General features: G+C 73.5%; 86 protein-coding genes and 1 pseudogene (2 of these 87 only partly in view). 32 read left to right on the forward strand and 55 right to left on the reverse strand.

The features are described 5' to 3' along the window. From ACH4E8_RS15030 to ACH4E8_RS15085, 12 genes are all read right to left on the reverse strand, one after another. A protein-coding gene (locus tag ACH4E8_RS15030; protein ID WP_398448072.1) for a type I polyketide synthase crosses the window boundary here: on the reverse strand, positions 1-5646 show its 5' portion. Its footprint begins 2430 nt before the window's first position; the window shows 5646 of its 8076 coding nt (coding positions 1-5646); it begins with the start codon at positions 5644-5646; its stop codon lies beyond the left edge, outside the window. Between the two features lie 105 nt (positions 5647-5751). Further along, complete coding sequence (locus ACH4E8_RS15035) at positions 5752-6039, reverse strand: muconolactone Delta-isomerase (protein ID WP_398448074.1); 288 nt, start codon at positions 6037-6039, stop codon at positions 5752-5754. 44 nt (positions 6040-6083) lie between these two features. Further along, positions 6084-7568 carry an aldehyde dehydrogenase gene (locus ACH4E8_RS15040; RefSeq protein WP_398448076.1) on the reverse strand — a complete coding sequence of 495 codons (1485 nt, stop codon included), beginning with the start codon at positions 7566-7568 and terminating at the stop codon, positions 6084-6086. Next, the gene (locus ACH4E8_RS15045; RefSeq protein ID WP_398448078.1) at positions 7565-8587 is read right to left on the reverse strand and encodes an oligopeptide/dipeptide ABC transporter ATP-binding protein; all 1023 of its coding nucleotides are present in this window, start codon (positions 8585-8587) and stop codon (positions 7565-7567) included. The genes ACH4E8_RS15040 and ACH4E8_RS15045 overlap by 4 nt, the downstream gene beginning before the upstream one ends. Further along, positions 8584-9597: an ABC transporter ATP-binding protein gene (locus ACH4E8_RS15050; protein WP_398448080.1), complete on the reverse strand. Its 1014-nt coding sequence runs from the start codon at positions 9595-9597 to the stop codon at positions 8584-8586. The genes ACH4E8_RS15045 and ACH4E8_RS15050 overlap by 4 nt, the downstream gene beginning before the upstream one ends. A gap of 14 nt (positions 9598-9611) precedes the next feature. Beyond that, positions 9612-10562 carry an ABC transporter permease gene (locus ACH4E8_RS15055; protein WP_398448082.1) on the reverse strand — a complete coding sequence of 317 codons (951 nt, stop codon included), beginning with the start codon at positions 10560-10562 and terminating at the stop codon, positions 9612-9614. A gap of 19 nt (positions 10563-10581) precedes the next feature. After that, complete coding sequence (locus tag ACH4E8_RS15060) at positions 10582-11514, reverse strand: ABC transporter permease (protein WP_398448084.1); 933 nt, start codon at positions 11512-11514, stop codon at positions 10582-10584. A 13-nt stretch (positions 11515-11527) separates the two neighbouring features. Beyond that, on the reverse strand, positions 11528-13159 hold the full coding sequence (locus ACH4E8_RS15065; protein ID WP_398448086.1) for an ABC transporter substrate-binding protein: 1632 nt from the start codon (positions 13157-13159) through the stop codon (positions 11528-11530). Then, entirely contained in the window at positions 13156-14760 is a 1605-nt protein-coding gene (locus ACH4E8_RS15070) for a phytoene desaturase family protein (RefSeq protein ID WP_398448088.1), read from the reverse strand. The genes ACH4E8_RS15065 and ACH4E8_RS15070 overlap by 4 nt, the downstream gene beginning before the upstream one ends. A gap of 36 nt (positions 14761-14796) precedes the next feature. After that, positions 14797-15780: a dipeptidase gene (locus tag ACH4E8_RS15075; RefSeq protein WP_398448090.1), complete on the reverse strand. Its 984-nt coding sequence runs from the start codon at positions 15778-15780 to the stop codon at positions 14797-14799. A 64-nt stretch (positions 15781-15844) separates the two neighbouring features. Continuing rightward, a complete protein-coding gene (locus tag ACH4E8_RS15080) occupies positions 15845-16573 on the reverse strand; it encodes an aspartate/glutamate racemase family protein (RefSeq protein ID WP_398448092.1) in 729 nt (242 codons plus the stop codon). Between the two features lie 786 nt (positions 16574-17359). Further along, a complete protein-coding gene (locus ACH4E8_RS15085; protein WP_398448094.1) occupies positions 17360-18199 on the reverse strand; it encodes an IclR family transcriptional regulator in 840 nt (279 codons plus the stop codon). Positions 18200-18460: 261 nt separating this feature from the next. Here ACH4E8_RS15085 and ACH4E8_RS15090 point away from each other — a divergent pair, with 261 nt between their 5' ends. From ACH4E8_RS15090 to ACH4E8_RS15100, 3 genes and pseudogenes are all read left to right on the forward strand, one after another. Next, positions 18461-19051 (forward strand): dihydrofolate reductase family protein, encoded by a 591-nt coding sequence (locus tag ACH4E8_RS15090; protein ID WP_398448096.1) that lies wholly within the window; start codon positions 18461-18463, stop codon positions 19049-19051. Between the two features lie 217 nt (positions 19052-19268). Continuing rightward, a pseudogene (locus ACH4E8_RS15095) lies at positions 19269-20708 on the forward strand (aldehyde dehydrogenase); the annotation flags it as partial. A gap of 36 nt (positions 20709-20744) precedes the next feature. Beyond that, complete coding sequence (locus ACH4E8_RS15100) at positions 20745-21824, forward strand: Zn-dependent alcohol dehydrogenase (RefSeq protein WP_398448323.1); 1080 nt, start codon at positions 20745-20747, stop codon at positions 21822-21824. 78 nt (positions 21825-21902) lie between these two features. On the opposite strand, the gene ACH4E8_RS15105 is transcribed toward ACH4E8_RS15100, so the two are convergent. Then, a complete protein-coding gene (locus ACH4E8_RS15105) occupies positions 21903-22514 on the reverse strand; it encodes a TetR/AcrR family transcriptional regulator (protein WP_398448098.1) in 612 nt (203 codons plus the stop codon). Positions 22515-22836: 322 nt separating this feature from the next. Between ACH4E8_RS15105 and ACH4E8_RS15110 the strand changes: the two genes are divergently transcribed. After that, a complete protein-coding gene (locus ACH4E8_RS15110) occupies positions 22837-24192 on the forward strand; it encodes an MFS transporter (protein WP_398448100.1) in 1356 nt (451 codons plus the stop codon). A gap of 352 nt (positions 24193-24544) precedes the next feature. On the opposite strand, the gene ACH4E8_RS15115 is transcribed toward ACH4E8_RS15110, so the two are convergent. Then, the gene (locus tag ACH4E8_RS15115; RefSeq protein WP_398448102.1) at positions 24545-26431 is read right to left on the reverse strand and encodes an alkyl/aryl-sulfatase; all 1887 of its coding nucleotides are present in this window, start codon (positions 26429-26431) and stop codon (positions 24545-24547) included. Between the two features lie 223 nt (positions 26432-26654). On the opposite strand from ACH4E8_RS15115, the gene ACH4E8_RS15120 reads away from it, so the two are divergent. The 3 genes from ACH4E8_RS15120 to ACH4E8_RS15130 are packed head-to-tail and all read left to right on the forward strand — an operon-like array spanning position 26655 to position 30057. Further along, the gene (locus ACH4E8_RS15120; RefSeq protein ID WP_398448104.1) at positions 26655-27893 is read left to right on the forward strand and encodes an MmgE/PrpD family protein; all 1239 of its coding nucleotides are present in this window, start codon (positions 26655-26657) and stop codon (positions 27891-27893) included. Next, positions 27890-29074, forward strand: coding sequence for a CaiB/BaiF CoA transferase family protein (locus ACH4E8_RS15125; RefSeq protein WP_398448106.1), 1185 nt, complete (start codon positions 27890-27892; stop codon positions 29072-29074). The genes ACH4E8_RS15120 and ACH4E8_RS15125 overlap by 4 nt, the downstream gene beginning before the upstream one ends. Positions 29075-29094: 20 nt before the next feature. After that, complete coding sequence (locus ACH4E8_RS15130) at positions 29095-30057, forward strand: enoyl-CoA hydratase-related protein (protein ID WP_398448108.1); 963 nt, start codon at positions 29095-29097, stop codon at positions 30055-30057. On the opposite strand, the gene ACH4E8_RS15135 is transcribed toward ACH4E8_RS15130, so the two are convergent. From ACH4E8_RS15135 to ACH4E8_RS15195, 13 genes are all read right to left on the reverse strand, one after another. Then, positions 30036-30569, reverse strand: a complete 534-nt coding sequence (locus ACH4E8_RS15135) for a hypothetical protein (protein ID WP_398448110.1) — start codon at positions 30567-30569, stop codon at positions 30036-30038. The genes ACH4E8_RS15130 and ACH4E8_RS15135 overlap by 22 nt on opposite strands. A gap of 232 nt (positions 30570-30801) precedes the next feature. Next, entirely contained in the window at positions 30802-31269 is a 468-nt protein-coding gene (locus tag ACH4E8_RS15140; RefSeq protein ID WP_398448112.1) for a hypothetical protein, read from the reverse strand. A 237-nt stretch (positions 31270-31506) separates the two neighbouring features. Beyond that, positions 31507-32178, reverse strand: a complete 672-nt coding sequence (locus ACH4E8_RS15145; protein ID WP_398448114.1) for a TetR/AcrR family transcriptional regulator — start codon at positions 32176-32178, stop codon at positions 31507-31509. 66 nt (positions 32179-32244) lie between these two features. Then, positions 32245-33801 (reverse strand): long-chain-fatty-acid--CoA ligase, encoded by a 1557-nt coding sequence (locus tag ACH4E8_RS15150; protein ID WP_398448116.1) that lies wholly within the window; start codon positions 33799-33801, stop codon positions 32245-32247. 268 nt (positions 33802-34069) lie between these two features. After that, positions 34070-34831, reverse strand: coding sequence for an SDR family oxidoreductase (locus ACH4E8_RS15155; RefSeq protein WP_398448118.1), 762 nt, complete (start codon positions 34829-34831; stop codon positions 34070-34072). Between the two features lie 32 nt (positions 34832-34863). Next, positions 34864-35733 (reverse strand): MaoC family dehydratase N-terminal domain-containing protein, encoded by an 870-nt coding sequence (locus tag ACH4E8_RS15160; RefSeq protein WP_398448120.1) that lies wholly within the window; start codon positions 35731-35733, stop codon positions 34864-34866. Further along, positions 35730-36893: a thiolase gene (locus tag ACH4E8_RS15165; protein WP_398448122.1), complete on the reverse strand. Its 1164-nt coding sequence runs from the start codon at positions 36891-36893 to the stop codon at positions 35730-35732. Before ACH4E8_RS15165 ends, ACH4E8_RS15160 begins: the two co-directional genes overlap by 4 nt. Then, complete coding sequence (locus ACH4E8_RS15170) at positions 36890-37330, reverse strand: Zn-ribbon domain-containing OB-fold protein (protein WP_398448124.1); 441 nt, start codon at positions 37328-37330, stop codon at positions 36890-36892. The genes ACH4E8_RS15165 and ACH4E8_RS15170 overlap by 4 nt, the downstream gene beginning before the upstream one ends. Continuing rightward, on the reverse strand, positions 37327-38511 hold the full coding sequence (locus tag ACH4E8_RS15175; RefSeq protein ID WP_398448126.1) for an acyl-CoA dehydrogenase family protein: 1185 nt from the start codon (positions 38509-38511) through the stop codon (positions 37327-37329). The genes ACH4E8_RS15170 and ACH4E8_RS15175 overlap by 4 nt, the downstream gene beginning before the upstream one ends. A gap of 2 nt (positions 38512-38513) precedes the next feature. Next, the gene (locus ACH4E8_RS15180; RefSeq protein WP_398448128.1) at positions 38514-39671 is read right to left on the reverse strand and encodes an acyl-CoA dehydrogenase family protein; all 1158 of its coding nucleotides are present in this window, start codon (positions 39669-39671) and stop codon (positions 38514-38516) included. 24 nt (positions 39672-39695) lie between these two features. Next, positions 39696-40868 (reverse strand): thiolase family protein, encoded by a 1173-nt coding sequence (locus ACH4E8_RS15185; RefSeq protein WP_398448130.1) that lies wholly within the window; start codon positions 40866-40868, stop codon positions 39696-39698. Between the two features lie 27 nt (positions 40869-40895). Then, positions 40896-41654 (reverse strand): SDR family NAD(P)-dependent oxidoreductase, encoded by a 759-nt coding sequence (locus ACH4E8_RS15190; RefSeq protein WP_398448132.1) that lies wholly within the window; start codon positions 41652-41654, stop codon positions 40896-40898. A 38-nt stretch (positions 41655-41692) separates the two neighbouring features. Further along, positions 41693-42847 carry an acyl-CoA dehydrogenase family protein gene (locus ACH4E8_RS15195; protein WP_398448134.1) on the reverse strand — a complete coding sequence of 385 codons (1155 nt, stop codon included), beginning with the start codon at positions 42845-42847 and terminating at the stop codon, positions 41693-41695. A gap of 164 nt (positions 42848-43011) precedes the next feature. Between ACH4E8_RS15195 and ACH4E8_RS15200 the strand changes: the two genes are divergently transcribed. Then, positions 43012-43869 carry an SDR family oxidoreductase gene (locus ACH4E8_RS15200; protein WP_398448136.1) on the forward strand — a complete coding sequence of 286 codons (858 nt, stop codon included), beginning with the start codon at positions 43012-43014 and terminating at the stop codon, positions 43867-43869. Between the two features lie 77 nt (positions 43870-43946). On the opposite strand, the gene ACH4E8_RS15205 is transcribed toward ACH4E8_RS15200, so the two are convergent. From ACH4E8_RS15205 to ACH4E8_RS15225, 5 genes are read right to left on the reverse strand one after another with little or no spacing between them, the layout of a single operon-like run. Beyond that, positions 43947-44807: an HpcH/HpaI aldolase/citrate lyase family protein gene (locus ACH4E8_RS15205; RefSeq protein WP_398448138.1), complete on the reverse strand. Its 861-nt coding sequence runs from the start codon at positions 44805-44807 to the stop codon at positions 43947-43949. Further along, positions 44804-45190: a Zn-ribbon domain-containing OB-fold protein gene (locus ACH4E8_RS15210; protein WP_398448140.1), complete on the reverse strand. Its 387-nt coding sequence runs from the start codon at positions 45188-45190 to the stop codon at positions 44804-44806. Before ACH4E8_RS15210 ends, ACH4E8_RS15205 begins: the two co-directional genes overlap by 4 nt. Positions 45191-45205: 15 nt before the next feature. Beyond that, a complete protein-coding gene (locus ACH4E8_RS15215; RefSeq protein ID WP_398448142.1) occupies positions 45206-46888 on the reverse strand; it encodes a class I adenylate-forming enzyme family protein in 1683 nt (560 codons plus the stop codon). Then, complete coding sequence (locus ACH4E8_RS15220; RefSeq protein WP_398448144.1) at positions 46885-48066, reverse strand: CaiB/BaiF CoA transferase family protein; 1182 nt, start codon at positions 48064-48066, stop codon at positions 46885-46887. Before ACH4E8_RS15220 ends, ACH4E8_RS15215 begins: the two co-directional genes overlap by 4 nt. Beyond that, a complete protein-coding gene (locus ACH4E8_RS15225) occupies positions 48063-48830 on the reverse strand; it encodes a crotonase/enoyl-CoA hydratase family protein (RefSeq protein ID WP_398448146.1) in 768 nt (255 codons plus the stop codon). Before ACH4E8_RS15225 ends, ACH4E8_RS15220 begins: the two co-directional genes overlap by 4 nt. A gap of 682 nt (positions 48831-49512) precedes the next feature. Between ACH4E8_RS15225 and ACH4E8_RS15230 the strand changes: the two genes are divergently transcribed. Further along, the gene (locus ACH4E8_RS15230; protein ID WP_398448148.1) at positions 49513-50535 is read left to right on the forward strand and encodes a helix-turn-helix domain-containing protein; all 1023 of its coding nucleotides are present in this window, start codon (positions 49513-49515) and stop codon (positions 50533-50535) included. A gap of 43 nt (positions 50536-50578) precedes the next feature. Here the strand turns inward: ACH4E8_RS15230 and ACH4E8_RS15235 are convergent, their stop codons facing one another. The 3 genes from ACH4E8_RS15235 to ACH4E8_RS15245 all read right to left on the reverse strand — a co-directional run bounded on the left by ACH4E8_RS15235 (position 50579) and on the right by ACH4E8_RS15245 (position 53240). After that, a complete protein-coding gene (locus tag ACH4E8_RS15235; RefSeq protein ID WP_398448150.1) occupies positions 50579-50995 on the reverse strand; it encodes an STAS domain-containing protein in 417 nt (138 codons plus the stop codon). Between the two features lie 99 nt (positions 50996-51094). Continuing rightward, entirely contained in the window at positions 51095-51511 is a 417-nt protein-coding gene (locus ACH4E8_RS15240) for an ATP-binding protein (RefSeq protein WP_398448325.1), read from the reverse strand. Positions 51512-51521: 10 nt separating this feature from the next. Then, on the reverse strand, positions 51522-53240 hold the full coding sequence (locus tag ACH4E8_RS15245; protein WP_398448327.1) for a SulP family inorganic anion transporter: 1719 nt from the start codon (positions 53238-53240) through the stop codon (positions 51522-51524). 421 nt (positions 53241-53661) lie between these two features. On the opposite strand from ACH4E8_RS15245, the gene ACH4E8_RS15250 reads away from it, so the two are divergent. Together ACH4E8_RS15250 and ACH4E8_RS15255 are read left to right on the forward strand one after the other, a co-directional pair. After that, positions 53662-54012, forward strand: a complete 351-nt coding sequence (locus ACH4E8_RS15250; RefSeq protein WP_361546779.1) for a metalloregulator ArsR/SmtB family transcription factor — start codon at positions 53662-53664, stop codon at positions 54010-54012. Next, positions 54009-54158 carry a DUF6126 family protein gene (locus ACH4E8_RS15255; protein WP_398448152.1) on the forward strand — a complete coding sequence of 50 codons (150 nt, stop codon included), beginning with the start codon at positions 54009-54011 and terminating at the stop codon, positions 54156-54158. The genes ACH4E8_RS15250 and ACH4E8_RS15255 overlap by 4 nt, the downstream gene beginning before the upstream one ends. A gap of 29 nt (positions 54159-54187) precedes the next feature. Here the strand turns inward: ACH4E8_RS15255 and ACH4E8_RS15260 are convergent, their stop codons facing one another. Together ACH4E8_RS15260 and ACH4E8_RS15265 are read right to left on the reverse strand one after the other, a co-directional pair. Next, complete coding sequence (locus tag ACH4E8_RS15260) at positions 54188-55681, reverse strand: hypothetical protein (protein ID WP_398448154.1); 1494 nt, start codon at positions 55679-55681, stop codon at positions 54188-54190. A 66-nt stretch (positions 55682-55747) separates the two neighbouring features. Then, positions 55748-56383 (reverse strand): MerR family transcriptional regulator, encoded by a 636-nt coding sequence (locus ACH4E8_RS15265; RefSeq protein ID WP_398448156.1) that lies wholly within the window; start codon positions 56381-56383, stop codon positions 55748-55750. Between the two features lie 175 nt (positions 56384-56558). Between ACH4E8_RS15265 and ACH4E8_RS15270 the strand changes: the two genes are divergently transcribed. Then, positions 56559-56741, forward strand: coding sequence for a hypothetical protein (locus tag ACH4E8_RS15270; protein ID WP_398448158.1), 183 nt, complete (start codon positions 56559-56561; stop codon positions 56739-56741). Positions 56742-56873: 132 nt separating this feature from the next. Here ACH4E8_RS15270 and ACH4E8_RS15275 read toward each other — a convergent pair whose 3' ends face one another. Then, positions 56874-57914, reverse strand: a complete 1041-nt coding sequence (locus ACH4E8_RS15275; RefSeq protein ID WP_398448160.1) for a pyridoxal 5'-phosphate synthase — start codon at positions 57912-57914, stop codon at positions 56874-56876. A gap of 39 nt (positions 57915-57953) precedes the next feature. Continuing rightward, positions 57954-58826, reverse strand: coding sequence for a winged helix-turn-helix transcriptional regulator (locus ACH4E8_RS15280; RefSeq protein WP_398448162.1), 873 nt, complete (start codon positions 58824-58826; stop codon positions 57954-57956). A 100-nt stretch (positions 58827-58926) separates the two neighbouring features. Here ACH4E8_RS15280 and eno point away from each other — a divergent pair, with 100 nt between their 5' ends. The 4 genes from eno (at position 58927) to map (ending at position 62199) form a co-directional block, all read left to right on the forward strand. Further along, positions 58927-60210, forward strand: a complete 1284-nt coding sequence (gene eno, locus ACH4E8_RS15285) for a phosphopyruvate hydratase (RefSeq protein WP_398448164.1) — start codon at positions 58927-58929, stop codon at positions 60208-60210. A 208-nt stretch (positions 60211-60418) separates the two neighbouring features. Then, complete coding sequence (locus ACH4E8_RS15290) at positions 60419-60988, forward strand: RNA polymerase sigma factor (RefSeq protein WP_398448166.1); 570 nt, start codon at positions 60419-60421, stop codon at positions 60986-60988. Further along, on the forward strand, positions 60981-61286 hold the full coding sequence (locus tag ACH4E8_RS15295) for a hypothetical protein (RefSeq protein WP_398448168.1): 306 nt from the start codon (positions 60981-60983) through the stop codon (positions 61284-61286). The genes ACH4E8_RS15290 and ACH4E8_RS15295 overlap by 8 nt, the downstream gene beginning before the upstream one ends. A gap of 145 nt (positions 61287-61431) precedes the next feature. Next, positions 61432-62199, forward strand: a complete 768-nt coding sequence (gene map / locus ACH4E8_RS15300) for a type I methionyl aminopeptidase (RefSeq protein ID WP_398448170.1) — start codon at positions 61432-61434, stop codon at positions 62197-62199. A 48-nt stretch (positions 62200-62247) separates the two neighbouring features. Here the strand turns inward: map and ACH4E8_RS15305 are convergent, their stop codons facing one another. Further along, on the reverse strand, positions 62248-62679 hold the full coding sequence (locus ACH4E8_RS15305; RefSeq protein ID WP_398448172.1) for an SgcJ/EcaC family oxidoreductase: 432 nt from the start codon (positions 62677-62679) through the stop codon (positions 62248-62250). A gap of 231 nt (positions 62680-62910) precedes the next feature. On the opposite strand from ACH4E8_RS15305, the gene ACH4E8_RS15310 reads away from it, so the two are divergent. Beyond that, positions 62911-65970, forward strand: a complete 3060-nt coding sequence (locus ACH4E8_RS15310; protein WP_398448174.1) for a BTAD domain-containing putative transcriptional regulator — start codon at positions 62911-62913, stop codon at positions 65968-65970. A 22-nt stretch (positions 65971-65992) separates the two neighbouring features. Here ACH4E8_RS15310 and ACH4E8_RS15315 read toward each other — a convergent pair whose 3' ends face one another. The 3 genes from ACH4E8_RS15315 to ACH4E8_RS15325 form a co-directional block, all read right to left on the reverse strand. Continuing rightward, a complete protein-coding gene (locus ACH4E8_RS15315) occupies positions 65993-68788 on the reverse strand; it encodes a DUF4135 domain-containing protein (protein ID WP_398448176.1) in 2796 nt (931 codons plus the stop codon). A gap of 3 nt (positions 68789-68791) precedes the next feature. Beyond that, positions 68792-70972, reverse strand: coding sequence for a peptidase domain-containing ABC transporter (locus ACH4E8_RS15320; RefSeq protein WP_398448178.1), 2181 nt, complete (start codon positions 70970-70972; stop codon positions 68792-68794). A gap of 153 nt (positions 70973-71125) precedes the next feature. Then, positions 71126-71317: a class II lanthipeptide, LchA2/BrtA2 family gene (locus ACH4E8_RS15325; protein ID WP_398448180.1), complete on the reverse strand. Its 192-nt coding sequence runs from the start codon at positions 71315-71317 to the stop codon at positions 71126-71128. Between the two features lie 342 nt (positions 71318-71659). Between ACH4E8_RS15325 and ACH4E8_RS15330 the strand changes: the two genes are divergently transcribed. Then, positions 71660-72313, forward strand: coding sequence for a TOPRIM nucleotidyl transferase/hydrolase domain-containing protein (locus ACH4E8_RS15330; RefSeq protein WP_398448182.1), 654 nt, complete (start codon positions 71660-71662; stop codon positions 72311-72313). Here ACH4E8_RS15330 and ACH4E8_RS15335 read toward each other — a convergent pair. Together ACH4E8_RS15335 and ACH4E8_RS15340 are read right to left on the reverse strand one after the other, a co-directional pair. Next, the gene (locus tag ACH4E8_RS15335) at positions 72264-73493 is read right to left on the reverse strand and encodes an MFS transporter (protein WP_398448184.1); all 1230 of its coding nucleotides are present in this window, start codon (positions 73491-73493) and stop codon (positions 72264-72266) included. The genes ACH4E8_RS15330 and ACH4E8_RS15335 overlap by 50 nt on opposite strands. Before the next feature lie 61 nt (positions 73494-73554). Then, positions 73555-74322, reverse strand: coding sequence for a MerR family transcriptional regulator (locus ACH4E8_RS15340; protein WP_398448186.1), 768 nt, complete (start codon positions 74320-74322; stop codon positions 73555-73557). Between the two features lie 47 nt (positions 74323-74369). On the opposite strand from ACH4E8_RS15340, the gene ACH4E8_RS15345 reads away from it, so the two are divergent. The 6 genes from ACH4E8_RS15345 (at position 74370) to ACH4E8_RS15370 (ending at position 79712) form a co-directional block, all read left to right on the forward strand. Then, the gene (locus ACH4E8_RS15345; RefSeq protein ID WP_398448329.1) at positions 74370-74834 is read left to right on the forward strand and encodes a DUF6194 family protein; all 465 of its coding nucleotides are present in this window, start codon (positions 74370-74372) and stop codon (positions 74832-74834) included. Between the two features lie 217 nt (positions 74835-75051). Beyond that, positions 75052-75399 (forward strand): hypothetical protein, encoded by a 348-nt coding sequence (locus ACH4E8_RS15350; RefSeq protein WP_398448188.1) that lies wholly within the window; start codon positions 75052-75054, stop codon positions 75397-75399. A 140-nt stretch (positions 75400-75539) separates the two neighbouring features. After that, positions 75540-76028, forward strand: a complete 489-nt coding sequence (locus ACH4E8_RS15355; RefSeq protein ID WP_398448190.1) for a putative immunity protein — start codon at positions 75540-75542, stop codon at positions 76026-76028. A gap of 503 nt (positions 76029-76531) precedes the next feature. Continuing rightward, entirely contained in the window at positions 76532-77269 is a 738-nt protein-coding gene (locus ACH4E8_RS15360; RefSeq protein ID WP_398448192.1) for a class I SAM-dependent methyltransferase, read from the forward strand. Positions 77270-77336: 67 nt separating this feature from the next. Continuing rightward, positions 77337-78728 carry a DoxX family protein gene (locus ACH4E8_RS15365; protein ID WP_398448194.1) on the forward strand — a complete coding sequence of 464 codons (1392 nt, stop codon included), beginning with the start codon at positions 77337-77339 and terminating at the stop codon, positions 78726-78728. 45 nt (positions 78729-78773) lie between these two features. Then, on the forward strand, positions 78774-79712 hold the full coding sequence (locus ACH4E8_RS15370) for an NAD(P)/FAD-dependent oxidoreductase (protein WP_398448196.1): 939 nt from the start codon (positions 78774-78776) through the stop codon (positions 79710-79712). Between the two features lie 205 nt (positions 79713-79917). Here ACH4E8_RS15370 and ACH4E8_RS15375 read toward each other — a convergent pair whose 3' ends face one another. The 3 genes from ACH4E8_RS15375 to ACH4E8_RS15385 form a co-directional block, all read right to left on the reverse strand. Continuing rightward, positions 79918-80445: a helix-turn-helix domain-containing protein gene (locus ACH4E8_RS15375; RefSeq protein WP_398448198.1), complete on the reverse strand. Its 528-nt coding sequence runs from the start codon at positions 80443-80445 to the stop codon at positions 79918-79920. Positions 80446-80714: 269 nt separating this feature from the next. Further along, entirely contained in the window at positions 80715-90170 is a 9456-nt protein-coding gene (locus ACH4E8_RS15380) for an amino acid adenylation domain-containing protein (protein ID WP_398448200.1), read from the reverse strand. Next, positions 90167-97981 (reverse strand): amino acid adenylation domain-containing protein, encoded by a 7815-nt coding sequence (locus ACH4E8_RS15385; RefSeq protein WP_398448202.1) that lies wholly within the window; start codon positions 97979-97981, stop codon positions 90167-90169. Before ACH4E8_RS15385 ends, ACH4E8_RS15380 begins: the two co-directional genes overlap by 4 nt. Before the next feature lie 186 nt (positions 97982-98167). Between ACH4E8_RS15385 and ACH4E8_RS15390 the strand changes: the two genes are divergently transcribed. Beyond that, entirely contained in the window at positions 98168-100546 is a 2379-nt protein-coding gene (locus ACH4E8_RS15390; RefSeq protein ID WP_398448204.1) for an ATP-binding cassette domain-containing protein, read from the forward strand. Positions 100547-100628: 82 nt separating this feature from the next. On the opposite strand, the gene ACH4E8_RS15395 is transcribed toward ACH4E8_RS15390, so the two are convergent. Genes ACH4E8_RS15395 through ACH4E8_RS15410 form a run of 4 tightly spaced genes read right to left on the reverse strand, consistent with a single transcriptional unit; the run spans position 100629 to position 104168 of the window. Further along, positions 100629-100940 (reverse strand): antibiotic biosynthesis monooxygenase family protein, encoded by a 312-nt coding sequence (locus tag ACH4E8_RS15395; RefSeq protein WP_398448206.1) that lies wholly within the window; start codon positions 100938-100940, stop codon positions 100629-100631. Continuing rightward, positions 100940-102331 (reverse strand): FAD-dependent oxidoreductase, encoded by a 1392-nt coding sequence (locus ACH4E8_RS15400; protein ID WP_398448208.1) that lies wholly within the window; start codon positions 102329-102331, stop codon positions 100940-100942. The genes ACH4E8_RS15395 and ACH4E8_RS15400 overlap by 1 nt, the downstream gene beginning before the upstream one ends. A gap of 50 nt (positions 102332-102381) precedes the next feature. Further along, on the reverse strand, positions 102382-103410 hold the full coding sequence (locus tag ACH4E8_RS15405) for an isocitrate/isopropylmalate dehydrogenase family protein (protein WP_398448210.1): 1029 nt from the start codon (positions 103408-103410) through the stop codon (positions 102382-102384). 14 nt (positions 103411-103424) lie between these two features. Then, the gene (locus tag ACH4E8_RS15410; protein ID WP_398448212.1) at positions 103425-104168 is read right to left on the reverse strand and encodes a thioesterase II family protein; all 744 of its coding nucleotides are present in this window, start codon (positions 104166-104168) and stop codon (positions 103425-103427) included. A gap of 155 nt (positions 104169-104323) precedes the next feature. Between ACH4E8_RS15410 and ACH4E8_RS15415 the strand changes: the two genes are divergently transcribed. Both ACH4E8_RS15415 and ACH4E8_RS15420 read left to right on the forward strand, forming a co-directional pair. Beyond that, positions 104324-105526 (forward strand): cytochrome P450, encoded by a 1203-nt coding sequence (locus ACH4E8_RS15415; protein WP_398448214.1) that lies wholly within the window; start codon positions 104324-104326, stop codon positions 105524-105526. A 56-nt stretch (positions 105527-105582) separates the two neighbouring features. Further along, a complete protein-coding gene (locus tag ACH4E8_RS15420; protein WP_398448216.1) occupies positions 105583-107160 on the forward strand; it encodes a (2,3-dihydroxybenzoyl)adenylate synthase in 1578 nt (525 codons plus the stop codon). Positions 107161-107244: 84 nt separating this feature from the next. Here ACH4E8_RS15420 and ACH4E8_RS15425 read toward each other — a convergent pair whose 3' ends face one another. Beyond that, the gene (locus ACH4E8_RS15425; protein ID WP_398448218.1) at positions 107245-107991 is read right to left on the reverse strand and encodes a tryptophan 2,3-dioxygenase; all 747 of its coding nucleotides are present in this window, start codon (positions 107989-107991) and stop codon (positions 107245-107247) included. A gap of 160 nt (positions 107992-108151) precedes the next feature. Between ACH4E8_RS15425 and ACH4E8_RS15430 the strand changes: the two genes are divergently transcribed. The 3 genes from ACH4E8_RS15430 to ACH4E8_RS15440 all read left to right on the forward strand — a co-directional run bounded on the left by ACH4E8_RS15430 (position 108152) and on the right by ACH4E8_RS15440 (position 112912). Then, positions 108152-109948, forward strand: a complete 1797-nt coding sequence (locus ACH4E8_RS15430) for a non-ribosomal peptide synthetase (protein WP_398448220.1) — start codon at positions 108152-108154, stop codon at positions 109946-109948. 213 nt (positions 109949-110161) lie between these two features. Then, positions 110162-112312, forward strand: coding sequence for a prolyl oligopeptidase family serine peptidase (locus tag ACH4E8_RS15435; protein WP_398448331.1), 2151 nt, complete (start codon positions 110162-110164; stop codon positions 112310-112312). Between the two features lie 99 nt (positions 112313-112411). After that, on the forward strand, positions 112412-112912 hold the full coding sequence (locus ACH4E8_RS15440) for a Rieske (2Fe-2S) protein (protein WP_398448222.1): 501 nt from the start codon (positions 112412-112414) through the stop codon (positions 112910-112912). Here the strand turns inward: ACH4E8_RS15440 and ACH4E8_RS15445 are convergent. Then, positions 112899-113573 (reverse strand): cysteine hydrolase, encoded by a 675-nt coding sequence (locus ACH4E8_RS15445; RefSeq protein ID WP_398448224.1) that lies wholly within the window; start codon positions 113571-113573, stop codon positions 112899-112901. The two genes, ACH4E8_RS15440 and ACH4E8_RS15445, sit on opposite strands and share 14 nt — an antisense overlap. 129 nt (positions 113574-113702) lie before the next feature. On the opposite strand from ACH4E8_RS15445, the gene ACH4E8_RS15450 reads away from it, so the two are divergent. Beyond that, positions 113703-114179, forward strand: coding sequence for a pyridoxamine 5'-phosphate oxidase family protein (locus tag ACH4E8_RS15450; RefSeq protein WP_398448226.1), 477 nt, complete (start codon positions 113703-113705; stop codon positions 114177-114179). 24 nt (positions 114180-114203) lie between these two features. Here the strand turns inward: ACH4E8_RS15450 and ACH4E8_RS15455 are convergent, their stop codons facing one another. Next, positions 114204-115112 carry a LysR family transcriptional regulator gene (locus ACH4E8_RS15455; protein WP_398448228.1) on the reverse strand — a complete coding sequence of 303 codons (909 nt, stop codon included), beginning with the start codon at positions 115110-115112 and terminating at the stop codon, positions 114204-114206. A gap of 74 nt (positions 115113-115186) precedes the next feature. On the opposite strand from ACH4E8_RS15455, the gene ACH4E8_RS15460 reads away from it, so the two are divergent. Next, positions 115187-115343: the 5' portion of a DMT family transporter gene (locus ACH4E8_RS15460; RefSeq protein ID WP_398448230.1), read on the forward strand. It continues 950 nt past the right edge of the window; 157 of the gene's 1107 nt are visible here — the first part of the coding sequence; its start codon is at positions 115187-115189; the stop codon falls past the right edge of the window.

Consider the following 115343-nt stretch of genomic DNA (forward strand, 5'->3'; position numbering starts at 1 on the left):
GAGGCCGAGGTCGTCCGGCGTGCCCACCTGCCAGCCGGGCGGGGTCGAGGGGGACAGGTCGACGGGCTTCCAGTGCGGGCGGTACAGCGGCTCCGGCCGCGCGGTCGCGCCGGCGTCGCCCACCGGCCGGGTGGTCAACTCCGCCATGCGCAGCACGGGCCGCCCGGCCGGATCGCTGAGCTCCGCCGTGACGGTGTGGTCGCCGGTGGGGCGCAGCCTGACCCGTACGGCGGTGGCTCCCGCGGTGTGTCTGCCGACGCCCCGCAGGGCGAACGGCAGCCGGCCGGTCCCGCCCGGCCGTCCCGGTTCGGCGGGGAGCAGCAGCGAGGCGTGCAGGGCGGCGTCGAACAGTGCGGGGTGCAGGTCGTAGCGGTGCGCATCGGGCCCGGTGTCGTCGGGGAGGCGTACGTCGGCGAGCAGTTCGTCGCCGTGCCGCCACAGGGCCCGTACGCAGCGGAACGCCGGGCCGTACGCGTGGCCCGCGGCCGCCAGGCGCTCGTACGCCCCGGTCAGGTCGACGGGCTCGGCGCCGGCCGGCGGCCAACTGTCTTCGTCGCCGGGGGCCCGGTCGGGGTCGGCGGTCGACGGGCCGAGGAGTCCGGTGGCGTGGTGGGTCCACGTGCCGAGGGGGCCGTCGTCACCGGGGCGGGCGTGCAGGTCGACGGTCCTGCGGCCGGCGGGGTCCGGGGCGCCGAGCGCCACCTGCACCTCGACGTGTCCCTCGGGGTCGGGCAGGTGCAGCGGGTGGAGCAGGGTGAGCTCAGCCAACTCCGTCAGGTCGCAGCCGGCGCCGGTGGTGAGTGCGAGGTCGGCGAGCGCGGTGGCGGGCACCAACACCCGGCCGTGCACGACGTGGTCGCGCAGCCAGGGCTGTCCGGCCGTTGACAGCCGACCGGTGCTCAGCAGCCGGTCGGTGTCCGGAAGGCTCGTCGTCGTGGTCAGCACGGGGTGGTGGCCGGTGTGGTGCGCGGTCGGGTCGGCGGGGCCCGTGGCGGTGGCGGGGGGCGCGGTCAGCCAGTGGCGTTCGCGCTGGAAGGGGTAGGTGGGCAGGTCGATCCGTCGGGCGGGCGGGCCCGATCGGCCCCGGTGGACGGCCGCCCAGTCGACGGGGAGGCCGTGCACGTGCAGCCGGGCGAGGGCCGTCAGGAGGGTGCGGGGCTCGGGGTGGCCGCGCCGGGTCGTCGCGGTGAACACCCGGTCCCCGGGCTCCCCGACGGTGCTCAGCGCGGCCGAGGTGAGGTGGGCTGCGGGGCCGACTTCGACGAACGCGCTCACGCCGGCCCCGTCCGCGAGGTGGCGTACGGCGTCGGCGAAGCGCACCGGCCGGCGGGCGTGGCGGACCCAGTAGTCGGCCGAGCGCAGGTCGTCCCCGGTGGCGGGGCGTCCGGTGAGGGTGGAGACGAGCGGGATGCGGGGTTCGTGGAAGGTGACGCGCGATGCGGCGGCGGCGAACCCGGCGAGCGCGGGTTCGACGAGCGGGGAGTGGAAGGCGTGCCGGGTGCCCAGGCGTTCGGTGCGGTGGCCGCGGGCGGCGAGGTTCCGTGCCACGGCCACCACAGCGGGCTCCGCCCCGGAGACGACGACGGACCGCGGGCCGTTCACCGCGGCGATCGCGACCGGTCCGGCGGCCGCGGGGGTCCGCGCGAGTTCCGCCGTCACCTCGTCCTCGGTGGCGGCCACGACCACCATGGCGCCGTCGGCCGGCAGGTCCTGCATCAACCGACCGCGCGCTGCGACCAGTTCGACGGCGTCGTCCTCCGTGAGGACGCCCGCCGCGTGCGCTGCCGCGAGTTCGCCGACCGAGTGGCCGGCCAGCACGTCGGGCCGCACGCCCCAGGAGGCGAGCAGTTCGAACAGGGCGACCTCGAAGGCGAACAGGCCGGCCTGTGCGACGTCGGTGCGCTCCAGCGCGTCGACGTCGTGGCCCGGCTCGGGCCACAGGCTCGCGCGCAGCGGCCGGTCCCCCGCGCCGACGGCGTCGAACCGTGCGCACAGCGCGTCGAAGGCGTCGGCGAAGACGGGGTGGGCGGCGTGCAGTTCGCGGCCGAGGCCGGGGCGCAGGGAGCCCTGGCCGGTGAAGAGCAGGGCCAGTCGCGGGGCCGCGTGGATCGGGGCGGGGGTCGTCGCCCCGGCGGCCAGCCGGTCCAGTTCGTCGAGCAGGGCGGCGCGGTCGTCCGCGGGCACCGCCGCCCGGTGGCGGAGGGCGGCGCGGGTGGTGGCGGCGGTGAACACCACGTCACCGAGGGGTTGTTCGGGTCGCTCCCGGAGGAAGGCGGCGGTGCGCCGGGCCTGGGCGCGCAGGGCGGCTTCGTCGGCGCCGGACAGCAGGAGCGGTAGTTGCGCGGCGGCCGGCCGGCGCTCACCGTCCGCACCTGCGACACCTGCGACGGGTTCCGCGTCGGCTGCCTCCACTGCGGCAGGCTCCGCGTCGGCTTGCTCCAGGATCACGTGCGCATTGGTGCCGCCGATGCCGAAGGCGGACACCGCGGCGCGCCGCGGCTGCCCGGGGGCGGGGTGCCACGGCTGCGGGCGGGTCAGCGGCCTGAGCGCGCCCGAGGCCCAGTCGACGCCGGGGGACGGCTCGTCCAGGTGGAGCGTGCGCGGCAGTACGCCGTGCCGCATCGCGAGCACGGTCTTGATGACTCCGGCGACACCGGCCGCGGCCTGGGTGTGGCCCAGGTTGGACTTGAGGGAGCCGAGCCACAGGGGCCGGTCGGCCGGGCGTTCGGGCCCGTAGGCGGCGAGCAGCGCCCGCGCTTCGATGGGGTCGCCGAGCGGGGTTCCGGTGCCGTGGGCCTCCACCGCGTCGATGTCGGCGGGGGTGAGTCCGGCGGCGGCCAGGGCCTGGCCGATCAGTCGTTCCTGGGCGGATCCGCTGGGCGCCGTCAGGCCGTTGGACGCGCCGTCCCCGTTGACGGCGGAGCCGCGGAGCACGGCGAGCACCGGATGTCCGTTGCGCCGTGCGTCGGACAGCCGTTCCAGCAGCACCAGTCCGATGCCCTCGCCCCAGGCGGTGCCGTCGGCGGCGGCGGAGAACGGCTTGCAGCGGCCGTCCGGGGCGAGCCCGCGCAGCCGGCTGAACGCGACGAACGGCGCCGGGCTGGCCATGACGGTGGCGCCGCCGGCCACCGCTAGGGAGCACTGCCCGGAGCGCAGCGCCCGCGCCGCCCAGTCCATCGCCACCAGCGACGAGGAGCAGGCGGTGTCCACGGTCACCGCGGGCCCCTCCAGGCCGAGGGTGTAGGAGATGCGTCCGGACGCCACGCTGCCGGCCGAGCCGAGGGCGAGGTGGGCCTCCTGCTCGTGGCCGCCGCGGTGCAGCAGGCGGCCGGCGTAGTCGGCGTGCATCACTCCGACGAAGACGCCGGTGTCGCTGCCGCGCAGGTCGGTGGGGGCGATCCCGGCCCGCTCCACCACCTCCCACGCGGTCTCCAGCAGCAGCCGCTGCTGGGGGTCGGTGGCCCGCGCCTCCCGGGGCGACATGCCGAAGAAGGCCGCGTCGAAGTCGGCGGCCCGGCGCAGGAATCCGCCGCGCCGGGTGGTCGACGTGCCCGGCCGGTCGGGGTCGGGGTCGTACAGGGCGGCCAGGTCCCAGCCCCGGTCGGCGGGGAAGCCGGAGGTGGCGTCGGCGCCGTCGGCGAGCAGCCGCCACAGCTCCTCCGGCGTGCGGACGTCGTCCACGGGGCCCGGGAAGCGGCAGGCCATCGCGACCACGGCCACCGGTTCGTCGGGCACCCGGGCGGGCCCGCGGCCGTCGGCCGGGCGGGCCGCCGACTCCGGGGCGCCGAACAGCGCGTCGTGCACGAAGTCGGCCACGGCGTCCGGGGTCGGCCGGTCGAAGACCAGGGTCGGGGGCAGTTCGAGACCGGTGGCCGCGGCGAGCCGGTCGCGCAGCAGTACGCCCTGGAGGGAGCCGAGCCCCCGGTCGGCGAAGGTCTGCCCGGGGTCGCCGCCCCCTGCGTCGTCGGCCGTGGGCATGGCGTCGAGGACGAGCCGCAGCAGCGCGCGCCGCCGTTCGGGGGCGGACGAGGCCAGCAGCCCGGCGCGCAGTTCGGCGCTGGCGTGCGCGCGGTCCTGCGCGAGGGCGTCGACGAGCCGGGCGGCGAGGACGGTCCGCCGGACCTTGCCGGACGAGGTGCGGGGCAGGGGTCCGCTCGTCCGGAACTCGTCCGGCACCTTGAACGCGGACAGCCGCCGCCGGCACTCGGCCCGCAACTCCGCCAGGTCGACGCCCTGCGGGCCGGGGACGACGAACGCCACCGGGACCTCCCCCAGGACGTCGTGGCGGCGGCCGACGACGGCCGCGTCCGCGACGCCGGGACAGGACAGCAACGCCTGCTCCACTTCCACCGGGTTGACGTTCTGGCCGCCGCGGATGATCAGGTCGACCGCGCGGCCGGTGACCCGCAGCCCGCGGTCCGGGGTGCGGTGGCCGAGGTCGCCGGTGCGGTACCAGCCGTCCCGCAGGACCTGTGCCGTGGCGTCGGGGCGGCCGTGGTAGCCGGTCATCAGGCCGGGGCCGCGCACCCAGATCTCGCCCTCGTCGCCGTCGGCAACGGCGTCCCCGGAGACCGGGTGGGTGAGCTTGACGTCCATGCCGGGCAGCGGCCGCGGCACCCGGTCCGGGCCCGGTGCGCCGGGCAGGGCGAGGGTGATCTTGCCGCTGGTCTCGGTGGAGCCGTAGCCGTCCAGCAGCGGTGCGCCCAGCAACTCTTCGGTCGCGGCGAGGAGTTCGGCGGGGCAGGGCGCTCCCCCGGTCAGGCAGACCCGCAGCCCGCCGGGGAGCGGCGGGGTGTCGCGCACCGCGCCGACCAGCAGGTGGTACGTGGCCGGGACGCCGGCCAGCATCGTGAAGGGCTCGTCCGGCGGCTGTCGCCGCAGGGCCTGCTCGACGTCCACGCCGCGGTCCAGGAGGTGGGCGCTCGCGCCGGTGGCGACGACCGCGACGAGGCACAGCGACTGGGCGTAGGCGTGGTGCAGCGGGAGCGGCCACAGCAGCCGGTCCCGTTCGGACATGCCGAGCAGCGGTGCGTAGGCGGCGGCGGTGGACCACAGCAGGGCCCGCTGGGTCGTCACGGCGCCCTTGCGGGTGCCGGTGGTGCCGGAGGTGTAGAGGATCCACGCGGGCTCGTCGAGTCCGAGGTCGTCGCGCGGCGGCTCGGGGGCGTCGGTCGCGGCGAGTTCTTCGTACGGCACCTGCTGGACGGGTTGCTCGCCCGGCGGTGCCGCGGGGCCCACGACCACGCCGGCCCGCAGCGGGGTCCGGCCGCTCGCCGCCCGCGTCAGCCGGGCGAGGAGCGGCGCCTCGGCGACGGCCGCGACGGCGCCGCTGTCGGCGAGGACGTGGGCGAGTTCGTCGTCGGCGGCCTTCGGGTCCAGCGGCACGCCGACGGCGCCGGCCCGCAGGGCGGCGAGGGAGCCCTCCACCATCTCCAGCCGGCTGGGCAGGTAGAGCAGCACCCGGTCCCCGCGGCGGATCCCGAGCCGCGCCAGATGGCCGGCGACGCGGGCCGTACGACGTTCCAACTCGGCCCACGTCACCTTGTGCTGACCGGCGCTGAACGCGGTCCCGCGCGCCGCGCGGGCGGCGTGCAGCCTCAACGCCTCGGCCAACGGACGGACCAGCTCCGCGTGAACCTCCGTCATGCGCACCCCTTTTGCACTCCCCGGACCCGATGCTCAACGACTATAGGGTCAGCACGAGTTGGAGCCGGGTGGGCGCAGCATCCCCAAGGTGCGCACTTGTTGACGTCAGGTGGCGGAGAGCGGGTCCACCGGGTGTTGGGCGAGGGCGTGCACGGTCACGTCCATCCAGGGCCACACCGGCAGCGAGGAGATGATCGCGTGCAGCTCGGTGGCGTCGGCCACGCGCCACAGCCCCCAGTTCTCGGTGCGGCCGGGCACCCGCCACATGCGGACGAGGTGGCCGGCTTCGGCGAGTTCGGCGGCCCGGCGGCGCTCGGCGGTGGAGACGGCGTCCTTGTGGGCGGGGTCCATGTCGTGGGGCCAGACGATGTGGATGTTGACGAGGAATTCCATGGCGTCCTCTCGGCAGGGGTGGATGGCTCGGCGGGGGTGGTCGGTCAGTCGCCGAAGGGGTCGGCGGGGGTGCCGTGCTCGGTGACGACCGACTTGGTCTGGAGGAACTCGTGGACGGCCTCGACGCCGTTCTCCCGGCCGATGCCGGACTGCTTGTGGCCGCCGAACGGCACGGACCAGTGCAGCAGTCGGTAGGTGTTGACCCACACGACGCCGGCGTCGAGCCGTCCGGCCAACCGGTGGGCGCGGGCCGCGTCCCGCGTCCACAGGCCGGCGGCGAGGCCGTACTCCAGGGAGTTGGCGAGCGCCACGGCCTCCTCCTCGGTGGTGAAGGGCTGGACGGTGGCGACGGGGCCGAAGACCTCTTCGCGGCAGACGGCCATGTCGGTCCGTACGCCGGCGAGGACCGTCGGCAGGTACCAGAAGCCGCCTTCGACGTCGGGCCGGCGGCCGCCGGCCACGGCACGGGCGCCGTCGCGCACCGCGCCGTCGACGTACCCCTCGACCCGGGCGAGCGCCGCGGCCGACGCGAGGGGGCCGACCTGGGTGCGCGGGTCCCTCGGGTCACCCACCCGCAGCGCGCCGACGGCCTCGGCGAAGCGCTCCAGGAACGCGTCGTACACCTCGGCCTGGACGAGGATGCGCGAGCCGGCGACGCAGGTCTGTCCGGCGGCGGAGAAGGCTCCCTGGCGGGCGGCGGTCACGGCGGCGTCGAGGTCGGCGTCGGCGAAGACGAGGTGCGCGGACTTGCCGCCGGCCTCGCAGACGTAGCGCTTCATGCGGGCCGCGGCGCGGGCCCCGAGCTCCCGGGCGACGGCGGTGCTGCCGGTGAAGGTGACCATCGCGACGTCGGGGTGGTCGGTGAGCAGCCGGGCTTCCTGCGCTCCCCCGATGACCGTGTTGACGACGCCGGGCGGCAGGCCCGCCTCCAGGGCGAGTTCGGCGAGGCGGACGGAGGACGCGGGGGCCTGCGGCGGGGGTTTGAGGACGACGGTGTTGCCGGCGGCGAGGGCGGGGGCGAGCTTCCAGGACCCGAGGGAGAGCGCGCCGTTGAACGGGGTCAGCGCCGCGACGACGCCCAGCGGCTCCTGCCGGATCACCGCGTGCGCCGTGGCGCTGAGGGTGCGGGCGCGGTCCTCCAGGGTCTCGGCGACGCCCGCGTAGTAGCGGTACCAGCGGGCGAGGGCGGACACCTCGGCGCGCGTGGCGGTCAGCGGCTTGCCGTTGGCGAGGGTCTCCAGGGCGGCGAGTTCGTCCCGGTGGTCGGCGAGCACGTCACCGAGGCGGTGGAGCAGGTCGGCGCGGGCGTGCTGGGGCAGCCCGCCCCAGGACGGCGCGCGGAGCGCGGTGCGGGCGGCGGCGACGGCGGTGTCGACGGCGGCGGGGTCCTGGTACGCGGTGCCCCAGGTCTCGCCCGTCGCGGGGTCCACCAGGGGGACCGCCGTGCCTGCGGCGGGCGTCCGGCGCCCGCCGGCGTGCGACGTCCACACCGGTGCGGGCGGGGTGGGTCGGCTGTCGGCTCGGGTCATGGTGCCGGGGTCCTTTCGGTCAGTGCGGTGCGCACCTCGGGCGCCGCGTGGTGGTGGCACGCCACGGTGCTGCCCCCTACGTCGGTCGGCGGCGGGGCTTCGGTGCGGCAGAGGTCGGTGGCGAAGGGGCAGGCCCGCTGGAATCGGCAACCGGGCGGCGGGTCGGCGGGGTCGGGCGGTTCGGTGCGGATGCGGGTCCCCGCGCCGGGCGCGGGCGCCCGGGGGTCGGGCACGGGCACGGCGGCGAGCAGGGAGTGGGTGTAGGGGTGGCGGGGTGCGGTGAACACCTCGGCGCACGGCCCGCTCTCCATCACGCGGCCGCCGTACATCACCACGACGTGGTCCGAGATGTGCCGGACGACGCTCATGTCGTGGGAGATGAAGAGGAAGCTGAGGTCGCCGTCGCGGCAGAGGTCCTTGAGGAGGTTGACGATCTGGCCCTGGACGCTGACGTCGAGGGCGGAGACGATCTCGTCGCAGACGACGATGCGGGGTTCGACGGCGAGGGCGCGGGCGATGGCGGCCCGCTGGCGCTGCCCGCCGGAGAGTTCGTGCGGATGGCGGTCGGCGAGTTCGGGTGCGAGTCCGACGTGACCGAGCAGTTCGACGGCGCGGGCCGCGGTCTGGTCCCGGGGGACGGTGCGGTGGACGTGGACGACCTCGCGGACCGTGGCGCCGATGGTCATCCGCGGGTTGAGGCTGGCGTACGGGTCCTGGTGGACGATCTGGACCGTACGGGGCAGGGACTTGTCGGCGCGCAGCTCGGCGAGGGGGCGGCCCTCGATGAGGACGCGGCCCGCGGCGACCGGGGAGAGGCCGACCAGGGCGCGTCCGGTGGTGGTCTTGCCGCTGCCGCTCTCGCCGACGATCGCGACGATGCTGCGGGCGGGGACCGTGAAGGAGACGCCGTCCACGGCGCGCACGGTGCCGGTGGTGCGGCGCAGCACTCCGGTGCGGACGGGGAAGCGGACCTCCAACTCCTCGACGGTGACGGCGGCGGGCGGCGCGGCGGTGCTCATGCGGGTGCTCCTGCGGGGTGCGGCTCGCCGGCGGCGGGCGCGGGGTAGGGGCAGCGGACCTCGTGCGTGGAGTGGGCGCCGGGCGGGGCGACGAGTTCGGGTACGGAGTCGGCGCAGTCGGGGCGCGCCTGGCCGCACCGCGGCTGGAAGGCGCAGCCGGGCGGCGGGGACGCGGGGTGGGGCGGGAAGCCGGGGATGGCGGGCAGCCGGTCCACCTGGCGGTCCATCCGGGGGACGGCGGCCATCAGGGCGCGGGTGTAGGGATGGGCAGGGCGGTCGAAGAGTTCGGTGGTGCGGGCGGACTCCACGATCCGGCCGCCGTACATGACGGCGATGTGGTCGGTGACCCCGGCGACGACGCCCAGGTCGTGGGTGATCAGGACGAGTGCGGTGCGCAGTTCGCGGCGCAGTCGGTCGATGAGTGCGAGGACCTGGGACTGGATGGTGACGTCCAGGGCGGTGGTGGGTTCGTCGGCGATCAGGAGGCGGGGCTCGCGGCTGACGGCCATGGCGATGAGGACGCGTTGGCGCATCCCGCCGGAGAGTTGGTGGGGGTGGCTGCGCAGGCGTTCGCGCGGACCGGGGATGCCGACGAGGTCGAGGAGTTCCGCGCAGCGTGCGACGGCGGCGCGGCGGCCGTACCCGTCGTACCGGATCAGGGGTTCGGCCATCTGACGGCCGATGGTCATCGCGGGGTTGAGGGCGGACAGGGCGTCCTGGGAGACCAGGGCGATGCCGCTGCCCCGTACCTCGCGCAGTTGCTTCGGGGCGAGGCCGGTGAGGTCGCGGCCGTCGAAGCGGATGCGGCCGGACACTTCGGCGCCCTGCTGGCCGAGGAGTCCGAGGACGGCCAGCACGGTCTGGCTCTTGCCGCAGCCGGACTCTCCGACGATGCCGAGGGACCCGCCTTCGGCGACGCGGAAGGAGACGTCCCTGACGGTCTGCACCGGGTCGGCGCCGGTGCGGTCGCGGTAGGCGACTTGGAGGTGTTCCACTTCGAGGACGGACACGTCGGTGCCTCTCCCTAGGCCAGCTTGATCTTGGGGTTGAAGTACGCCTGGAGGACGTCCACCAGGAAGTTGATGAGGACGAAGGCGACGGCGATCATCAGGATTCCGCCCTGGACGAGGGGGATGTCCCGGGTGGAAACGGCCTGGTGGAGCGCGAGGCCGAGGCCGGGCCAGGAGAAGACGGTCTCGGTGAGCACCGCGCCGCTGAGCAGGAAGCCGGCCTGGAGTCCGATGACGGTGATCACGGCGGGCATCGCGTTGGGCAGGACGTGCCGGGTGATGACGCGGAACTCGCCGACGCCGCGGGAGCGGGCGGTGCGCACGTAGTCGTTGCCGATCACCTCCAGCACCGCGGAGCGGGTCATCCGGGCGATCACCGCGAGGGACCAGGCCGCCAGGGTGATCACCGGCAGCACCAGGTGGGCGGCGACGTCGAGGACTCCTCCGCCGCCGCCGATGGAGGTCATGCCGGTGGCGGGGAGCATCCGCAGTTGGAGTGCGAAGACGACGATCAACACCAGGCCGAACCAGAACGAGGGCACGGAGTTGAAGAAGAGGACGAGGACGTTGAGTCCGCGGTCCCGCAGCGAGCCCGGCTTCATGGCGGCCCAGGTGCCGATCGCCACGCCGGCGACGGTGGCGAGGACGATCGCGGTGCCGGAGAGCAGCGCGGTGTTGAGCAGCCGGTCGGAGAGCACCTCGGAGACGGGCCGGCCGAAGGACAGGGAGCGTCCGAGGTCGCCGCCGAGGAGGTTGCCGAGGTAGGTGAAGTAGCGGGAGATGGCGGGTTCGTCGAGGCCGAGGTCCGCCCGGAGGGCTTGCCGGTCCTCCTCGGTGGAGGTGGGGCCGAGCAGGGCGGTCGCCTGGTCGCCGGGGATGATCTGGCCGAGCCCGAAGGTGGCGACGGTCACCCCGAGGACGACGGGGATCATCTGGAGCGCCCGGCGCAGGGTGAAGGTCAGCATGGCGCGTCTCCTGGACTGTTCACGATCGGCTCCACCGGGTGCGGAGGATGCCGGGGCTGGCGCTGGCGGTGGACCGCTTCCGGCGGCTGCGGGGGTCGAGCCGGTCCCGTGCGCCGTCGCCGAGGAGGTTGAACCCCACGGCCAGGACGACGATGACGAGTCCGGGGACGGTCGCCACGTGGGGCGAGGTGACCAGCAGGGCGCGGCCGCCGCTGAGCATCTGGCCCCAGTCGGGGGCGGGCGGTTGGGCGCCCAGGCCGAGGAAGGCGAGGCTGGCGCCGAGGATGACGTTGCGTCCGGTCTGGAGGGTGGCGAAGACGGTCAGGGGGCCGAGGAGGTTGGGCGTGATGTGGCGCAGGGCGATCCGGCGGTGGCCGTAGCCGAGGGCCGCTGCGGCTTCGACGTAGGTCTCCTGGCGCAGGGACACCACGCTGCCGCGGACGATGCGGCCGAACTCGGGGACGGTGACCACGACCATGGCGATGACCATGGAGGTGAGCCCCGGTCCGAGGGCGACTCCGATGCCGAGGGCGAGCAGGATGCCGGGGAAGGAGAACATCACGTCGAACACGCGCATCAGCAGGCTGTCGAGCCAGCCGCCGACGTAGCCGGCGAGGAGGCCGACGAGTCCGCCGATCAGCAGGGCGAGCAGGGTCGGCACGACCGCGACGAGCAGGGCGAGCCGGGCGCCGTGCATGAGCCGGCTGAGCACGTCCCGGCCGACTTCGTCGGTGCCGAGGAGGTGTCCGTCGCTGAGCGGGGCGAGGCCGATCGCGGCGGGGTCGGTGGCGAGCGGGTCGGCGGGGGCCAGCCAGGGCGCGAACAGGGCGACCAGGACGGTGAGGGCGACGATGCAGCCGCCGACGGCCGTGGCGGCGTTGCCGCCGCCGACCGCCCGCAGTCGGACGCGCCAGGAGGTGCGGGGTGTTGCGGGTGCCGCAGTGGCCTTCATGGCAGGGCTCTCCTCACCGGCGGCGGATGGTCGTGTAGTCGATGTAGACGGACGGGGCCGGGGCGACGCCGTCGACCTTGCGGCTGAGCAGCCGCGGCAGCCGGTCCTGGTAGAGGAAGACCCAGGGGGCGTCGACCGCGACGGCGTCCGCGGCCCGGCGGTACAGGTCGGTCCTGACCCCTTCGCGGGGCTCGGCGCGGGCCTCGTCGAGGAGGGCGTCCACGGCGGGGTTGCGGTACCAGCCGCGGTTCACGCCGTTGGGCGGGTGGAGCGTTCCGCCGAACATCCGCTCAAGGAAGTCGGCGGCGTCCGCGCCGGTGGTCCAGCCGTTGAAGGAGCCGTGGACGCCCTTCTTGTATCCGGCGCCCTCCTCGGCGACGAGCGAGGCGAACTCCATGTACTGGACGTCCAGCTTGACGCCGACCGCCTTCAGGTCCTGCTGGATCAGCGACATGATCTCGGTCGCCTGGGAGAAGCCGGGGCCGCTGTCGGGGGCGAGCAGCCGCAGCCGCACGGGGGTGGGCACGCCGCTCTCGGCGATCAGCCGCTTGGCGAGGGCGGGGTCGTGGGCGTAGCGGCCGTCGGCGGCGGGGTCCGCCCGGTACGCCTCGTTGCCGCGCGGCAGCGGGCCGTGCGAGGGCGCGACCTGGCCCGCGGTGAGGGTGGCGATGGCTTCCCGGTCCACGGCGTGGTTGAGGGCCCGGCGCACGAGGGCGTTGTCGGTGGGGGCGGTACGGGTGTTGAGCCGGAGGAAGTACTGGTTGGCGGGCTCCGGGTACTGGACCGTCATCGTGCCCTGGCCGGCGAGTTGCCGCACCTGTTGGGCGCCGGCGCTGAGGATCGCGTCCACCTCGCCGGTCTGGGCGGCGATGGCCAGGGTGGTCGGGTCGCTGACGGACTCGACGATGATCGTCTCGGTCTGCGGGGCGCCGCCCCAGTAGGAGTCGTTGCGCTGGAGCGTGATCCGCTTGCCGTGGTCGGCCGCGCGCTGTCGGAAGGGGCCGGTGCCGACGGGGTGCAGCCCGACGTCGTCGGGGGCGTGGTCGCGCAGTGCGGCCGGGCTGACGAGCGACATGCGCCGGTCGGTGAGGAGCCGGAGCAGTCCGGCGTACGGCTTGGTGAGCCGCAGCGTCACGGCGTGCGCTCCGTTGACCTCGACGCGTTCGATCCAGCGGCTGAGGAACTTCATGTTGCCGGCGGCGGTGGCGTCGTACACGGGTGACTTCTTGTCGAGGATGCGGTCGAAGTTGGTCTTCACGGCCCCGGCGTCGAAGGGGGTGCCGTCGCTGAAGGTGACGTCCTCGCGCAGTGCGAGGGCGTAGGTGCGGGCGTCCGGGGACACCTGCCAGGAGGTGGCGAGGGCGGGCCGCAGCGCGGGCGCGCCGTCGGTCTCGGTGCTGAGGTCCTCGCGGATGAGGGGGTCGAAGAGGGCGTCGACGACGCGCAGTCCGACGGTGCCGGAGAGCCGGTGCGGATCGAGTACGGGGATCTCGCCCTCGGCGCCGATGACGAGGGTGTCCGGGTCGCGGCCGAAGGCGGCCGGCGAGGCGCAGCCGGTGAGCAGCAGCGCGGCGGCGACCAGGGCGCCGAGGGCGCGGCGCAGGGGCGGGCGGGGCGGGCCCGTGCGGTGCGTGGTGGTTCTCATGGGTGCGGCCTTTGCTCGTGGGCGAGATCGCCGAGGACCGTCGTGGCGGCGTTCCTGCCGGGCGTGCCGGTGACGTATCCCCCGGGCCAGGTGCCGCTGCCGCCGAGGTAGAAGCCGGGCAGCGGGGTGCGGTAGCCGGCGACGGCGGGGTGCGGGCGGGCGCCGAACAGCGCTGCGGGGAGCATGTCGCCGTGGGTGATGTTGCTGCCGAGCAGGCCGAGTTCGGCCTCGACGTCGACGGGGTTCATGAAGCGGTGGTCCACGATCCGGTCGGCGATGCCGGGCATCAGGGCGTCGAGCCGGGCGACGCAGCGCCGGCCGAACTCCTCGGTGCGCCGGGCGTCCCAGGGGCCGTCGTGCGGGCGGTAGGGGGCGTGCCAGGCGTTGACGCTGATCAGATGGGTGGTGCCGGGGGTGAGTTCGGGCGAGGTGAGGGTGGGGGTCAGGCCCCACATCAGGGGTTCGGCCGAGGCGCGCCCGTCGAGTGCGGCGCGTACGGCCCGCTCGATCTCGGCGAGGGAGGAGCCGAAGCGGAACTGGCAGGCGCGCACTGCGTCGGGGTCGGCGTCCTCCGGCAGTCCGGCGTAGCGGGGCAGGGAGTCGACTTCCAGCACCAGCTTGAAGGCGGAGCCCCGCATGGGGGTGCTCAGCACCCCGTCGCGGATGGCGGGGTCCATCGCCCCGTCGTCGAGGAGGTCGCGGAAGAGGTGGACGGGGTTGACGGTGGAGATCACCCGGGGTGCGGTGAACTCCTCGCCGGCGGGGGTGACGACGCCGCGCACGCCGAGCGGTCCGCGGAGCACCCGGGCCACGGGGGTGTTCGTGCGCACGTCCACCCCGTGCTGGCGGCAGGCGCCGGTCAGGGCGTCGGCGATGGCGCTCATCGAGCCGACGGGGAGTCCGGTGGAGCCGCGGAGCGCGCTGCGCTCCGCGGCGTCCGGTGCGCTGTCGCCGGCGGCGGCGAGCGCGAAGGGGCGCATCATCAGGCCCACGGCGGTGCCGGGGGCGGACGGCGGGACGAGTTGGGCGTTGAGTGCGAGCAGCGCCAGCAGGGCCTTCGCCCGCTCGGAGCGCAGGTGTTCGTCGAGCAGTTCGGTGAGCGAGCCGTCGAAGACGGCGTCGAAGAGCCGTCGGTCCACAGGATCGGACAAACGTTTCTTCAGGTGGTCCGGGGCCGGTGGCGGGGTGTCGAGCCGGACTCCGAGGCGGGCGCCGAGACGTTCCAGTCCGGCGATCAGACCGCGGTAGCGGGCGGCCTCGCCGGGAGCGAAGGCGTCCAGTTGGGCGTCCACCCGGGCCTGGTCGCGCCAGCCGACGAAGCACCCCTCCTCGAAGTGGTGCACCACGGTCGGGTCGACCCGGACGAACCGCAGCCCGTGGCGCGCGAGGCCGAGTTCGGCGACGACGGCCGGGTTGAGCGAGCCCGGCGAGTTGGTGAAGGCCAGGCGGCGGCCCGGCAGGAACTCGTAACCCCCGCAGGGTCCGCCCGGCGTCGACCGCGCTTCCAGGAGCGCGACCTTCAGCCCCGCGCGCCCCAGGTAGGCGGCGGTCACCAGTCCGTTGTGTCCGCCGCCGACGACGACTGCGTCATAGCGGTTCATCTGCGGCTCGCCCTCCTGCTGCGGTGGCCGTGCACGTCAGCTCCGGGCGGCGGGGGCGAAGCCGGCCTCGAACAGGTCCGCCCAGTTCCCGCCGGAGATCCGCTCGACCTCGGTGGCGGTGAACCCGCGCTCCAGCAGCCGCTGCCGGACGGCGGCGTACCCGCGGCCCGCCGCGTACCAGTCGGGGAACTCGACCGGGCCGGAGATGGGGACCATCGGCTTGCGGCTCCACCGGCCCTGCCGCCACCAGTGGAGTTCCTCGTCGCCCTGCCCGGCGTAGTAGTCGGAGCCGAAGCCGACGTGCTCCACTCCGATCAGCTCGACGGTGTGGGCGACCATGTCGCAGAACCGGTCCACGGTGCAGTGGACGCCGTCGGGGGCGATCCTCGGGTACATGCTCAGCCCCACCACCCCGCCCGAGGCGGCGGTCTGCTTGAGGACGGTGTCGGACTTGTTGCGGAGCGCGAGTTCCACGTCCTCGCCGACGAAGGCGCGGGGGTTGGCGTGGGTGACGGCGACGGGCCGCTCGGACGCCTCGATCGCCTCCAGCGAGGTGCGCTCGTTGCAGTGCGAGATGTCGACGACCATGCCGACCTGGTTCATCTCCCGGATGAGGTTGATCCCGTAGGTCCGGGAGAGCCCGGCGTCCTCGCCCTCCCAACAGCCGGCGCCGGCGGAGTTCTGGGTGTTGTAGGTGAGTTGGGCGATGCGGACGCCGGCCTGGTGGAAGGCGCCGACGAGGTCGAGGTCGTCCTCGAAGGGGCTGCTGTTCTGGAAGCCGAGGACGACGGCGGTGCGGCCCTCGTCCGCGGCGCGGTGGAGGTCGGCGGCGGAGCGGCCCTCGCGCAGGAGGTCCGCGTTCTCGGCGAGCAGCCGCTGCCAGCGGCCCACTTCGCGCATGGTCTCGGTGGAGTCCTCCCAGATCGCGACGGTGGCGTGGATCGCCGTGATGCCGGCGGCGTGCCACTCCTCGAAGCGCTCCCGGGACGGCTTGACGAACTGCAGTGCGTCGACGAGCACGACGTGCTCCTCCTTGAAGTTTCGGTGGGTACGGTGAGGGCGGCTGCCCGGTCGGGCAGCGCGGTCAGCAGTCGGCGATCGAGCCGAGCCGGCCCAGCGCGGGGAGTTCGTCGCGCAGCCCGAGCAGGCGCAGGGCGCGCCACAGGGACGCCTGGTTGCTGGTGACGACCGGCACCCCGGTGTCCAACTCCAGGTAGGGCAGCACCTCGAAGGTGCGGAAGGTGCCGCAGGAGATCAGCAGGGCGTCCGCGTCGGGCGCTGCGCGGTTCAGGCGGCGACCGAGCCGGTAGGCGCTGTCGGCGTCGTGCACGCTGGCCTCGTACGGGTCGGTGATCTGGAGCCCCTCGACGACCGGGACCTCGAAGCCGACGGCGGTGAGGTAGGCGCACAGGGCCTCGTTGACCTCGTCGGTGTAGATGCTGCCGACGGCGACCGAGGTCGCGCCGACCGCGCGCAGGGCGTCGACCTGGGCCTGCATCATCGTGAGGGCGGGGATCCCGGTCTCCTCGGTGATCTGCGCGATCACCTTCTCGTCGGTGCCGGGGCCGGGGATGAAGGTGCCGGGGGCCCCGCACTGCACGATGAGGTCCACCTTCGCCGTGGCCAGTTGCCGCGACGCCTCCAACACCTGGGACATCATCGTCTCCAAGCCTTCGGCGTCCACCCTTGGGACGATGGTCCGGGCGTCGGCGAAGGCCACGCCCACGGGGGCGACGGAGCGCCATTCCTCGGCGCCTTCAATCGCGGTAGCCGGACGAATCTGTCCAATACGGGCACGCCAGCCAAGCAACATACGGATCGGCTCCTCGTGGTTGTCGTCCGAGCGGCCCGCGAGAGCGCTGGGCAGTGACGTCGGACGGATGGAATCGCTTCGGTTTCCGGGTCCAGGAGGGGCGGGGCGGCGTCGCCGGGGTCTGCCGTGCCGAGCGCCCCACCCGATCTGGGACAGTGGACCAGATCTGTTGGGACAACGTACCCACGGCTTTCGGAGCGGGTCAATGGGCAGGACGGAAGCAATGAATGCGCCATATCGCGTCGACGTTCCGGCCAACGTGGCGCGTCATTCAGTGACGCGGCCGCCGCGCACGGCGGCGCGACCCGTCAGGCACCGGGGAGGACGGGGCCGCCCATCGGCCGCGGGAGGCGTCAACCACGCTGCGGGCACGGACCGTTGGGGACGGCTGGCACGGCGCCCCGGCCCGCCCGCAAGATCCGCAGGACGGGCCTGCGGCGCGCCCGGAAAGCCCCCCGCGCTTCCCTGTGCGCGCGGACGTGGCCGGCCCAGTCCAGCGGGAGCGTTGGTCTCTGCGGGCCGGTGGTGGGCTTGTTGCACGACTCCTTCCCCCCGCGCCCTGCGGGCATGGGGGCACCCCAGCGCCACCCGCTTCGCTCACCTTGTCCGTTGCCTGCGGGACAGGGGTTTCAGGGGCGCTGGGAGTACCTCCCACGCCCTCCGGGCGTAGGGGGCGGAACTGCGCGAGCAACCCACCACCGGCCCGCAGAGACCAATGCGCCCACAGGGAAGCGGCGGCCACGTCCACCCGCACAGGGCAGGGCGCGGGGCCTTCCGGTCACAGCACTAGCGCCAGCGCACCGCGATCTCCGCGGCGGCGGTACGCAGGACGGGCACGAGTTCGGCCATGCGCTCGTCGGTCATCCGCGCCTCGGGGCCGTAGATGCTCAGCGCCGCGACGACGCTGCCCTGGACGCCGAGCGGGACCGCGACCCCGCAGCCGCCGGCGATCCACTCAGCCCGGCTGATCGCGTACCCCTGCTGCCGCGCCGCGTCGATCCGCGCGACCACGGCCTCGACGTCCACCTCGACGTCGACGTCACCGCCCGCGTGCTCGTCCACCAGTTGACGGGCCCGCTCCGGCGCCAGCATGGACAGCAGGACCCGCCCGGTCGCCCCGGAGAAGAGCGAGTAGGGCCGTCCCACGCCGGTGATCAGACGCAGCGGCTGGGGGCTCTCCGCCTCGTAGACGGTCACCCGGCGGCCGTCCACGATCGTGGAGACGCACGCCGTCTCGCCGGTCAGCGCGGCGATCCGGGACGCCGTGGCCGAAGAGGCCCCGACGAGGTCGCTGTTGGCCGTGTGCCGCCAGGCGAGGGTGAGCGCCGCGGGGCCGATCACGTACTTGCGGGTGCTCTCGTCGGCGACGGCGAGCCCTTCGCGCTCCAGCGACACGAGGATGCGCTGCACGGAACTCTTGCTGATCGCCAGGTCCCGGCTCAGCTCCCGCACCCCGCGCGGTCGATCGGCCTCGGCGATGGCCTTGAGCACCTGGATGGCGTGGTCGACGATCTGCACCGTGCCGGCGGCGCGCGCGGCGGCGCCGGCCGGGTCGCCCTGCGCGTCGGGGCCGGCGGGCCGACGGCCGGCGCCTTCGGGGGCCGCGGAATCAGGTGCTGTCGCCATGGAACGCGGCAATCTCCCTCATGGGCACGGGTAGGAACACGACGGAGTGCGTCGCGGGGACGGGCGGGGCGGCCCGCCGGACTCCGCGCTTCACCAAAACCGCAGTATCACACAGCCGGTGCGGCCCCTGACAATGCCGCGGAGAGCAGGACCGGTGGTGGGGCCAACTTTCCCCGCAGCCCTCGATGAATCCCCCGGCGCCGAACGGTCGACACCTCTTGCGGGCGAGCGCCCGCGGACGAACGAAGTGGGAGCAGTTCCATGGGACAGCTGGTCGTGGTCAATTTCGTGTCGCTGGACGGCGTCATGCAGTCGGTCCTGTCCGCGGACGAGGACCGGGACGGCGGCTTCGACGAGGGCGGTTGGGTGCTGCCGTACGTCGACGACGAGGTGGAGCGGTTCATGAGCGGGGCGACGGCCGGCGCCGGCGCGCTGCTGCTGGGCCGTAGGACGTACGAGATCTTCGCCGGCACCTGGCCCTACGCCGATAGGTCCGACCCCGCGGTGGCGGCGATGAACGCGATGCCGAAGTACGTCGCCTCCCGCACCCTCAAGGACCTTCCGTGGGCGAACTCCGTCCTCCTCGGCGCCGACCTGGTGGCGGAGGTGCGTCGGATCACGGCGGCGACGGAGTCGGAGACCGTGGTGCTGGGCAGCGGCGACTTGCTGCGGACGTTGATCGAGCACGACCTCGTGGACGAGTACCGGCTGCTGGTCTTCCCCCTCTTGCTGGGCGCCGGCAAGAGGCTCTTCGCCGACGCCAAGGCCGCACGCCGGCTGGCCCTGACCGCCACGCGGCCGACGCCGTCGGGCGTCCTGATCAACACGTACCGCCGCGCCGTAACCGCGTAGCACCGCTGACGCGCGGAAGGGCGTCCGCTCCCGCGGGCGCCCTTCTCGCCGTGAGCAGCCGCGGAGCGGGGGCACGTCACAACCGTTGACATGACCGGGCGGTCATGATTGCGTGCGAACTGGCGCTATCGAACGATCGATAAGTACCTGTCCGAGCCTGCGCCGACGCAGCACCCCGCATCCGCCGAGTCACGCTGAATCCCCTGGAGTTCACGAGATGGCCCACGTCATCGAGCACGACCGCCTGTACATCGGGGGGCGCTGGGTCGCCCCGGCCGGTACCGACACCATCACCGTGGTGTCCCCCCACACCGAGGAGGTCGTCGGACGCGTCCCGCACGCCTCCCCCGCGGACGTCGACGCGGCGGTGGCCGCCGCCCGCGAGGCGTTCGACGACGGCCCGTGGCCGCGGATGTCGGTGCACGAGCGCATCGAAGTCGTCCTGCGCATCAAGGACGGGCTGGCGGCCCGCGCGCCGCGGCTGGCCGCGCTGATCTCGGCGCAGAACGGCTCGCCGATCACCTGGGCGGCCACCGGCCAGGTGATGAGCGCGATCGCCACGTACGGCACCACGGCCGGGGTGGGCCGGGCCTTCCCCTTCGAGGAGTGGCGCCACGGCATGGGCGGCCCGCTGCTCGTCCGCAACGAGCCGGTGGGCGTGGTGGCCGCCGTGGTGCCGTGGAACGTGCCCCAGTTCGTCACCGCGACCAAGGTGGCGCCCGCCCTGGTCAGCGGCTGCACGGTGGTGCTCAAGGCGTCCCCGGAGACCCCGCTCGACGCCTATGTGCTCGCGGAGGTCGCCGAGGCGGCCGGGCTGCCCCCGGGCGTCCTCAACGTGCTCGCCGCCGACCGGGAGACCAGCGCCTACCTGGTCGACCACCCCGACATCGACAAGGTCGCCTTCACCGGCTCCGTCGCGGCCGGCAAGAAGGTGATGGCGAGCGCCGCCGACCACCTGCACCGGGTGACGCTGGAGCTCGGCGGCAAGTCGGCCGCCGTCATCCTGGCGGACGCCGACCTCGCCCAGGCCGTCCCGGCACTGATGGCCGGCTCGTACATGAACAACGGGCAGGCGTGCATCGCGCTCACCCGCATCCTGGTGCCGAACAGCCGGTACGACGAGATCGCCGGCGCGCTCACCGCGGCCGTCGCCGCGCTGAAGGTGGGCGATCCGCTCGACCCCGCCACCCAGGTCGGCCCGCTGGTGACCCGTCGCCAGCAGGAACGCAGCCTGGAGTACGTCCGCATCGCCCAGGAGGAGGGCGCGACCCTGCTCACCGGCGGCCGCGCGCCCGAGCACCTGCCCCACGGCTGGTACGTCGAACCGACGCTCTTCGGAGACGTCACCAACGACATGCGCATCGCCCGCGAGGAGGTCTTCGGACCGGTCGTCGTCCTGATCCGGTACGAGGACGAGGACGACGCGGTCCGCATCGCCAACGACTCCGACTTCGGGCTCTCCGGCGCCGTCTGGGCCGGCGACACCGAACGCGGCCTGGACGTCGCCCGCCGCATCCGCACCGGCACGCTGGGCGTCAACACCCTGCGGGTCGACTTCCTCGGCCCCTTCGGCGGCTTCAAGAACTCCGGCATCGGCCGGGAGTTCGGCTTGGAGGGGCTGCGGTCCTACGTCGAGCCGAAGGCCGTCTACCTGCCCCAGAGCACCAAGATCCCCCGGACGAAGAGGAACACGATGCGCGCGGCGATTCTCCAGCAGACCGGTGACGAGACGCTGGAGGTCCGCGACGACGTGGCGACCCGGCCGGTGGGCCCCGGGACGGTCCGCATCAAGATGCGCGCGGCGAGCCTGTGCCACTCCGACGTGTCCGGGATGAACGGCACCCTCGCCCTGCCCACGCCGTTCGTGCCGGGTCACGAGGGCGCGGGCGAGATAGCCGAGGTCGGCGAGGGCGTGAGCCACGTGTCCGTCGGGGACCGGGTCGTGGTGTGCTGGATGCCGCCGTGCGGCCGGTGCGGCTCCTGCGAGCGCGGCGAGGGCAACCTCTGCCTCAGCGGCATGGCCGGCGTCACGACGCCGACGTTCACCAGCGACGGGCATCCGGTGTTCGGCTTCATCGGCACCGGCACGTTCGCCGAGGAGATCGTGGTCGCCGCCAACGCGGCCGTACCGCTGCCCGACGACGTCCCCTTCGAGGTCGGCGCGTTGATCGGCTGCGGCGTCACCACCGGCATCGGCGCCGTGCTGCACACGGCCCGGGTGGAGCCGGGGTCGAAGGTCGCGGTGATCGGGTGCGGCGGCGTCGGCATCAGCGTCGTCCAGGGCGCCAAGGTGGCGGGCGCGAGCACGATCGTGGCCGTCGACCCGGTCCCGGGCCGTCGCGACTGGGCCCTGGAACTCGGCGCCACCCATGCCGCGTCCCCCGACCAGTACGCCCAACTCTGCGCCGAACTCACCGGCGGCGAGGGCTTCGACTACGTCTTCGAGGTGGTCGGCAAGCCGGCCACGGTGCGCACCGCGTACGACACGACGCGCCGCGGCGGTGCGGTCTGTCTGGTCGGGGTGGGCGCCAAGACCGAGTTCCCGAAGATCAACCTCTCGGAGTTGGTGATGCACGAGAAGAAGCTGCTGCCGTCCTTCTACGGCGGCACCGACGTGCTGAAGAACTTCGCGCAGGTCATCGACTTGTGGCGGGCGGGCGAGATCGACCTGGAGAAGATGATCACCCACCGGGTGCCGCTGGAGCGGGCCAACGACGCGGTGCGCCAGATGCACACCGGCGAGGCGCTGCGCACGGTCCTGACCATCGGCTGACCCCGCACCGTCGGCACCGACTTGCCGTCGCCGGCCGCGCCGGTGCACCCGCACTCCGGCGCGGTCCGACGCCCCGCCCTATCCGCGTGCGGCGCGGCGCACGGAACGCGGCCGGTACTCGACCACGGTCAGGGCGAGTGAGACGTAGCGCTCGACGAGCTCTTCGACCGTGACCGGGCCGTCCGGCCGGTACCACTGGGCGATGGCGTTGCACATGGCGATCACGGCCCGGCGCGCGTCCTCGGGGTACGGGGTGAGGAAGGTCCCCTCCGCCACCCCGTCCTCGATGACCTGCCGGAACTGCCGGGTGCCCCGCTCCTCGTTCTTGCGGTAGCGCTCCAGGTGCTCGGGCTCCAGGCTGCGGCCTTCGGTGAGCACGATGCTGCTCTTGATGGGGTGCTCGGTGCGGAACCGCACCGTGGCCGCGACCAGGGCCTCCAGCCGCTCGGCCGGGTCGTCGCCGGCGGCCTCCAACGCGGCGTCGCAGGCGCCGAAGTAGGCGTCGAGGCCGTCGTCCAGGATGGCGACCAGGAGTTCCTGCTTGCCCGTGTAGTAGTAGTACAGGGCGGACAGGCTCACCCCGGCCCGCTGGGCGATGTGACGGATCGACGCCGCGCCGTACCCCTTCTCGGAGAACTCGGCGCGGGCCGAGTCGATGATGGCCTTCTGGCCTGCAGGTCGCCTGGGCACGCTGCTCCGATCCTCCGATTGGTTCACCGACGGGTGGTCCGAACGACCTGCCGTCCGGCGGCGAACTGAACATTCGTCCAGCGCCGTCGGCACGCCATCCTAGCGCCGCGGCCCCGCGAAGGATCCCGATCGGGACACCGTTCCAGAGCAAACGATCGCTCTGGATTGATGATGCCCTCACATCACAGGGCGGAATATCCGCATTGCTCCACTTTGGTGAGCCGGTATCCGGCAGATCCCTTGTGAGGCGAACCACACTTAGCTAACGTTCGCTCAATTCTTCCTCTCCCACGACCCCACTGCGATCGTCTGGAGACCCCTCATGCCCCGCACCCTCACCGACGGCACCGCCGTGCCCGGCGCCGCCCGCGGCGACGGCGTCCCCCCGAAGCGCAAGGCCGCCCTCGTCGTCGCCCTGCTCTTCTGCTTCATGGTCGTCAACTTCGCCGACAAGGTCGTCATCGGTCTCGCCGGGGTCGACCTGATCAGGGACCTCGACATCACCAAGGAACAGTTCGGCCTCGTGCAGAGCAGCTTCTACTGGCTGCTGGCACTGGGGGCCGTGCTCGGCGGCATGCTCATCGGCCGCATCAAGGCCCGCTACCTCCTGGCGGCCACCGCCGCCCTGTGGGTCGTCAGCCTCGCCCCCATGGTCGGCAGCGTGAGCTTCGGGCTGCTGGTCGCCTGCCGCGTCCTGCTCGGCTTCGCGGAGGGCCCGGCGACCGCGATGGCGACGGCCGTGACCCACAGTTGGTACGCGCCGGACAAGCGCGCCATCCCCACCTCCATCGTGGTGGCCGGCGCCGGGGTGGGCCCGCTGCTCGCCGCACCCGCGCTGACCTGGGTGATGCAGCGCTACGACTGGCACGCGGCCTTCACCGTGCTGCTCGCCGTCGGCATCGCCTGGGTCATCGCCTGGCTGTTCGCCGGCGGTGAGGGCCCGGTGGGCACCGGGCCCGCCCAACGCGCCGCCGGCGCCGGCCCGGAGCTCCCCGAGTCCCTTCCCTACCGCACCGTCCTGAGCACCGGCACGGTCGTCGGCCTGCTGGTGCTCTTCTTCACCACGTACTGGAGCGTGGCGGTCAAGGTGACCTGGCTGCCGCTCTACCTGCGGGAGGGCCTGGGCTACGGCGCGGGCGAGACGGGGACGCTGGTGGCGCTCCCGTACGCCGCCGCAGCGGTGTTCCAGGTCCTCGTGGGCGTCGCCTCGGCGATGCTCTCCCGGCGCGGGGCGACCAGCCGGACCGCCCGCACCCTGTTCGCCGCCGCGCTGGCGGCCGTCGGCGGGCTCAGCACGGTGGGGTTCTCCCTGCTGGACGGCGGCACGGTGCAGATCCTGCTGATCGTGGTGGGGGCCTCGCTGACCAGCGCGGGGTACGGGATCGCCTTCGCCGCCGTGTCCGACGTGGTGCCGGCGCGCCAGCGGGGCGGCGCGATGGGCGTGATCGTCGCCGTGTACAGCCTCGGCGGCATCATCGCCCCGCTCGTCCTCGGCGGGCTCGTCGACTCCGCCGCCACCCCGGGCGACGGCTACGCCCAGGGCTTCCTGCTGATCGGCGTCCTCGTGATCGTCGGTGCCGTGGTCTGTGCGCTGCTGGCCGACCCGGAGCGGGACGCGCGCAAGCTGGCGGCGATGCGTGGCGCGGGACCGGAGCCGAGCCGGCAGTCCGACGACTGACCGGACGGTCCGTCCCCGGAACGGCTGTGGCCGCCCGTCCCCTGCCGGGGGTGGGTGGCCACGGTCTTCCTGTGCCGCTGGGCAGAACCGCCGTTTCCCTGCGGGAGCGTTGGTCTCCACCAGCCGGTGGTGGGTTGTTCGCGCAGTTCCCCGCGCCCCCAAACACCTCCGCCTGAGCCCGCATCTAAGTGACGAGGGCAGCGAAACAGGGGCACTGAGGGTCCCCCATGCCCCCTGGGCACAGGTGGGGGTGCCCCCGTGCCCGCAGGGCACAGGGGGAGGAACTGCGCGACAAGCCACAGACGGGCCGCAGACGCAACGACACAGCCCGCCGCACGGCGCTACCGCACTCCTACGGCAGGGCGATCGGGAAGCCCGGGCGCGGGGGCTGGAGGAGGGTGAAGAAGGTGTCCAGCACGGCCGCGTCGCCGCGTATCGCGGCCCGCCCCGCCCGCTCGGCCTCCGCGGTGGTGGTGCGTCCGCCCAGGACGCCGAGCAGCACGTCCAGCGTCGTACTGACCTCCACCTGGGGCTGCTCGCCGGGCACTTCGCCGCGCATCGGGGTGAGCACTCCGTTGGCGAGCAGCAGGGTCCACACGTCTACGACGGCGTCCTCGGCCGTGAACTCCCAGCGCATCACCAGCCGGTGGGCGGCCGCCCGCGGCCCGTCGACGCGCACCGCGAGCGCCGTGAAGACGTGGTGCGCGGGCAGGCCCCAGGCGATGCCGCCGCCGGAGCCGGAGCCGCTGCCCTTCGGCGTGCGGCCGGAGACGTCGCGCAGCTCGCGCGCTCCGGAGAGGTAGAAGTTGCGCCAGGTGCCGTTCTCGCAGGCGTACGCGAGCCGTTCGAAGGTCTCCGCCTGGAGTTCGCGTGCCTCCCGGTGGTCGGGTTCGGCGAAGACGACGTGGTTCAGCACCTCGGCGGCGAACCGCAGGTCACCGGCGGCCGCCGTCTCGCGGGCCTTGGTCACCACCGCGTCGGCGCCGCCCATGAAGTCCACGTAGCGCCGCGCGGCGGCCACCGGGGGGTGCTGCCACAAGTGGGCGGGGTTGCCGTCGAACCACCCCATGTAGCGCTGGTACACCGCCTTCACGTTGTGGCTGAGCGAGCCGTAGTAGCCGCGGGCGTGCCAGGCGGCGGCCAGTTGCGGCGGAAACTCGGCGAGCTCTTCGGCGATCTCCGGGCCGGTCAGCCCCTGGTTCATCAGCCGTACGGTCTGGTCGTGCAGGTAGGCGTAGGCGTCCCGCTGCTCGGAGAGCATCCGGGTCAGCTCGGCCCGCCCCCAGGTGGGCCAGTGGTGGGAGCCGATGAGGACGTCCGAGCGGTGCGCGTAGAGGGTGATGGTCTCGGTGAGGTACGAGGCCCACGCCTGGGCGTCGCGGACCAGTGCGCCGCGCAGGGTGAGCACGTTGTGGAGGGTGTGGTTGGCGTTCTCGGCGACGAGCAGGACTCCCCGGTCGGGCAGGAGGAAGTTCATCTCGGCGGGGGCTTCGGTGCCCGGGGTGAGCTGGAACTCCAGCCGCACGCCGCCGAGTTCGAAGACCTCACCGGTCTCCGTCACCAGGTCGGTGGGCGGGATGAGCCCGACCCGGCCGCTGGACGTGCCCTGGCCGAGGCCGAATCCGATGGCCCCTTCGGGGGCCGCGGGCAGGCCGACGCCGTACATGTACTGGGCGCGGCGCAGCATGGCCGGGCCGGCGACGACGTTCTCGCCGACGACCTCCTCCATGAAGCCTTCGGGAGCGACGATCCGCACCCGGCCGGCCTTCACGTCGGCCTCGTCGACGACTCCGTGCACCCCGCCGAAGTGGTCGGTGTGGCTGTGGGAGTAGACGACGGCGGCGACCGGGAGGGCGCCGCCGCGGTTCTTGCGGTAGAGCGCGAGGCCGGCTGCTGCGCACTCCTCGCTGATCAGCGGGTCCACGACGACGAGCCCGGTGGGGCCTTCGACGATCGTCATGTTGGAGACGTCGAAGCCGCGGATCTGGTAGACGCCGTCGGCGACTTCGAACAGGCCGTGCAGCGCGTTCAGCCGGCCCTGGCGCCACAGGCTCGGGTGGGCGGTGTCGGGGCAGTCGTCGGCGAGGAAGGACCAGCGCTCGTGGTCCCAGACGACCCGGCCTTCGGCGTTCTCGATCACGCACGGGTCGAGGAAGTCGACGCGCCCCCGGCTGGCGTTGGCGAAGTCGGTGGGGTCGTCCCAGTCGAGCCCGGGTCCCGGCACTGGCGCTGTCGTCATGCTGCCTCGTTTCGTGAGAAGCGGTCCGGGACCCGGACGGCGGTGCGGCGCGGATCACCCGGCATGACCGTGGTGGGTCCCCACCTCGTCTGTTAATTTAACGATCGTTCGATAGCGTTCTGCGCACGAAACCACGGCCGCAGGGCACTGTCAACCGCCCGGACCCGCCGCGGCGACAGGTCCGCGCCCGGCCCTGCTCCGCCGCCACCACCAGGAGAGACGCATGCCGCATCTCGCCGAGGAGCTGGCCGCCTGGGCCACCGCCCTCGAACCCTCGCCCCAGGACCTGGACCTGGCCGAGCACGCGCTACGGGACACGGTCGCCGTCGCCCTGGCGGCCCGCGGACACCCCGTGGCCCGGCTCGTCGCGCCGCTGCCCGACGCCGCCCGCTGGGCCGCCGTCGGCCACGTGCTCGACTTCGACGACCTCCATCTGCCCTCCACCGCGCACGTCTCCGTGGTCTGCGTGCCGGCCGTGCTCGCCGCGGGCGGCGGTGCGCGCGAGTACCTCGCCGCGGCCGGCGTGATGGCACGGCTGGGCGTCGCCCTCGGCTGGGGGCACTACACCAGCGGTTGGCACGCCACCTGCACGGCGGGCGCCCCGGCCGCGGCCGTCGGCGCCGGCCTCGCCCTCGGCCTGGACGCCGACGGCCTGGCCCGGGCCGTCTCCCTCGCCCTGCCCGCGGCCGGCGGCGTCCAGCGCGCCTTCGGCACGGACACCAAGTCCGTCCAGGTGGGGTACGCGGCCGACGCCGGCGTACGGGCGGCGCGGCTCGCCGCCGCCGGCGCGAGCGCGGACCCGTCGTCCCTCGACGCCTGGCTCCCCCTCGTCGGCGGCGACCGGGCCGCGCTGGAGCGCGCCGCCTTCGACCCGGCGGGCCCCGCGGTCCCCGGTGGGCTCGCCACCAAGGTCTTCCCCTGCTGCTACGCCGTGCAGCGCCCGATCGGCGCGGTGCGGGCGCTGCTCGCCGAGCGGCCCGTCGACCCGGCCGACGTGGTGCGCATCGTGGTCCGCACCCCCGAGGCGGCGGTCCACCCGCTGATCCACTCCCGGCCGCGCACCGGCCTGGAGGCGAAGTTCAGCCTGGAGTACGGCGTGGCTGCGGCGCTCCTGGACCACCACCCGGGGTTCGTCTCGTACACCGACGACCAGGTGCGCCGCCCCGCCGCACAGCGGCTCGTCTCCCTCGTCGAAGTCGTCGCCGAGCCGGACGGCGGCTCCGGGCTGCTGACCGGCGCGACGACGGTGGAGATCACCACCGCCGACGGCACCGTCCGCTCCGCGTCGCTCGACCTGCCTCCGGGCTCACCCGAACTGCCCGCCACCGCCGTAGAGTTCTCGGCCAAGCTGGCCGACTGCGGCCCGCACGTGCCCGACCTGATGAACGGTCTCGACTGGACGTCGGCCGCCGCGCTGCTGCGTGCGGCCTTCCCCGCCGCCCCCGAGGAGGAGCACGCATGAACCGACTGCCGCTGGACGGCATCACCGTGGTGAGCCTGGAACAGGCCGTCGCCGCGCCCTTCGCCACCCGACAACTCGCCGACCTCGGCGCCCGCGTCATCAAGGTGGAGCGCCCGGGCGCCGGCGACTTCGCCCGCGGCTACGACGAGTCCGTGCTCGGCCAGTCCAGCTACTTCGTCTGGCTGAACCGCTCCAAGGAGTCCGTGACGCTCGACATCAAGACGCCCGGCGGCCGGGAAGTCCTGGAGCGGCTGCTGGGCGGGGCGGACGTCTTCGTGCAGAACCTCGCGCCCGGCGCGACCGGCCGGCTCGACCTCGGGGCCGGGGAACTCGCCGAGCGCCACCCCTCCCTGATCGTGTGCGACATCTCGGGGTACGGCAGCAGCGGCCCGTGGGCCGACCGCAAGGCGTACGACCTGCTCGTCCAGTGCGAGACCGGGGTGGTGTCGCTCACCGGCTCCCCCGCCGAGGCCGCGAAGGTCGGCATCTCCATCGCGGACATCGCGGCCGGCATGTACGCCTACTCCGGCATCCTCACCGCGCTGTACGAGCGCCGGGCCACCGGCCGGGCGCGTGCGGTCGAGGTGTCCCTGTTCGAAGCCCTCGCCGAGTGGATGGGCTCCCCCGCGTACTACACGGCGTACTCGGGCACGCAGCCGGCCCGGGTCGGCGCGCAGCACGCGACCATCGCCCCGTACGGCCCGTACGACGCCGCCGACGGCAAGACGGTGCTGCTCGCCGTGCAGAACGAGCGCGAGTGGACCTCCTTCTGCGCCGTGTTCCTCGGGGATCCGGCGCTCGCCACCGACGCGCGCTTCGCCAGGGGTTCGTCGCGGGTGGCGCGCCGCGAGGAGCTGAACGCGATCGTGGCGGCCCGCTTCGCGGAGCTGACCGCGGCCGACGCGGTCGCCCTGCTCGACGCGGCGAAGGTGGCGAACGCCCGGCTGAACTCGGTCGCCGACTTCTGGGACCATCCCGTGCTCGGCGGCCGCGACCGCTGGCGCGACGTGGCCACGCCCGGGGGCACCGTCAGGGCGCTGCTGCCGCCCGCCTCGCTCGACGGCGTCGACCCGCGGATGGATCCGGTGCCCGCGGTGGGCGAACACACCGACGCCGTGCTGCGCGGCCTCGGGTACCGCGACGCCGCCATTTCCGCCCTGCGCGCCGAAGGTGCCGTGTGACCGCCCAAGGAGAGCCGCGGATGAGCAGCCCGGCCCACGAGCAGATCGCGTACGCCGTCGACGACCGCGTCGCCACCGTCACCCTGAACCGCCCGGAGGCCCGCAACGGCTACACCCGGCAGATGGCGGACGAACTCGCCGCGGCGCTGCGCGCGGCGGACGCCGACGAGCGGGTCCGCGTCGTGGTCCTGACCGGCGCGGGCAAGGACTTCTGCGTCGGCGCCGACCTCGCCGCCGGTGGCGGGAAGGGGCAGGGGTTCACCCAGCGGGTGGACCCCGTCACGGCCGCGCAGGTCGAGGCCGGCACGTACCAGGAGCCGGCCGGTGTGGTGACGCGCGTGCTGTACGCGCTGAACAAGCCGGTGATCGCGGCGGTGCGGGGCGCCGCCGTCGGCGTCGGCTCGACGCTGCTGCTGCCGGTCGACTTCCGACTCGCCGCGCACGACGCGAAGTTCGGCTTCCCCTTCACCCGGCGCGGCATCGTCCCCGAGGGCGCCTCCGCCTGGTTCCTGCCCCGGCTCGTGGGGCTCGGCCGGGCCGTGGACTGGCTGGTCTCGGGGCGCATCGTGCCGGCCGCCGAAGCGCTGGACGCCGGCCTGGTGACGAGCCTGCACGAGCCGGACGAGGTGCTGTCGGCGGCGTACGCACTGGCCCGCGAACTGGCTTCGACGACGGCCCCGGTGTCGGTGGCCGTCACCCGGCAGTTGGTGTACCGCATGGCGTGGGCCGACTCGCCCGAGGAGGTGCACCGGCTCGATTCGCGGCTGGTCTTCGACACGGTGCGCGGCGAGGACGCGAAGGAGGGCGTCCGATCGTTCTTCGAGCGGCGTGAACCGCGGTTCCCCGGCCGGGTGCCGGACGACCTGCCGCGGTACCTGCCGTGGTTGGCGGGCGACGACGACCGTGAGGACGCGTCTTGCGGATCAGACCGGGATCGCGCCGCACCGCGCCTCGTGCCTCGTCAGTCGGGGAAGGAGAAGTAGAGCGTCTCGCTGTAGAAGGACGCGAAGTGCCGCTGCCAGTCGGCTCGGACCGAGGCCAGCCAGTCGCCGTCCCGGCCGGCGATCGCGGCCTCGGCCCTGGCGACGGCGTCGGGGATGTCCTCGGACGCCAGGCGCCGCACGGCCACTGCCGGATCGTCGTCCGACATCGAGACGATCTCACCGGTCTCAAGGACGAAGTACTTCGCCCGCTGCTTCTCAAGGTGCGTCGTCGTTCCGACCACGCACCGGGCGAACTCGGCGTCGTCCTCCAGCCCCTTGCCCACCGCGTGCAGGAGGTCGCGGAGCAGGGCCGCGCCGTCGGCGTAGTCCGCGACGATGCCGATCGGAGGGTTCCAGATCATGGACGGGACGACCGTCGTTCCGCGCCCCGCCAGGAGCTTGTGCGCGAGCGGGACGTCCCCGTTGTGCTCCGATATGCATCGGATCCCCTTGGGGATCCCTGCCTCGTTCGGCATCGAGTCTGCGGAGTAGAGATATGAACGGTTTGCCATGGTGGCGAAGCTAGCAGCGACGACCGACAATCCGGCGCCTGCCCGAGGGGCCCTACGACCCGGAAGGCCCGTACTCCCCCGTGTTGCTCGGGCGGGGAGTACGGGCCTCGTAGTGCTCAACTCGGTGTCACGTCGAGATGCCCGTACGCGCCCCCGCGAGGGCGTCGGTCAGGAGCGCGGTCCCTGAGTACCGCAATGGGCTCCTCCTGGCCGGCACGGCGGTGAACCGGCCTCAGCCGCAGTGCACGGGGCCCCTTTGGACCGCGGCGGTCGCGCCGTTGTACTTCCGCCAACCGCTGACCAGAATGCAGCGTCCCGCCGCCTGAACCGATACCGGTCCGGCGTAGTACTGGTAGTTGCCGATGTCCGTGGAGCCGGACGTGTTCATGCAACTGGAGAGGGTGGTACCCGAACAGGCGGTGATGTGGACTGCCGTCTCCGCGGTGGTCCCGTAGCCCCCGGCGGCCGTGGCGACCGTCGAGGCGCAGTTTCTTCCGGTGGCGGAGTCGTAGTAGAGGTGGATGGTCGCGTACTGCGCACCGCCCGGGGTCTTTACCGGGTAGCTGTTGATCTGTGATCCCGAGCAGCCGAAGCCGGCGGTGGCGCCCGGAGCGGGCGCGGCGCTCGCGGCCGGGGCGAGGACGACGCCCGATGTGACGAGAGCGGCGGTGGCCGCGATGGTTCCCAGTACCTTGCGCATGTTTCTCCTCCTGGTCGGACCTTGATCGGTGCACCAGACATCATTTGGGGCGGGACCGGCATCACTCAACGTTCTTGTCATGCGCAAGGAATAATGATCCGGATTCGCACTGGATAGTGCCCGCGTGATATTCGCCTGATCTCACCGCAGCGCCGTGAGGTCGGCAGTGCAACCTGGGAGAACCCCGTATGACCTTCGTGCCGCGAGTCCGACGCGTGCTCGTCTCGGCCGTGAACCCTAGGGGGCGTACGGCTTCGGGGCTTCGGGGACCGGGCCGAAGCCGCCGTAGAGGCCGGACGCCAGCGCCAGTGCTCGGGAGCGGAGTTCGTCGCGGGAAAGGCCGTACAGCGGTACGGGGCCCTCGAAGCCGGGTTCGAAGGGAGCCACGGCGAGGTGCGGCAGGAGGACGCTGACGAGGGCGGCGAAGGTCTCGGGATCGGCGCCGGGGCGGAAGTCGCCGCGCTGTACGGCCTGTCGGGCGAGCGAGGTGACCTCGGCGGAGTACAGGCGGCGGGCGGGGGCGTGCACCGCGGTGCGCACGTCCGGGTCGACCTCCAGGTGGGTGGCGGCGATCACGCCGCGCTCCAACGGGTGGTCGCCGAAGTAGTCCACCCAGGCCAGCACCCCGCCGCAGAAGAAGTCGTGGTAGCCGGTGCCGTCGGGGATCGTGCCGAGCCAGGGGGCGAGCGCGTCCCGGACGCCCTGGGCCGCGGTCTCCGCCACGTACTGGAAGAAGTCGAGCTTGCCCTCGAAGTACTGGAACAGCGACCCCTTGGCGACGCCCGCGGTGCGCGCCACGGTGTTCAGGCTCCCGGCGGAGTAGCCGTGCCGCCCGAACTCCGCCATGGCGGCCCGGGTGATCCTCTCGCGGCGCCCGGGGTCGAGGCGCTGCCAGGTGGCGGTGGGCACGGGACCTCCGGTGGGGCGCGGCGCGGCTGTGGGCGCCCCATCATTCCAGCCGCGCCGCCCCGGCGGTCAGCTCCCCTCGGCCCCGGTGGCGAGGTCGTCGCGCAGCACGCGCTTGAGGACCTTGCCGCTGGGGTTGCGCGGCAGTTCGTCCACGACGTGCACGATCCGCGGCTTCTTGTACGAGGCGATCCGCCCGCGGGTGAAGTCGATCAGGTCCTCGGCCGTGACGGGTTCGGCGGCCGGCCGCAGGACGACGGCCGCCGTCACGGCCTCGCCCCACTTCTCGTGGGGCGTTCCGAAGACCGCGACGTCGAGGACGGCGGGGTGCTCGGCGAGCACGGACTCGACCTCGACGGGGTACACGTTCTCCCCGCCGGTGATGACCATGTCCTTGATGCGGTCGGTGATGAAGAGGTAGCCGTCGGGGTCGAGGTAGCCGGCGTCACCGGTCTTCAGCCAGCCGTCGGCGGTGAACAGCGCCGCGTTCTCCGCGGGCCGCTTCCAGTAGCCGGGGGTGACGTGGTGGGAGCGGGTGAGGATCTCCCCCACCACACCGGGTGCGACGGGCTCCCCCGTGACGGGGTCGGCGACGGCCACCTCCACGTCCTGCCGGGTGTTGCCGGCGGAGCGCAGCAGCGTCGAGCGGGGCCCGTCCACGACGTGGTCGTCGGGTAGCAGCCGGGTCGCGGAGCCGGTCGTCTCGGTCTGCCCGTACTTCTGGTAGAAGCCGCAGCCGAATACCTCCATGGAGCGGCGCAGCAGGGCGGGGGTGATCGGGGAGGCGCCGTAGACGATCAGCCGGAGGGCGGAGAAGTCCCGCTCGCGGATGCCGGGCAGCGCGGTCAGCAGGTGGAGCATCGCGGGCACGAAGAAGGCGTGGGTGACCCGGTGGCGCTCCATGACGTCGACGACGGTCTGCGGCACCAGGTCGGGGAGCATGACCGTGTGGGCGCCGGCGCTGAGCGCGGTGACGAGCCAGCCGGTGCCGGCGATGTGGAAGACGGGCATCGCGTTCAGGGCGACGGAGGTCTCCGTCCAGCCCATCTCGCGGAGTTGGAAGTCGCCTGCGCTGACGTTGCGGAGCGTGAGCTGGACGCCCTTGGGCAGTCCGGTCGTGCCGGAGGTGTAGAGCTGGAGGAAGACCGCGTCCTCGGTGCCGGCTCCGGGGTCGGCGCCGTCCGCGGCGGCGACCCACTGCTCGTAGTCGTGCTCGTCGGCGTCGGCGTCCGCTCCGGCGTCGGTGACGAGGGGGACGCCGGGCAGCGCGGCGCGGGCGGCCCGCGCACCGGAGCGGAATTCGCGCTGGGTGAGCACCATGCCGAGTTCGGCGTCGCGGGCGACGGCGACCAGTTCGGGTTCGGCGAGCCGCCAGTTCAGCGGGGTGGCGACGAGACCGGCCTTGGCGCAGCCGACGAGGAGTTCCGCGGAGAGGACGCCGGGGCGGACGAGGTAGCCGACGCGGGCGCCGCGGGGCAGGCCGGCGGCGAGGAGGGCCCGGGCGACGCGGCTGCTGCGCCGGTCGAGCTGGGCGTAGGTCAGCGTTCGCGTGCCCTCGGTGACGGCCGGCGCGTCGGGGCGCCGGGCGGCGTGGTGGCGTACGGCGTCAGGCAGGAACGGGCTCATGCGGGGGACCTCCAGCGGCGTGGGAGCGAGCGACGGAGCCGTGGGTCGGCCAGGGGGTGGGTGCGCACCGGCCTGCGCGGAAGGCGGTGCTGAACAGCGGGCACGCCCTGCGGGCGGCGCGGGGGCGCGGCTGCAACCAGACCTTATGACCAGGTGGTCATGTTCTGTTGGTTCGAGCCTCTCCGCCCGGCCCTGCGGTGTCAAGACGCCGGACGGCCCCAACTGAACGAACGTCCGGCCAAAGGCGCGCGCCCACCCCGGCAGCGGGTCAGGCGCGCGGGCCGCCGGCCACGTACAGCACCTGACCGGACACGAAGCCCGCCTCCTCGCGGACGAAGAACGAGACCGCCGCCGCGATGTCCGCCGGCTCGCCGACCCGGGCGACCGGGATGTTCGCCGCGGCCCTGGCCTTGAAGTCGTCGAAGGACAGGCCCACCCGCTGGGCCGTCTTGGCGGTCATGTCGGTGGCGATGAAGCCGGGGGCGACGGCGTTCGCGGTGACGCCGAACTTGCCCAACTCGATCGCGAGCGTCTTGGTGAAGCCCTGGAGGCCCGCCTTGGCCGCCGAGTAGTTGACCTGGCCGCGGTTGCCCAGGGCGGCCGTGGACGACAGGTTGACGATCCGGCCCCAGCCGGCGGCGGTCATGTGCTTCTGCACGGCCCGGCTCATCAGGAACGCACCGCGCAGATGGACGCCGACGACCGCGTCCCAGTCCCGCTCGTCCATCTTGAACAGCAGGTCGTCCCGGGTGATGCCGGCGTTGTTGACCAGGACGAGCGGGGCGCCGAGTTCGGCGGCGACCCGGGCGACGGCGGCTTCCACGCGCTCCGCGTCGGCGACGTCCACGCCGACGGCGAGCCCCCGGCCGCCCTGCTCCTCGACGGCGGCGACGGTGCCGGCGCAGGCTTTTTCGTCCAGGTCGAGCACGGCGACGGCGAAGCCGTCGGCGGCCAGGCGCAGGGCGGTGGCGGCGCCGATGCCCCGGGCGGCTCCGGTGACGACGGCGACCTTCTGGGCGGTCTCGGACATGGCGTTCTCCTTGCAGGTGGTGGTGGGACGGTTCAGCGGAAGGCGGCCCGGCCGGTCACGGCCGGCGTCGCGCCCGGCAGGCCCGCGGCGAGGGCGGCGCCGTCGCCGTCGGGCCCGCCGCTGACCTCGAAGGCGTCCGGCGCGAACAGCGGGGCCGTGGAGCGGAAGGCGAACGAGGCGACCTCGCGCTGCGGTGCGTGGCGGCGCGGCAGTTCCAGCAGGGCGAGCGCCAGGAGGGGGCCGTGGACCACCAGGTCCGGATGGCCCTCGACGCCGGTGGCGTACGCGCGGTCGTAGTGGATGCGGTGCGCGTTGTAGGTGAGCGCGCTGAAGCGGAAGAGCAGGGTGGGGTCGGGCGCCATCCGGTACGCCCACGGGGCCTGCGGCGCGCCGGGGTCCGGGGCGGGTGCGGGCGGCCGGGGCCGCGTCCGTGGCGTCGGTTGCTTGTAGACGAGGTCCTGCTCCTCCGTGGTCCGCACCTCCCCGTCCACCGACAGCAGGTGCCGCACCGTGACCAGCAGCAGCCAGCCGGACCCGCCCTCGCGGGTGCGGACGCGGGTCACCTCCGAGCGGCGGGTGAGGACGTCGCCGACCCGCACCGGCGCGTGGAAGGCGAGCCGGCCGCCGCCGAACATCCTGCGCCGGTCGGGCAGCGGCGGCACGAAGAGCCCGTCGTGCGGATGGCCGTCCGCGCCGAGCCCGGCTTGCGCGGGCCGGTCGAGCAGGTGGAGCCAGTGCCACAGCGGCGGCAGCGGGTCACCCGGCGCGCGCACGGCGTCCGGCTGGTCGAAGAGGGCGGACAGCGCCCGGGCCGGGGCGGCCGTGATCTGCTCGCTCGTCTCGACGGGCGCGGGCCGCCAGTCGGCCTCGATCGCCCGGAACGCCTCGGGGGCGGTGCTCATCCCAGCGCCTCCTCGGTGCCGAGCAGGGCGGTCGCCTGGCTGGACAGCACACCGCCGTTGCCGTTGACCAGCGCGACCCGGGTGTCGGCCTGCTGGCGCTCGCCGCACTCGCCGCGCAGTTGCCGTACCGCCTCGATGATCAGGAAGATGCCGTACATCCCCGGGTGGCAGTACGCCAGCCCGCCGCCGTTGGTGTTCACCGGCAGGTCCCCGCCGGGGGCGATCCGGCCGCTGGAGACGAGGTCGCCGCCCTCGCCCTTGGCGCAGAAGCCCAGGTCCTCCAGGAACAGCAGGGTGTTGATGGTGAAGGCGTCGTAGAGCTGGAGGACGTCGACGTCCGCCGGTTCCAGACCGGCCATGGCGAAGGCCCGCCGGCCCGAGTCGACGGCGGCGGTGGTCGTCAGGTCGGGCATCTGGGAGATCGAGCGGTGCCAGGTCGCCTCGCCGCCGCCCAGGAAGTACGCGGGCCGCACCCCGAGGTCCCGGGCGCGCTCGGCGCTGGTGAGCACGACCGCGCCGCCGCCGTCGGTGACCAGGCAGCAGTCCTTGCTGGTGAGCGGGTGGCTGATCATCTGCGATGAGAGCACGTCGGCCACGGTGAGCGGGCCCCGGCCGTGGGTGAACGCCTGCGGGTTGAGCTGTGCCCACGCCCGGGCGGCCACCGCGACCTCGGCGAGTTGCTCGCGGGTGGTGCCGTACTCGTGCATGTGCCGGGCGGCGGCGAGCGCGTACATGGAGACGGGGTAGCGCGGCCGGTACGCCTCCTCCCAGGGCAGCAGCTTCGTCGGGGAGACCAGCCGGCCGCCGTCGGAGCGCTGGGTGGAGCCGTAGGCGATCAGGGCGGTGGTGCACTGCCCGGCCTCGATGGCGAGGGCCGCGTGCAGCAGGTGGGAGACGAAGGAACTGCCGCCGATGTTGGTGGAGTCGGCGTAGCGGGGGCGGATGCCCAGGTACTCGGCGACGTCCAGGGTCGGGAAGGGCACATAGGACGAGGCGCAGAAGAAGCCGTCGACGTCCGACTTCTTCAGCCCGGCGTCCTTGAGGGCGCGGACGGTGGCCTGTCCCATCAGGTCGAAGTGGGTCAGTCCGGGGGCGACCTGGCCGAGGTCGGACTCGGCGACGCCGACGACGGCGACCCGGCCGCGCAGGTCGGTGCTCACGAGGTCACCTCCAGCGGGTGGAAGACGCCGAGGGGTTCGCCGCCGTCGGCGGTGACCGTGAAGCGGACCCGGGCGCCGATGCGGACCTGGTCGGGCGCCGCTGCTTCGACGCGGCTCATCATGCGGAATCCTTCGTCGAGGTCGACGAGTGCGACGTTGTACGGGTCGGTGCCGCGCTGGTGGAGCACGGTGGTGGCGTAGACGGTGCCGAGGCCGCTGCTCACCCGCCACCCGAGGTCTTCGCAGCCGCAGTGCGGGCACAGGACGCGGGGGTGGAAGACGGCGCGTCGGCACTCCGCGCAGTGCTGGAAGCGGAGTTCACCGGCGGCCAGGCCGTCCGCGTAGGTCTGCGCGGGAGCAGGAGCGGGGACGGGGACCGGCGCGGGGACGGAGACGGGGACGGCCACGGGCGTGGGTTCAGGTGCGGGGGAGGTCATCGGCGGCCTCCCCCGTCGATCCGGTGCCGGGCGACGTGCTGCTTGGCGATGACGTTGCGCTGGATCTCGTTGGTGCCCTCGCCGACGATCATCAGGGGCGCGTCGCGGAAGTACCGTTCGACGTCGAACTCGGTGGAGTAGCCGTAACCGCCGTGGATGCGGACCGCGTTGAGGGTGATCTCCATGCACACTTCGGAGGCGAAGAGCTTGGCCATGCCCGCCTCCATGTCCGCGCGCCGCCCCGCGTCCACGCGGGCGGCGGCGTCCAGGGTCAGCAGCCGGGCCGCGCTCAACTTGGTCGCGGCGTCGGCGAGGTAGTTGCCGATGGACTGGTGCTGCCAGATGGGCCGGCCGAAGGTGTGCCGTTCCTGGGCGTAGCGGGTGGCGTCGTTCAGGGCGGCCTGGGCCACCCCGAGGGCCCGGGAGGCGACCTGGATGCGGCCGATCTCCAGGCCGCGCATCATCTGCGCGAAGCCGACTCCCGGTTCGCCCCCGAGGACGGCGCGCTCGGGGACGCGGACCGAGTCGAAGATCAGCTCGCAGCTCTCGACGCCCTTGTAACCGAGCTTCGGCAGGTCCTTGGAGACCTCGTAGCCGGCCTCCTTCTCGACGAGGAGGATGGAGAAGCCCCTGCCCTGCTCGGGCTCGGTCCGGCACAACAGGGCGATGAGCCCGGCCCGGCGGGAGTTGGTGATCCAGGTCTTGGACCCGTTGATCGTCCAACTCCCCTCCGCGAGCGTCGCCCTGGTCGACATGGCCTGGAGGTCGGAGCCGCCGCCCGGCTCGGTGAGCGCCATCGTGGCCCGCAGTTCGCCGGTCGCGAGGCGGGGCAGGTAGTCGGCCCGCTGCTGTTCGGTCCCGAAGGTGCGGATGAGGTACGTGACGACGGAGTGGCCGCCCATCGCACCGGACAGGGACATCCAGCCACGGGCGAGTTCCTGGGCGACGAGGGCGAAGCAGGCGGTGGAGACGTCGACGCCGCCGTGTTCGGCGGGGGCGAGGAGCCCGAAGACGCCGAGCTTCTTCATCTGCTCGACGAGCTTGTCGGGGTACGCGTTCGCGTGCTCCAACTCCTGCGCCACGGGACGGACTTCGTTGTCGACGAAGTCGGCGACGACCTCGACGATCGCGCGTTCGTCGTCGGAGAGGGCCCCGATGAGGGGGATATCGGTCATCGCCATGGTCACTGCACACCCTTCTGCGTCGCGCCCTTGAGCAGGGCCCGGCCGACGATCAGCTTCTGGACCTCGCTGGTGCCCTCGTAGATCCGGAACAGCCGGGCGTCGCGGAAGCACCGCTCGACGACCGTGCCGCGCATGTAGCCCATGCCGCCGTGGATCTGCACGGCGAGGTCGGCGGCCTTCGACACCATTTCGGAGCAGTACAGCTTGGTGGCGGAGGGGCGGATCCTGCGGTCCTCCGCGGAGTCGTACTTCTGCGCGGCGTCCAGGACCATCGCGCGGCCGGCGAGCACCCCGGTCTGGATCTCCGCGAGCATGGCCTGGACGAGTTGGAACTCGCCGATGGGCCGGCCGCCCTGCTTGTTGGCGGCGGCGTACGCGACGGACTCCTCCAGGATGCGTTCCGCCATGCCGACGCAGAGCGCGGCGATGTGGATGCGCCCGCGGATCAGGGACTTCATGGCGGCGCCGAAGCCGGCGCCCTCCTCGCCCCCGACGAGCGCATCGGCCCCCACCCGGACGTCGTCGAGGAAGACCTCGGCGGTCCAGGCGCCGGCCTGGCCGGTCTTGTGGTCCTTCGGACCGACCGAGACGCCGGGCAGGTCCGCCTCGACGAGGAAGACGGAGATGCCCTGTGTGCCCTGGCTCTGCTCGCCGGTGCGGGCGAAGACCACGAACAGGTCCGCGATCGGGGCGTTGGTGATGAACCGCTTCACGCCGTTGAGCAGGTATCCGTCGCCGTCGCGGACCGCCCGGGTGGTGAGTCCGGACGGGTCGGAGCCGGCTTCGGCCTCGGTCAGGGCGAAGGAGGCGATCGCGCCATCGGCGAGCCGGGGCAGCCACTTCTGCTGCTGCTCGGCGGTGCCCGCGTTCACCAGCACCTTGCCGGCGATGCCGTTGTTGGTGCCGAACATGGAGCGGAAGGCGGGGGTGGTGTAGCCGAACTCGAAGGCGAGTTGGACGTCCTCGTGCAGCGTGGCGCCGAGCCCGCCGTGCTCCTCGGGCAGGGTGTAGCCGAAGAGTCCCATCTCGACGGCCTTGCGTCGGACCGCGTCCGGTACGGCGTCGGTCGCCTCGATCTCGTCCTCGCGGGGCACGACGTCCTCGCGGACGAGTCGGCGGACCGCGTCCCGTACCGCCTTGAAGTCAGCGGCGTCCATGGCTGGTGTCCCTTCTGCGGTGGGTCAGAGGAGTTCGAGGACGGTCGCGTTGGCCATGCCGCCGCCCTCGCACATGGACTGGAGGCCGTAGCGGATGCCGCGGTCCTTCATGTGGTGGACGAGGGTGGTCATCAGCCGGGCCCCGGAGCCGCCGAGCGGGTGGCCGAGCGCCATGGCGCCCCCGTTGGGGTTCATCCGCTCGTAGTCGGCGCCCGTCTGTCGCTGCCAGCCGAGGGAGACCGAGGCGAACGCCTCGTTGATCTCGTACGCCCCGATGTCGTCGAGGGACAGGCCCGAACGGCGCAGGGCCATGGCGGTGGCGGGGATCGGGCCCTTCAGCATGGTGATCGGGTCGACTCCGGTGACCACGCCGGTGTGGAAGCGGGCGAGCGGGGTCCAGCCGTGGCGGGCGGCGATCTCGCTGGTGGTCAGGAGCAGGGCGGCGGCGCCGTCGGATATCTGGGAGGCATTGCCGGCGGAGACGACGCCGTCCTCCTTGAAGGGCGTCTTCAGACCGGCGAGCGCTTCGAGGCTGCCGCCGCGGCGGACCCCTTCGTCGGTGTCGAAGACCCGCTCCTCGCCTTCCGCGTCGGTGACGGTGACGGGGGCGATCTGCCCCGTGAACCGGCCCTCGTCGATGGCGCGGGCCGCGCGGGCGTGCGAGTCCAGGGCGTGCTGGTCGAGTTCGGCCCGGGTCAGCCCGAACTCCTCGGCGATCATCTCGGCGCCGATGCCCTGGTTGAAGACGTGGTGGTCGTAGCGCTCGGCGACGAGCGGGCCGTACGGCTTGCCGAACTGGCCGCCGGCGCGGGTGGCGCCCATCGGGACCCGGGACATCGACTCGACGCCGCCGGCGACCACGATGTCGTACTGCCCGGCGATGATGCCCGCGGCGGCCAGGTGCACGGCCTGCTGGGACGAGCCGCACTGGCGGTCGACGGTGAGGCCGGGGACGTGCTCGGGCCAGCCGGCGGCGAGCACGGCGTAGCGGCCGATGGACCCGGCCTGCTCGCCGACTTGCGAGACGCAGCCCCAGATGACGTCGTCGACGGTGCCCGGGTCGAGTCGGGTGCGCTCGGCGACGGCCTTGAGGACGTGGGCCGACAGGTCGGTGGGGTGGACGCCGGACAGGGCGCCGTCGGGCTTGCCCTTGCCGACGGGGGTGCGTACGGCGTCGACGATCACTGCGTCACGCATGGCGGACTCCTTGGTGTTGTACGGCTGTTAGCGGGGGGCCATGCGGATGGAGCCGTCGAGCCGGATGGTCTCGCCGTTGAGCATGGGGTTGGTGACGATCGCCTCGGCGAGCTGGGCGTACTCGTCGGGCCGGCCGAGCCGGCTGGGGTGCGGCACCTGGGCGCCCAGCGAGTCGCGGGCCTGCTGCGGGAGGCGGCCGAGCAGCGGGGTCTCGAAGAGCCCGGGGGCGATGGTCATGACCCGGATCTGCGCGGCCGCGAGGTCGCGGGCGATCGGCAGCGTCATGCCGACGATGCCGCCCTTGGACGCGGCGTACGAGCACTGGCCGATCTGACCGTCGTAGGCGGCGACGGACGCGGTGTTGACGATGACGCCGCGGTCGCCGTCGAGCGGTTCGTTGCCGCCCATCGCGGCGGCGGCCAGCCGGATGACGTTGAAGGTGCCGATCAGGTTGACCTCGACGACCTTGCGGAAGCGGTCGAGGTCGTACGGGCCGTCCTTGCCCACCGTGCGGCCCGCGCCGCCGATGCCGGCGCAGTTGACGGTGATCCGCAGCGGGGCGAGCGCGGTGGCCGCGGCGACGGCGGCGCTGACGTCGGCCGGCGCGGTGACGTCGCCGGCGACGAAGGTGCCGCCGAACTCCCGGGCGACGGCTTCGCCGTCGGAGGTCGGCAGGTCGAAGATCACGACCCGGGCGCCGGCGGCGGCGAGCCGCTCGGCGGTGGCGCGGCCGAGGCCGGAGGCCCCGCCGGTGACGAGGGCGGCGGAGGTGGAGTCGATGCGCATGGGGTCCCTCTCGGGCTGTGGAGGCGGGGCGGGCGGGTCTACAGGCCGAGGTCCTTGGCGATGATCGTCTTCATGACCTCGCTGGTGCCGCCGTAGATGCGGGTGACGCGGGTGTCGGCGTACAGGCGCGCGATGGGGTACTCGGTGACGTAGCCGTAACCGCCGTGGAGCTGGAGGCACTTGTCGATCACGCGCCCGGCCGCCTCGGTGCAGAACAGCTTCGCCTTGGCGGCGTCGGCCACGGTGAGTTCGCCGGCCGCGTGCAGTTCGAGGACGCGGTCGGCGAACAGCCGGACGGCCTGGACCTCGGTGGCGCACTCGGCGAGTTGGAACTTGGTGTTCTGGAAGGCGGCGACGGGCTTGCCGAAGACCGTGCGGTCCTTGACGTACGCGGTGGCGAACCGCAGTGCGGCCTCCGCGGCGGCGGCCTGGCCGAGGGCGATGGCCAGGCGCTCCTGGGCGAGGTTGTGGGAGAGGTACGAGAAGCCCTGCCCCTCCTGCCCGAGGAGGTCTTCCACCGGGACCTCGACGTCGACGAAGGACAGCTCGGCGGTGTCGGAGGTCTTCATGCCGATCTTCGTCAGCTTGCGGCCGACGGAGAAGCCCTCGGAAGCGGACTCGACGCAGAGGATGGACAGTCCCGCGCGGCGGTCTGCGGGGTCGAAGGGCGCCGTGCGCGCGACGACCAGGACGAGGTCGGCGAGCGCGCCGCCGGTGATGAAGGTCTTCGCGCCGTTGAGGACGTAGTGGGTGCCGTCCGCGGAGAGGGTGGCGCGGGTCTGGATGTTGGCGAGGTCGGAGCCGGTGCCGGGCTCGGTCATCGCGATGGCCGTCATCAGGTCGCCGCTGACGAAGCCGGGCAGCCAGCGACGCTTCTGCTCGTCGGTGGCGTACGCCAGCAGGTAGGGCAGGATCAGGTTGGCGTGCACGGAGTAGCTGCCGAAGGTGACGCCGGCGCGGGCGGTCTCCTCCATGACGACGGCCTGGTACGTGAAGCCCTCGCCGGCGCCGCCGTACTCCTGGGGCACCTCGATGCCGAGGATGCCCAGCTCGCCCAGGCGCCGGTAGAAGTCACGCGGCGGGTGGCCGTCCTCCTCCCACTCGTGGTGGACGGGGACGACCTCCTTCTCGATGAAGTCCCGGAGCGTCTGACGGAACGCTTCGTGTTCCTCGTTGAAGACCGTACGGCGCACGGCAACCTCTTCTCGCGTTGGGTGACGGGTCGACGACCGCCCGATGTGGGGTGGATCGCATACAACACTCATCGAACGATCGTTAAGTTATGTTGTACCGCAGGCCCTGTCCAGGTGACCTGCTTCACGCGCGGGCCACCCGCTCCCCGGAAGGACCCAGCTCCATGACCGGACACACCGCCGTCACCGGACGCACCGCCCTCAGCGGGCGCACCCTCCTGATGTCCGGCGGCAGCCGCGGCATCGGCCTGGCCATCGCCCTGCGCGCGGCCCACGACGGGGCGAACGTCGTACTGCTCGCCAAGACCGATCGGCCCCATCCCCGGCTGCCCGGGACCGTGCACGGCGCGGCCGAGCAGATCGAGGAGGCGGGCGGCCGGGCGCTGGCGGTCGTCGGCGACGTCCGCAGCGAGGAGGACGTCCAGCGGGCGGTGCAAGCCGCGGTGGAGCGCTTCGGCGGGATCGACGTCGTCGTGAACAACGCGTCCGCGATCGCCCTCCAGAACCCCGGCGAACTGCCCGCCGGGCGCCACGACCTGATGATGGAGGTCAACGTGCGCGGCACCTTCCTGATGACCTCGCTGGCGCTGCCGCACCTGCGCGCATCCGACCACGCCCACGTGCTGACCCTGTCGCCGCCGCTCGACCCCGATCCGCGATGGCTGCGCGACCACGCCCCGTACACGGTCAGCAAGTACGGGATGACCATGCTCACGCTGGGCGTCGCCGAGCAGCACCGGGCGGGCGGCCGGCTGTCCGCGAACTGCCTGTGGCCGCGCACGACGATCGCCACGGCGGCCACCGCGCACATGCGCGGGGCGGACGAGTCCCTGCGGGTCAGCCGTACGCCGCAGATCATGGCGGACGCGGCGCACGCGGTCCTGGTCCGGCCGGCCGGGCACACCACGGGGCAGTGCCTGGTCGACGAGGAGGTGCTGCGCGGGGAGGGCGTCAGCGACTTCGCCGGCTATCGCGCGGACCCCGCGTCCACCGAGCCGCTGCGCACCGACATCTTCCTCTGATTCCGCCGACGCGGTCCGCCGGGCACGCGGAACGGGCCCGGGGGCGTCGTGGATCCCGCGACGCCCCCGGGCCGTCCTCAGTGCGCCAGCACCCGCAGGGCCCGCAGATAGCCGGGGCGGTCGACCATCTCGCCGGCCAGGGAGACCGCGCCGGCCCCCTCCCCCAGCGCCTCGTACGCCGTGACGACCCGCGTCGCCCAGGCGGTTTCGTCCGCGGTGGGGGCGAACGCCTCGTGCGCCAGGGCGACCTGGTCCGGGTGGATGCAGAACTTCCCGGTCAGCCCGACGGCGCGGGCCCGCCCCGCCTGGGCGCGGAAGAGGTCCGCGGCACGGAAGTTGGTCTCGGGGCCGTCCAGGGCGCCGATGCCGGCGCCGGCCGCCGCGTTCGCCAACCGGGCGCGGGCGTAAGCGAGTTCTTCGCCGTCCGCGCTGCGGGGCACGCCGAGCGCGGCCGTGTAGTCCTCCGACCCGAGGGACACCGCATCCAGCCGGGGCGTGGCCCGACAGATCTCCTCCAGCCGGCCGAGCGCGGCGGGCGACTCGATCCAGGCCATCAACCGGATCGATCCGGCCGCAAGGGCGCGGACCCGTTCCAGATAGGTCAGGTAGTGGTCGACCCGGGCGAGGGTCCGCCCGTCGTCGACCTTCGGCAGGTGCAGGCCGTGCAGCCCCGGGCCGACCACCGCGTCGAGGTCCGCCTCCAGCAGGCCGGAGTCCAACGCGTTGGGCCGCACCCACACTTCCCGCCCCTGCGCGGGGAACGCGGGGAGGGTCGCGGCCACCAGGGTGCGCGCCCGCTCCTTGTCGGCGACGGGGACCGAGTCCTCCAGGTCGAAGGCGACCCCGTCGGCGGCCACGTCCCGGGCCTTGGCGACGAAGCGTTCGCTGCCCCCGGGCACGGAGAGCAGCGAGCGCAGCCGGCGTACGGGAGCGGTCACCGGTCTTCGCCCCGGGCGGGTGGGTCGAGCCGGAAGACGGGCAGGCCGTCGGGGGCGATGTCGCGGACGCTCACGGGCGCGCCGAACGGCGTCAGCCCGGGCGGTGCGCCCTCGACGGTGGCCCGCATCCGGATGCCGTCGCCGAGGTCGACGACGGTGACCATGCGGGGCCGGTGGCCCTTGCGCCGCACCTCCACCGCGCTGCACACCTTGCCCCGGCCCTCGCTGCACACCCAGCGCAGATCGGTGGAGGAGCAGGCCGGGCAGAGCAGCGAGGTGCGCAGGACGACGGTGGTGCACCAGTCGCAGCGCTGGAAGCGGAGTTCCTTGACCGGCGTCGGCGGTCCGATGAACCGCTCCCGCTCGATGGTTCGCACGTACATGGGGTTGCTCCGTTCTCAGTCGTGGGCCGCATCGCCGCGGTGGCGCCCGCGCAGTTCGGTCTTGAGGACCTTCCCTGCCGCCGAGACCGGCAGGGATTCGAGGAAGTGGACCTCGCGCACCCGCTGGTAGGGCGCGACGCGCTCGGCGACGTGCGCCATGAGCCGGGCGGCGAGGTCGGGGCCGGCCTCGTGGCCCGCGCGCGGGACGACGTAGGCGACGGGGATCTCGCCGGCTTCCGGGTGCGGCACTCCGACGACGGACGCCTGGGCGACGGCGGGGTGCCGGTGGAGCAGGTCCTCCAGCGGCGTCGGGTACACGTTGTACCCCTTGTAGATCAGCATGTCCTTGGCCCGGCCGACGAGGAAGAGCCAGCCGTCCTCGTCGAGCCGCCCGAGGTCGCCGGTGCGCAGCCAGCCGTCGCGGAACTGCTCGGCGGTCAACTCGGGGTGCCCTTGGTACCCGTCGGCGATCTGCGGGCCGCGGGCCCACACCTCGCCCGTCTCGCCGACGGGCAGCGCCGCGCCGCCGTCGAGTGCGCGGATCTCGATCTCGGTGTCGAAGACGGGCGCACCGACGCTGCCGCGGGGGATGGTGCCGCCCCGTTCCATGGGGTGGGTGGTCAGGGCCATGGTCGCCTCGGTCAGTCCGTACCCCTCGATGACGCAGGCGCGCGGGAAGAGGTCGTGCAGCCGGGCGAGGGTGTGCGGGTCGATGGGGGCGGCGCCGGAGTTGACGACGCGTACGGAGCTGAGGTCGGCCCGGTCGATGTCGGGCAGCGCGAGCAGGGCGTGGAAGAGGGACGGCGAGCCGGGGACGGAGGTGACGCGGTGGCGCTCCACGGCGCGTACGTACCCTTCGGCGTCGAAGCGTCCGAAGACCACGACGGTGGTGCCCAGCAGGACGCTGAGGTTCTGGCTGACCAGGCCCATGGCGTGGAACATGGGCGCGAGCGACAGGCTCGTGGAGCCTTCGGCGGGGAAGGTGTGCGGGGTCCGGGCCGCGGGGACCGGCTCCAGGACCAGGCCGCCCGAGCCGTCCGTGCGCGGCAGGGCGCCGGCTCGCCAGCAGGCCATCTGGAGCGTGTTGGCGACGACGTTGCGGTGCAGCACCCGGACGGCCTTGGAGCGGCCGGTGGTGCCTCCGGTGAAGGAGAGGTGGGCGAGGTCGTCGCCCGAGACCGCGGTGGCGGGGGCGGGTTCTGCGGTGAGCAGGTCTTCCAGGCGTACGGCACCGCGGGCCTGCGCCGGTTGCGCGGAGCGGGTGTCCGGGACCTCGACGACCAGGCGCAGACCGGGGACTCGGGCGCGCTGAAGGGCCGCCCGGGTGGTGGGGTGCGTGAAGGCGGCGACGGCGCCGGCCTCGGTGAGCTGCTCGGCGAGGGCGGCCGGGGGCAGGGTCGGGTTGACCGGGGTGACCACGGCGCCGGCGAGCAGCACCCCGTAGTACGTGACCGTGAACCACGCCGAGTTCGGCTGGTGCAGGGCGACGGTCTCGCCGGGGCGGACACCGCGCTCGCGCAGCCCCTGGGCGATGCGCAGGGCGTGGTCGTGGACCTCGGCGAAGGTCAGCGCGAGGTCGCCGTCGTGCAGGGCGACGCGGTCGGCGAAGCGGCGGGCCGCGCCCGCGAGGACGTCCCCGACGGTGCGGTCCGGGTAGTCGAGTCGGGCCGGCATTCCGGCCGGAAGGTAGTGCTTCACCCGATGATCCCCTTCTGACGCAGTGCGGTGATGTCCGGTTCGTCGAGTCCGGCGGCGCGCAGCACCTCGTCCGTGTGCGCCCCGACGGGCGGTGCGGGGTCGGGCGGTGCGGTGGGCGTGCCGGTGAACCGCGGCGCCGGCGCGGGCTCGGGCCCGCCGTGCTCGGCCCGGCGGTAGGTGCCGCGGGCGACGTTGTGCGGGTGCTCGGCTGCCTCGGTGAGGGAGAGCACGGGCGTCACGCACGCGCTCTGCCCCGCGAACCGTGCCGCCCAGGCGTCCCGGGGGCGGGTGGCGAAGAGTTCGGTGAGCTTCGCCCGCATCGCGGGCCAGGCGGTGCGGTCTCGCTGGCGGGCGAAGTCCGGGTCGTCGGTCAGACCGAGTACGCGCAGCAGCGACGCGTAGAACTGCGGCTCGATCGCCCCCAGGGCGAGGTGGCGGCCGTCGGCGCAGCGGTAAACGCCGTAGAAGGGGGCACCGCCGTCGAGCAGGTTGACGCCGGGCCGGTCCTCCCAGGCGCCCTGGGCGAGGAATCCGTAGGTCATCGCGAGCAGCAGCGCGGTGCCGTCGGTCATCGCGGCGTCGACGACCTGGCCCCGGCCGGTGGTGCGGGCGTGCAGCGCGGCGCTGACCAGCCCGAGGGCGAGCAGCATGCCGCCGCCGCCGAAGTCGCCGACAAGGTTGACGGGGACGACGGGGTCTCCCCCGGCGGGGCCGATCGCGTGCAGCGCGCCGGCGAGCGCGATGTAGTTGATGTCGTGGCCCGGCTCCTGCGCGAGCGGTCCGTCCTGGCCCCAGCCGGTCATGCGCCCGTAGACGAGCCCGGGGTTGGCGGCGAGGCACGCGTCGGGGCCCAGCCCCATGCGCTCCACCGCCCCGGGGCGGAAACCCTCGATCACGACGTCCGCCGCGGCGACCAGCCGGTGGACGAGCTCCACGCCCTGCGGGTGCTTGAGGTCGACGGCGATCGACCGCCGGCCCCGGTGCAGTACGGGGAACCTGGCGGGCGTTCCCTGCTCCGCGGGCCGGTCGACGCGGACGACGTCGGCGCCGAGGTCGGCGAGGAGCATGCCGCAGAAGGGGCCGGGGCCCAGTCCGCCGAGTTCGACGACCTTGATCCCGGCGAGGGGTCCGGTGCGCGGCGCGGCGGGGGCCTGCGCGGCCCGGGCGGCGGCGCTCATCGGCCGGTCCAGCGCGGCGCGCGCTTCTCGGCGAAGGCCCGCGGGCCCTCCTTGGCGTCCTCGGAGGTGAAGACGGGGCCGGTGAGTTCGCGCATCCGCACCCACTCCTGGTCGGCGCCCCAGGTGGCGGCCTCGGCGATCACCTGCTTGGTGACGCGTACGGCGAGCGGCCCGTTGGCGGCGATGGTACGGGCCAGCTCCAGGGCGGCGTCGAGCGCGGCCCCGGGCTCGGCGAGCCGGTTGACCAGGCCGAAGTCGTGGGCCCGTGCGGCGTCCAGCAGGTCGCCGGTCAGCGCGATCTCCATGGCGATCTGGTGCGGGATGCGGCGCGGCAGCCTCAGCAGCCCGCCGCCGGCGGCGACGAGTCCGCGCTTGACCTCGGGGATGCCGAACCGGGCGTCGCGGGCGGCGACGACCAGGTCGCAGGCGAGGACGATCTCGCAGCCGCCGGCCAGGGCGTACCCCTCGACGGCCGCGATCATCGGCTTGCGGGGCGGGGCTTCGGTGATCCCGGCGAGGCCGCGGCCCTCGACCACGGGACGCTCGCCGCGGAGGAACGCCTTGAGGTCCATCCCGGAGCAGAACGTCCCGCCCGCGCCGGTGATCACGCCCACGACCTGGTCGTCCCGTCGGTCCAGCTCGTCCAGCGCCGCGGCGACGCCCTCGGCCACGGCCCGGTCGACGGCGTTGCGGCTGTCGGGGCGGTTGATCGTGATGACGGTGGTGCCGTCGGCACGGAAATCAGCGAGTACTGCGTCGGCCATTGAGGGCTCCCGGCTGCGATACACGGATCTGCGATCTCACGACAGGCCGGCTCGAATGACGGCGCCACGCCAGCTTGTCGAACATTCGTTAAGTTACGTTCCCCTGGAGCGCCTGTCCAGGCTCAGATCGACGACGCGGCCGGGGGACGGCCCGCGAACACGCGTGCGTCGGCCCCCGGCCAGAGGCCGGGGGCCGACGCAGGTGCGTAGGGCTAACGGATCCGGGAGGGACGCTCCGGGGCCGGGGCCGGGGCCGGGATCAGCCCGCTGCGGGCCGCGGGTGCGGAAGGCAGCCGGGCTCCCAGCCTCCGGCACGACGGGGCGCGGGCGCCCGTCCAACCACGGAGCACCGCCACGACCCGTCCTCGATGGACGTCAACGACTGCACAACGGCCTCCTTGTGTTCCGTGCCGGGCCCCCGTCCGGCGACGGGCGCCCCGACGGGCGGCGTCACGACGAACGGGCCCGGCCGGCATCCGCATCCCTGTCCCCCACAGCGTGCCGGTGCGGGGCGGCCCCGTCATTGGCGTGGGGTGGCAGGTTCCTTGACTCAGGGTGGACTGCACGAGCCGTCGGGACGTACAGAAGGACCGTACGGAGGAAGGCGCGAGCGCACCGCCCCCGTCACACCGCCGCCCTCCGCATCACGAACCGTCGAACCGTGAACCGGAAAGGACCAGCCATGTCCAGGACGCCGTTCCCCTCGGGCTCATCCGAACTGCCCCTGCCCAGCGCCGTGTACGCCAACGACCACCTCGCCGCGGAGGACCGCTTCGACCACTGGCGCACGCTGCTGGGCAGCACCCACGCGCCCATGGACCTGTGCAGCGAACGCGCCGACGACTTCCGGGCGCGCCAGCGCGTCATCGGGCTCGGGGACGTGACGGTGTGGCCGGCCGCCTTCCCGCCGGTGCTCTTCCGCCGTACGGACCGGCTCATCCGGCAGTCGGACCCCGAGAGCTACCACCTGACGTTGATGCTGCGCGGCAGCGGGGAGGCCGACTGGCGGGACCGGACGCTGCGGACGAGCCCCGGCACCTTCCACACCAGCGACTCCTCCCGGCCGGTCGAGATCCGGTCGTCCGCGGAGAAGGGGCGGATCCTGATGATCGGGGTCGAGGTCCCCAAGGCGGTGCTGCCGCTGCCCCGCAAGCTCGCGGACCGGGCCGTCGGACTGCCGATCCGCGACGACCAAGGGGTCGGCGCCCTGCTGACGCACTTCCTGCGGCAACTCGTGCGCAACCTCCCCGAGTACCGGCTCGCGGACGGGCCGAGACTCGGGGAGGTCGTCGCAGACCTCACGGCGGCCGTGCTGGCGCAGGTGTCGAACGACGAACGGGCCCTGCCGCAGCACAGCCACCGGCGCACGACCGCCCTGCGGGTCAAGGCGTTCATCGAGCAGAACTTGGGCGACCCCGCCCTGACCCCGTCGCTGGTGGCCGCGGCGCACCACGTCTCCACCAGCCATCTGCACCGGCTCTTCCGCGACGAGGGCGTCACCGTGGGGGCGCTGATCCGGCAGCGGCGGCTGGCGCGCGCCCGGGCCGAACTCGCCGACCCGCGCCGGGCGGACGAGCCGATCAACGTGGTCGCGGCGCGCTGGTGCCTGACGGCGGCCGAGTTCAGCCGGTCCTTCCGGGGTGCGTACGGCATGACGCCCAGCGAGTACCGGCAGATGGCGGCCCACCGGGCGCACGGCGCGTGAAGCCCGGGCTCCGACGGGCTCCGACGGGCTCCGACGAGGGGCGTCAGGCTCTGGACGGTCTCGCGTCGGGCCAACGGTCGGTGCGCCAGGCGCGTTCGCGCTCGGTGGTGGCGGTGGGGGGCGCGGCGGGGTGGACGGCGAGCGCGGTGGGCAGGTCGCCGTGGACGGGGATGCGGGGGCCTCCTTCGTTGGGGACGAGGGAGCCGTCGGCGGGGATGGCGGCGAGGTGGAGGGGGCGCTCGTGGCTGGCGAGGAGGCGGGCGGCGCGGATGATGGCGAGTTGGCCGTCCGCGGACCAGCCGCGCAGATGGGTCAGGTCGAGGATGACCGGGCCGGTGCCGCGGGCGGCCACCCAGTCGATGGCGCCGTGGAAGCGTTTCACGGCGTCCGGGCCGAGGTGGCCGGACAGGGACAGGACGCCCAGACCGGGCCGGGTGGTGTAGCGCCACTCGATCGTCACGGCTCTCCTACCTTCGTCTAGGGCGGTGTTCACTGCGGGGTGGTGCTCGGTGCGTGGTGTTGCGCGCTTGGTGTTTCGCGCTTGGTACTGCGCGGGTGCTCACAGCGGGAGGGTGATCCAGATCGTCTTGCCGTGGCCGTCGCCGTCGGCGCGCACCACCGCGGTGCCGCCGAGGTCCGTGGTCAGTTCGGCGACGGTGGCGAGTCCGCTGCCGGGCGCGGCGGCGTGCAGGGGCGGCTGGTAGGGGTGGCGGTCGTGGACGGCGAAGGCGAAGGTGTCCCGGCCGGCGGCGAACAGCACGGTGAGGTTGTCGCAACTGACGGCGGCGTGCCGGACGGTGTTGGTGACCAGTTCGGAGACGATCAGGAGCGCCGGGCCGACGGAGGGGTGGCCCGGGGAGATCCCCCACTGCGTCACGATCTGCTCGGCGGCCTCCCGGGCGAGGCGCACGGACTTCCCCGTGGCGGGGAGGGCGACGACGAGCCGTCGCGGTAGGTCTTCCAGACCGGAGAACATCATCGGGGCCTCACCGGGTTGCCTTCGGGGCGGATCGCGGGCCGGGCAGAGCGCTGGCGGGCAGGAGTCCGGTCCGTTGCAGGTGTGCGCGGGCGGCGGCGACCGCGTCGGGGGTGGTGGCGTGCACCCGGCCGTCGCGACGCAGCAGGTCGAGCGCGCCGACGGCGTCCAGGGCCCGGCGCTGGACGGGGTGGACGCCGGAGACCATGACGAGGATGCCGCGGCGGTCGAGTTCGTCGAGGGCGTCCTTGAGGGCGAGCGCCCCGGTGGCGTCGACGGTGGTGACCCGGGACATCCGCAGCACCACCACGCGGACGTCGTCCACCTCGGACAGTTCCAGGAGGAAGCGGTGGGCCGCGGCGAAGAAGAGCGGGCCTTCGATGCGGTAGGCGACGATGTGCTCGCTGAGCAGGGCGTGCTCCTCGTCGCTGTGGCCGTCGGGCAGGTCGGGGCGGATGTCGATGCGGTCCAGCCGGGCCTGGCGGGCGACGGCCCGCAGGGCGAGCGCGCCGGCCACGGCCAGGCCGATGACCACCGCCCACACCAGGTCCAGGACGAGGGTGGCGACCGCGGTGAGGACCAGGACGAGGGCGTCGGCGCGGGTGACGCGGGCCATCGCACGCAGGGACCCCACCTCCACCATCCGCACGGCGGTGGCGATCAGGACGCCGGCGAGCGCGGCCAGCGGGATGCGGGAGACCAGCGGGGCGGCGGCCAGCACGACGACGGCGAGGACGGCGGCGTGCACCAGCGCGGCGAGCCGGGAGGCGGCGCCGCTGCGCACGTTGACCGCGGTGCGGGCGATGGCGCCGGTCGCGGGCACCCCGCCGAAGAGGGGCGCGGCGACGTTCGCCACGCCCTGCCCGAACAGCTCCCGGTCCGGGTCGTGCCGCTGGCCGGTCGTCATGCCGTCGGCGACCTGCGCCGACAGCAGCGACTCCAGCGCGGCGAGGGCCGCGACCGCGAGGGCGGGCGCGAGCAGCGGGCCGAGCGCTGCGGGGTCGAGGAAGCCGAGGGAGGGGGCGGGCAGGCCGGCCGGCAGGGTGCCGATCACGGCCGCCCGGTCGAGGTCGAAGAGTTGGGCGACCGCGGTGGCGGCGATCACGGCGACGATGGAGAACGGGACGCCGGGGCGCCAGCGCGCCCCGAGCAGCATCACCGCGGCGACGCCGGCGGCGAGCGCGAGTGCGGTCCAGTTCGGCGCGGCGACGAACGCGCCGACGGCGTGCCGGCTCACCGCGAGGACCTTCTCGCCCTCCGCTTCGACGCCGAGGGCGTTGGGGAGTTGCTGCAAGCCGATGACGAGGGCGATCCCTAGGGTGAACCCCTCCACCACGGAGGCGGGGACGTACGCCATGTAGCGGCCGGCCCGCAGGGCGGCCAGCGCGAGCAGCATCAGCCCGGCGAGCAGTCCCACGGTGAGCACGCCCGCCGGGCCGTGCCGGGCGACGATGGGCACCAGGACCACGGTCATCGCCCCGGTCGGGCCGGACACCTGCAGGTTCGAGCCGCCGAAGACCGCGGCGAGCGCACCGGCGACCACGGCTGTCGCCAGCCCGGCTTCGGCGCCGAGTCCGGAGGAGACGCCGAACCCCAGCGCCAGCGGCAGCGCGACGATCGCCACCGTCAGCCCGGCGAGCAGGTCCCGCTTCGGGTCGCGGGCCATCACCGCCAGGTCCGCGCGGGAGGGCAGGAGAGAACGCGCCCGGGCGATGCCGCGGGCCCCCATCGTGCTCAACGGATCGTTTCCTCAGCTTCCCGGGACGTCACCGACGGCGTCCGCGACCCGGCTCGCACCGGACCGGTTCGCTCCCCCGCGGGCGGGCGCGGCAGGCCCGGCCTCCGCTTCGCACAGCGCACTCCGCATCGCCCACACTCCTCCTCGCCGCCGCCCTCGCGCCGGCGCTCGACCGGGGCGGTCGGCCACCGCTCGCGGCAGACTCCTCCACGGAAGCCCCGGGCCATGATGTAGGGAATTGAAAAACTTTGCAATTCACCAACAGTGATGGCTTCTGCCCTGGCCACGACCTCCGCCGACGACTCCCGCGACGGCGGGCGCCCGCCGGCCCGGCAGCGGGGATTCGCACCGCCGCCCGCCCCGGAGGTAACCTTGAAGAGTTCTTCAATTCCTCAGGCGAGGTGCGCTCCCGATGAAGCCCGCGGTTCCGCTGTACCAGGCGAAGGCGGAGTTCTTCCGCATGCTCGGCCACCCCGTCCGGATCCGGGTCCTGGAACTCCTCCAGGACGGCCCCATGCCGGTCCGTGACCTGCTCGCCGACATCGGGATCGAGCCCTCCAGCCTCTCCCAGCAACTCGCGGTGCTACGACGCTCGGGCATCGTGACGGCCACCCGCGAGGGCACCACCGTCGTCTACGCACTCGCCGGCGGCGACGTGGCCGAACTCATGCGGGCAGCCCGTCGGATCCTCACCGAAATGCTCACCGGCCAGAGCGAACTGCTGGCCGAACTGACCACCGCGGACCAGCGAGGCACCTCATGAGCAAACGCCCCGCCAAGGGCGAGCAGGACCGGGAAGCGTGGCTGGAGAAGGGGGTCGCGCTCCGCGTCTTCTTCTACATCTTCGGCACGCACTTGTTCGCCGGGTTCATCTGGATCCTCTTCTACGTCGGCGAACGGGCCAGGTAGCGGCGGACGAACCACGGAGCGACCGGCGCTCACATGCGGCGCAGCAACTCCGCCACGACGGCCCCGGGCAGGGCGGGGTTGGCGGCCGCCGCTTCCACCACCTGCCAGTCCGCGTCGTCCAGCAACTCCACGACAACCGACGACTCAAGCTCCGGACGGCCGGCGACGATCGGCCTGGCCCGCTCGTCCGCCAGGCACGCGAGCAGCGCCCCTGCGGTGGCGACGGGGTGCCGGGCGACCTCGCGCAACGCCTTCCGCGCCGGTGGCTCGTGTCGGGCCACCTCCTCCAACAGCGCCGCGGGGGCGTCCGGGTTCGCCGCCACGCGGGCGTGGACGCGGACGCCGTATCGATCGACCAGCGCGCGCAGCTGCCGCTCCGACAGGCCGGGGTGCGCAGCAATGGACTTGGCCACCTTCGCGTCGGCATCGCCGACCAGCCGGTCGCGCACCGCGGGCGGCAGGTCCCGTCGCTGGGCCACCAGCATCCGGATGACCGGGTCGGGCGCCGCGGCCAGCCCGTCGACCTCGGCCGCTGCGGCAGTGGCGATCCGCGGCAGGAGGGTGCTGCCGATGCGGGAGGTACGGGCCAGCTCCCTGAGGACGTCGAGGGGCACCCGGGGGTGGTGTGCGAGCCTGCGGCGCACCTCGGGGTCGTGGTCGCGGGCCAGCGTCCGGATGACGGCGTCGTCGATGGCAGGGTTCTCGGCCAGTTCGCCCCGGACACCGGGGACGGGGTCCGAGGCGAGTCGTGTGCACGCCTGCGCGGCCAGGTCCGGGCGCCCGGCTAGCGCCCAGCGCAGCGCCGTCGAAGGGTGCTCGACGGCGGAGACGAAGGCGGCGACCGCTTCGGCGGGGGTGGCGGCGTTGCGCAGCGTCGCCACCCGCACGTCGTGAACGGCGGACTCGTGGGTGCCGTCGCAGCCGAGCGATGAGAGTCGCGAGTGACGCTGCTCCCCACGGTCGCAGCCCGGACAGCGGCGCGGCGCGGAAAGCCCCTCCCCGACCAGGAGCGCCCCCAGGACGGCCGGCGGCGTCGCCTCGTTGGTCGCCACGGCACGGCGCACCTCCGCGTGCGGATGATCCGCGAGGGCGGCGGCCGTGTCAGGGCCCGCCCACGAGGCGAGTTCGACGACGACGCGCACGTCCCGGTCCGCCGTGAGCGTCGCCACGACGTCGACCGGCAGTCCGGGGCATGCCGCCAACTTCTCCCGGCGCTCCGGGTCCGGATCCGCCGCGAAGAGGCGCGCCCAGCCTGCCGGGCCGAGGCCCTGGTCGAGCAGGGCGAGGGCGACGACCGGCCGGGTGCGGGGGTCGATGTCGGCGGCGGTGAGCCGGCCTTCGTACGCGAGCCGCACCGCGCTGGCCTCGACGCGTGCCGCCAAGGCAACGGCCTGGGTGCGGCTCAGGTCGGCCCGGCCGGCGAGGGCCGCGCCGATGTCGTCGTCCGCGACGCCGATCAGCCGGTCGATCGCCTCTGGCGTCAGGGCGGGGTTGGCGGCGAGCCCGCACAGGAGATGGCGCATCCCCGCATCCTGCCCGCCAACTGGACGACGAGCGCGGGGGTTTCCCCACCGCCCACGTGGCCGTGCCTATGGGCGCTTCGCGTTCCGTCGGTACTGGCGCTGTTGGCACGCGCGTGAGCAGTACGTGCGGCGGCGGCCCCGGGGCTCGCGGGGGAAGGGGGCCGAGCAGACGACGCAGCGGCCTTCGGATGGTGGCTCTTCCGCACGGAGCGGCTTCTTTTCGTCACGCTGCCGCGGGGGCGGGGTGCGGCCCGGGAGTGAGCGGGCCGCGGCCACCAGGCCCTCGGTGGGGACGAGTCCGCGGGGCGTGCGGTTCATCAGTTCCGCGTCGAGTTCCGGGCACTCGTCGACGATGTCGTCGTCCGGGCACTGGAGCAGGTGCAGCAGGTAGGCGCGGGCGCTCTGCAACTGCTCGATCTTCTCTTCGACCACCCGGGCGTGCTGCCGCACCGTCCGTCGCCAATCGCCGTTCCTGCTGCCCGAGGTCACCACGGACGCCTCGTCGAGGGGCATCGCCCCGGTGACGCAGCACAGGTAGGCGAGGCCGATGCGGCGGAGTTCCGTCTCGGTGTAGACCCGGCGGCCCCGCACCCGCGGCGGGGCGGGCAGGACCCGTTGGGACTCCCACCACCGCAGGGCCGACGGGGCGAGGCCGTAGAGGGCGGCGGCCTGGCCGATCGAGACGCCTCGGAGATCGCTCATGCGGTCATTTGACATCAAGTCGCCTTGAAGACTCAAGATCTTAGTGAGGTAAGGCATACCTTGTCACACCCGGCCGGGGTGCGGAGGTAGTTCCACCGCGTCAGGGGTCGAGGGGACAAGGGACGAGGCGGCGATCACGCAGGCCGTCGTCCAGCGCGACGACCCGGACCGCACGGTGATCGTGATCGTGCACCGGCCCGCCACGCTGACCGCGGCGGACCACGTCGTCGCGCTGGACGACGGCCGGGTGGTGGAGTCCGGGACGGCCGCGGAACTGCTGTCCAGGGGCGGCGCGTTCGTCCGTCTCACCCGGCAGTACGAGCACGCCCGGCACTGGCGCATCGGCCCGCACGGATGACGGCCGGCGCCCGTCCGCCGGGCGGGCGTCGGGCCCGACCGTGACCGTCCGGTCCACCGGCGAGGACATCACCGTGCCGGTCGCCGACCGCGGGATCTCGGCGCCGGGCCGACGGGACTGTGACGAGGAGCCCTACGGCCACAGCACGTGGCGCTGCCAGGGCGCGGTGCGGGTGGGGCGTTCGTAGCGGAGCCGGGTGTGGACGCGGTCCTTGGCCGCCTGCCAGAACTCGACCCCGGTCGGGACGAGCGTGTGGAGCGTCCACGCGGGGTCGACCAGGGCGGGGTCCGACTCGATGCGGGCGAGGGCCGCGCGGAACGCGCCGTCGCGTTCTTCGGGGTCGGTGAGGTGGTCGCTCTGGCGGCCCAACAGCGTCTCCGCCCGGGCGGAGGGCGTGCGGGCCAGCAAGTCGGCCGCGCTCTGCTCCGGGGGCGCGGGCTCGACGTCGCCGCGCAGTCGAACCTGTCGGCCGAGGAGGGGCCAGTGGAAGGTGAGTGCCGCGCGGGGTCGGGCCGCGAGTTGGCGGCCCTTGGGGCTGCCGGCGTGCACGGCGAACTGCCAGCCGGCGTCGACGTCGTCGACGTGCTTGAGGATGAGCACCCGGGCGTCCGGGACGCCGTCGTCCCCGACCGTCGAGAGGGTCATGGCGTGCGGCTCGGGCACGCCCGCCGCGACGGCCGCCCGCAGCCAGTCGAGGAACAGCGGGACGGGGTCGGCCGGGGCGGCGGCCGGGTCGAACTCAGCGAGCGGGCCGGCGAACACCTCAAGGTCCCGCAGCCACTGCCGTACGTCTACGGGTTCGTCAGCGCCGTCACCGGGCGCGCTGCTCGCACGCTCCAGGTACACCCACGCGCGGGTGCCCGAGCGCAGGGTGACCTCGACGCGGGCGTAGTCGTCGACTTCGTACGCGTCGGCCGCGGCGAGTTCGGCTTGGGTGATCGTGAAGACCCGCCCTTCGACGGCGTCCCGGGCGTTGGCGGAGGCGACGACCATCGGGTGCCGGTCGGTGCCGCTGGCCCGGATGACGTCGGGGTCGGTGATCAGGACCGTGGTGGTGCGGTGGCCGGGCAGGGCGTCCGGGACGCCGTCGAGCAGCCGGCCGAACTGGGAGAGCTGGACTTGGGGCAGTTGGAGCGTGCCGTACGAGAAGAGGTGGACGGGGCGTTCGGCCATCAGAGGTGGCTCCTTCGCGACGGGAGGTCAGGGGGACGGTCAGGGGGTGCGCGCGCACTGCGCGGCCAGGCGCAGGCCCTCGTCGACGGCGCCCGGGATGTCGACGACCGGGAACAGGACGTGGCGCACGGTCCGTTCGGCGTCGGCGATCAGGATCAGCCGCTTGTGCCGCAGCCGGCCCGCACCACGGAAGGTCGGCAGCCGCAGCGCCGCGGCCAGCCGGTGGGCGGCGTCGGAGAGCAGGGCGTACGGCACCTGCTCGACGCGGGCGAACTCGGCCTGTTCGTGGGGGAATTGGGTGCTGATTCCGCGCACGTCCGCGCCGACCCGTTGGAAGTCGGGCCAGACGTCCCGGAAGAGCCGGTTCTCCAGGGTGCAGCCGGGGGCGCCGGGGATCGGCGGATCGCCCCAGTCGACCCCGGTGCCGGGGTAGGTGAACAGCACCGTGGCGCGGGCTCCGGCGGAGACCAACGGCAGTTCGGCGCCGCCCTGGGCGCCCGGCAGCGCGAGCCCGTCGGGCAGTCGGGTGCCGGCCAGCGCGTGGACGCGGGCGTGCTCCGCGCCGTCCTGCGCGCTCGTCGCGGTGAGGCCGCCGTCGCCGAGCACCCAGCGGTCGCCCCAGTCCTGCATGGCGACGAGCAGCGGCAGCAGCGCTGCGCCGGCGTCGGTGAGCAGGTACTCGTAGCGCACTGGGCGCCGCTGGTAGAGGCTGCGGCGCAGCACGCCGCGGGCGACGAGCCGGCCGAGGCGCTCGGTGAGCACGTTCCGCGACAGGCCGATCTCGGCGGCGAGCGCGTCGAATCTGACGTGGCCGCGGGCGATCTCGCGCAGGACGAGCACGTTCCACCAGTCACCCAGGACGACGGCTGCCTGGGCGATGCCGCAGGTCTCGTCGGCGTTGTGCATCCTCATGGGCCCATAGTAGGTTCATTTTCAGGACCCACTTTGTTTCACGCTAAAACTTATCTCTGCCGTGATGCTGCGCGGCGGACCGAACGCGAGGAGGCACGGCGTGCCCGTCGTCATCAGCCGGATCGTCGGACGCGAGATCATCGACAGCCGGGGCAACCCGACGGTGGAGGTCGACGTCGTCCTCTCGGACGGATCGCTGGGCCGGGCGGCCGTCCCCTCCGGTGCGTCCACCGGGGCGCGCGAGGCGGTGGAGCTGCGCGACGGGGACCCGGCCCGCTTCCACGGCAAGGGCGTGCGGCGCGCGGTCGACGCCGTGAACGACGCGATCTCGGACGCGGTGGTCGGCCTCGGCGCCGACGACCAGGCGACGATCGACGCGACGCTGATCGACCTGGACGGCACCGCCGACAAGGGGCGGCTGGGCGCGAACGCGATCCTCGGCGTCTCCCTGGCCGCCGCCAAGGCCGCGGCGGCCTCGCACCGGCTGCCGCTGTACCGCTACGTCGGCGGGGTCGACGCCCGGCTGCTGCCGGTGCCGATGATGAACATCGTCAACGGTGGCGCCCACGCGGACAACCCGCTCGACTTCCAGGAGTTCATGATCGCCCCGATCGGGGCGGCGACCTTCGCCGAAGCGGTCCGGATGGGCTCGGAGGTCTTCCACACCCTGCGGAACGACCTGATCGCCGCGGGCCACAGCGTGAACGTCGGGGACGAGGGCGGCTTCGCGCCCGATCTGCGCACCGCCGACGAGGCCCTGGACTTCGTCGTCCGGGCCGTCGAGCAGACCGGGTACGAGCCGGGCACCGACATCGTGCTCACCATGGACCCGGCCGCGTCCGAGTTCTTCCGCGACGGCGCGTACGAGTACGCCGGCGAGGGCGTGCGCCGCTCCCCCGCCGAGCACGCCGACTACCTGGCCTCGCTCGTCGAGCGCTACCCCGTGACCTCCATCGAGGACCCGATGGCGGAGGACGACCACGCCGGCTGGCGCGCGCTCACGGCCCGGCTCGGCGACCGCTGCCAGCTCACCGGCGACGACGTGTTCTGCACCAACGAGGCGCTGCTCACGGCCGGCATCAGGGACGGGATCGCCAACTCGATCCTGGTGAAGGTGAACCAGATCGGCACCGTCACCGAGACGCTGGCCACCGTCGCGACCGCACACCGCGCCGGCTACACCGTCGTGATGTCGCACCGCTCCGGCGAGACCGAGGACACCACGATCGCCGACCTCGCGGTGGCCACGGGCTGCGGCCAGATCAAGACCGGCTCCCTCTCGCGCGCCGACCGCACCGCCAAGTACAACCAACTCGTGCGCATCGAGGAGGAGTTGGGCAAGCAGGCGCGGTACGCGGGCAGGGCGGCGCTCGGTCGCGCGTGACAGATACCGTCCGGGCTGCGCGGGTGACGCCCGCCGGGGCGCGGAAGGCGCCCTGAATCCTTCCGCCGTCGGGACGCCTCTCATGGGGGTACGGACGAACGGGCCGTACGCGAACCGGAGGTAGTCATGATCACGGGTGCCGTCATCGGCGGAGCCGTCCTACTGTGCGCCTGCACCTTCTTCTTCCTGCGCCGCCGCGGGAGCCGCCGTGGCTGACCGCACCTGGCCCGGCGACCAGTTGATCGCCGCGGCCCGGGACGGCGACGGGGAGGCGGTGGCCGCCCTGGTGTCCGGCTCGCACCCGCACGTGCGGCGGTTCGCGCACTCCCTGTGCGCCACCCCGCAGGACGCCGAGGACGCCGCGCAGGAGGCGCTGATCATCCTGTACCGGAAGATCGGGATGCTCCGGGCCTCGGGCGCACTGGCCTCCTGGATGTTCCGGATCGTGCGCAACGAGTGCCTGCGCCGCACCCGACAGATGCTCCGCGGCTCCGAGCCGCTGCCGGAGGCGGCCGCCCCCTCGCCGGAGGAGGACGTACTGCTGCGCCTGGAGGCCGAGTTGGTCGCCCGGGCCATCGCCGCCCTCCCCGCCGACCAGCGGCGGGTGCTGATCATGCGGGACGTGCAGGGTTACAGCGGCCGGATGACCGCCGACGCCCTCGGCCTGAGCACCGCGGCCATGAAGTCCCGGCTGCACCGGGCCCGGGCCGCGGTCCGCGAGGCGCTGCGGCCCGGTTCCGGCGCGGGCGCCGCACGGGGCGGTGGTGCGAATGCGTGAGCCCGGCGACTTCGCCAGCGCGTCCGTACCCCGCCACCTGGCGCGCGGCGCCGTCGGCTTCGGCTCCCTGGCCGCCTCGGTCCTGCTGATCCCGCTGACCGGGCCGGTGAGCCTACTGCTCGCCCCGGTGGGGCTGCTGGCGCTGCGCGGCTGCCCCCTGTGCTGGACCGTCGGCCTGGCCCAGACCCTGTCGCGGGGCAGGCTGCGACGGAGTTGCGAGGACGGCCGCTGCGAGTTGACCGTCGCCCGGGGCCCGGCGCAGAAGGAGGTACGGGACCGGGCGGCGGCCCGGACCTGACGGAGCCGGCTCGCCGGGCGTGCGCTTTCGCCGCGCCGGGCGAGCCGGCCCGCCCGTTCCCCGGGGCAGGTGCGACCCACCCCGAGACCGTGATACTAATACCGGTATAAGTATTGGCCCCGGGTGGGACGAGGAGCGACTGCACATGGTGGAGATCAAGACGGACGCGGCGATGGACGCCATGCGGGAGGCCGGGCGCGTGGTGGCCCGCGCCCTGGCCGCGGTCCGGGAGGCGGCCGACGTGGGGGTGTCCCTCAAGGAACTCGACGACGCGGCCCGCGCCGTGCTGAACGAGGCTGGCGCCACCTCGCCCTTCCTCGGCTACCAGCCGTCCTTCGCGCCGACCCCCTTCCCCGCCGTGATCTGCACCTCCGTCAACGACGCGGTGAGCCACGGCATCCCCACCGGCTACCGGCTGCGCGACGGCGACCTGGTGAGCGTCGACTGCGGCGCCCTGCTCGACGGCTGGGCCGGCGACGCAGCCGTCAGCTTCACCGTCGGAACGCCGCGCCCCGAGGACCTGGAGCTGATCGACGCCACCCGTCGGGCCGTCGACGCCGGCATCGCCGCCGCCCGGGTCGGCGCCCGGATCGGCGACATCTCGCACGCGATCGACGCCGTCGCCCGCAAGGCGCGCTGCGGCATGCCCGCGGACTTCGGCGGCCACGGCATCGGCCGCAGCATGCACGAGGACCCCCACGTCCCCAACCGCGGGCGCCCGGGCCGCGGCTTCCCCCTCCGGCACGGCCTGGTCCTCGCCATCGAGCCCATGCTGATGGCCGGCGGACGGGACAAGTACCGCACCGACGTCGACGGCTGGACCCTGCGCACCACCGACGGCAGCCGGGCCGCCCACTTCGAGCACACCGTCGCCATCACCGACCGGGGCCCGCGCGTCCTCACCCTGCCCTGACCCGCACCCCTCGCAGGAAGAAGCGAACCGGGGCGGCGGGGCCCGCCGTCAGGCGGCCGGAGCCGACACGGCGGTGTTCTGGCCCGCCACGATCTTCCAACCGTCGGGACGCTCGGCGACGACGTAGAGCGTCGAACCCCAAGGCCCCTCGACGGGCCCGCCGGCGGCGTCGGTCGGCGTCTGGACCACGTTCACCGCGATCACGCCCGGGGCGACCGCCAGCAGCTTGGTGATGTCGTAGCGGGCGTAGGAGTCCCGTAGGAACCCCTTCAGCGCCGGCCCGCTGAACTCGGCGATCGCCGTCCGCCCGTCCAAGCGGGTGCCCATGGCGTTGGACCAGGACGCGTCGACGGCGAACTGCTCGCTCAGCGCCGTCCCGTCCTTGGCGTTGAACGCCTGCTCCAGCGCCTTCACCACCCCGGACACCGCCTCCCGGGTCTGCTGCGACACCGCTCCCACGACGAGGACCTCGTTGGTCATGACCGCTCCCTCTTCCACTGGGGCTTCCGGACCGCGTCCGGGGCGACCGCGTCGACCGCCGGACACCATCCGACAACCTCAAGCAAGATCGAGGTCAAGTGCGCCAGCGGATGGCTTGTTTGCCCGCTTCCCCACCGGCCCGGACGCGCAGGGGCTACCGTCGAGCACGGAACACGGGGGTTCCGCGCGTCGACGGGACCGTCGCGCGCGGAGACGGAGGGGGATCCGCGCATGTCCGCCGAATTCGGCTTACTCGGCACCATCGAAGCGCACATCGACGGACGTCCCGTCGACGCGCTCGGCCACACCCGACAGCGGTGCGTCCTGGCCGCGCTGCTCGTCGACTCCCCGCGGGCGGTGACGGCGGAGCAACTGGTCGAACGCGTCTGGGGAGACGACCCGCCGCGACAGGCGCTCAACTCCGTGTACAGCTCCGTCTCCCGACTGCGCCGGGCCCTCGCTCCGGCCGGTGAGGTGCGGATCGACCGCGGGCCCGGCGGCTACGTCGTCACCACCGAAGCCGACGCGGTCGACCTGCACCGGTTCCGCACGCTGGTGGCCCGCGCCCGCAAGGCCGACGACGCCGAAGCCGACGCGCTGTTGGAACAGGCGCTGCTGCTGTGGCGGGGCGACCCGTTCGCCACCGTGGACACCGTCTGGTTCAACGCGCTGCGCGAGACCCTGAAGCACGAACGCGCCCAGGCCGAACTGGACCGCCACGACCTGCGACTGCGCCTCGGCGACCACCTGAGGCTGCTCAGCGAACTGCCCGCGCTCGTCCGGCACCGACCGCTGGACGAGCGGCTGGTGGGACAGCTGGTGCTGGCCCTGTACCGGGGCGGGCGCACGGCCGAGGCGCTGACGCGGTACGAAGAGCTGCGCCGGCGACTCGCCGACGAACTCGGCGCGGACCCCGGACCTGAGTTACGCGCCCTCCACACCCGCATCCTCACGGCCGACCCCGCGCTGACCGCCCCCGCCGCCCCCGTGGACCCCACCGCCGCACCGGCGTCCGGTCCCGTCCCGCGACAACTCCCCTCCCCACCCGTCACGTTCACCGGCCGCGCCAAGGAGATCACGGCACTCGACGGCCTGTTGGCTGACGGTGCCGAGCCGGCACGGACCGTGGTGATCTCCGCCATCGCCGGGGCCGGGGGCATCGGCAAGACCTGGCTCGCCCTCCAATGGGCCCACCACCACCTGGACCGCTTCCCCGACGGGCAGCTCTACGCCAACCTCCGCGGCTTCGATCCGCTGGCCGACCCGATGTCCCCGCAGACGGCCCTGCGCGGGTTCCTGGTCGCGCTCGGCACCGACCCCGAGGGGGTGCCCCGGGACCTCGACGGACAGTCGGCGCTCTACCGCAGCCTCACGGCCGGCCGCCGCTTCCTCGTCCTCCTCGACAACGCCCGCGACACCGCACAGGTCGCTCCCCTGCTGCCCGGCGGTGACGGCTGCACCGTCGTGGTCACCAGCCGCAGTCGCCTGCCCGGGCTGACCGCGGCCCACGGCGCCCGCCCCCTCACCCTGGACGTGTTCGCCGAGGAAGAGGCCCACGCGCTGTTCACCCGGCTCGTGGGCGCCGAACGCACGGCCGCCGAACCCGCCGCCGTCACCTCCCTGTTGGCCTACTGCGCCGGGCTGCCGCTGGCCGTCGGCATCCTGGCCGCCCGCGCCGCGACCAGCCCCGAACTCCTCCTCGCCGCGCTGGCCGACGAGGTGGGGGAAGCGCACTCGGGGCTGGACGCGCTCGACACCGGTGACGTCGCGGCCGACCTGCGCGCCGTCCTCACCGCCTCGCTCAAGGCGCTGCCGCCCGCCGCCGCGCAGCTCTTCCGGCTCCTGGGCACGGTGTCCGGCACCGACGTCGACCCGTACGCGGCGGCGGCACTCGCCGAGTCGACCGCATCCGCAACCCGGGCCGCCCTCCGGGCCCTCGTCGGCGCGCACCTCCTACAGGAGCACGCCCCCGGCCGCTACCGCATGCACGACCTGACGCGGCTGTTCGCCGCCGAGCGCGCCGCGCGCGACGAGTCGGCGGCGTGGCAGCGCGGGGCGCTCCAGCGGTACGCGGACTTCCTGCTGCACACGGCGACCGCGGCCGTCGGACAGGTCGATCCGCGCCGCACGAGCGCCCCCGGGGAGGCACCGGCGCCCTTCGCTGCCCCGCAGTTCACCGCGTACGAACAGGCCCTGGACTGGCTGGACGCCGAGCGGGAGAACCTCACGGCGCTGGTGCGGCGGGCACACGAGTGCGGACTGCACGAGCACGCCTGGCGGCTGCCGCGCACCCTGTGGCCCTACTACTTCCTCCGCGGCCACCTGACGGAGTGGACCGCCTCCCACCGGGTCGCCCTCGCGGCGCTGGGGCACCTCGACGCCCCCGCGGGGCACGCCGACACCGTGCACAACCTCGGCACGGCGCTGTGGCAGCTCGCCCGGTACGAGGAGGCGGCCGGGGCGTTCGAGGAGGCGGTGGACCGACGGCACTCGCTGGGGGACCACGTCGGGGTGGCGTCCTCCCTGACGAACCTGGCCGTCGTCTCCTACTACAGCGGTCGCTACCCGGACGCCCTGCGCCACGGCCTGCGGTCGCTCGCACTGCGCCGCGACGCGGGCGACGTCCTCGGCGAGTCGTCGACGCTGACCCTGGTCAGCGGGGTCCTCGCCCGGATGGGCCGGTACGAGGAAGCGCTGTCGCACTCCCTGCGTTCGCTCGACATCTTCCGGGAGCAGGGCGATCCGCACGGCGAGGCGAGCGCCCGGCTCAACCTGGGCATCCTGTACGAGCGGCTGGGCCGCATCGACGACGCCTTCGCGTACGGGCGCGTGGCCCTCGCCGCGATGGAGCGGCTCGGGCACCGCGCCAGGACCGCCTTGGCGTACTCGGTCCTGGCGACCGCGCACACCCGCGCCGGGGAGCACCGCACCGCGCTGGAACTGCACCGCGAGGCGCTGTCGGCCGCCGAAGGGCTCGACGACCCCGGCGAGTTGGCGGTGCTGGACCTGGAGCACGCGGTCAGCCTCCAGGCCGCCGCCGACCACGCCGGCGCCCTGGGGCGGGCCCGCACCGGGCTCGCCCACGCGGAACGCGCCCGTGATCCGTACGAACAGGCCCGCGCCCACCAGTTCGTCGCCGATGCGCTCGGCGCCCTCGGGCGCAGCGGCGAGGGGGCGACGCACCGGGAGCGGGCGCGGGCGGGTTTCGCCGCGCTCGGCGTCGAGCCGCCGGCCCCGTGCGTCGACGGGGCCGCAGCTCCCGGTGGCGCGGACACCGCGCAGGTGTCCTGAGGAACGCCCGTACGGCGCAGCCTCAGCCGGCTTCCAGCGCCACCGGCACCGTCGGCACGCCGTCGCGTCCGGTCCTGCCGGCGTGCAGCAGCAGGTCGCTGTCGCCGATCCCGGCCCACCCGAGGAGGTAGCCCAGCAGGGAGGTGCGTCCCGGTGCGCCGGTGGAGAAGCCGGCCGTGCGGATGCGGTCGAGCACCCGTTGCTGGAAGTCGTCGGCCCGCTCCAGCAGGGACCTCTCGCCCAGCAGCCGACCGGTGGCGATCAGCGACTGCACCACCCCGCTGCTGCCGTGGCACACCGACAGGTCCACCGGCCCGCGCTCGGGCAGGCGCACGGCGGCTGCCAGCAGTTCCGCGTGCCAGCCGTCGTGCAGCGCCTCCTGCCGGCCCGCGGACACCAGGATCTCCGCGGACGCCAGGAGCAGCCCGGCCGCTCCCTTGCACCATCCGGTGCCGGTGGGCGCCGCCCCGTGGGCGGTGCGGTCCGCGAGCCAGTCGGCCGACGCGCGGACGAGCGCGGCGTCGCCCAGTACCCGGCCGGCCCGGGACAGGGCCCAGCGCAGTCCGAGTTCGCCGTGGGCCACGTCGGACCAGTCGGCCGCCCGCGGTGCGTCGAGCGCGGCCCGTACCGCGTCCACCAGGGTGGTCAGGGGTGCGTCGACGGGCAGCAGGCTCCGGTCGCCGCGCTCGGCCCGGGAGAGCAGCACCATCAGCAGGCCGGCGGGGCCCGACGCCAGATCGCCGCCCGCGCTTCCGTCGGCGATGCGTTCCCCGACGGTGCCGAGCAGGTCCTCCAGCCAGTCGGGGGCCGGCCGGCCGGGGCGGGCGAGCAGCAGCGATGCGGTGCCGGAGAACACCGAGTCGGCGGTGTCGGCCAGGGCGTCGCCGTACACGGACAGCAGGGCGTCCAGGCCGCGTTCGGCGCTCCAGTGGGCATCGGTCAGCTCGACGTCGTACCGGGCCGCGCGCTCCAGGAAGGAGACGATCCCGCCGGAGTCGTGGAAGGAGACGAAGGTGCCGGGCGCGAGGGTGGGGGTCGCCCTGCCGGGCCCGACGCCGCACAGCCAGCCGGTCTCCGTGCCCTTCGGGCCCTCGGTGCTGACGCCGACGTCCCTGATCAGCCGGGCGATGGCGGGCCACCAGGCGCCGGGGGCGGCGGCCAGGTGGCTGCGGCGGAAGACGCTCTGCGCGCTGAGTCCCTGCGGCCCGCCCTCGTCGGCGAGTTCGCCGAAGGTCTCCTCCAGCAGGAACCGGTGGTGCAGATCGCCGCGTGCCGCGTTCACGGCGACGCCGGCGCGGGCGAACTCCAGCGGCGTTCCGGTGACGACGGCGAGCGGCCCGGCGCCGATGGCGGTGATCTCCCGGCTGTCGCCCCGGGTGCTGAAGTACGGCACGTTGCCGGTGGCCAGGCAGGCGTGTTCGGCCAGGCCCAGTCGGTGTGCGCCCTCCTCGGAGAGGTAGGCGGGAAAGCCCGCCAACAGCCGCAGCAGCCGGTCGGACTCGGCGCGGTCGGCGAGGTAGTCGGGGTGGGTGGCGGCGTCCAGGAAGCGGGCGTACACCATGGTCGAACGGATCAGGCACCGCACGGGCAGGTCGGCGTGGGCGTCCAGGACGCGCAGGACGTCTCGGCTGCGGACGAAGGAGAGGGCGTCGGTGTATCCGGCCACTATGTCGGCGTAGTGGTCGGTCGCCTTCAGGGGCACGTCCCCGAGGTGGGGGAGGTTGCCGTCATGCCGGTACGCACCGGTCTCCCAGCCGACGGAGATCGCGTCGCAGCCGGGGTCGCGGACCGTCGCGCCCTTCAGGTCCGAGCGCTGTTCGCCGGCGACGCCGACCCCGGCCATCAGCACGTCGACGGGTGAGGCGGGGTTCACCATCGGCACCAGCATGGTGGTGGCGACGGAGAGTTGGAGGTGGTGCATCAGCGTCAGCGGCAGCGCGGTGCCGCGTTCGCCGACCTCGGGCCGCAGCACCGTCTCCGTGTCGATCAGGCACGGGTGCTCGCCGTGCGCGAGCACGTTCTCGTGGTGCAGGTCGCAGGCGCCGATGGCGCCGAAGACCGCGCAGAGCGCACCGAAGCGGTAGTAGTAGCGCCCGGTCTGCTCGGGCGCGTCCATGGGTCGGTGGGCCACGAACCCCTGCCAACCGTGGCCGTCCGCGCTCAGCGACGGCGGGACGCACCGGCGCAGGGAGTGGGTGAGGTACGGCTCGGCGGCGGCGTACAGGTCCCGTACGAAGTCGTCGGAGACGAGGGGGCGGGGCTTGTGGACGAGCCGGGTGCCGTCGGCCAGCCGTACGCCCACCACTTGGCGGTAGCCGTTGTGCAGGTCGGACCCCGCGGCGGAGAGCGCCGTGATCCGCGCCCCGGACGCGTCGGGGCCCACCAGCGCGGCGGCCCGCAGCCGGGGCAGGTCGTCGGCGTAGTGCTGGAGGACTTCGGCGTACGCGGCGAGGGAGCCGCGGACGAAGGCGTCGAGGCGTTCGTCGAGCACGGGGTGGTCGGCGAGGATCCGTTCGCAGGCCGCCGGGTCCTCCAGGTGGTGGGTGAAGCGGCGCAGCGCGCGGTCGCCTTCCTTGGCCGCGGGGAGCCCCTGGCCGGCCCGGAAGGAGTGGAAGGCCCGGATGAGGGTCCGGAACGACTGTCCCTCGACGGCCTGTTGGAGGGTGGCGTGGACGTCGTCGAGGAGTTCCGCGAGCCGTTCGGGGACGGTGACGGGGACGGCGGTCGGGCGCAGCGCCGCGGCGACCGCGGCCGGGCTGACGACGTGCCGGTAGAAGGGGAGGAAGGCGGGGATCGCGACGGTCGTGGTCTCGGTCATGGCTCACTCGCCTCCTACGAGGGCGCCGGGGGCGCCGCTGGTGTACAGGGCGTGATAGTGGGTGCCCGGGGTCAGGAGTTCGTGGTGGGTGCCGCTCTGGACGATCCGTCCGCGGTGCAGCACGTGGATCCGGTCGGCGGCGTGGACGGTGGAGAGCCGGTGGGCGATGACGACCTGGGTGACGCCGAGCCGCTCGGTGAGCGCGGTGACGCGACGTTCGTTGACGGAGTCCAGGGCGGACGTCGCCTCGTCGAGCAGGAGGAAGGAGGGCCGTCGCAGCAGGGCGCGGACGAGGGCGATCCGTTGGCGCTGGCCGCCGGAGAAGTTGGTGCCCATCTCGGCGACCAGGGTGTCGAGTCCCATGGGGAGGTCGTCGAGGAAGCCGAGGAGGCCCGTGGTGCGGCAGAACTCCTCGGCTTCGGCGCGGGAGACGTCCAGGCCGAGGGTCAGGTTCTCCAGGATGGTCCGGTTGTGCAGGTGGACTTCCTGGGGGATGTAGCCGATGCGGCGGCGCAGTTGGTCCCGGGGGTATTCGCTCAGGGCGTGGCCGCCGAGCCGTACGGTGCCGCGCGTCGGCTCGTACAGCCCGCAGACGACCCGGCCGAGGGTGCTCTTGCCGGAGCCCGAGGCGCCGACCAGGGCGATCCGCGAGCCGGGCGCCACTTCCAGGTGGACGTCGGCGATCACGTCCGTGCCGTCGCGGGTGTAGCGGAACGAGACGCCGTCGAGCCGCAGGACGGCCGCCCCGGGCACCGGTCGGGTGCCGCCGGGCGGCTCGGGGGGCGTTTCGTTGATGTCCTTGAGCCGGGCCATGTGCCGGGTCGCCTCGGTGAATTCGATGTACGTCTGGAAGACGGAGCCGGCGAGCGCGAAGCAACTCGCCGAGACCGCCTGGACCGCGATGGCGGCGCCGAGGGAGATGCGTCCCTGGCCCACCAGGCTGAGCCCGGCGAAGAGCATGACCACCGGCCCGAAGAGCTGGAGGGCGCCGCTGATGCCCATGATCCGGCCCTGTTGGAGGCGCATCCGGGTCCGCATGGCGTCGAGGGAGGCGTCGTAGACGTCGCCCCAGTCCTTGAGGAACCGCTCCGCGTACCCGCCCATTTTGATCGTCGGCATGGACACGATGGCGTCGAGTTGGGCGGACTGGCTGCGGCTGAGCCAGTTGATCTCGGCGTCGACGGCTTCCTGGACGCGGGTGCGGGTCAGGGCCAGATAGCCGGCGTTGCCGAGGAACAGCAGGGTGGCGATCGAGCCGAGCCGCCATTCGACGGTGAACAGGTAGATCGACACGCAGAGCAGGGTCCCCAGGTCCAACGCGCCCTGGACGGCTCGGGAGGACAGCAGGTCCCGGACCATGTTGACGCTGTTGAGCCGGAACAGCAGCTCGCCCGGGGAGCGGGTGGAGAAGACGGAGAGCGGCAGGGAGAGCAGCCGTCGGAAGGTGTGCGTCATCAGGTGCCGCCCGAGGAGCGTGACCACGGTGGACAGCAGGACGACCCGCACGAGTTGGATCGCGCAGTGGGCGGCGGCGGCCACCAGGATCAGGGCGAGGACGACGGCGAGTCCGTCCGTGCCGCCGCCCCACCGGGTGTACTGGTCGACGCCCCAGCGGGTGAGGAGCGGGATGCCGAGGACGGCGCCGTACCCGCCGAGCGTGAGCAGGGCCACCGCCGCCAGCCTTCGGCGCGAGCCCGCCGCGAGGAGGGGTAGCCCCCGCCACTCGTGCAGCGGCCTGGGGCGCAGCCGGGTGAAGTCCGCTCCGGGCTCGGCGAGCAGGGCGATCCCGCTGAAGCCCGCCTCCAGTTCGGCGCGGGACAGCCGGCGCCGGCCGACGGCGGGGTCCATCACCACGGCGCGCCGGCCGTCGAACCGTTCCAGGACCACGAAGTGGCGCTCCTCCCAGAAGAGGATCACCGGCGCGCTGAAGGTGCGCAGCAGGTCGACCCGTCCCACTCGGAAGGTGCGGACGTCCATCCCCCGGGAGCGCAGGAAGCGGCCGAGCTGGCCGGCTCCGAGCCCGTCCCGTCCGGCGTCCAGGTCCCGTCGGGCGCTCGTCACGTCTTCGGTGCGGCCGTGGAAGCGCAGGACGGACACGCAGCAGCACAGGCCGCACTCCGTCTGGGCCACCTGGCTGGTCGTCGGCACCCGGCGCGGCCGAGCGCCGGGACGAGGAAGTCTCATGTCATCTGCTCGCAGACTCGCGGAGGGAGGAAGCGGAAAGGGCGCGGGGTGAGGGCCCGTTGACCGGTTCCTCACCCCGCCCCGGTTCATGTCGTCGGCTCCGTTGCCGGTGCGGCGTCACGGGCGACGACATGGGTTAGTGCGTGTCCGCGCTCACTTGCACCAGACGCGTGCGGTGGGGCAGACGGCGTTGCTGAGCGTCGCCGAGACGCCCGGGGTCGCCGGGGTCCACGGGGTGGCCGGCGAGATGGTTCCGCCGTGGGCCTCGCCCTCGCCCAGCTCGATCAGCTCCAACTCGTCGTGGCGGCCGAGTCCGTCGTCGAACTTCTCCGTGGTCTTGTCCATCTGACTGCTTCCTTCCGTCGTGGTTCACGGACCTGTCACGGGACCGGGTCCGATCGCCGGTTCCGCCCCGGCCCTCCCCCGGATCCGCCCGCGAGGGGCGGCACCTGGGCCGGGACGCGAACCGTGCGACCGGACGCGGCCCTTGGTGCACCACCGTGCCGACGGGACCTTGCGGGGACCTCGCCGAAAACCTTGCGGGAGCCGTGGCGAGGAGGGACGAAGCCTCGCGGCGCGCGCGGGGCGGGCTCGCCGTCACCGTCCCGACAGCGTCGGCACCAGGCGGCCGGGCGGCCGGGCGGAAATTGGCTACGCCGGCGGCCGGAAAGGGCGCAGACTCGGCCCATGAGGGACATGGGGGCGTTCAGGGAAGCCGTCGCCGCGTGGGCCGCCGGTGGTCCCGGTGGACCCGCGGGCGAGTTGGCCGCGGAGTTTCGGGTGCGCACGGCGGTGTTGTTGGAGGGGCCGAGCGACGTCGCCGCGGTCGATGCGCTGGCTGCGCGCCGCGGGCGGGAGTTGGCGGCCGAAGGGGTGTGCGTGCTGCCGATGGGCGGCGCGATGAGCGTCGGCCGGTACGCCGGGCTCCTGGGCCCGCCGGGGCTGGGACTGCGGCTGACCGGGCTGTGCGACGAGGCGGAGCGTCGCTACTACGCGCGCGGCTGGGAGCGGGCGGGTGCCCAGCCGCAGGAGTTCTTCGTCTGCGCGGCGGACCTGGAGGACGAGTTGATCCGTGCGCTGGGGGTGGCGCGGGTGACGGAACTGGTCCGGACGGAGGGCGATCTGCGGCCCCTCCAGACCTTCCTACGCCAGCCCGCGCAGCAGGGCCGCCCCGCGCAGCAGCAGTTGCGGCGATTCTTCGGCACGAAGAAGGGGCGCAAGATCCATTACGGTCGGGTCCTCGTCCAGGCCCTGGACCTCGACCGGGTCCCCGCCCCGCTCGACGACCTGCTCACCGCCCTGCGACCGGTCGACGCAGCCGAGCGGCGAGCGCGGCCATGACGAGCATGAGGGCGGGCAGCACGAGCATCGCCGTGCGCAGGCCCGTCGCTTCGGTGAGGAAGCCGATGACGGGCGGACCGGCGAGGAAGCCGACGTAGCCGACCGCGGAGACGGCGGCGATGGCGGGGCCGGGACGCTCGGGGCGCAGGTCGGCGGCGTGGCTGAAGACCACGGGCACCACGGCGGCCATGCCGAGGCCCAGCAGCCCGTAGCCGACGAAGCCGGCGAAGGCGGTGGGGACGGCGACGGGGACCGCGCCGCCGACCGCGGCCACGGCGGCGCACCCCGCGGTGAAGCCGGCCGTGCCGATGCGGGAGCGCACCCGGTCGGCGGCCAGCCGGCCGATGACCATCCCGGCCGAGAAGACGGCGAAGCCGACGCCCGCCGCGCCCGCGGACGCGCCCGCCTCCTCGTGCAGGTAGACCGCGCCCCAGTCGTTCACGACCCCCTCCCCCATCAGCGCGCAGAAGCCGACGAGTCCGGGGATCCACAGCCCGGGTCCGGGCAGGGCGAGGAGCGGGCCGGGCTCCTCGCCGGACCGTGCCGCCCGATCCGCGCGCGCGGCCCGCTTCGGCTCGGGTACGAGTGCGGTCACCGCCGCGCCCGCCACCGCGCACAGCACCACCGCGGCGCCGGCGAAGTGCGGCCCGGTCCCGACGCCCGCCCAGGCCACCAGCCCGCCGACGCCCGCTCCGACGATGCCGCCGAGGCTGAACATCGCGTGGAAGCCGCCGAGCACCGGGCGCGCGTAGGCCCGTTCGATCAGCACTCCCTGGGTGTTCATGGCCACGTCGACGGCGGTGTTGCCGCAGGCGAACAGCGCCAGCGCCACCGTGAGCAGCGCGAGTCCGGGCACCAGCGCCAGGCCGACGAGGGCGGTCAGATAGGCGGCCATGCCGACGCAGAGCACCGTACGGCTGCCGTAGCGGGCCACCAGTCCGCCCATCAGTGGCAGGGCGAGGAACGCGCCGCTGCTCAACCCCACGAGGGCCACGGCGAGTTGACCGGCGGAGAGGTCGAGCCGGTCCTGCACCGCGGGGACGCGGGAGGCCCAGGTGGCGAAGGTGGCGCCGGTGACGAAGAACACCGCGCTGACGGCCAGCCGCACCGTCCTCAGACGTCGCGCCACTTCGGTCGCGGAGCCGGTCAGGACGAACCCGCTTGCCTTCGGCACGGCCATGCGGACGTACCTACCCAGCGCGCGCCGGCGCACTCCCGGCGCCGAGGGGGCGGCGCGTGAGTCAAGGGCAGGGGTTCACGGGCGACCGGGCGGCAGTGATGACGGCCGCCAGGTCCGCGCCCGCCGCCAGCAGGGCGACGGTCCGTACGGCGATCTGGTCGAGCCGTCGGCGCAGGACGCGTCGGGCCTCTTCCAGGCCGTCGAGCCGGTGCAGGGACGTCAGGGTCTCGCGCACCGCGGGGATGCCGTAGCCGGCGGCGCGGAGGGCCGCGACGATCCTGGCCGCCCGGATCGCCGGGAGGCCGTAGCGCCGGGCTCGCAGCGACGTCACCCGCTCGGGGGCCACGAGCCCTTCCTGTTCCCAGAACCGCAGGGTCGACGGACGCACGCCGAGGGCCCCGGCCAACTCCGTGATCGTCATCGCGTCGCCCGCCCCCGCGCCTTCCTGCTCGAACCCGGCCGCGTCGGCTTCGGCGGCGATCGCCTCCAGCGCCTTGAGGGCGCGCAGCGCCTCGTCCCGCTCCCGCGCGAGCCGGACGTGCGCCCCGTTGATCGCCGACGCCGCCTCCGCCGCCGTCCGGGTGGGCAACTCCGCGAGCACCCGCCGGGCCTCGACCGGCCCCACCGCGCCGGCCAGTCCCCGGTAGGCGCGCAGGGCGTGCAGATGGATCGGCGCGTAGGACCGGTATCCGTTGCTCGATCGCGCGGCCGGGGGGATGACGCCCAGCCGCTCCAGGTCGCGGACCTGTTGCAGCGAGTACCCGGTCTCGCGCGCGACGTCGGCCGTTCTCAGCGGCGTCCGCCGGGCGCTGCTCTCCGGTCCGTCCATGGAGCAACCCCACACAAGCACTTGAAGGTCACGCTTGAACCATGAGTATGGAACAGATCATCGCGACCGTGCACGGCTTCGACGGCGCGCTCGTGCTCCGCCCGACCCGCGGAGACGACTTCCCCGAGCTCGCGTGGGGCGACGCGTTCTTCTACTACGCGCCCGACGGCGAGGTGCCGCGCAACGTCCAGCCGTACGGGACGGTCGTCACCAAGGACTACCCCGACGACACCGCCTCCGACCTGGACCCGCCGGGCCGCTGGCGGGTGAACGTCCACGTCGACCGGGCGACGTTCGAGGACCTCACCGGGGAGGAGCCGCGCGACCTCGGTCACCGCGACCACGCGACTGTCGACCTCGTGCTGCCGCACCCGGTGTACGGCGCGCTCGGCTGGGTCTGCGTCGTCAATCCGGGCGTGCGGACGGGGGCCACGGTCGTGCGGCTGCTGCGCGCCGCCCACGACGCCGCCCGCGCCCGCTTCGAACGGCGCCACGGACCGGGCGGCGTCTGAGACGGAAAGCGACCTGGAACCCAAGGGATGGAGCCCAAAGAATACCCACGCCACAAAAGGCACCGCCGACACCACATGCCCCAAAATTCCTGGCGTGCGCCAGTTCGATAACGTCGCAAATCAATAAGGAACGTTGACGAGAATTCGGCTGGCTGCCACACGGTCGCGATTTCTACAGTGCATTCGACCGCAATTTCCCCAGCGAGCAGGAGGCACCGTGAAATCGACCATGAAGAACCTACTGAGGTCCTCGGCGGTCCTGGGCGGTGCGGCGCTGCTGACCGTCACCATGGCCACCTCCGCTTCGGCGACCGTGACCTTGAGCCACGGCAGCGACCGCGCCCAGGCCACGGCCTATTCGATGCGCGCCTACGACGGCGAGCGGGACGGGAACGGCGTGTACGCGGACGCCTACCTGGCGAACGGCGCCCATGTGTCCCAGTGGGACGGCAACGGCTCCGACGGCAACTGGGGCCCATGGGCCAGCTATAACTCCCGGATTGCAAAATTCCGGGTCTGCGAGGACCACAAGGGCTGTTCCGGCTGGTACAACAACCCGAGCTGATCCCGGCCAAGCAGCACCCCCGAAGGAAGCGGGCAGTCAAGGGCGACTGCCCGCTTCCTTTTATCGAGAAATTCGAACTCGATTTCCCTGCATTTCAGTTCGACATCGCTCCGGTTCGCGGTCTGCGGCACGATGGAGACGTGCCCACCGCACCACGCACCATCGAGTTGAGCGAGGACGAACTCCGGCAGATCACCGGGTACGCGGCCGACTGCGCGCGCCGGGTCCTGTCGATCTTCGAGCGGGACCGTCCCGCCGACGGCCGGCCCCGGGACGCCGTCGCCGCGGCGGACGCCTACGCCGCGGGCGGCCGGCGCACCGGGGCGCTGCGGCAGAGCGCGTGGGCGGCGCACCGGGCGGCCGGCCTCGCCGCTGCCGCCGCGTACCTCCATCCCACCGCCAGCGCCCACCAGGTGCGGCACGTGCTCGGCGCGGCAGCGCACGCGGCGCGGGCGGCGGAGTCGGCGAGCGCGGAGAACGGGCAGGGCGGCGACCAGCCCCTGGAATGGGCGCGGCGCCACGCACCGCCGGCGGTCACCGCGGTGCTGGGCCGGCTGCCGGCCGCGCCGCCCGGCGGCGGACGGGTAGGCGAGTTCCTGCGCGACCTCGACGCGGCACTGCGCGCTTAGTGCCTCCCTGCCGGACCTTGCCGGGCTCGCGTGCCCGAGCACCGCTTCCCCGGGCCTGCGGCCCGGGAGGTGCCCCCACTCCGCGTCGTCGCCGGTCGCCCGTGGCCCCCTGCGCCGTGCGGGCCCGGTGGTGCCCCCGCTGATCCAGCATGATCCGAAAGAACCCAGCCGCCGTAGCGCTGCCAGAGCATCTGTCCCTACCTGGCCGGTGGCGGGTTGTTCGCGCAGTTCCCCGCGCCTCTGATGTGCTGTCCCCGTCGCTTGTCTACGGGCTGGCGGGTGGGTTTCAGGGGCGCTGGGGTCACCCGGCGGGTCGTACGGACCAACGCTCCCGCAGGGAAACGGCGGTTGCGTCAAGAGGCGCAGGAACGCGCGCGGGGCCTCGCGGACGCGACCTCGGGTCGGCCGGTGGGAAGACGGATGGTCGTTCGGGCCGGCCGGCGGGCTGACAGAAGTCGGCAAGAGACCGGGAGTCGGACCGGCGGGGGCGGGACCATCGGCGCATGACAGAACCTGCTGCCCGCCCCGTCGGCATGGCCGCGATGACCGAGGTCTTCGACGCGGTCTACCGCGGCGAGAGCCCCTTCGGCGAGCGTCCGCCCTGGGACACCGGTGGGCCGCAACCCGCCTTCGTCGCCCTCGAAGAGGCGGGGCTCATCAGCGGCGCGGTGCTCGACTCCGGCTGCGGCAGCGGGGAGAACGCGCTCCACCTGGCCCTCAAGGGCCATTCGGTGACGGGGCTCGACCTGGCGCCGACGGCGATCGCCATCGCCCGCGACCGGGCCCGGGAACGCGGGCTGGAAGCGGCCTTCGACGTCGCCGACGCCCTCGACCTCGCCGGCTACGAGGGCCGGTTCGACACCGTCGTCGACTGTGGCCTCGCCCACACCTTCGACCCGGACCAACTACGTTCGTATGCCGCCGAGTTGCACCGCTCGTGCCGTCCCGGTGCGCTCGTCCACGTGCTCGTGATCAGCGACCGCGGCTCCACGGTGATGCAGGCGCGGCTCGCCGAAGCGATCGAGGGGATGCCGGCGAGCACCCCCGACGCCGGCACCGACGCCGACGGCGCCGAGTCCGCCCCGCCCGGCCCGCAGCGCTCCATCGACGACCTGCGCAAGGGCTTCGCCGACGGCTGGACGGTCGAGTCCCTGACCGACGCCACCATGCACGGGCTGCTGCCGTCCGCGTCGGAGCCGTTCGACATCCCCGCCTGGCTCGGCCGGTTCCGTCGCGTCTGAACGCTTCGGAGCACTCCGAAAACTACGCAGGCTCCGCAGGCCCCGAAGGTTCTGGAGGTGTTGACCCGTGAAGGTGCCCGCGGTACGCGCGCTGCTCCGTACCCTGACGTCCTCCCCGGCGCCCAACCGGGCGGCCCGGCGCACGGGTCCGCGGACCGGCGCCCCGCTCCGTCCGTCGCAGTGGGACGCGGTCGCCCAGGTGGCCTCCCGCTTCGGCGTCGTCTACTCCGGGCTCTACTGCCTGACGACGCCCCAGGTCCTGCTGAGCCTGATCGGCGGCGGGCTGGGCCACCGCCAGAAGGCGGCCGACGCCTGGGCGAAGGTCTGGGCGATCCGTCCCGTGCGGCAGTGGGTGGCCGCCCGCGTCTTCGACACGACGGTGGGCGACCACTTCGACGGCGGTGACAACCGGTACGCCTGGGTCGGGCAGTTCTGCTGGCTGACGGCAGCCGCCGCGGCCACCGGGGCCTGGTCCGCGCTCGACCGCCGCCCGCGCACCCGGGACGTGACGTCCGACGCCCGGTTCCGGCTGCTGGTGCGGATGTGCCTCGCCGGGCAGATGTTCCACTACGGCGCAGCCAAGGCAATCCCGCTCCAGTTCCAGCTCCCGCTGGCCAGGCTCGTCGAGCCGTTCGGCAACTTCACCCCGATGACCGCGCTGTGGTCGCAGACGGGCGCGTCCAAGCCGTACCAGGTCCTGTTGGGCTGCGCGGAGATCGCCGGCGGGCTGCTGCTGCTCCTGCCCAGGACGACGACGCTGGGGGCGCTGCTGTGCGCCGTGGAGCTGGCGCAGGTCCTCATCCTGAACATGACCTACGACGTCCCGGTGAAGCTGCACTCGTTCCATCTGCTGCTGCTGAGCCTGGTGCTGCTGGCGCCGGAGACGGCCCGGCTGGCCGACTTCTTCCTGTCCCGCGACGGGGTCCGGCCGGCCGCCGGCACGGAGCTGTTCCGCTCCCGCCGCGCGGACCGCGTCGCCACTGCCGCGCAGGTCGTCGCCGGGCTGTGGATGCTCGGTGCGCAGCTCCGCAACGACCGGCGGTTCTGGTCCGCCTTCGGTCCGGGGCGCGAGAAGCCGGAGCTGTACGGCATCTGGAACGTGGACGCGTACGCGTCGAACGGGCAGGACCGGCCGGCGCTGACGACCGACGGCCGGCGCTGGCGGCGGGTCGTCGTCGAGTCGGCCGACGTCGTCACCGTCCAGCACATGGACGACTCGTTCGACCTGCACCCCGCCAGCATCGACATGACCGGCCGCTCGATCACCCTGCTGAAGATGGCCGACCCGCAGTGGAAGGCGACGCTGACGCTGGCGCGCGAGGGGGACGACCGACTGACGCTGGAGGGCGACGTGGCCGGGGAGCACGTGCGGCTACGGCTGAGCCGGCTGGACCTCGACTCGCTCCCGCTCGTCGGCCGCGGCTTCAACTGGGTGCAGGAAAGCTCTTCGCTGCGGTAGGGCGTCCTTCGCCCCCGCGCCCGACGGAAGGCATCGAACCGACCCATGTCCTCGATCAACGACCACGCGACCGTCGTCGTCGGCGCCGGCCCCGCAGGGCTCACCGCCGCGCTCGTCCTCGCCAGGTACCGCCACCGGGTGGTCCTCGTCGACAGCCCGCGCGCGCCGCGCAACGACGCGTCGCAAGGCGTCCACGGCCACATCGGGCTGGACGGCGCCCCGCCAGCCGAGATCCGGGCGCGGGCCTGGCGGGAGTTGTCCCGCTACGCCACCGTGCAGCTCAAGGAGGCCGAGGTGGACGGCGTGCGCGCGACGGACGACGGCCGGTTCCGCGTCGGGCTCGACGGCGGTGACGCCGTCGAAGGCACGACGGTGGTGCTCGCCACCGGGGTCGTCGACGTCCACCCCGCCCAGGTGGAGGGGTTCGCGGAGTGCTGGGGCCGCACCGTGATCCACTGCCCGTTCTGCCTCGGCGAGGAGAACGCCGGCCGGCGCTGGGCCGCCGTGAGCGACAGCGCGGACCTCGCCGCCCTGTCGGCCGTGGCGTTCCGCCCGTGGAGCGAGGACGCCATCGCCGTCTGCGACCCGTCGACGCCGGGCCTCGACGAGGCCCGCGCCGCCGCCCGCAGCAGGGGCGGTGACGTGGTCGCGGGCACGGTGCGCAAGCTGCACCACCGGCAGGGGTCGCTGTACGCGGTCGAGTTGGCCGACGGGCGCGTGCTGGAGCGCGAGACGCTGGTGTGGACGCCGCCGCAGCGGCAGCAGCCCCTCGTCGCCCGGGCGATCGACGAGCTGAAGCTGACCGTGGACGACGGGGGCTTCCTCGCCGTCGACGAAGCCCGGTGCACCAACGTGCCCGGGCTGTACGCGGCGGGTGACCTGTCGGCCCGCTGGAAGCAGTCGTTCACCGCGGCGGCAGCGGCGGGTGCCACCGCCGCCGACGCCATCCACGCGGCGGCGGTGCTCGGCGCCGTCCACGGTTGACCGACGTCCCCCGCCGGAAGCCGGCACGTCCCGGGTCGAGCACGCCAGGGGCCTCGGGTACGTCAGGAGCGCCGAGTGCACCAAGAGCACCGGGATCCCGCAGCGCGTTCCGCGTCTCGTGCGGCCGGAAGCCCCCACGGCCTCCGGCCGCACCGCCGCGCCTGTCCCCTTGCGCGGCACCGTGCGGACCCGTCCCTCCGCGGCCTCAGACCGCGGCGTTCTCCAACAGATAGCCCCGGCCCCACACCGTACGGATCGACAGGTCGATCGGCAGGAGCCGGCGGCGCAGCCGCATGATGTGCAGATCGAGCGAGTTGCGGGTGACGGTGGGCACCCGCTCGGCGAGGCGGTGCACGAACTCGCCCCGGTACACCACCTCCCCGAAGCGCTCGATCAGTAAGTCCATCAGCTCCGACTGGGCGTTGGAGACGGTGATCGAATGGCCGCCGAAGCTCAGGGTGCCGGCCGCGTCGAGGGTGGGCACGCGCCGGCTGTTCAGCCGGTTCTGCAGGGCCCTGACCCTGGCCTCCAGGTCGTCCTTGGAGATCGGCGCGCGCACCCAGTCCTCAAAAGGGTCGATGCAGACCGGCGGTCGGGCTCCCCCCTCGACGACGAGCAGTCTCGGTACTCCTTCCCTACGACAGCGGCTTCTCAGGTCCATCTGAGCCGGCCATCTGACGAACATGACCTTGTTGTTGGCAACCCCGACGACCTTGCTGTTCAGACCCCCCACAGCACTTTCCTCCCCAGGTAGGCACTTGCGCATGGTCACACCAGCTCTCCTCAAAGCTCGTTCAGCCGTGCGTCGGGGCCCCCGCGGACCCTGCCAGGTCCGTGCGGGCCCCGACGCGCCGCTCGCGGCTCGGTTCCCCCGTGTCTCCCGAGCCGGTGCTATCCCCCCTCGTCGACCAGCCCCAGGAACTGGCCGCCCCCCTCGTCTAACGGATCGGTGCTCATCCGGATCTCCTCCAGATCTCTCTCCCCCGCCGGTGCGGGCGGGTGTCACGGCTGCCGCGGGTCCCGAAGCACGCGGTTGATGACCCGGCTGATCTCAGCCGCGTTCCGCGGCCAGTACATCTCGTTGTGCGCGCAGGAGACGTCGAAGCGCTGCACCCGCCCGTCCACGTGCGGATGCCACAACACGTCCATGTCCTCGTCGAGTTGACGCTTGTCGTGGGTCTCCGGATCGAGCAGGGCGTTGAAGAACACCACGTCCCCGCGGTACCTGGGCGAGGTGAAGTGCCGCATCTGCTCCATGTGCTCGACGAAGATCGACGAGGCGGTGCCGACCAGGAACTCGTACTCCTCCATCCCCTTGAGGTGACCCATGTAGTTGGCGAGGAAGGTGCGCACCATCTCCTCGTCGAGGGCCTCCAGATCGGTGAAGTGGCTGGCGGGCGCCGCGTCCAACAGCGCGAGCAGCGCCACTTCCTCGCCGCGGCGCTGCAACTCGGCGGCCATCGCGTGCGCCAGGGTCCCCCCGAAGGACCAACCGAGCAGGTGGTACGGCCCGCACGGTTGCACCTCCTGCACCTGTCGCACGTAGTCGTCCACCATGTCCTCGATGGACGTCGAGGGGGGCGTGGTCCCGTCGAAGCCGCGCGCCTGGATGCCGTAGAGCGGCCAGGCGCGGTCCACGTGCCGGCCGAAGCTGAGATAGGGCCAACTCAGGCCGCCGCCGGGGTGCAGCCACCACAGCGGTGGATTCTGCCCCTCGGTGCGGATCGGCAGCAAGACCGCGAACGGGTCTTCGAAGGCCACTTCGGTGTCGGCGGAGAGTTGGGCCGCGAGTTCGGCCACCGTGGGGTACTGGAACACGGTCCGCACGGGGACGTCCATGCCCAACTTCTCGTGGATCTGCCAGACCAGCCGGGTCAGCCGCAGCGAGTGGCCGCCGCAGGCGAAGAAGTCGTCGTCGATCCCGACCCGGTCCAGGCCCAGCACCTCGGCGAACAGCCCGGTCAGGGCCTCCTCGCGCGGGGTGCGCGGGGCGCGGTACTCGCCGCCGGTCGCGTCGGGGTCGGGCAGTGCGGCCCGGTCCACCTTCCCGTTCGCGGTCAGCGGCAGCAGGTCGAGCAGCACGATCTCGCCGGGCATCATGAACGCGGGCAGTTCGTCCGCCAACTCCTCGCGCAGCACCGACGGCAGCCGGGACGCACGGCGGGAGACCGCGGGCGAGTTCACCAGCCGGTCCGGCCGCACCGGGGCGCGGCGGTACACGCCGTCGCAGACGGCGGCGTCCACGTCGGGCAGGACGACCGCTTCGAAGTGGTCCGCGGACTCCGGTGACCAGGTGCAGTAGACGGCGAGGCCGCGGGCCGCGCCCCAGGCTTCCAGTTCGGCCGGGTCGAGGGCGCCCCGGTCGTCGACCGTTCCGCCCCACTCGGCGGCCTCGGTGACCAGCCGGGCGTTCGGCACCCGGACGAGACGGCACCGGCCGCCGTGGCGGGCCAGCGCGGCCGCCACGTCGGCGAGCTCGGCGACGTCGCTCCCCCAGGTCGCCACCGGCAACTCCGCGAGGTCCAGGGCGGGGCCCGGCCCCTTGTGCAGGACGACTTCGTAGCGGTGGCGGGTCAGTTCGTTGTGGTACGCGCCGGGCTTGAGGCGGATGTCGGCGGCGACGACGTCCGGGTGCCGCTCGGCCCAGTGCGCGAAGTGCTCCGGGTCGACGACGAGTTCCTTCTCGTCCAGGACCGCGCGCTCGACGGCGGCCCGCACGGCGGCGTCCCGGTCGTCGGGGCGCCGGGCCCGGTGCACCGCGGCGCTGAAGGAGCGCAGCGTGCGGTGGTTGCGCACGTCGCCGAGGACGATCCGGCCGCCGGGCGCCAGGGCGGCCAGCGCGACGTCGAGCACCCGGTCGAGGTAGTCGGCGTCGGGGAAGTACTGCACGACGGAGTTGAGGACGACGGTGTCGAAGTGCCCGCGGGGCACGTCGCCCGGCTCGTCGGCGCCCTGGCAGCGCAGGGTGACCCGGTCCGACAGCCGGGGGTCGGCACCGACCTGGGTGCGCAGCCGCTCGACGACGGGGGCGGAGAAGTCGGTTCCCCAGTACTCCGCCACCCGCGTGGCCAGCGGCCCGAGCAGCAGTCCGGAGCCGACGCCGATCTCCAGGACCCGCTGCGGGCGCAGTGCGAGGAGCCGGTCCACTGTGGCGTCGCGCCAGGTCCGCATCTCGGGCAGCGGGATGGCGCGGCCGGTGTAGGAGCTGTTCCAGCCGGTGAAGTCGTCGGCGATCCGGTCGAGTTCGACGTCGGTGCCGCCGTACATCGTGTCGTAGATCGCCCGCCACTCGCCGACCTGTTCGACGGCTTCGTCGGCGGAGGAGTCCGCCGCTTCGGGGACGACGTACGCGATCAGGCGCCGCTCGCCGAGGCGGTCCTCGCGGCTGACGACGACCGCCTGCGCCACGCCCGCGCGCCGGCGTAGCGCGGCCTCCACCTCGCCGGGCTCCACGCGGAAGCCGCGCAGCTTGATCTGGTCGTCCACCCGGCCCAGGTACTCCAACCGGCCCGCGGTGCTCCAGCGCACCAGGTCGCCGGTGCGGTACAGCCGGGCGCCGGGCGCCCCGAGCGGGTCGGCGACGAAGCGTTCGGCGGTGAGCGCCGGGCGGCCGGCGTAGCCGCGGGCGACGCCGTCGCCGCCGACGTACAGTTCCCCGACCACGCCGGGCGGCACGGGTCGCAGCCGTTCGTCCAGGGCGCGCAGGGCGGTGCCCTGCATGGGCCGGCCGATGGGCAGCGGATCGGTGCAGTCGTCGACGGAGGCGATGCGGTGCCGGGCGGCGAAGGTGGTGGTCTCCGTCGGCCCGTAGCCGTTCACCACGGTCAGCGCGGGGCAGGCGGTCAGGACGCGGCGGACCGCGGCGGGCGGCAGCACGTCGCCGCCGGCCCACACTTCGGCGACGGCGGCGAAGCACTGCGGGTGCTGCTCCGCCATCACGGCGAACAGCCCGGCGGTCAGCCACAGGCCGGTGATCCCGCGCTCGGCGATCACGGCGGCCAGTGCGGCGGTGTCCAGCCGGCCGGCGGGCGCCACGACGGCGGTGCCGCCGCCGAGCAGGGGCGCCCACAGTTCGTAGGTGGCGGCGTCGAAGGTGTGCGGCGAGTGGAGCAGGACGCGTCGGTGCGCACCGCCCGACCAGCAGTCGTCGAGCGCGAGGTCGACCACGTTGCGGTGGGTCACCTCGACGCCCTTGGGGCGGCCGGTGGAGCCGGAGGTGTACATCACGTACGCGGCGGCCTGCTCGCCGACGTCGCAGCCCGCGGGCGCCGTGTCCGGTCCTGCCGCGAGGTCGACCCGTGCGAGGGCGTGGTCGACGACGACGGCGGGGGCGAGGTCGGTGAGCATCAGGTCGATGCGTTCGCGCGGATAGCCGGGGTCGACCGGTACGTACGCGGCGCCGGTCTTGAGCACCCCGAGGATCGCGGCCACCAGCAGCGGCGAGCGCTCCAGCAGGAGGGCGACGCGGCCGTGCGGGCGGGCGCCGCCGGCCCGCAGGTGGTGGGCGATGCGGTTGGACCAACGGTCCAGCTCCGCGTACGTCCAGGTGTCGGCGCCGTCCGGGGAGACGAGGGCGACGGCGTCCGGGGCGGCGGCGACGGCCGCGGCGAACCGCTGGTGGACGGTGCCGGCGGCAAACTGCGGGCCGCGGGCACCGCCGCCCCAGCGGGCGAGCGTCGCCGGCTCGTCGCCGGTGAGGACGGACACGGCGCCGATGGGTGCCTGCGGTCGGGCGACCGCCTGGCGCAGGAAGTGCGTCCAGCGGTCGAGGAGTGCGGTGATCGTCGCGGCGTCGAAGAGCTCGGTGGCGTACTCGACGAATCCGGTGATGCGGCCCGGCCCCTCAGGGGCGCCGTCGTCGCCGTCGTCGCGTTCGCCGAGGCTGATGAAGAGGTCGAAGCGGGAGACTCCGGTGCCGAAGACCTCTTCGGTGACGGTGAGACCGGGCAGGGTGAACTCGGGCCGGGCGTTGTTCTGGAGCGCCAGGCAGACCTGGAACAGCGGGTGGTGGGCGGGTGACCGCGTCGGGTTCAGCACCTCGATGAGGTGCTCGAAGGGGACGTCCTGGTGGTCGTAGGCGGCGAGGCTGCGCTCCCGCACCCGCTCGACGAGGTCGACGAACGCGGGGTCGCCGGAGGTGTCGGCCCGCAGCACCCAGGTGTTGACGAAGAAACCGACGAGCGCGCCGAGTGCCTCGTCCGTGCGGCCGGCGATCGGGGAGCCGATGGGCACGTCCGTGCCGGCGCCGAGCCGGGTGAACAGCGCGGCGAGCCCGGCTTGCAGGACCATGGAGACGGTGGCGCCGGTCTCCCGCGCCAGCCGGCGCACGCCTTCGGTGAGTTCCGCGTCGAGTTCGAGGGGGACGAGGTCGCCCTCGTAGGACGCCACCGCGGGCCGGGCCCGGTCGGCGGGCAGGTCGACGGTCTCCGGCAGCCCGGCCAGGTGGTCGGTCCAGTAGTCCAGTTGGCGCCGGTACAGGCTGTTCGGGTCGTCGCTGTCGCCCAGCAGCTCCCGCTGCCACAGCGTGTAGTCGGCGTACTGCACCGGCAGCGGCTCCCACTGCGGCGCGGCGCCGGCGGTGCGGGCCGCGTAGGCCGTGGTGAGGTCCCGCGCCAGCGGGAGGGCGGACCAGCCGTCGGAGGCGATGTGGTGCGCGCCGATCAGGAACACGGACTCGTCCCCGCCGAGTCGGAACAGCCAGGCGCGGATGGGGATCTCGTTCGCCAGGTCGAAGGGCCGGCGGGCCGCGCGCCGCAGGGCGCCGGGGAGGTCGCCCTCGGTGGTGTCGCACTCCTGCCAGGGCACCTCGACCGCGGTCGCGGGCACGACGCGCTGGTACGGCGCGCCGGCCTCCTCCTCGAAGACGGTGCGCAGTGACTCGTGTCGCAGCACGACGTCCGCCAGCGCCGCGCGCAGTGCCGCCGCGTCCAGGGCGCCGCGCATCCGCAGCGCCAGTGAGACGTTGTAGGTCGCCGACGGGCCTTCGAAGCGGTGGATGAACCACAGCCGTTGCTGGGCGAAGGAGAGCGGCAGGCGCTCGGGCCGCTCCCGCAGGGTCAGCGGCGGGCGGACGGCGCCGGTGTCGGTGAGGTGCGCGGCCAGTTCGGCGACGGTGGGGGCCTGGAAGACGACCCGGATGGGGACCTCCACGCCGTGTTCGGCGCGGATGCGGCTCACCAGTCGGGTCGCCAGCAGCGAGTGGCCGCCCAGGGTGAAGAAGTTGTCGTCGACGCCGATCCGGTCGAGCCCGAGCACCGCGGCGAACAGCGCGCACAGCGACTCTTCCTGCGGCGTCGACGGGGCGCGTCCGCTGCTGCCGGCCGTGTAGTCGGGCACCGGGAGCGCGCGCCGGTCCGGCTTGCCGTTGTCCGTCAGCGGCACGCCGGCGATGGGCACGATCGCCGCGGGCACCATGTACTCGGGCAGGCTCCGGCGCAGATGGGCGCGGAGCGCGGGCAACAGCGCGGTGACGCCGCCGGCCACCGTGGGGTCGTTCACCGGGGCGCACTCCCCCGCCCCCGGCAGGTACGCCCCGCTCAGCACCCGGCCCGCCGCGGGACCGTCGCGCAGGACGAGCACGTCGAAGCGGTCGACGGCGGTCGCCGACGGCGTCACCAGCGCGTGCCAGCCGTGCCGCGCCGCCCACGCGTGGACGGCGGACGGGTCCAGCGGGGGCCCGCAGGGGGACGGCTCGGGGGCGGCCACGCCCAGGTCGCGGGCGGCGGTGGCCTCGTCGGCGAGGCGGGCGTTGGGGACGCCGCTGATGCGTACGGCCGTGGCGCCGGTGCCGGCCACCGGCTCGGCGAGGGCGTCGAGGTCGCCGTGGTACGCCACCGCGGGGGCGGCGGCCAGGGAGGTCGCCCGGACCGTCGGGGCGGGCTTGTGGAGCACGACCTCGTAGCGGTGGCGGGTCAGTTCGTTGTGCGCGGTGCCGTCCTTGACGCGGACGTCGACCTCGGCGCCCGGGGCCCGGGCGGTCCAGCGCAGGAACCACTCGGGGTCGACGACGAGTTCCTTTTCGAGCAGCACGGCCGCTTCCACGGCGCTGCGCAGCACCGCCGGCGGCGCGTCGGGGTGCTTGGCCCGTTGCACGGCGGTCTGGAGCACGGGCAGGGACGCGGCCCTGCGGACGTCGCCGATCACGATCCGGCCGCCGGGCGCGAGCAGTTGCCATGCGCCGTCGAGGACCTGCCGCAGGTACTGCTCGTTCGGGAAGTACTGCACGACGGAGTTGAGCACCACGGTGTCGAACCGGCCGGCCGGCAGGTCGTGCAGGGCGTCGGCGGGCCGGTGGCGCAGGTGGACCCGGTCGGCGAGGCCGTGCGCCGCGACCTGGCCGCGCAGCCGGGCGATCACCGCCGCGGAGAAGTCGGTGGCCCAGTACTCGTCGACCCCGGCGGCGATCCGGGCGAGCAGCAGCCCGGAGCCGACGCCGATCTCCAGGACGCGCCGCGGCGAGAAGCGCAGGACGCCCTCCACCGCCGCGTCGCGCCAGTCGGACATCTGCGCCAGCGGGATCGGTTCGCCGGTGTAGGAGCTGGTCCAGCCGGTGAAGTCGGTGCCGAAGCCGGTGTCGGCGCCGTCGGCGTAGGCGTGGTCGTAGACCTCCTGCCACTGGTCGATCTGCTCGTCCGCGCCGTGCTCGCCGTCGAGTGCGCCGGGGTCCGGGACGACGTAGGCGACCAGTCGCAGGTCTCCGGGCTGGTCCTCGCGGGCGGTGACGATGGCCTGGCGGACCGCCGGGTGGCTGACGAGCACGTGCTCGACCTCGCCGGGTTCCACGCGGAAGCCGCGCAGCTTGACCTGGTTGTCGGCGCGGCCGAGGAAGCAGATGTTCCCGTCCGGGAAGAAGCTGGCGCGGTCGCCGGTGCGGTACATCCGGTCGTCGGGCCGTCGGCCGTAGGGGTCGTGGACGAAGCGCTCCGCGGTCAGCTCCGGGCGGCCCGCGTAGCCGGCGCACAGCACGTCGCCGCCGATGTACAGGTCGCCTTCGACGCCGACGGGGCACGGCTGCATGTCGTCGTCGAGGACGTAGTAGCGGGCGTTGTCGATGGGGCGGCCGTAGGGGATGCTGCGCCAGGTCGGGTCGATCTCCCGCACTCGGAAGTAGTTGGACCACACGGTCGCCTCGGTCGCCCCGCCGAGGCTGATGATCTCCGCCCGGTGGAAGACCGCGCGGATCTCGTCGGGCAGCGGCAGCGGGGTGTAGTCGCCGGAGAGGAAGACGAGCCGGAGCCGGTCGGCGCCCGGCCACCGGTCGCGGTGGGCGAGCAGCGGCGGGAGTTGGTTGAGGGTGGTGGGCACCGAGTTCCAGAACGTGATCGGCTCGGTGAGCAGCAGGTTCAGCAGCAGGTCGGGGTCGCGCTGCTCGGCCTCGTCGGCTACGTACAGCCCGCCGCCGCAGCCGAGGAGGCCGAAGATGTCGAAGACCGACAGGTCGAAGCCGAGCGCGGTGAGGCACAGGCCGACGTCGTCGGGGCCGAAGTCGAAGGTGGTGAAGCACCAGTTGAGCAGGTTGTGCAGGGGGCGGTGGGTCATCACCACGCCCTTGGGCTTGCCGGTGCTGCCGGAGGTGAAGATGACGTAGGCGAGGTCGTCCGGGCCGGCGGCGGGCTCCGGGTTGCCCGCGGTCCCCTCCCGTGCCGCCGAGTCCGTCACGTCGAGCAGTTCGACGCCGGCGGGGAGGGCGGGTTGCGGGGTGTCGGAGGTGGTGAGCACGAGCGTGGACCCGGTGTCCGCGAGCATGCTGGCGACGCGTTCGCCCGGCGATGAGGGTTCGAGCGGGAGATAGGCGCCGCCGGCCTTGAGGACGCCGAACACCGCGGCGATCATCGTGGGGCCGCGGCGGATCGCGATGCCGACGACCGTCCCGGGGCCCACGCCGCGCCGCTTGAGGTCCCAGGCGATGCGGTTGGCGCGCTCGTTCAGCTCGCCGTAGCTCATGGTCCCGTCGGCGAAGCGCAGCGCCGTCGCGTCGGGGCGCAGCGCGGCCTGCTCTTCGAAGGGCAGGTGGATCGGGCCCGGACAGGGGAACGGGCGGGCCGTGTCGTTCCACTCGACGAGGACCTTGTGGCGTTCGTCGGCGGTCAGCACGCCGTCCGCGGCGGCGCCGTCCTGGTGGCCGGTGTGCACGCGTACGTCGCGCACGGCGATCTGCGGGTCGGCGACGGCCTGTTCGACGACGCGGACGAAGCGGGCGGCGACGGACTCCACCGTGGCGCGGTCGAAGAGGTCGGTGGCGTACTCGATCTCGCCCATGACCGATCCGTCGCGGTCGTCGGGCGCCAGGTTGAAGAAGAGGTCGAACTTGGCGGTGCCGGTGGGGATGGGTTCCATCGAGACCGTCAGCCCGGGCATGTCCAGCTCGGGCGGAGTGTTGTTCTGCCACGCCAGCACCACCTGGAACAGCGGGTGGTGGGCGGCTGAGCGCTCGGGCCGCAGCAGTTCCAGGAGCCGTTCGAAGGGCACGTCCTGGTTCTCGTAGGCGGCGAGTGCCTTGCGCCGCACCTGGTCCAGGACGGCCTCGAAGGACTGCTCGGCGTCGAGGTGGACCCGGAGCACCCATGAGTTGACGAAGAACCCGACGAGGTCGTGGACCGCTTCGTCGGTGCGGCCCGCGATCGGGGAGCCGACGGTCACGTCGTCACCGCTGCCGAGCCGGTGCAGCAGCACCACCAGCGCGGCCTGGAACACCATGGACACCGTCACGCCGCGCGCCCGGGCCACGGCCTCGACCCGGCTGCGCACCTCGGCGGAGAGTCCGAGTTCGACCGAGCCGCCGCGGTAGCTGGCCACCTCGGGCCGCGGCCGGTCCAGTGGCAACGGCAGCGGCTTGGACACCCCGGCGAGCTCGTCGCGCCAGTACGCCGCCTGCACGGCGAGGACGCTGTGCGGGTCGTCGGGGTCGCCCAGCTCCTCGCGCTGCCACACGGCGAAGTCGGCGTACTGCACCGGCAGTTCGGCCCAGTCGGGCGCACGGCCCGCGGCCCGGGCCCGGTACGCCGTCGACACGTCCCGGGCCAGCGGTGCGAGCGAGCCGCCGTCGCCCGCGATGTGGTGGATCACCAGCACCAGCAGGTGCTCGTCGGCGCCGGTGCGCACGAGGCCGCCGCGCAGCGGCACGTCGCTCGACAGGTCGAACCAACTGCCGGTGACGGACGACACCACGCCCGGCACCCGGTCGGGGGCGACGTGGCCCCAGTCGGTCCAGGGCAGCTCGACGTCGCCGGCGTCCAGGATGCGCTGGTAGGGCTGGCCGTCGAGTTCGTCGAAGACCGTGCGCAGGACTTCGTGGCGGCCCAGCACGTCCCGGAACGCGGCCCGCAGGGCGGCGGTGTCGAGCGCTCCGGTGAACCTCAGCAGCAGGGGGATGTTGTAGGTCGAGGACGGGCCCTCGAAGCGGTTGATGAACCACATGCGACGCTGCGCGTACGACAGGGGGATCAATTCCTGGCTCACCTTTCGATCATCCGGCGCAACGGCTTCCGGGACGGGGTCAGCATGTCGGCCCAGCGAAGGGCCAGTTCGGCGACGGTCGGGGAGGTGAACACGGTGCGGATGGGGATCTCCACCCCCAGCTCGGCGCGGGCCCTGGCCACCAGTCGGGTGGCCAGCAGGGAGTGCCCGCCGAGGGTGAAGAAGTCGTCGTCGACGCCGACCCGTTCCAGGCCCAGCACCTCGGCGAACAGCCGGCACAGGCCGGCTTCCTGCGGGGTGCGGGGCGGCCGGTGGTCCGCGCCGTCGAACTCGGGTTCCGGCAGCGCCGAGCGGTCCAGCTTGCCGTTGGGCGTCAACGGGAACTCGGGAAGCGCCACCACGGCCGCGGGGACCATGTATCCGGGCAGCCGCTCCCCCACCCGGGCGCGCAGTTGCTCCGCGGGCGGCGCCTTCGCGTCCGCCTCCGCCACGACGTACGCCACCAGGCGCCGTTCGCCGGGCCGGTCCTCGCGGACGATCACGGCGGCCTGCCGGACGGCGGGGTGGTGGGTGAGCACGGTCTCGATCTCGGCGGGTTCGATGCGGAAGCCACGCAGCTTGATCTGGTGGTCGTCGCGGCCGAGGTACTCCACTTCGCCGTCGGCGTTCCAGCGGGCGAGGTCCCCGCTGCGGTACATCCGGGCGCCGGGCGGGCCGTACGGGTTCGACACGAACCGCTCGGCGGTCAGGGCGGGTTGGCCGAAGTAGCCGCGGGCGAGGCCGGGGCCGGCGATCCAGAGGTCGCCGGTCACCCCCGGCGGCACCGGGCGCAGGGCGCGGTCCAGGACCAGGGTCCGGTAGTTGGCGACCGGGCGGCCGATGGACGGCGGCAGGCCCGCGGCGCCCGGGCCGAGGCGGGAGGCGGTGGTGTAGACGGTGGCCTCGGTGGGGCCGTAGAGGTTGGTGGCCTGGGCCGCGTGGGTGCTCAGGGCCTTCGCCAGCGCGACGGGCAGGGCCTCGCCGGTGCTGATCACCCGCAGGCGCTCCAGTCGGCCCGCGTCGTGGGCGACCAGCACCTGCCACAGCGCCGGCGTCGCCTGGACCAGGGTGGCGCCGGCCCGGTCCGCCAGGTCGAGCAGGGCCGCGGGCTGGGTGATGTCGTCCTTGTCGGCGATGACGACCGCGGCCCCGGCCAGCAGCGGGAGGAACAGCTCCAGCGCGGCGATGTCGAAGGCGACGGTGGCGACCGCCAGCAGCCGGTCGTCCGCGGTGAGCGGGAACAGCTCCCGCATGCCGGCGAGCAGGTTGGCCAGCGCGCCGTGCTCGATGACCACGCCCTTCGGCTTGCCGGTGGAGCCGGAGGTGTAGATCGCGTACGCGGCGTGCCGGGGGTCGACGTCGACGTGCGGGGCGGTCGCGGGGCGGTCGGCGAGGTCGGCGGCGGCCAGCCGGTCCGCGTCCAGCACCAGCACGGGAGCGCTGTCCTCGACGACGGCCCGCACCCGGGCGGCCGGGTAGTCGGGGTCGACGGGTACGTAGGCGCCGCCGGCCTGCCACACCGCGAGCAGCGCCACGACCAGGTCGAGGGAGCGCGGCAGCTTGACCACCACGCGCGTCTCGGGTCCCGCGCCCTGTTCGACGAGCCAGTGGGCCAGCCGGTTCGCCCGCTCGTGCAGGGCCCGGTGGGTGAGGGCGGCGCCGCGGTGTTCGACGGCGACGGCGTCCGGGGTGGCCTTCGCCCGTGCGGCGAGCAGCGTCGGCACGGTGACCTCGGGCACCGGGAGGGCGGTGGCGTTCCACCGGTGCAGCACCCGGTCGCGCTCCTCCTGCGTCACCACGTCGACCGCGCCGACGGTGAGGTCCCCGTCGACGGCGAGCTGCCGCAGCACCCGGGCCAGCCGGTCGGCGACGGCTTCCACCTCGGCGGGTTCGAAGGCGTCGCGCTGGTACTGGAAGGAGACGCGCAACAGCGGGTCGGCCGCGGCGATGACGGTCAGCGGATAGTGCGGCGGCGCGTAGGGGCGGATGCCGGTGACGGCGAGTTCGCCGGCCGCGGTGGCGGCGGCGATGCCGGCCCGGTCGACGGGGAACGACTCGAAGACGAGGAGGGTGTCGAAGAGCGTGCTGAGCCCGGTGGCCCGTTGGACGTCCGCGAGCCCCACGTGGTGGTGTTCGAGCAGCCGGGCCTGGGCGTCCTGGAGCCGGCCCAGCAGCGCTGCGACCCGCTCGGTCGGGGTGCAGGTGGCGCGCACGGGCACGGTGTTGATGAAGAGGCCGACGGCCCGGTCGACGCCCGGCAGGTCGGCGGGGCGGCCGGAGACCGTGGCGCCGAAGAGCACGTCGTCGCGGGCGGTGAGTCGGGCGAGCACCAGCGCCCACGCGCCCTGCACCAGGGCGTTGATGGTGACGCCGAACTCGGCCGCGCGCCGCGCCAGCCGGGCGGCGTCGTCGCTGGACAGGGCCATGGTGACCTGTCCGCTGCCGGTGCGGTCCGCGCGCGGCCCGGGGGCCAGCAGGGTCGGCTCGGCGACGCCGCGGAGCTCCGCCGCCCACGCGCCGGTGGACCGGGTGGCGTCCTGCTGCGCCAGCCACCGCAGGAAGTCCGGGTAGCCGCAGACGGGCGGCGGGTCGGCGGCGGCGGTGGCGCCCGTGGCGTACAGCCGCATCAGCTCCAGCTCGATCAGCGGTACGGACCAGCCGTCGAACAGCACGTGGTGGGCGGTGAGGACGAGTTCGGCCCGGTCGGACCCCAGGGTGACGAGGGTGAGCCGCAGCAGCGGTGGCGCGTCGGTGCGGAACGGGGCGGCGCGCTCGGCGGCGATGATGCGTTCCAACTCGCCCTGCGCATGAGCGTGTTCGCTGAGGTCGACGTGGCGCCAGGGCAGGGGTACGTCGTCGACGACGATCTGCACGGGCTCCCCTGCCGCGCCGGTGGCGAACGCCACCCGCAGGTTGGGGTGGCGCTCCAGCAGGGCCTGGCCGGCCGCGCGCAGCCGGTCCGCGTCCACCGGGCCGCTGAGCTTGAAGACGAACTGGGTCTGGTACGCACCCGTCGTCGTGTCCGCGAGCATCGTGTGGAACAGCAGCCCGGCCTGGAGGGGCGTCAGCGGCCATACGTCGCCGATGCGCCCGAACCGCTGCTGCCAGGCGTTCAACTCGTCCTGGCCGGTGGCCACCAGGGCGAGGTCGCGCGGCGCCAGTCCGGTGGCGCCCGCGGTGACCAGGTCCTTGAGGCCGTGGAGCGCGGTGCGCCAGGTGTCGGCGAGCGCGTGGACCTCGTCGTGGTCGAGCACTCCGGTGGCGTAGCTGAACAGGGCGGTGAGCCGTGGGCCGTCGTCGGCTTCGGTGACCAGGGCGTTCAGTTCGAGGGCGCTGGGTGCGGGCATCGCGGGGTCGGGGGCCGCGACGAGTTCGGGGCACTCGGGCGCCGGGGTCCAGCCGGCGCCGCGTCCCGCCTGTGCGCCGTCGAAGGAGAAGTGGCCGAGGAAGTTGAAGCCGATCTCGTCGACCGGGTGGTGGCGCAACTCGGCCGCGGTGTCCTCGTTGAGGTAGCGCAGCAGGGTGTAGCCGAGGCCGTCGCCCGGCACGTCGTGCCGCTGCTGCTTGACGCGTTGCAGCGCCTCGCCGGCCGCCGCCCCGCCGACGAGCGCGGCGTCGACGTCGAGACCCCCGACGTCGAGGCGGACCGGGTGGACGGTGGTGAACCAACCGACGGTGCGGGACAGGTCGGCGCCGGGGGCGAGTTCCTCGGTGCGTCCGTGTCCTTCGACGCGGACGAGCGCGGCGCCGTCGACCACGCCCCGCCGGTGCTTGGCGAGGGCCAGCACGAGGGCGGTGAGCAGCACGTCGTCCACGCCGCTGCGGTAGGCCGCGGGCACCGCGGTGAGCACGGCCGCGGTGAGGTCGGCGGGCAGGGTCAGCCGTAGGGTCCGGGTGGTCGCGGTGACGTCCACGGCGGGGTCGAGCGGGCGGGCGCCGACGGGGGCCGCGGACCGGGTGAGGAGGGTGCGCCAACGCGGGAGTTCGGCCGTCCGCTCCGGTCGTGCCGCCTCGTCGACCAGCGCCCGCAGCCAGCGCCGCAGCGAGGTGCCCACCGGCGCGAGGTTCGGTGCGCTGCCGGCGCGGACCCGTTGCCACGCCTGCGCCAGGTCGGGCAGCAGCACCCGCCACGACATGCCGTCGACGACGAGGTGGTGGGCCGCGATCAGCAGCCGGCCGCGGCCGCCGGCCGTCGGGTCGAACCACACCAGGTGCAGCATGCGGCCGGCACGTGCGTCGACGGTACGGGCCGCGGCGGCGGCTTCGGCGCGCAGCACGGTGCGCCAGGGTTCGCCGTGCCACTCCCCCGGGCAGCGCACGGCGGTGATGAGTTCGGCGGCGTCGACGGTGCCGGGCGGGCGGATCCGCAGGCCGTCGTCGACCAGTTGCGCGCGCAGCACGTCGTGCCGGTCGAGCACGGCGGCGACGGTGCGGACGAGGTCGTCGTGGTCGACGCCGTCGGGGAGTTCGAGGACCAGCCACTGGGCGAGCCGGTCCAGGCCGGGCCCGTGCTCGGCGACGAGGCGCGCCATCGGCGGCAGCGGGACCGTGCCGACGCCCCCGCCGTCGAGTTCGGCGAGCGCGGGCGGCGCGGTGTCGCGGGTCGCCGCGCGGGCGAGGGCGGCGACGGTGCGGCATTCGAAGACGGTGCGCGGGTGGATGACCAGGCCGTCGGCGCGCGCCCGGGCGACCACTTGGATGGCCCGGATGCTGTCCCCGCCGAGGGTGAAGAAGTCGTCGTCGACGCCGATCCGGCCGAGCCCGAGCACCTCGGCGAACGCGTCGGCCAGGGTCTGTTCGTCGGGGGTGCCGGGCGGGCGGTGCGGGCCGGTGGCGTACTGCGGTTCGGGCAGCGCGCCGCGGTCCAGCTTGCCGTTGGCGCTCAGCGGCAGCCGGTCGAGGACGACGAAGGCGGCGGGGACGAGGTGGGCGGGGAGCCGGGAGCCGGTGAAGGCGCGCAGTTCGGCGACGTCCAGACCGGCGTGGAAGTCCCACTCCTGGCCGGCGCCGCCGCTGTCGACCGCGGTCGTCGGCACGACGTAGGCGACGAGTTGGGCGGCCCGGTCGGCACCGCGGCCGGCCCGGGCGAGCACCGCCGCACGGGCGACGCCGGGGTGGGCGGCGAGTGCCGCTTCGATCTCCGCGGGCTCGACCCTGAAGCCGCGGACCTTCACCTGCTGGTCGGCGCGGCCTTCGAACTCCAACTCGCCGTCGGCGTTCCAACGGGCGAGGTCCCCGGTGCGGTACATGCGCCGGCCGGGCGGTCCGTAGGGGCAGGCGACGAAGCGTTCCGCGGTGAGGGCGCGCCGGCCGTGGTAGCCACGGGCGAGGCCGGCGCCGACGATGTACAGCTCGCCGCGCACGCCGCCGGGTACGGGTCGCAGCGCGGCGTCGAGGACGAGGAGTTCGGTGTTGTCGATCGGGCGGCCGATGGGGATGGTGCGCGCGTCGGGCCGGTACTGCCAGGCGGTGACGTCGACCGCGGCTTCGGTGGGTCCGTACAGGTTGTGCAGGGGCACGCCGAACGTCCGGTGGAACCTCTCGGCGAGGTCGAGGGGCAGCGCCTCACCGCTGCACACGACCCGGCGCAGCGCGGTGCGGCAGTCGGCGTAGCTCTCGTCGCAGAACTCCGCGAGCATCGAGGGGACGAAGTGGAGCGTGGTGACGCCGGCCCGGCGGATGACCTCGGCGAGGTGGGCGGGGTCCCGGTGGGCGTCGGGCCGGGCGACGACCAGCGTCGCGCCGGTGGTCAGCGGCCAGAAGAACTCCCAGACGGAGACGTCGAAGGAGGCGGAGGTCTTCTGGAGGACCCGGTCGGCGGCGTCGATGCGGAAGTGGTCCTGCATCCACAGCAGCCGGTTGACGATCGCGGCGTGGGAGACCACGGCGCCCTTGGGCCGCCCGGTCGAGCCGGAGGTGTAGATCATGTACGCGGGGTGCGCGGGACGGGCGGAGCACGGGGGCGCGCTCGCCGCGTCCCCTGCCGTCAGCGGGACCTCGTCCACCGCGATCAGCGGGATGTCGGTGGCCGGCAGTTCGGCGGCGGTCTCCTTGACGGCGAGGAGCAGCGCGGGGCGGGCGTCGTCGAGCATGTACGCGACGCGGGCGGCCGGGTAGTCGGGGTCGATCGGTACGTATGCGGCGCCCGACTTGAGTACCGCGACCAGCGCGACGACCAGTTCCAGGGAGCGGGGCACGGCCACCGCGACGAACCGTTCGGGCCCCGCGCCGCCCTCGATCAGCAGCCGGGCGAGGCGACCGGCGCGCTCGTCGAGTTCCCGGTAGGTCAGCCGGGCGTCATCGAAGGTGACGGCGGGTGCGTCGGGGGTGGCGCGGGCCTGCTGCTCCAGCAGCCGGGTCAGGGTGACGTCGGGCCGGTTGACCGCAGGGCCCGCGCACCCGGCGAGCAGGTGCGGCTGCTCTGCTGCGGCGAGGGCACCCACGTCGGCGACCCGTGCCGTCGGGGCGGCCATCGCCGTGCGCAGGAAGGTGACGAACCGTTCGGCGAGGCCGGTGACGTCCTGCGCGTCGTACTGCCACTGTGGGGCGTCGAAGCGGACGAAGAGGTCGCTGGTGGGCGTGCCGTCGGTGTAGAGGCACACCATCACCTCGTCGACCTGGCCGAAGGTGCCGCCGGCGAAGCGCCCTTCGCTGCCGGCGAAGTCGAGGGCCTGGACGAAGGGGATCACGTTGACGATGGCGCCGAAGGGGCTGCGGGCGTCGGTGAAGCGCCCGGTCGCCCGTTTGATCAGCGCGGTCTCGTGCCGGGCGTGGCGCAGCACGGTCCGCCGTTCGTGGCGGAGCGCTTCGGCGAGCGTCACGAAGGTGGCGGCGGGCGCCGCCTCGACCCGTAACGGCACCCGGTTCGAGTGCAGGCCGAGCGCGTGTCGGGCGGCGCCGGTGCGGTGGTTGACGGTGATGGTGTGCAGCGGTGCCGCGACGGCGCACATCAGCCGCAGGTACGCGGTGGACGCCGCGGCCAGCAGGTCGGGAACGCTCGTGCCGGACTCCGCCGCGGTCCGCTCCCAGCGGGCGCGCTCGGCGGCGGGGACGGTCACGGTGCGGGTGGTCAGGCCCAACCGTTCGGTGAGCGCGTCCCAGCCGCCGCCCTCGGCCCCTTCCGCGAAGGGGCGCACTCCGGTGGGGAGTCGGGCGGCGGTGGGTTCGCCGGCGAGGTAGTCCTGCCAGAATCTTTCGGCGTCGCCGTGGCGCGGGGACGAGCGGTAGGCGGCGTCCGCGGCGATCGGGTCGGGTCCGGGGGCCAACTCTCCGTCGGGTACGGGTGCGTTGGCGCGCAGCGCCCGGTAGACCTCGGCGATCCGCCGGGACAGCAGGGCGATCACTCCGAAGGCGTCGGTGAGTACGTGGTGGAAGACCAGCACCACCAGGTGGCGGGCGTCCCCCAGCCGGATCGAGCCGACCCGCAAGAGCGCGTCGGCGCCCAGGTCGAAGGGCCGGGCCACCAGGTCGGCCACCGCCTCCCGGGCCGCCGCCGCGGGGTCGTCGGCTTCGCTGACGTCCAGGTGGAACGGCCGCCATCCGCCGAGGTCACGGGCGACGGCCTGGGGCCCTTCGGCGCCGCGGCGGAAGTTCACCCCCAGGGTGCCGGCGTCCGCGACGGCCCGCTCCAGCGCCGCGGAGAGCAGGGGGACGTCCAGCTCACCCGTCACGTCCCACAACGTCGCCACGTTGTTCGGTCGATCGGGTGCGAACTCCTGCGCGAGCCACATGGCTTCCTGCTCGGCCGTAACGCCGGTACACCCCATTCGGGCATCCCCCCACAAACGTGGTAACCAGATCACCGGGACTCTCATCGCCCCCAATCGTTGGGGCGAGTCGATGGATTGGCCACCGAGGTGAAAGAAGTTGGCCAGAGATCAAAGGATCAAGACAGAATCCCCCGGCGTGCGCATTCGGGCCGTGAGCGTGGCGTCCAACTGCTTAGATCCCGTCGGGCGGGGCCACGTCCGGCACGCCGCATCCCACACCTGGAGGACTCGATGACCGTCGGGCCGAACAACGACGCCGACCGGACCGAGCTGCACATCGCCGACAAGCACGACTGGATCCGGGTCCAGGGCGCGCGGGAGAACAACCTCAAGGACGTCAGCCTCAAGGTCCCCAAGCGTCGGCTGACCGTGTTCACCGGGGTGTCCGGCTCGGGCAAGAGTTCACTGGTCTTCGACACGATCGCCGCGGAGTCCCAGCGCCTGATCAACGAGACGTACAGCGCTTTCGTCCAGGGGTTCATGCCGAGCATGGCCCGGCCCGAGGTCGAGCTGTTGGACGGGCTCACCACGGCGATCATCGTCGACCAGCAGCCGATGAGCGCCCACGTGCGCTCCACGGTGGGCACCGCCACCGACGCGGGCGCCTTGCTGCGGATCCTGTTCAGCCGGCTCGCCAAGCCGTACATCGGCTCGCAGAAGGCGTTCGCCTTCAACGTCGCCACGGCGGACGCCAGCGGCACCCTGGTGGTGGGCGGCAAGAGCATAGAAAAGGGTTTCAGCGTCGTCGGCGGAATGTGCCTGCGCTGCGAGGGCATGGGCACCGTCTCCGACATCGACCCCGGCCAGCTCTACGACGACGCCAAGTCCCTCGCCGACGGCGCGGTCACCGTCCCCGGCTGGAAGCCCGACGGCTGGGTGGTGCAGTCCTTCGTCGAGTCCGGCTTCCTCGACCCGGCGAAGCCGATCCGCGACTACACCGCCGAAGAACTCCACGACTTCCTCCACCGCGACCCGGTCAAGGTGAAGGTGAAGGGCGTCAACACCACGTACGAGGGGCTGCTCGCCCGGGTCCACAAGTCCTTCCTCACCAAGGACAGGGACTCCCTCCAGCCGCACATCAGAGCCTTCGTTGAACGGGCGGTGGCGTTCGCGACCTGTCCCGAGTGCGAAGGGACCCGGCTCACCGCGCTCACCCGGTCGGCGAAGATCGACGGGATCAACATCGCCGACGCCTGCGCCATGCAGATCAGCGAGTTGGCCGACTGGGTCCGCGCCGTCGACGACCCTTCGGTGGCCACCTTGACGACGGTGCTCGGCCAGACCTTGGAGTCCTTCGTCGACATCGGCCTCGGGTACCTCTCGCTCGACCGGCCTTCGGGCACCCTGTCGGGCGGCGAGGCGCAGCGCACCAAGATGATCCGCCACCTCGGCTCGGCGCTCACCGACGTCACGTACGTCTTCGACGAGCCCACGGTGGGACTGCACCCGCACGACATCCAGCGGATGAACGAGTTGCTGCTGCGGCTGCGCAACAAGGGCAACACGGTGCTGGTGGTGGAGCACAAGCCGGAGACGATCACCATCGCCGACCACGTCGTCGACCTGGGCCCGAAGGCCGGCACCGAGGGCGGCGAAGTCGTCTTCGAGGGCACGGTCGACGGACTGCGGGCCAGCGGCACGCTCACCGGGCGGCATCTGGACGACCGGGTCAGCCTCAAGCCGTCGCTGCGGTCGCCGAAGGGCCGGCTGGAGGTGCGCGGGGCGAATGCGCACAACCTGCGGGACGTGGACGTGGACATCCCGCTCGGGGTGCTCACCGTGCTCACCGGCGTGGCCGGTTCCGGCAAGAGCTCGCTGATCAGCGGCTCGGTGTCGAACCGCGACGGGGTGGTGACGGTGGACCAGGGCCCAATCAAGGGGTCACGGCGCAGCAACCCCGCCACGTACACCGGGATGCTCGACTCCATCCGCAAGACGTTCGCCAAGGCCAACGGGGTCAAGCCGGCGCTGTTCAGCCCCAACTCCGAAGGCGCCTGCCCCCAGTGCAAGGGCGCCGGGGTCACCTACACCGATCTGGCGATCATGGCGGGCGTCGCCACCACCTGCGACGAGTGCGAGGGCAGGCGGTTCGACTCCTCGGTGCTGCACCACCGCGTCGGCGGGCGCAACATCAGCGAGGTGTTCGCGATGTCGGTGACGGAGGCGGAGGAGTTCTTCGGCCGCACCGAGGCCCGGACGCCGGCCGCGCACACCGTCCTGCGGCGGCTGGTGGACGTGGGTCTCGGCTACCTCAGCCTGGGCCAGCCGCTGACCACGCTCTCCGGTGGCGAGCGGCAGCGCCTCAAGTTGGCCGCGCACATGGGCGAGGACAGCAGCGTGTACGTGTTGGACGAGCCGACCACCGGGCTGCACCTGGCCGACGTGGAGCAACTGCTCGCGCTGCTGGACCGGTTGGTCGACGCGGGCAAGTCGGTGATCGTGATCGAGCACCACCAGGCCGTCATGGCGCACGCGGACTGGCTCATCGACCTCGGCCCGGGCGCGGGCCGCGACGGCGGCCGGATCGTCTTCGAGGGGACGCCGGCCGACCTGGTCGCCGCGCGCTCCACGCTCACCGGCGAACACCTGGCGCAGTACGTGGCGCGCTGAGCCACCCGTCGTACCGGCGCTGAGGCGTGTCGTCGTCGGCCGGCGACACACCTCAGCGCAGTACGCCCGGCAAGTCGCCTTCCTAGACGTCCACCCCGCCCGCGCTGGTGCGCACCACCTCGGCCACGGTCAGGTCGTAGGAGGAGTACCACCTGTCCCGGCCCATCTGTTGCGCCTCGCGGTGCTCCGGGTCGGCGCGCCACTGCTCCAGCGTCTCCGCGTTCTTCCAGAAGACGACCGCGAGCCGTTCGCCGTCCTCCCCGGTGTAGTGCTTGACCTCCATCAGGTCCGGGCCGGCCAGGGCGCGGACCCGTTCCCGCATCCGGTCCTCGGTGGCGTAGTACTCCTCGCCCGCATCGTCGCTGAGGCGGGACGTGAACAGGATCACGAACATCAGTTGTCTCCCAGGTTCTCCGTGCCGGCGGCGGACACCGCGGTGTGCAGCCGGCTGTCCGACGCCGCGACGAGTTCCGCGCCGTATCGGCCCAACAGGTCATCGACCAGGCCGTCCAACCGACGGTCGGCGCGCAGTACCGAGGCGTAGCTCTCCTCGGTGAAGGCGCACTGCTCGTACCGCGGTGCGAACCGGTCGGGGTAGAGGTCGTACAGCCGCCCGCGCAGTCGCGTCGCCGCGTGGGCGCGCTCGTCCTGCGGCGGGTTGGCCATGGTGTGGTAGTGCTGGAAGGAGAGGTACGAGATGGCTTCGGCGTCCTCGATCCGCGACTTCTCGTAGGCGACCAGCGCGGACGCCCAGTCACCGGTGGAGTCCAGGCGTTCGACGAGGGTGCGCACGTCCTCGAAGCCGCAGTTCATGCCGTGTCCCATGAAGGGGGGCATGGCGTGGCAGGCGTCGCCGAGGAGGGCGAGCGAGTCCCCGTGGATCCACCGGTCGCAGCTCACGGTGGTGATGGTGGCGGCGTCCTTGGTCGCGAGTTGTTCGGCGATGTCGGGGACGGCCGCAGCCGGCCCGGGGAAGTGGTCGGTGAAGACCTCCAGCAGGTTCCGGCCGCCGTCGACGGTGGCGTACGACGGCGACGGCCCGTCGTGCCGCATGAACAGGGAGCCGGCGAACTCCCCCGACGGCAGCGGGAAGGCGGCGAAGAGGGCGTCCCCGGTGGGCCAGTAGTGCATCGTCGACGGGTCGAGCCAGCCGCCCGGGGCGCAGATCTCCTGGTGGGCCAGGTCCAGTCGGCGCACCGTCGCACGGGCGCCGCGGGCCACCAGGGCGGCGCGGGCCGCGGAGTGCGCTCCGTCGCAACCGAGCACCCGGCGGCAGGCGAGCCGGCGCCGCCCGGCCCCGTCCTCCAGCAGGACGGCCGGCCCGTCGGGGTCCACTTCGCGGACCCGGGTCCCGAAGCGGATGCGCACGCCGTCGGTCGCTTCGGCGGCGTCCAGCAGCAGCCGGTTGAGCCGGTCCCGCTCCACCGACCAGATGGGCTGTCGGTCGCGGCTGTAGGGGGTGGTGTGGGAGGTGCCGTCGGGCAGGTGTGCGCAGCGCCCGTGGATGGGCAGGCAGATCGCCCGCACGGCCGCTTCGAGGCCGAGTTCCCGTAGGACGCGCCAGCCGCGGGCGGACAGCATCACGGTGATGGACCGGCCGCGCCGGGCACCGCCGCCGCGGGGGTCCTGCCGTCTCTCCAGGACCGTCACCGGTCCGAACCGGGGGGCCAGGTACATGGCGGCGACCGTGCCCACCGGGCCCGCCCCGATGATCACGATCCCACCGTCCGCGCCCCCGCGTTCGTGTTCGTGTTCGCGTTCGCGTTCGCGTCTGCTCACTTGCATGGCACTGCGGTCCTCCTTGTCCTGCCGTCCGGTCTCTTCTCCACCCGCCGTCAGCACACCTCCGCCAGGACCGCGGCGCCCACTTCCTTGGTGCTCAGCCGGCCGCCGAGGTCGGGGGTCACCCGCCGGGCGCCGACGGCCGCGGCGACCGCGCGACGGACGGCTTCGGCCGCGTCGCGGTGACCGAGGTGTTCGACGAGCAGCGCCGTGGAGAGGATCGCGGCGAACGGGTTGGCGACCTGTCGGCCGGCGATGTCGGGCGCGCTGCCGTGCACCGGCTCGAACAGCCCCTGCCGCGTGGTGGCGTTGAGGTTGGCCGAGGCCGCCATGCCCAGGCCCCCGGCGAGGGCGGCGGTCAGATCGCTGAGGATGTCGCCGTGGGAGTTGTTGGTGACGATGACGTCGAAGGCGGTCGGGTCGGTGGCCAACCGCAGCGCCGCGGCGTCGGCGTACAGGTGCGAGGTGGCGACGTGCGGATGGCGTTCCACCGCCTCCCGCCAGCAGCGCTGCCACAACTGTCCGCCGTGCCGCACGGCGTTGGCCTTGTCCACCAGGCACACCGATCGGCGGGCCACGGAGAAGGCGAAGTCGATGATGCGCGTCACGCCGCGGTGGGTGTTGACGTCGAGGTCGACGGCGACCTCCTCGGGGGACGCGGTGCGGGTGCTGCCCCCGATGCCGCTGTACAGGCCCTCGGTGTTCTCCCGGACGATCACGCAGTCGATCGCGCGCCGTGCGCGGTCGCGCAGCGGGCTGAGCCGGTCGTGCCACAGCCGTGCGGGCCGGTAGTTGGCGTAGAGGTCGAGTTCGGTGCGGAGCGTGGTGAGCACGCTGCGCACGTACCCGGTGTCGCCGAGGCGGGGGTCCCCCACCGCTCCGAGCAGCGTGGCGTCGCTGCTGCGGATGCGGTCGAGGTCGGCTGCGTCCAGCGCGCTGCCGTTCCGTAGGTAGGCGTCGGCGTTCACGTGGTCCAGGACGTCCAGCGTCACGTCGAGTCCGAGCGCCTGAACCAGCGCGAGCGCCGGTTCGACCACCTCGGGTCCGATGCCGTCGCCGGGTATGACGGTGATCCGTTGCACGGCTCCACCTCCGGTCAGGGGCGCGGGCCCAGGACGTGGTCGACCAACTCGGGTATCTCACAGCTCACGTGGAAGTGCCCGCCGGGTCGCACCGTCAGGGTGCACTCGCCGGTGGTGACCTCCGCCCACTGCGTCAGCAGCGCCTCGTCCACCAGCGGGTCGCCGACGCCGTGGTAGCAACTCACCGGGCACGACAGCGGCTTCGTCCCGGACCGGGGCCGGTACGTCGCGTGCGCCCGCAGGTCCGAGCGCAGCGTCGGCAGCAGCAGGTCGCGCAGTTCGGCGTGGTCGGCGATGCCGGGTTCGATGCCGCCGAGGTCGCACAGCGTCGCCCAGAACTCGTCGTCGGGCGCCGTGTGGATCCGCGGGTTCTCCATCCGCCCCGGTGGCAGGCACGCCGAGGCGCAGAGCCGGCGCGGCTCCTCCCCCACGTCGCGCAGGACGAGCGCCGTCTCGTACGCCACCACCGCGCCGAGGCTGTGTCCGAACAGGACGTGCCCGCTCGGCGGCAGCCGCAGCAGCTCCGCCGCGACGCTGCCCGCCATCGCGGCCACGTCGTCCACGGGCGGCTCGACGAACCGGTCACCGCGCCCCGGGTACTGGACGGCCACCAGCTCCACGTCCGGGGGCACCGCGGCGGCCCAGTCGGCGAAGGCCGTCGCCGAGCCCCCGGAGTGCGGGAAGCACACCACGCGCAGCGCGACGTCCCTCGGTGCGGTCAGCGACCGCACCCAGCCCCGTTCCCTCGTCCGACCCATCGGTCCCGCCCCTCTCCGTAGTCAGCCGCTTCACCTGTTCACCTGTTCCATCGTTTCCGCTTCGGGACAAATGACGTGTGCCACGAAAGAAGTCGGCAAGACATCGCCGGCGCGCGGGCGTCCGGTCATGACGATGCGGGGGAAAGGAGGCCCGCATGAGCCTGTCGCTCGACCTCACGGACCCGGCCACCTTCGTCGAGCACGACCCGCACGCGTTCTGGCGGCGGGTGCGCCGGGAGCGGCCCGTGCACTGGCACCCGGCGGCCCCGGGGCGCCCCGGCTTCTGGGTCGTGGCCGGCTACGACGACGTGCAGTCCTGCCACGGCGACTTCAAGCGGCTGAGTTCGGCCCGCGGCAACGTGCTCGACGTGCTGCTGCGCGGCGGGGACTCGGCGGGCGGCACGATGCTCGCCGTCACCGACCGTCCCCGGCACCGGCAGTTGCGCGCCCTGATGCTGCGCGCGTTCTCCCCGCGGGTGCTGGACCACGTGGTGCGCCGGGTCGAGGAGCGCACCGCGGAGCTGATCAGGACGGTCGCCGAGCGCGGCTCCTTCGACTTCGCCGCCGAGGTCGCCGAGCACGTGCCGATGAACACCATCTGCGACCTGCTCTCCATACCCGTCGCGGACCGCGCCGACCTGTTGGCGTGGAACAAGGCGGCGCTCTCCTCCGACGCCCCGGACAGCGACAGGTTGGACGCGCTGGAGGCCCGCAACGAGATCGTGCTCTATCTGATGGACCTGGTCTTCGAGCGGCGCGAGAACCCCGGCGACGACGTGATCAGCATGATCGCCGGCGCGGAGGTCGACGGCCGGCCGCTGACCCCGCAGGAGATCGCGCTCAACTGCTACAGCCTGATCCTCGGCGGGGACGAGTCGTCCCGGATGACGGCGATCAGCTCGGTCCTCGCCTTCGCCCGCCACCCCGACCAGTGGCAGGGGCTGCGCAAGGGGGCCGTCGACGTCGACACCGCGGTGGAGGAGCTGCTGCGGTGGGCGACGCCGGGGATGCACTTCGCGCGCACCGCCGTGTGCGACTTCGACCTCGGTGGGCAGCGGGTGCGCGCCGGTGACGTCGTCACGTTCTGGACGACGTCGGCGAACAACGACGAGCGGGTCTTCACCGCCCCGCGCGTCCTCGACCTGGCCCGCACCCCGAACCGGCACCTCACCTTCGGCCACGGTCCGCACTTCTGCGTGGGCGCGGCCCTCGGCCGGGCCGAACTCGGCGCGCTGCTGCGGGCCCTGGTGACGTTCGTCGACGAGATCGAACTCGACGCGGAGCCGGCGCGGATCTACTCCAACTTCCTCTACGGCCACAGCTCCCTGCCCGTCACCTTCCGCCCGCGGCTCCGGTGAACGCCCCCGGAGGAACCCCGGCAACAGTCCCCCCGCCTCCGAAAGGCAGCGTGACCATGCTCGACGGATTCGTGCCCTGGCCCGATCACCTCGCGGCGGAGTACCGGCGCACCGGGCTGTGGTCGGGTCGACCACTGGGCGACCTGCTGCACGACTCCTGCGTCCGCAACGCGGAGCGCGTGGCCGTCGTCTGCGGCGAGCGGCGCATGACGTACGCGGAGCTGTCGCAGCGGGCCGACCGGCTCGCGGGCGGCCTGCTGGAGCGGGGGGTGAAACCGCTGGACCGGGTCGTCGTGCAACTCCCCAACGTGCCGGAGTTCGTGGTCGTCGTGTTCGCACTGCTGCGGGCCGGCGTCATCCCGGTGCTGGCGCTCCCCGGCCACCGCAGGTCGGAGATCGCCCATCTCGTCGAGCACTCCGGCGCGGTGGCGTACGTCGTGCAGGACCGGTTCGGCGGCTTCGACTACCGCCAGTTGGCGCGGGAGGTGCCCGGCGTCCCGCAGGTGTACGTCAGCGGTGACGCGCAGGAGTTCACCCCGCTGGCGTCCGTCGGCTGCGAGGGCGCCGCGCTGCCGGCGGTGGACCCGGCGGCGCCGGCGCTGTTCCTGCTGTCCGGGGGCACCACCGGGCAGCCGAAGCTGATCCCCCGCGCCCACGACGACTACGGATACGTGATGCGGGCCTGCGCCCGGGCCGTGGGCGCGGACGAAGGGCTGACGTACCTGGCGGTCAACCCGGCCGCGCACCAGGCGGCGTTGGCGTGCCCCGGGGTTTTCGGGGCGCTGCTGCTGGGCGGCAAGGCGGTGCTGACGTCGTCGGTGCGCCCGGACGAGGTGTTCCCCCTGGTGCACCGGGAGGGCGTCACCATGACCACGGTCGTGCCGGCCGTGCTGCGGCTGTGGACCGAGTCGGGGCGGGCGTCCGGCGATCTGTCGCGGCTGCTCGTGCAGGTCGGCAGCGCACCGCTGGACGCGTCGCTGGCACGCCGCGCCGGCGAGGTCCTGGGCTGCCGCGTCATGCGCTGGTACGGCATCAGCGAAGGGCTGTTGACGCACACCAGGTTCGACGACCCGGCGGAGGTGGCCACGGGCACGGAGGGGCGTGCGATGTCGCCGTACGACGAGGTGCGCGTCGTGGACCCGGCGGGGGCGCCGGTGCCCGACGGGGAGGTCGGCGAGATGCAGTCGCGCGGCCCGTACACCATTCGCGGGTACTACCGGGCGCCCGAGGAGAACGCCCGGTCGTTCACGTCCGACGGGTTCTTCCGCACCGGGGACCTCGTCCGGCGCACGCCCGAGGGCAACATCACCGTCGTGGGGCGGGTCAAGGACGTCATCAACCGCGCCGGCGAGAAGGTGTCGGCGGAGGAGGTGGAGCGTCAACTCCGCACCCACCCCGCGGTGCAGGACGCCGCGGTCGTCGGGGTGCGGGACGCCGTCCTCGGGGAGCGGACCCATGCGTTCGTGGTCGTCGACGGGGGCGAGTTGCGGGCGGCGGCGGTGAAGGCGTTCCTGCGGGAACGCGGGCTGGCCACGTACAAGATCCCCGACCGGGTCGTCCGGGTCGACGAGCTGCCGCGCACCCCGATGGGCAAGGTCGACAAGAAGGCACTGCGCCGGCTGGTGGGCGCCTGAGGCGTCCCGTGCGCAAGCGGGAGCCGCCGGACCCACCGGCGGCTCCCGCTTCCGTACGGCACTGCACCGCCCAAAGGGCTGAGTTCACGGGGAGTCCCGCACGTACCACAGCTCGGGGAAGGACGGTGTGAAGACCGCCCTGCGCAGGAAATCGGCGCCCGCGGTGCCGCCCGTGCCGCGCTTCGTGCCGATGACGCGCTGGACCATGACGACGTGTCGGTACTGCCATTCCTGGAATGCCTGGTCGAGGTCGACCATCGCCTGGAACATCTGCTCCACGACGCCGTCGTCTTCGTGCAGGCCGCTGAGCGCGGACGGCATGTCTTCGGGTGAATACCCCTGGGCGGAGAGATAGTCCTGGAAAGCGTCGAAGACGCTGGGCTCGGCCGCCCTGGTTTCGACCCTCTCGCGGTCCGCGCTGCCTTTCGGGAACTGCTCGGCCGCCGATGCGCCGCGCCGGCCGAGTGCGACCTCGATCTCCCGGAACTGCGCTGAATAGAAGCCGCTGCCGCCGCCCAGCTTCGCGCGGAAGGTCTCGAACCGTTCGGAGGACATCGTCTCCAGCACGTCGATCTGTGCCGTCAGCGCCTTGATGATCAGCCGGGAGCGGCGCAGGGTGCGCAGCGCGGGGCCGCTGTCCGCCTTCCGCAGCATCGGCCGCAGGCCGTCCAACTCGTGCAGCAGCTCCTTGAACCACAGCTCGTGCGACTGGTGGACGACGACGAAGAGCAGCTCGTCCGGCTGGTCGGTGTTCGGCTGTTGGCTGGCGAGCAGCCTGTCGAGAGCGAGGTAATCACGATAGGCGTCATAACCGATACGGGAATTGGTCACAGCGGTTCTGCCCCCTCACCGGACATTTACCGTATGACAGCATGGCGATACCGGGGCGCCTACGGTTTCTTTCACCTCTCCTTCATGACGTTCCGTCATGGCACGGACGGCTGACATCATCCACATTCCCATGGTCGGGAGAGATGGAGGACCGGGCCCCATGAAACCTGGCTTCGACAGGAGCGACATCATTCAGCGGACCGTCCCCGAATTGTTCGAGGCGGTCGCCGCGCGGTCGGGGGAACGGGCCGCCGTGCTGTTCGAAACGAAGACCGTCACCTATGCGGAGCTGAATTCCGCGGCCAACCGGCTGGCGCGCTGCCTCATCGACCGCGGCGTGGGACCGGACCGCGTGGTCGCCGTCTGCGCACCCAAGTCGGCCGATCTGATCACCGTGCTCCTGGCGGTCCTGAAGGCCGGCGGCGCCTACCTCCCGCTCGACCCGGCGTACCCGTCGGAGCGGCTGGCGCACATGGTGGCCGAGGCGCGCCCGGTGCTGCTGGTCCACACCTCGGACGCGGGCGGCCTCCCGGCGGCCGGCGCCGACGTGCCGCGGCTCGCCGTCGACGATCCGCGGGTGCGGGCCGAGTGGGAGGGGCGCGACGACCGCGACGTCCGGGACGCCGAGCGGCTGCGCCCGCTGCGCCCCGAACACCTGATGTACGTCATCTTCACCTCGGGCTCCACCGGCCTGCCCAAGGGCGTCGCGGTGCCGCACGCCGGCGTCGCGACCCTGGTCGCCGCGCAGCGGGAGCGGATCGGGGCGGGCTCGGGCGACCGGGTGCTCCAGTGGGCGTCGATCAGCTTCGACGCCGCCTTCTGGGACGTGTCCCTCGCCCTGCTGTCCGGGGCCGCCCTGGTGGTGGCTGCGGCCGACGACCTGCTCCCCGGCGAACCACTGCGCAACACCCTGGTCGAGCAGCGGGTGACCCATGCGACGCTGCCGCCGGTGGCGCTGAGCGTCACCGAGTCAGACGGGGCACTGCCCGGCGGGACGCTGGTGTCGACCGGCGACGCCGTGTCGCCCGCGCTCGTGCGCGCCTGGGGCAGCGGCCGGGCACTGCTGAACGGCTACGGTCCCACCGAAGTCACCGTCGGCATCAGCCTCGGCGAGATCGCCGGCCCCGACGACATCGGCGTCGGCCGCCCCTTCCCGGGCTGCGCGGTGCGCGTCCTCGACGGGAGCCTGGCGGACGTCGGCGTCGGCGGGGAGGGCGAGTTCTATCTGTCGGGGCCGGGGCTGGCGCGCGGCTACGTGAACCAGCCCGGGCTCACCGCCACCCGGTTCGTCGCCGACCCGGCGGGCCCGCCCGGCAGCCGCACGTACCGCTCGGGCGATCGGGGCCGGCGCCACGCCGACGGCGAGCTGTACTTCACGGGCCGGGTCGACAACCAGGTGAAGGTGCGCGGCTTCCGCATCGAACTGGGTGAGATCGAGGCGCGGTTGGCCGGCCACCCGGCCGTGGACCTCGCTTGCGTCGTGGTGGAGGGGGACGTCGCGACCGCCCGCGTCATGGGGTACGTGACCACGTCGACCGGGGCCGACGTCGACGGCGCCGAGCTGCGGCGGCACGTCGCCGCCGCGCTGCCCGAGCACATGGTGCCGTACACCGTGGTGGTGCTCGACCGCTTCCCCACCGACCCCAACGGGAAGGTCGACCGAGCCGCGCTCGCCGCCGCCCGCGCCGAACCCCCGGCGCCGACCGGGGCCGGCGACGCGGACCTGTGCGCACTCGTGCAGCGGATCCTCGGCGTCCCCCGGGCCCGCCCTCAGGACAACTTCTTCGACCTGGGCGGCCATTCGGTGCTCGCCACGATGCTGGCCCGCCAGATCCGCAAGGAGTACGACGTGGTGCTCCCGATGCGCACGATCTTCCAGGCCGCGACCCTCGCCGACCTCGCGAACCTCATCCACACGCCTCCCCGCCCCGACTCCGCGCCCCCGACCGACGACTGACCCAGCGCCCCCGCGGCGCCCTCTGCGACCCGGTGGTGGGCTGCTCGCGCAGACGCGACACCGCAGCTCGCCGCACGGCGAAACCGCCGAACCGTCAGGAGGGGCCGCACCGGACCCTCCGAACACGACCCCGCACAAACAAAGTTGCCACACCGGCGGTCGATGTGCGCACTATCTCGCATGACCTCCCAACCCCGTTCCGCCGACTTCGGCATGCCCGAAACCGCCGCGGCCCGCCCCGCCCGCCCCGCCCGTCCCGCCTTCCCCGACTTCCCCCGCCACTTCGCCCGCACCCGGCGCTTCTCGCTCGGGCTGCCCGCGCACCCGACCGTCTCGCCGGACGGCGCCCGCGTCCTGTTCGTCCGCGGCACCTCCGGCACCGACCCGGTGCGCCGGCTCTGGCTGTACGAGGACGGCGAGGAGCGCGTGATCGCCGATCCGCTGCTGCTCGGGGGCGGCGGCGAGGACCTGCCGGAGGCCGAGCGGATCCGTCAGGAGCGGGCCAGGACCCGCACCACCGGCGTGGTGTCGTACGCCACCGACGCCGCGGCGCACCTGGTCGTCTTCACGCTCGGCGGCACCCTGTGGGCGGTGCGCACGGACGGCGGCGACCCGTGGCGGGTGGCGACCGCGGGCCCCGCGGTCGATCCGCGCCCCTGCCCCGACGGCTCCTGGATCGCGTACGTCACCGACGGCGCCCTGCGCGCGGTGCGCCCCGACGGCACCGGGGACCGGCTGCTCGCCGCGCCGGAGTCCGCCGAGGTGACGTACGGGCTGCCCGATCACACGGCGGCCGAGTCCATCGGGCGCGACCGCGGCCACTGGTGGTCCCCGGCCGGCGACGCGCTGCTCGCCGCGCGCGTCGACACCGGCCCCGTCCGCACCTGGTACGTCGCCGACCCGGCGGACCCGCAGAAGCCCCCGCGGGCGATGCGCTATCCGGTGGTGGGCACGGCGAACGCCCTGACCTCGCTGCACGTGCTGCGGCTCGACGGCGGCCGTACGCCGGTGCTCCTGCCCGCCGCTGCCGACGCGGAACACCACGAGCCGGGCCCGTGGACCGACCCCGCCTTCGAGTACGTGACGGCGGCCGGCTGGGACGCGTCCGGGCCACTGGTCGCGGTGCAGAGCAGGGACCAGCGGTCGCTGCACCTGCTCGCGATCGACCCGGCGACGGGCGCCACCACGGTGCTCCAGCGGGTGCGCGACCGGGTGTGGGTGGACGTGGTGCCGGGGGCGCCGGGGCGCACCGCCGCGGGCACGCCCCTCGCGGTCACAACCGACGGCGACGTGCCGGGGCTGCGCATCGGCGCCGACGCCACCCCGGCCGGGCTCCACGTCCGCGAGGTCATCGCCACCGTCGGCGACCGCGTGTGGTTCACCGCGAACGACGATCCGACCGAGGTGCACGTGTGGTCGTACGACCCCGGGCGCGGTTTCGTCCGCGTCAGCGCGGAACCGGGCGTGCACACGGCCGCGGTCGGCGGCGGCACCGTGGTCCTGGACAGCCTGACGGAGTCGGGCCCTTCGATGACGGTCCTCAAGGACGGCGAGCCGGTCGGCCGGATACCCGTACTCGCCGAGGAGCCGCAGGTCACGCCGGCGCCGGTACTGCTGCGGCTGGGCGAGCGGGAGTTGCGCAGCCAGCTGTACCTGCCGTCCGGTCACGAGCCCGGCGCCCGCCGGCTGCCGGTGCTGCTGTGCCCGTACGGCGGAGCGGGTCTGCAACTCGTCGTCAGGGCCCGCGAATGGTGGTCGTACGTGGCGCAGTGGTTCGCCGAGCAGGGCTTCGCGGTGCTGGTGACGGACGGCCGGGGCACTCCGGGCCGGGGCCGGGCGTGGGCGCGGGAGGTCCACGGGGACCGGCTCACACCGACCGTCCAGGACCAGGTCGACGCGGTGCACGCGGCGGCGGAGCGCTTCCCCGACCTCGACCTCGACGCCGTCGCGATCCGCGGCTGGTCGTACGGGGGGTATCTGGCCGCCGCTGCGGTGCTGTGCCGCCCGGACGTCTTCCACGCCGCCGTCGCGGGCGCCGCACCGGCGGACCGGCGGCTGTACGACACCCATTGGGAGGAGCGCTTCCTCGGCCATCCGGAGGTCTTCCCCGACGCGTACGACCACAACTCGCTGACGACGTACGCCGACCGGCTCGTCCGCCCGCTGCTGCTGGTGCACGGGGTGGCGGACGACAACGTGCACCTCGCCCACGTGCTGCGACTGTCGTCGGCGCTGCTGGCGGCGGGTCGGGAGCACTCCGTGCTGCCGCTGTCGGGGGCGAGCCACATGGTCACCGACGAGGAGCAGGCGGGGAACTTGCTGCGGCAGGAACTCGCCTTCCTGAAGAAGTCCTTGAAAGTTTGAGGTGTTGAACCCTTTCCGCTCCTGGCTCGTAAACATCACAACGAACGACGCCGGTCGGGCATCCGGCCGGGCAGGGACCGCGAGCCGAAGGAGCAGACCATGACCGCATCCCCCGAGGAACAGCGCCGCCGCACCGTCACTCGTAGGACCGTCGTCGCTGCGGCGGGCGGGGCGGGGCTGACGGCCGCGCTGACCGCGTGCGGCTCCGACGACGGCGGATCCAGCGGATCCAGCAGCACGGGGGACGGGGGCACCAAGGGCTCCGCCGCCGGTGGCTCCGCCGCGGGCGGTTCGACCGGTGGCAGCAGCGGAGGCAGCGGCCAGGCGGTGGCGAAGGTCGCGGACGTCCCCGAGGGCGGCGGCAAGGTCGTCGGCGACGTGGTGATCACCCAGCCGAGCGCGGGCCAGTTCAAGGCGTTCTCGTCGAAGTGCACCCACACGGGCTGCGCGGTGCGGGGCGTGGCGAACAACGTGATCACCTGCCCGTGCCACAACAGCACCTTCGACGCGTCCGACGGCAGCGTGAAGGGCGGCCCGGCGACCGCTCCGCTGCCGGCCAAGTCCGTGCGGGTGGAGGGGGACTCGATCATCCTGGCGTAGCCGGCGGCCGCTCCTGCGCGGCGCGGCGCCAGCAGGCCAGGACCTCGTCGCTGGTGGTGACGGTGGCCACCAGGGCGAGGGTGTGGCGCACCATCGCGGGGGTGTAATCGGCGGGCACCCCCGCGATGGCGTCCCGGGGCACGACAGCGGTGTAGCCGAGGTTCACCGCGTCGAACACGGCGTTGGGCACGGCGACGTTCGCGGAGACCCCGGTGATCAGGAGCGTTCGACAGCCGAGGTTGCGCAGCAGGGCGTCGAGTCCGGTGTCCGCCAGCGGTGACAGGCCGTGCAGCCGGCGCACCACCAGGTCCTCGTCCGCCACCTCGATGGGCGGGGCGATGCACACGGCCGGCGTGCCGGGGTGCTGTCGTACGGGCAGCTTGGCGGCGGCGCGGAACAGCCGGGCGTTGCGGTTGGAGCCGCGTCCGTCGGGTCGGCGTTCGGCGACCGCGTGCACCACTTGGACGCCGGTGCGGTGCGCGCCCGCGACCAGTCGGGCGATCCGGTGGAGCGCGCCCGACGAACGGGCCTCTGCGGCGAGTTCGGGCAGGGCGGCGACGCCGTCGCCGACGACGCCGCGCTGGCACTCGACCGTGAGCAGCACGGTGGTGGCCGGAGCGAGGTCGACGAAGAGACGTTCGGTCGGGTCGCTGGACGCCATGCCGTCCCCCATTTCGTGAACCGGGTGCCGCGCGCCCGTTGCGCGGTGCCGCGGGTACGCCCATGATTTCTGACGTACTGTCAGTTTCCAAGAGGGCGTGGCCCGCAGGACGCCCGGACGGGAGCAGCCGTGGTCGCCACCCAGCGCCGGGGCCGTCGGATCATGATGACGCCCGCCGAGCGGGACGCCTTCCTCAGCGAGCAGCGCACCTGTCGGGTGGCCACCGTGTCGGCCGACGGCCGTCCGCACGTCAGCGCGTTGTGGTTCGTCTGGGACGGCGCCTCGCTCTGGCTGTACTCGATCACCCGCAGCCGCCGCTGGGCCGACCTGCGCCACGACCCCCGACTCGCGGTGGTGGTGGACGCCGGCGAGGAGTACGGGGAGCTGCGCGGGGTGGAGCTGTCGGGCACCGCCGTCTTCGTCGGGGAGGCCCCGCGCACCGGCGCGCCCTGCCCCGAACTGGTCGAGCCTGAGGGGTTGTTCGCCCGGAAGAACTTCGACCTGGACGCCATGCCGCACGACGGGCGGCACGCCTGGCTCCGACTCACCCCCGACGCCGTCGCCTCCTGGGACTTCCGGAAGCTCGCAGCCGAGCGGGGCCGTTGACGCCGAACGTCGCACGGGAAGGCGTCACGCCTCCTCCAGCGCCCGGGCCGCGCCGGTCAGCGCCGCCAGGGTGGCCCTGATCGAGGGGCGCCGGTCGGCGTCGGCGCGCCAGACCGCGTACACGTGCCGTCGCATGCCGCGGCGCACCGGGACGAGCGCGACGCCGTCGGGCACCGGCCCCCGCCCCAACCGCGGCGCGACGCACACCCCGCACCCGGCGGCGATCAGGGCCAGTTGGGTGTGGTGCTCCGCCGCGAGGTGCGGGATGCGGGGCTCGATCCCCCGGGAGCGCAGGGTGAACGTCAACCACTCGTGACAGAACTCGCCCTCGGGCCAGGACACCCAGTCGTCGTCGGCGAACTCCTCCAGGTCCACCTCGTCCCGGCCGGCGAGCGGGTGGTCGACCGGCATGGCGACGTCCGCCGCGTCGTCGAGCAGGTGCGCCTGGGCGAGCCCGGCCGGCACGGGCAGCCTCTTGTTGGTCCAGTCGAGGACCACGGCGAGGTCGCAGTCGCCCCGGATGACCCGGTGGATGCCCTGCTCGGGCTCCAGTTCCTGAGTGCGTACGCGCAACTCGGGGTGGCCGGCGAGCAGGGCCTGCACCATCCCGGGGAACAGGCCGCGCGCGGCCGTGGGGAAGGCGCCCACCCGGACTTCGCCGACCACCTGCCCACGCTGGGCCTCGATGTCCGCCTGCGCCGACTCCACGTGCGACAGGATGCGCGCCGCGTGGTCCGCGAGCAGTTGGCCGGCGTCGGTGAGGCGCACTCCGCGCCCGCTCTTGGCGAGCAGTTGCTGCCCGACCTCGCGCTCCAGCTTCGCCAGTTGCTGGGAGACGGCCGACGAGGTCACGTGCAGCCCGTCGGCGGCCTTGCTGACGGAGCCGTGCCGGGCGAGGGCGTCGAGGGTCCGCAGTCGCTCCAGATTCAACATGTAAGCAATGCTAAGCGAACGAGCGAAGTATTTCTCGCTTGTGCTACGAGATCGCGAGGGTGACAGTTGACGTCATGACCAGCGTCAGACGCCCTCCCGCCACGGCCCCCGCCTCCTCGCCCGCCGCCCCCGCCCGACCCCGTCGCCCGTGGAGCTTCCGAGGACCGGGCCGCCGGCTGGACTGGCGCCTGCGGTTCGCCTTCCTCTCCACGGTGTGGGGCTTCAGCTTCC

The sequence above is a fragment of the Streptomyces sp. NPDC017979 genome (assembly GCF_044328175.1).
Lineage (GTDB): Bacteria > Actinomycetota > Actinomycetes > Streptomycetales > Streptomycetaceae > Streptomyces.

Coding starts and splice junctions, on each gene's coding strand:
- ACH4E8_RS15120 (WP_398448104.1), top strand. CDS start 26,655: ATGCCGCATCTCGCCGAGGAGCTGGCCGCCTGGGCCACCGCCCTCGAA.
- ACH4E8_RS15280 (WP_398448162.1), bottom strand. CDS start 58,826: ATGAGGATGCACAACGCCGACGAGACCTGCGGCATCGCCCAGGCAGCC.
- ACH4E8_RS15430 (WP_398448220.1), top strand. CDS start 108,152: ATGAAACCTGGCTTCGACAGGAGCGACATCATTCAGCGGACCGTCCCC.
- ACH4E8_RS15225 (WP_398448146.1), bottom strand. CDS start 48,830: ATGGCCGACGCAGTACTCGCTGATTTCCGTGCCGACGGCACCACCGTC.
- map (WP_398448170.1), top strand. CDS start 61,432: ATGGTGGAGATCAAGACGGACGCGGCGATGGACGCCATGCGGGAGGCC.
- ACH4E8_RS15060 (WP_398448084.1), bottom strand. CDS start 11,514: ATGAAGGCCACTGCGGCACCCGCAACACCCCGCACCTCCTGGCGCGTC.
- ACH4E8_RS15170 (WP_398448124.1), bottom strand. CDS start 37,330: ATGACCTCCCCCGCACCTGAACCCACGCCCGTGGCCGTCCCCGTCTCC.
- ACH4E8_RS15420 (WP_398448216.1), top strand. CDS start 105,583: ATGCTCGACGGATTCGTGCCCTGGCCCGATCACCTCGCGGCGGAGTAC.
- ACH4E8_RS15260 (WP_398448154.1), bottom strand. CDS start 55,681: ATGCGCCATCTCCTGTGCGGGCTCGCCGCCAACCCCGCCCTGACGCCA.
- ACH4E8_RS15315 (WP_398448176.1), bottom strand. CDS start 68,788: ATGACCGAGACCACGACCGTCGCGATCCCCGCCTTCCTCCCCTTCTAC.
- ACH4E8_RS15230 (WP_398448148.1), top strand. CDS start 49,513: ATGTCCAGGACGCCGTTCCCCTCGGGCTCATCCGAACTGCCCCTGCCC.
- ACH4E8_RS15390 (WP_398448204.1), top strand. CDS start 98,168: ATGACCGTCGGGCCGAACAACGACGCCGACCGGACCGAGCTGCACATC.
- ACH4E8_RS15415 (WP_398448214.1), top strand. CDS start 104,324: ATGAGCCTGTCGCTCGACCTCACGGACCCGGCCACCTTCGTCGAGCAC.
- ACH4E8_RS15180 (WP_398448128.1), bottom strand. CDS start 39,671: ATGGACGCCGCTGACTTCAAGGCGGTACGGGACGCGGTCCGCCGACTC.
- ACH4E8_RS15370 (WP_398448196.1), top strand. CDS start 78,774: ATGTCCTCGATCAACGACCACGCGACCGTCGTCGTCGGCGCCGGCCCC.
- ACH4E8_RS15335 (WP_398448184.1), bottom strand. CDS start 73,493: ATGGCCGTGCCGAAGGCAAGCGGGTTCGTCCTGACCGGCTCCGCGACC.
- ACH4E8_RS15410 (WP_398448212.1), bottom strand. CDS start 104,168: ATGGGTCGGACGAGGGAACGGGGCTGGGTGCGGTCGCTGACCGCACCG.
- ACH4E8_RS15090 (WP_398448096.1), top strand. CDS start 18,461: ATGGGACAGCTGGTCGTGGTCAATTTCGTGTCGCTGGACGGCGTCATG.
- ACH4E8_RS15340 (WP_398448186.1), bottom strand. CDS start 74,322: ATGGACGGACCGGAGAGCAGCGCCCGGCGGACGCCGCTGAGAACGGCC.
- ACH4E8_RS15130 (WP_398448108.1), top strand. CDS start 29,095: ATGAGCAGCCCGGCCCACGAGCAGATCGCGTACGCCGTCGACGACCGC.
- ACH4E8_RS15440 (WP_398448222.1), top strand. CDS start 112,412: ATGACCGCATCCCCCGAGGAACAGCGCCGCCGCACCGTCACTCGTAGG.
- ACH4E8_RS15455 (WP_398448228.1), bottom strand. CDS start 115,112: ATGTTGAATCTGGAGCGACTGCGGACCCTCGACGCCCTCGCCCGGCAC.
- ACH4E8_RS15035 (WP_398448074.1), bottom strand. CDS start 6,039: ATGGAATTCCTCGTCAACATCCACATCGTCTGGCCCCACGACATGGAC.
- ACH4E8_RS15385 (WP_398448202.1), bottom strand. CDS start 97,981: ATGAGAGTCCCGGTGATCTGGTTACCACGTTTGTGGGGGGATGCCCGA.
- ACH4E8_RS15055 (WP_398448082.1), bottom strand. CDS start 10,562: ATGCTGACCTTCACCCTGCGCCGGGCGCTCCAGATGATCCCCGTCGTC.
- ACH4E8_RS15200 (WP_398448136.1), top strand. CDS start 43,012: ATGACCGGACACACCGCCGTCACCGGACGCACCGCCCTCAGCGGGCGC.
- ACH4E8_RS15325 (WP_398448180.1), bottom strand. CDS start 71,317: ATGGACAAGACCACGGAGAAGTTCGACGACGGACTCGGCCGCCACGAC.
- ACH4E8_RS15395 (WP_398448206.1), bottom strand. CDS start 100,940: ATGTTCGTGATCCTGTTCACGTCCCGCCTCAGCGACGATGCGGGCGAG.
- ACH4E8_RS15065 (WP_398448086.1), bottom strand. CDS start 13,159: ATGAGAACCACCACGCACCGCACGGGCCCGCCCCGCCCGCCCCTGCGC.
- ACH4E8_RS15330 (WP_398448182.1), top strand. CDS start 71,660: ATGAGGGACATGGGGGCGTTCAGGGAAGCCGTCGCCGCGTGGGCCGCC.
- ACH4E8_RS15245 (WP_398448327.1), bottom strand. CDS start 53,240: ATGGGGGCCCGCGGCATCGCCCGGGCGCGTTCTCTCCTGCCCTCCCGC.
- ACH4E8_RS15210 (WP_398448140.1), bottom strand. CDS start 45,190: ATGTACGTGCGAACCATCGAGCGGGAGCGGTTCATCGGACCGCCGACG.
- ACH4E8_RS15400 (WP_398448208.1), bottom strand. CDS start 102,331: ATGCAAGTGAGCAGACGCGAACGCGAACGCGAACACGAACACGAACGC.
- ACH4E8_RS15100 (WP_398448323.1), top strand. CDS start 20,745: ATGCGCGCGGCGATTCTCCAGCAGACCGGTGACGAGACGCTGGAGGTC.
- ACH4E8_RS15310 (WP_398448174.1), top strand. CDS start 62,911: ATGTCCGCCGAATTCGGCTTACTCGGCACCATCGAAGCGCACATCGAC.
- ACH4E8_RS15360 (WP_398448192.1), top strand. CDS start 76,532: ATGACAGAACCTGCTGCCCGCCCCGTCGGCATGGCCGCGATGACCGAG.
- ACH4E8_RS15140 (WP_398448112.1), bottom strand. CDS start 31,269: ATGCGCAAGGTACTGGGAACCATCGCGGCCACCGCCGCTCTCGTCACA.
- ACH4E8_RS15320 (WP_398448178.1), bottom strand. CDS start 70,972: ATGAGACTTCCTCGTCCCGGCGCTCGGCCGCGCCGGGTGCCGACGACC.
- ACH4E8_RS15275 (WP_398448160.1), bottom strand. CDS start 57,914: ATGGCCGAACGCCCCGTCCACCTCTTCTCGTACGGCACGCTCCAACTG.
- ACH4E8_RS15240 (WP_398448325.1), bottom strand. CDS start 51,511: ATGTTCTCCGGTCTGGAAGACCTACCGCGACGGCTCGTCGTCGCCCTC.
- ACH4E8_RS15125 (WP_398448106.1), top strand. CDS start 27,890: ATGAACCGACTGCCGCTGGACGGCATCACCGTGGTGAGCCTGGAACAG.
- ACH4E8_RS15135 (WP_398448110.1), bottom strand. CDS start 30,569: ATGGCAAACCGTTCATATCTCTACTCCGCAGACTCGATGCCGAACGAG.
- ACH4E8_RS15150 (WP_398448116.1), bottom strand. CDS start 33,801: ATGAGCCCGTTCCTGCCTGACGCCGTACGCCACCACGCCGCCCGGCGC.
- ACH4E8_RS15040 (WP_398448076.1), bottom strand. CDS start 7,568: ATGACCCGAGCCGACAGCCGACCCACCCCGCCCGCACCGGTGTGGACG.
- ACH4E8_RS15345 (WP_398448329.1), top strand. CDS start 74,370: ATGGAACAGATCATCGCGACCGTGCACGGCTTCGACGGCGCGCTCGTG.
- ACH4E8_RS15190 (WP_398448132.1), bottom strand. CDS start 41,654: ATGCGCATCGACTCCACCTCCGCCGCCCTCGTCACCGGCGGGGCCTCC.
- ACH4E8_RS15155 (WP_398448118.1), bottom strand. CDS start 34,831: ATGTCCGAGACCGCCCAGAAGGTCGCCGTCGTCACCGGAGCCGCCCGG.
- ACH4E8_RS15080 (WP_398448092.1), bottom strand. CDS start 16,573: ATGTTGCTTGGCTGGCGTGCCCGTATTGGACAGATTCGTCCGGCTACC.
- ACH4E8_RS15295 (WP_398448168.1), top strand. CDS start 60,981: ATGCGTGAGCCCGGCGACTTCGCCAGCGCGTCCGTACCCCGCCACCTG.
- ACH4E8_RS15185 (WP_398448130.1), bottom strand. CDS start 40,868: ATGCGTGACGCAGTGATCGTCGACGCCGTACGCACCCCCGTCGGCAAG.
- ACH4E8_RS15175 (WP_398448126.1), bottom strand. CDS start 38,511: ATGGCGATGACCGATATCCCCCTCATCGGGGCCCTCTCCGACGACGAA.
- ACH4E8_RS15255 (WP_398448152.1), top strand. CDS start 54,009: ATGAGCAAACGCCCCGCCAAGGGCGAGCAGGACCGGGAAGCGTGGCTG.
- ACH4E8_RS15160 (WP_398448120.1), bottom strand. CDS start 35,733: ATGAGCACCGCCCCCGAGGCGTTCCGGGCGATCGAGGCCGACTGGCGG.
- ACH4E8_RS15115 (WP_398448102.1), bottom strand. CDS start 26,431: ATGACGACAGCGCCAGTGCCGGGACCCGGGCTCGACTGGGACGACCCC.
- ACH4E8_RS15445 (WP_398448224.1), bottom strand. CDS start 113,573: ATGGCGTCCAGCGACCCGACCGAACGTCTCTTCGTCGACCTCGCTCCG.
- ACH4E8_RS15435 (WP_398448331.1), top strand. CDS start 110,162: ATGCCCGAAACCGCCGCGGCCCGCCCCGCCCGCCCCGCCCGTCCCGCC.
- ACH4E8_RS15250 (WP_361546779.1), top strand. CDS start 53,662: ATGAAGCCCGCGGTTCCGCTGTACCAGGCGAAGGCGGAGTTCTTCCGC.
- ACH4E8_RS15045 (WP_398448078.1), bottom strand. CDS start 8,587: ATGAGCACCGCCGCGCCGCCCGCCGCCGTCACCGTCGAGGAGTTGGAG.
- ACH4E8_RS15305 (WP_398448172.1), bottom strand. CDS start 62,679: ATGACCAACGAGGTCCTCGTCGTGGGAGCGGTGTCGCAGCAGACCCGG.
- ACH4E8_RS15070 (WP_398448088.1), bottom strand. CDS start 14,760: ATGAACCGCTATGACGCAGTCGTCGTCGGCGGCGGACACAACGGACTG.
- ACH4E8_RS15265 (WP_398448156.1), bottom strand. CDS start 56,383: ATGAGCGATCTCCGAGGCGTCTCGATCGGCCAGGCCGCCGCCCTCTAC.
- ACH4E8_RS15085 (WP_398448094.1), bottom strand. CDS start 18,199: ATGGCGACAGCACCTGATTCCGCGGCCCCCGAAGGCGCCGGCCGTCGG.
- ACH4E8_RS15220 (WP_398448144.1), bottom strand. CDS start 48,066: ATGAGCGCCGCCGCCCGGGCCGCGCAGGCCCCCGCCGCGCCGCGCACC.
- ACH4E8_RS15110 (WP_398448100.1), top strand. CDS start 22,837: ATGCCCCGCACCCTCACCGACGGCACCGCCGTGCCCGGCGCCGCCCGC.